Origin of the sequence: Rhizobium zaerense, from assembly GCF_051810725.1 — a bacterium.
Taxonomy (GTDB): domain Bacteria; phylum Pseudomonadota; class Alphaproteobacteria; order Rhizobiales; family Rhizobiaceae; genus Rhizobium; species Rhizobium leguminosarum_I.
This window is the reverse complement of sequence record NZ_CM132690.1, coordinates 4,616,856-4,732,198: the sequence shown is the minus strand read 5'-3', so window position 1 is coordinate 4,732,198 and position 115,343 is coordinate 4,616,856. Positions and strand designations below refer to the sequence as shown.

101 protein-coding genes, 1 tRNA gene and 4 pseudogenes (2 of these 106 cut by a window edge) are annotated in these 115,343 nt (G+C 60.3%); 74 read left to right on the top strand and 32 right to left on the bottom strand.

Annotated features, from left to right (window positions below; all coding sequences use genetic code 11):
- Both ACS4RR_RS23375 and motA read right to left on the bottom strand, forming a co-directional pair.
- A protein-coding gene (locus ACS4RR_RS23375) for a FliM/FliN family flagellar motor switch protein (RefSeq protein WP_456189467.1) crosses the window boundary here: on the bottom strand, positions 1-147 show its 5' end (the start). 804 nt of this gene lie to the left of the window's left edge; the window shows 147 of its 951 coding nt (coding positions 1-147); it begins with the start codon at positions 145-147; its stop codon lies off the left edge, out of view.
- Complete coding sequence (motA, locus tag ACS4RR_RS23370; RefSeq protein WP_017967022.1) at positions 148-1,020, bottom strand: flagellar motor stator protein MotA; 873 nt, start codon at positions 1,018-1,020, stop codon at positions 148-150.
- Between the two features lie 254 nt (positions 1,021-1,274).
- On the opposite strand from motA, the gene flgF reads away from it, so the two are divergent.
- The 13 genes from flgF to fliP all read left to right on the top strand — a co-directional run bounded on the left by flgF (position 1,275) and on the right by fliP (position 10,342).
- A complete protein-coding gene (gene flgF, locus ACS4RR_RS23365; protein WP_017967023.1) occupies positions 1,275-2,009 on the top strand; it encodes a flagellar basal-body rod protein FlgF in 735 nt (244 codons plus the stop codon).
- A gap of 119 nt (positions 2,010-2,128) precedes the next feature.
- The gene (gene fliI, locus ACS4RR_RS23360; RefSeq protein WP_170281086.1) at positions 2,129-3,529 is read left to right on the top strand and encodes a flagellar protein export ATPase FliI; all 1,401 of its coding nucleotides are present in this window, start codon (positions 2,129-2,131) and stop codon (positions 3,527-3,529) included.
- A gap of 2 nt (positions 3,530-3,531) precedes the next feature.
- Complete coding sequence (locus tag ACS4RR_RS23355; protein ID WP_222386383.1) at positions 3,532-4,074, top strand: flagellar protein; 543 nt, start codon at positions 3,532-3,534, stop codon at positions 4,072-4,074.
- A gap of 180 nt (positions 4,075-4,254) precedes the next feature.
- Positions 4,255-4,647, top strand: a complete 393-nt coding sequence (gene flgB / locus ACS4RR_RS23350; protein WP_260110080.1) for a flagellar basal body rod protein FlgB — start codon at positions 4,255-4,257, stop codon at positions 4,645-4,647.
- 4 nt (positions 4,648-4,651) lie between these two features.
- The gene (gene flgC / locus ACS4RR_RS23345) at positions 4,652-5,068 is read left to right on the top strand and encodes a flagellar basal body rod protein FlgC (RefSeq protein WP_017967028.1); all 417 of its coding nucleotides are present in this window, start codon (positions 4,652-4,654) and stop codon (positions 5,066-5,068) included.
- A 3-nt stretch (positions 5,069-5,071) separates the two neighbouring features.
- Complete coding sequence (gene fliE, locus ACS4RR_RS23340) at positions 5,072-5,413, top strand: flagellar hook-basal body complex protein FliE (protein WP_162117825.1); 342 nt, start codon at positions 5,072-5,074, stop codon at positions 5,411-5,413.
- Positions 5,414-5,432: 19 nt separating this feature from the next.
- Positions 5,433-6,221: a flagellar basal-body rod protein FlgG gene (gene flgG, locus ACS4RR_RS23335; protein ID WP_222294976.1), complete on the top strand. Its 789-nt coding sequence runs from the start codon at positions 5,433-5,435 to the stop codon at positions 6,219-6,221.
- 15 nt (positions 6,222-6,236) lie between these two features.
- Positions 6,237-6,719, top strand: coding sequence for a flagellar basal body P-ring formation chaperone FlgA (flgA, locus tag ACS4RR_RS23330; RefSeq protein WP_222294975.1), 483 nt, complete (start codon positions 6,237-6,239; stop codon positions 6,717-6,719).
- Positions 6,716-7,837, top strand: coding sequence for a flagellar basal body P-ring protein FlgI (locus tag ACS4RR_RS23325; RefSeq protein ID WP_456189466.1), 1,122 nt, complete (start codon positions 6,716-6,718; stop codon positions 7,835-7,837). The genes flgA and ACS4RR_RS23325 overlap by 4 nt, the downstream gene beginning before the upstream one ends.
- Positions 7,834-8,376: a MotE family protein gene (locus tag ACS4RR_RS23320; RefSeq protein ID WP_064249915.1), complete on the top strand. Its 543-nt coding sequence runs from the start codon at positions 7,834-7,836 to the stop codon at positions 8,374-8,376. Before ACS4RR_RS23325 ends, ACS4RR_RS23320 begins: the two co-directional genes overlap by 4 nt.
- Positions 8,373-9,089 (top strand): flagellar basal body L-ring protein FlgH, encoded by a 717-nt coding sequence (flgH, locus tag ACS4RR_RS23315; RefSeq protein ID WP_456189465.1) that lies wholly within the window; start codon positions 8,373-8,375, stop codon positions 9,087-9,089. The genes ACS4RR_RS23320 and flgH overlap by 4 nt, the downstream gene beginning before the upstream one ends.
- A gap of 12 nt (positions 9,090-9,101) precedes the next feature.
- Positions 9,102-9,608 (top strand): flagellar basal body-associated FliL family protein, encoded by a 507-nt coding sequence (locus ACS4RR_RS23310; RefSeq protein ID WP_222386382.1) that lies wholly within the window; start codon positions 9,102-9,104, stop codon positions 9,606-9,608.
- The gene (gene fliP / locus ACS4RR_RS23305) at positions 9,605-10,342 is read left to right on the top strand and encodes a flagellar type III secretion system pore protein FliP (protein ID WP_260110081.1); all 738 of its coding nucleotides are present in this window, start codon (positions 9,605-9,607) and stop codon (positions 10,340-10,342) included. The genes ACS4RR_RS23310 and fliP overlap by 4 nt, the downstream gene beginning before the upstream one ends.
- A 144-nt stretch (positions 10,343-10,486) precedes the next feature.
- On the opposite strand, the gene ACS4RR_RS23300 is transcribed toward fliP, so the two are convergent.
- Entirely contained in the window at positions 10,487-12,403 is a 1,917-nt protein-coding gene (locus ACS4RR_RS23300) for an O-linked N-acetylglucosamine transferase, SPINDLY family protein (RefSeq protein WP_222386380.1), read from the bottom strand.
- 445 nt (positions 12,404-12,848) lie between these two features.
- On the opposite strand from ACS4RR_RS23300, the gene ACS4RR_RS23295 reads away from it, so the two are divergent.
- The 26 genes and pseudogenes from ACS4RR_RS23295 (at position 12,849) to folD (ending at position 38,490) form a co-directional block, all read left to right on the top strand.
- A complete protein-coding gene (locus ACS4RR_RS23295; protein WP_222386379.1) occupies positions 12,849-13,754 on the top strand; it encodes a flagellin N-terminal helical domain-containing protein in 906 nt (301 codons plus the stop codon).
- A 282-nt stretch (positions 13,755-14,036) separates the two neighbouring features.
- A complete protein-coding gene (locus tag ACS4RR_RS23290; RefSeq protein WP_222299321.1) occupies positions 14,037-14,945 on the top strand; it encodes a flagellin N-terminal helical domain-containing protein in 909 nt (302 codons plus the stop codon).
- A 246-nt stretch (positions 14,946-15,191) separates the two neighbouring features.
- Positions 15,192-16,103, top strand: coding sequence for a flagellin N-terminal helical domain-containing protein (locus ACS4RR_RS23285; protein ID WP_017967039.1), 912 nt, complete (start codon positions 15,192-15,194; stop codon positions 16,101-16,103).
- A gap of 300 nt (positions 16,104-16,403) precedes the next feature.
- Positions 16,404-17,366 carry a flagellin N-terminal helical domain-containing protein gene (locus ACS4RR_RS23280; protein WP_170281090.1) on the top strand — a complete coding sequence of 321 codons (963 nt, stop codon included), beginning with the start codon at positions 16,404-16,406 and terminating at the stop codon, positions 17,364-17,366.
- Positions 17,367-17,569: 203 nt separating this feature from the next.
- Positions 17,570-18,199 carry a hypothetical protein gene (locus ACS4RR_RS23275; RefSeq protein ID WP_260110082.1) on the top strand — a complete coding sequence of 210 codons (630 nt, stop codon included), beginning with the start codon at positions 17,570-17,572 and terminating at the stop codon, positions 18,197-18,199.
- Positions 18,196-19,533 (top strand): MotB family protein, encoded by a 1,338-nt coding sequence (locus ACS4RR_RS23270; RefSeq protein WP_456189464.1) that lies wholly within the window; start codon positions 18,196-18,198, stop codon positions 19,531-19,533. The genes ACS4RR_RS23275 and ACS4RR_RS23270 overlap by 4 nt, the downstream gene beginning before the upstream one ends.
- A 4-nt stretch (positions 19,534-19,537) precedes the next feature.
- Positions 19,538-20,833 carry a chemotaxis protein MotC gene (motC, locus tag ACS4RR_RS23265; protein ID WP_260110084.1) on the top strand — a complete coding sequence of 432 codons (1,296 nt, stop codon included), beginning with the start codon at positions 19,538-19,540 and terminating at the stop codon, positions 20,831-20,833.
- Positions 20,830-22,253 (top strand): annotated as a pseudogene (fliK, locus tag ACS4RR_RS23260) (flagellar hook-length control protein FliK). The gene motC and the pseudogene fliK overlap by 4 nt, the downstream one beginning before the upstream one ends.
- Positions 22,201-22,758, top strand: a complete 558-nt coding sequence (locus ACS4RR_RS23255; protein WP_260111095.1) for a lytic transglycosylase domain-containing protein — start codon at positions 22,201-22,203, stop codon at positions 22,756-22,758. The pseudogene fliK and the gene ACS4RR_RS23255 overlap by 53 nt, the downstream one beginning before the upstream one ends.
- 279 nt (positions 22,759-23,037) lie before the next feature.
- Entirely contained in the window at positions 23,038-23,709 is a 672-nt protein-coding gene (gene rem / locus ACS4RR_RS23250; protein ID WP_017967046.1) for a transcriptional activator Rem, read from the top strand.
- A 126-nt stretch (positions 23,710-23,835) separates the two neighbouring features.
- The gene (locus tag ACS4RR_RS23245; protein WP_017967047.1) at positions 23,836-25,143 is read left to right on the top strand and encodes a flagellar hook protein FlgE; all 1,308 of its coding nucleotides are present in this window, start codon (positions 23,836-23,838) and stop codon (positions 25,141-25,143) included.
- A gap of 19 nt (positions 25,144-25,162) precedes the next feature.
- Positions 25,163-26,650, top strand: a complete 1,488-nt coding sequence (flgK, locus tag ACS4RR_RS23240; RefSeq protein ID WP_260110087.1) for a flagellar hook-associated protein FlgK — start codon at positions 25,163-25,165, stop codon at positions 26,648-26,650.
- 3 nt (positions 26,651-26,653) lie between these two features.
- The gene (locus ACS4RR_RS23235) at positions 26,654-27,700 is read left to right on the top strand and encodes a flagellar hook-associated family protein (RefSeq protein WP_017967049.1); all 1,047 of its coding nucleotides are present in this window, start codon (positions 26,654-26,656) and stop codon (positions 27,698-27,700) included.
- A 34-nt stretch (positions 27,701-27,734) separates the two neighbouring features.
- On the top strand, positions 27,735-28,082 hold the full coding sequence (flaF, locus tag ACS4RR_RS23230) for a flagellar biosynthesis regulator FlaF (RefSeq protein ID WP_027666404.1): 348 nt from the start codon (positions 27,735-27,737) through the stop codon (positions 28,080-28,082).
- Positions 28,079-28,528, top strand: coding sequence for a flagellar biosynthesis repressor FlbT (gene flbT / locus ACS4RR_RS23225; protein WP_003556571.1), 450 nt, complete (start codon positions 28,079-28,081; stop codon positions 28,526-28,528). Before flaF ends, flbT begins: the two co-directional genes overlap by 4 nt.
- A complete protein-coding gene (gene flgD, locus ACS4RR_RS23220) occupies positions 28,519-28,947 on the top strand; it encodes a flagellar hook assembly protein FlgD (protein WP_260110089.1) in 429 nt (142 codons plus the stop codon). Before flbT ends, flgD begins: the two co-directional genes overlap by 10 nt.
- A 99-nt stretch (positions 28,948-29,046) precedes the next feature.
- Entirely contained in the window at positions 29,047-29,313 is a 267-nt protein-coding gene (gene fliQ, locus ACS4RR_RS23215; RefSeq protein ID WP_017967052.1) for a flagellar biosynthesis protein FliQ, read from the top strand.
- Positions 29,314-29,547: 234 nt separating this feature from the next.
- Positions 29,548-31,635 carry a flagellar biosynthesis protein FlhA gene (gene flhA, locus ACS4RR_RS23210; RefSeq protein ID WP_017967053.1) on the top strand — a complete coding sequence of 696 codons (2,088 nt, stop codon included), beginning with the start codon at positions 29,548-29,550 and terminating at the stop codon, positions 31,633-31,635.
- A complete protein-coding gene (locus ACS4RR_RS23205) occupies positions 31,632-32,384 on the top strand; it encodes a flagellar biosynthetic protein FliR (RefSeq protein ID WP_017967054.1) in 753 nt (250 codons plus the stop codon). The genes flhA and ACS4RR_RS23205 overlap by 4 nt, the downstream gene beginning before the upstream one ends.
- A 7-nt stretch (positions 32,385-32,391) precedes the next feature.
- Positions 32,392-32,805: a hypothetical protein gene (locus ACS4RR_RS23200; RefSeq protein WP_222386371.1), complete on the top strand. Its 414-nt coding sequence runs from the start codon at positions 32,392-32,394 to the stop codon at positions 32,803-32,805.
- 32 nt (positions 32,806-32,837) lie between these two features.
- A complete protein-coding gene (locus ACS4RR_RS23195; RefSeq protein ID WP_260110090.1) occupies positions 32,838-33,401 on the top strand; it encodes a rod-binding protein in 564 nt (187 codons plus the stop codon).
- Between the two features lie 124 nt (positions 33,402-33,525).
- Positions 33,526-33,891, top strand: coding sequence for a hypothetical protein (locus ACS4RR_RS23190; protein WP_130715633.1), 366 nt, complete (start codon positions 33,526-33,528; stop codon positions 33,889-33,891).
- Positions 33,891-34,430: a hypothetical protein gene (locus tag ACS4RR_RS23185; protein ID WP_260110091.1), complete on the top strand. Its 540-nt coding sequence runs from the start codon at positions 33,891-33,893 to the stop codon at positions 34,428-34,430. The genes ACS4RR_RS23190 and ACS4RR_RS23185 overlap by 1 nt, the downstream gene beginning before the upstream one ends.
- A gap of 290 nt (positions 34,431-34,720) precedes the next feature.
- Positions 34,721-35,560, top strand: a complete 840-nt coding sequence (locus ACS4RR_RS23180; RefSeq protein ID WP_170262887.1) for a WecB/TagA/CpsF family glycosyltransferase — start codon at positions 34,721-34,723, stop codon at positions 35,558-35,560.
- A 140-nt stretch (positions 35,561-35,700) separates the two neighbouring features.
- Complete coding sequence (locus ACS4RR_RS23175; protein WP_260110092.1) at positions 35,701-37,470, top strand: GumC domain-containing protein; 1,770 nt, start codon at positions 35,701-35,703, stop codon at positions 37,468-37,470.
- A 120-nt stretch (positions 37,471-37,590) separates the two neighbouring features.
- A complete protein-coding gene (folD, locus tag ACS4RR_RS23170; protein WP_456189463.1) occupies positions 37,591-38,490 on the top strand; it encodes a bifunctional methylenetetrahydrofolate dehydrogenase/methenyltetrahydrofolate cyclohydrolase FolD in 900 nt (299 codons plus the stop codon).
- A gap of 113 nt (positions 38,491-38,603) precedes the next feature.
- Here the strand turns inward: folD and ACS4RR_RS23165 are convergent, their stop codons facing one another.
- Entirely contained in the window at positions 38,604-39,629 is a 1,026-nt protein-coding gene (locus ACS4RR_RS23165) for a LacI family DNA-binding transcriptional regulator (protein WP_260110093.1), read from the bottom strand.
- A 295-nt stretch (positions 39,630-39,924) separates the two neighbouring features.
- On the opposite strand from ACS4RR_RS23165, the gene ACS4RR_RS23160 reads away from it, so the two are divergent.
- The 6 genes from ACS4RR_RS23160 (at position 39,925) to ACS4RR_RS23135 (ending at position 46,969) form a co-directional block, all read left to right on the top strand.
- Positions 39,925-41,286 (top strand): ABC transporter substrate-binding protein, encoded by a 1,362-nt coding sequence (locus ACS4RR_RS23160; protein ID WP_017967063.1) that lies wholly within the window; start codon positions 39,925-39,927, stop codon positions 41,284-41,286.
- Between the two features lie 186 nt (positions 41,287-41,472).
- Positions 41,473-42,486 (top strand): carbohydrate ABC transporter permease, encoded by a 1,014-nt coding sequence (locus ACS4RR_RS23155; protein ID WP_162117808.1) that lies wholly within the window; start codon positions 41,473-41,475, stop codon positions 42,484-42,486.
- 1 nt (position 42,487) lies between these two features.
- The gene (locus ACS4RR_RS23150) at positions 42,488-43,651 is read left to right on the top strand and encodes a carbohydrate ABC transporter permease (RefSeq protein ID WP_456189462.1); all 1,164 of its coding nucleotides are present in this window, start codon (positions 42,488-42,490) and stop codon (positions 43,649-43,651) included.
- Between the two features lie 34 nt (positions 43,652-43,685).
- Entirely contained in the window at positions 43,686-45,338 is a 1,653-nt protein-coding gene (gene bglA / locus ACS4RR_RS23145; RefSeq protein ID WP_222280800.1) for a beta-galactosidase BglA, read from the top strand.
- Positions 45,339-45,350: 12 nt separating this feature from the next.
- On the top strand, positions 45,351-46,439 hold the full coding sequence (locus tag ACS4RR_RS23140; RefSeq protein ID WP_456189461.1) for an ABC transporter ATP-binding protein: 1,089 nt from the start codon (positions 45,351-45,353) through the stop codon (positions 46,437-46,439).
- A 176-nt stretch (positions 46,440-46,615) separates the two neighbouring features.
- Entirely contained in the window at positions 46,616-46,969 is a 354-nt protein-coding gene (locus ACS4RR_RS23135) for a hypothetical protein (protein ID WP_018445791.1), read from the top strand.
- A 101-nt stretch (positions 46,970-47,070) separates the two neighbouring features.
- On the opposite strand, the gene edd is transcribed toward ACS4RR_RS23135, so the two are convergent.
- From edd to ACS4RR_RS23110, 5 genes are all read right to left on the bottom strand, one after another.
- A complete protein-coding gene (gene edd / locus ACS4RR_RS23130) occupies positions 47,071-48,894 on the bottom strand; it encodes a phosphogluconate dehydratase (RefSeq protein ID WP_456189460.1) in 1,824 nt (607 codons plus the stop codon).
- 77 nt (positions 48,895-48,971) lie between these two features.
- Complete coding sequence (pgl, locus tag ACS4RR_RS23125; RefSeq protein ID WP_162117804.1) at positions 48,972-49,670, bottom strand: 6-phosphogluconolactonase; 699 nt, start codon at positions 49,668-49,670, stop codon at positions 48,972-48,974.
- A gap of 10 nt (positions 49,671-49,680) precedes the next feature.
- Positions 49,681-51,156, bottom strand: a complete 1,476-nt coding sequence (zwf, locus tag ACS4RR_RS23120; protein ID WP_170276750.1) for a glucose-6-phosphate dehydrogenase — start codon at positions 51,154-51,156, stop codon at positions 49,681-49,683.
- Positions 51,157-51,290: 134 nt separating this feature from the next.
- A complete protein-coding gene (locus ACS4RR_RS23115; protein ID WP_456189459.1) occupies positions 51,291-52,589 on the bottom strand; it encodes an NAD(P)/FAD-dependent oxidoreductase in 1,299 nt (432 codons plus the stop codon).
- A gap of 9 nt (positions 52,590-52,598) precedes the next feature.
- Entirely contained in the window at positions 52,599-54,035 is a 1,437-nt protein-coding gene (locus tag ACS4RR_RS23110) for a glutamine synthetase family protein (RefSeq protein ID WP_260110099.1), read from the bottom strand.
- Between the two features lie 88 nt (positions 54,036-54,123).
- Between ACS4RR_RS23110 and ACS4RR_RS23105 the strand changes: the two genes are divergently transcribed.
- The 5 genes from ACS4RR_RS23105 to ACS4RR_RS23085 all read left to right on the top strand — a co-directional run bounded on the left by ACS4RR_RS23105 (position 54,124) and on the right by ACS4RR_RS23085 (position 61,081).
- Positions 54,124-55,344, top strand: a complete 1,221-nt coding sequence (locus ACS4RR_RS23105) for a BaiN/RdsA family NAD(P)/FAD-dependent oxidoreductase (protein ID WP_456189458.1) — start codon at positions 54,124-54,126, stop codon at positions 55,342-55,344.
- A 93-nt stretch (positions 55,345-55,437) separates the two neighbouring features.
- Entirely contained in the window at positions 55,438-55,752 is a 315-nt protein-coding gene (locus ACS4RR_RS23100; RefSeq protein ID WP_222294958.1) for a hypothetical protein, read from the top strand.
- 219 nt (positions 55,753-55,971) lie between these two features.
- Entirely contained in the window at positions 55,972-56,115 is a 144-nt protein-coding gene (locus tag ACS4RR_RS23095; RefSeq protein WP_260110101.1) for a hypothetical protein, read from the top strand.
- Positions 56,116-56,427: 312 nt separating this feature from the next.
- On the top strand, positions 56,428-58,959 hold the full coding sequence (locus ACS4RR_RS23090) for a methyl-accepting chemotaxis protein (protein WP_260110102.1): 2,532 nt from the start codon (positions 56,428-56,430) through the stop codon (positions 58,957-58,959).
- A 274-nt stretch (positions 58,960-59,233) separates the two neighbouring features.
- Positions 59,234-61,081 carry a methyl-accepting chemotaxis protein gene (locus ACS4RR_RS23085; protein ID WP_456189457.1) on the top strand — a complete coding sequence of 616 codons (1,848 nt, stop codon included), beginning with the start codon at positions 59,234-59,236 and terminating at the stop codon, positions 61,079-61,081.
- Here ACS4RR_RS23085 and ACS4RR_RS23080 read toward each other — a convergent pair.
- Positions 61,054-61,290 carry a hypothetical protein gene (locus tag ACS4RR_RS23080; protein WP_260110104.1) on the bottom strand — a complete coding sequence of 79 codons (237 nt, stop codon included), beginning with the start codon at positions 61,288-61,290 and terminating at the stop codon, positions 61,054-61,056. The genes ACS4RR_RS23085 and ACS4RR_RS23080 overlap by 28 nt on opposite strands.
- Before the next feature lie 90 nt (positions 61,291-61,380).
- Between ACS4RR_RS23080 and ACS4RR_RS23075 the strand changes: the two genes are divergently transcribed.
- Positions 61,381-62,250 carry a LysR family transcriptional regulator gene (locus ACS4RR_RS23075; protein WP_162117798.1) on the top strand — a complete coding sequence of 290 codons (870 nt, stop codon included), beginning with the start codon at positions 61,381-61,383 and terminating at the stop codon, positions 62,248-62,250.
- 142 nt (positions 62,251-62,392) lie between these two features.
- On the opposite strand, the gene ACS4RR_RS23070 is transcribed toward ACS4RR_RS23075, so the two are convergent.
- Positions 62,393-62,629, bottom strand: a complete 237-nt coding sequence (locus ACS4RR_RS23070; RefSeq protein WP_003545603.1) for an SMc00767 family acetate metabolism repressor — start codon at positions 62,627-62,629, stop codon at positions 62,393-62,395.
- Between the two features lie 21 nt (positions 62,630-62,650).
- Positions 62,651-63,940, bottom strand: a complete 1,290-nt coding sequence (gene aceA / locus ACS4RR_RS23065) for an isocitrate lyase (protein ID WP_456189456.1) — start codon at positions 63,938-63,940, stop codon at positions 62,651-62,653.
- A gap of 190 nt (positions 63,941-64,130) precedes the next feature.
- On the opposite strand from aceA, the gene ACS4RR_RS23060 reads away from it, so the two are divergent.
- From ACS4RR_RS23060 to ACS4RR_RS23040, 5 genes and pseudogenes are all read left to right on the top strand, one after another.
- Positions 64,131-65,540: a helix-turn-helix domain-containing protein gene (locus ACS4RR_RS23060; protein ID WP_017967092.1), complete on the top strand. Its 1,410-nt coding sequence runs from the start codon at positions 64,131-64,133 to the stop codon at positions 65,538-65,540.
- A 126-nt stretch (positions 65,541-65,666) separates the two neighbouring features.
- Positions 65,667-66,764 (top strand): polyamine ABC transporter substrate-binding protein, encoded by a 1,098-nt coding sequence (locus ACS4RR_RS23055; RefSeq protein WP_017967093.1) that lies wholly within the window; start codon positions 65,667-65,669, stop codon positions 66,762-66,764.
- Positions 66,765-66,877: 113 nt separating this feature from the next.
- Positions 66,878-68,019 (top strand): annotated as a pseudogene (locus tag ACS4RR_RS23050) (ABC transporter ATP-binding protein).
- 4 nt (positions 68,020-68,023) lie between these two features.
- Positions 68,024-68,935 (top strand): ABC transporter permease subunit, encoded by a 912-nt coding sequence (locus tag ACS4RR_RS23045; RefSeq protein ID WP_017967095.1) that lies wholly within the window; start codon positions 68,024-68,026, stop codon positions 68,933-68,935.
- 3 nt (positions 68,936-68,938) lie between these two features.
- Entirely contained in the window at positions 68,939-69,757 is an 819-nt protein-coding gene (locus ACS4RR_RS23040) for an ABC transporter permease (RefSeq protein ID WP_017967096.1), read from the top strand.
- 76 nt (positions 69,758-69,833) lie between these two features.
- Here ACS4RR_RS23040 and ACS4RR_RS23035 read toward each other — a convergent pair whose 3' ends face one another.
- Positions 69,834-71,726 carry an AsmA family protein gene (locus ACS4RR_RS23035; RefSeq protein WP_456189455.1) on the bottom strand — a complete coding sequence of 631 codons (1,893 nt, stop codon included), beginning with the start codon at positions 71,724-71,726 and terminating at the stop codon, positions 69,834-69,836.
- 275 nt (positions 71,727-72,001) lie between these two features.
- Between ACS4RR_RS23035 and ACS4RR_RS23030 the strand changes: the two genes are divergently transcribed.
- Positions 72,002-73,954 carry an acetoacetate--CoA ligase gene (locus tag ACS4RR_RS23030; protein WP_260110109.1) on the top strand — a complete coding sequence of 651 codons (1,953 nt, stop codon included), beginning with the start codon at positions 72,002-72,004 and terminating at the stop codon, positions 73,952-73,954.
- A gap of 220 nt (positions 73,955-74,174) precedes the next feature.
- Here ACS4RR_RS23030 and ACS4RR_RS23025 read toward each other — a convergent pair whose 3' ends face one another.
- Positions 74,175-78,032, bottom strand: coding sequence for an ATP-binding protein (locus ACS4RR_RS23025; RefSeq protein WP_456189454.1), 3,858 nt, complete (start codon positions 78,030-78,032; stop codon positions 74,175-74,177).
- Between the two features lie 213 nt (positions 78,033-78,245).
- On the opposite strand from ACS4RR_RS23025, the gene ACS4RR_RS23020 reads away from it, so the two are divergent.
- From ACS4RR_RS23020 to ACS4RR_RS23000, 5 genes are all read left to right on the top strand, one after another.
- Positions 78,246-78,695, top strand: a complete 450-nt coding sequence (locus ACS4RR_RS23020) for a phasin (protein WP_164576245.1) — start codon at positions 78,246-78,248, stop codon at positions 78,693-78,695.
- 131 nt (positions 78,696-78,826) lie between these two features.
- Positions 78,827-78,903: transfer RNA gene (locus ACS4RR_RS23015), tRNA-His, on the top strand.
- 675 nt (positions 78,904-79,578) lie between these two features.
- Positions 79,579-87,888 carry a M10 family metallopeptidase C-terminal domain-containing protein gene (locus ACS4RR_RS23010; protein ID WP_456189453.1) on the top strand — a complete coding sequence of 2,770 codons (8,310 nt, stop codon included), beginning with the start codon at positions 79,579-79,581 and terminating at the stop codon, positions 87,886-87,888.
- Positions 87,889-88,121: 233 nt separating this feature from the next.
- Positions 88,122-88,559 (top strand): DUF4174 domain-containing protein, encoded by a 438-nt coding sequence (locus ACS4RR_RS23005; RefSeq protein ID WP_260110112.1) that lies wholly within the window; start codon positions 88,122-88,124, stop codon positions 88,557-88,559.
- A 42-nt stretch (positions 88,560-88,601) separates the two neighbouring features.
- Positions 88,602-88,769 carry a hypothetical protein gene (locus ACS4RR_RS23000; RefSeq protein ID WP_017967102.1) on the top strand — a complete coding sequence of 56 codons (168 nt, stop codon included), beginning with the start codon at positions 88,602-88,604 and terminating at the stop codon, positions 88,767-88,769.
- On the opposite strand, the gene ACS4RR_RS22995 is transcribed toward ACS4RR_RS23000, so the two are convergent.
- Positions 88,766-89,647: a LysR family transcriptional regulator gene (locus tag ACS4RR_RS22995; RefSeq protein ID WP_162119475.1), complete on the bottom strand. Its 882-nt coding sequence runs from the start codon at positions 89,645-89,647 to the stop codon at positions 88,766-88,768. The two genes, ACS4RR_RS23000 and ACS4RR_RS22995, sit on opposite strands and share 4 nt — an antisense overlap.
- Positions 89,644-89,958 (bottom strand): putative quinol monooxygenase, encoded by a 315-nt coding sequence (locus tag ACS4RR_RS22990; RefSeq protein ID WP_260110113.1) that lies wholly within the window; start codon positions 89,956-89,958, stop codon positions 89,644-89,646. The genes ACS4RR_RS22995 and ACS4RR_RS22990 overlap by 4 nt, the downstream gene beginning before the upstream one ends.
- A 180-nt stretch (positions 89,959-90,138) precedes the next feature.
- On the opposite strand from ACS4RR_RS22990, the gene ACS4RR_RS22985 reads away from it, so the two are divergent.
- From ACS4RR_RS22985 to ACS4RR_RS22950, 8 genes and pseudogenes are all read left to right on the top strand, one after another.
- Complete coding sequence (locus ACS4RR_RS22985; protein WP_260110114.1) at positions 90,139-91,635, top strand: CoA-acylating methylmalonate-semialdehyde dehydrogenase; 1,497 nt, start codon at positions 90,139-90,141, stop codon at positions 91,633-91,635.
- A 342-nt stretch (positions 91,636-91,977) separates the two neighbouring features.
- Positions 91,978-92,460: an iron-responsive transcriptional regulator RirA gene (gene rirA, locus ACS4RR_RS22980; protein ID WP_260110115.1), complete on the top strand. Its 483-nt coding sequence runs from the start codon at positions 91,978-91,980 to the stop codon at positions 92,458-92,460.
- A 337-nt stretch (positions 92,461-92,797) separates the two neighbouring features.
- Entirely contained in the window at positions 92,798-94,393 is a 1,596-nt protein-coding gene (locus ACS4RR_RS22975) for an ABC transporter substrate-binding protein (RefSeq protein WP_017967108.1), read from the top strand.
- Between the two features lie 81 nt (positions 94,394-94,474).
- Positions 94,475-95,484 (top strand): annotated as a pseudogene (locus ACS4RR_RS22970) (ABC transporter permease subunit).
- A gap of 9 nt (positions 95,485-95,493) precedes the next feature.
- Complete coding sequence (locus tag ACS4RR_RS22965) at positions 95,494-96,384, top strand: ABC transporter permease subunit (protein ID WP_017967110.1); 891 nt, start codon at positions 95,494-95,496, stop codon at positions 96,382-96,384.
- Positions 96,384-97,400, top strand: coding sequence for an ABC transporter ATP-binding protein (locus tag ACS4RR_RS22960; RefSeq protein ID WP_162119480.1), 1,017 nt, complete (start codon positions 96,384-96,386; stop codon positions 97,398-97,400). The genes ACS4RR_RS22965 and ACS4RR_RS22960 overlap by 1 nt, the downstream gene beginning before the upstream one ends.
- Positions 97,397-98,350 (top strand): peptide ABC transporter ATP-binding protein, encoded by a 954-nt coding sequence (locus ACS4RR_RS22955; RefSeq protein WP_260110117.1) that lies wholly within the window; start codon positions 97,397-97,399, stop codon positions 98,348-98,350. Before ACS4RR_RS22960 ends, ACS4RR_RS22955 begins: the two co-directional genes overlap by 4 nt.
- Positions 98,351-98,376: 26 nt before the next feature.
- Positions 98,377-98,916, top strand: coding sequence for a gluconokinase (locus ACS4RR_RS22950; protein ID WP_260110118.1), 540 nt, complete (start codon positions 98,377-98,379; stop codon positions 98,914-98,916).
- On the opposite strand, the gene ACS4RR_RS22945 is transcribed toward ACS4RR_RS22950, so the two are convergent.
- From ACS4RR_RS22945 to ACS4RR_RS22935, 3 genes are all read right to left on the bottom strand, one after another.
- Positions 98,906-100,153: an NAD(P)/FAD-dependent oxidoreductase gene (locus ACS4RR_RS22945; RefSeq protein WP_260110119.1), complete on the bottom strand. Its 1,248-nt coding sequence runs from the start codon at positions 100,151-100,153 to the stop codon at positions 98,906-98,908. The two genes, ACS4RR_RS22950 and ACS4RR_RS22945, sit on opposite strands and share 11 nt — an antisense overlap.
- A gap of 76 nt (positions 100,154-100,229) precedes the next feature.
- Positions 100,230-100,733: an isoprenylcysteine carboxyl methyltransferase family protein gene (locus tag ACS4RR_RS22940; protein WP_260110120.1), complete on the bottom strand. Its 504-nt coding sequence runs from the start codon at positions 100,731-100,733 to the stop codon at positions 100,230-100,232.
- Positions 100,730-101,782: a type III polyketide synthase gene (locus tag ACS4RR_RS22935; protein WP_456189452.1), complete on the bottom strand. Its 1,053-nt coding sequence runs from the start codon at positions 101,780-101,782 to the stop codon at positions 100,730-100,732. The genes ACS4RR_RS22940 and ACS4RR_RS22935 overlap by 4 nt, the downstream gene beginning before the upstream one ends.
- A 171-nt stretch (positions 101,783-101,953) precedes the next feature.
- Here ACS4RR_RS22935 and ACS4RR_RS22930 point away from each other — a divergent pair, with 171 nt between their 5' ends.
- From ACS4RR_RS22930 to ACS4RR_RS22920, 3 genes are read left to right on the top strand one after another with little or no spacing between them, the layout of a single operon-like run.
- Complete coding sequence (locus tag ACS4RR_RS22930; RefSeq protein ID WP_260110122.1) at positions 101,954-102,490, top strand: tetratricopeptide repeat protein; 537 nt, start codon at positions 101,954-101,956, stop codon at positions 102,488-102,490.
- Between the two features lie 47 nt (positions 102,491-102,537).
- On the top strand, positions 102,538-103,143 hold the full coding sequence (locus ACS4RR_RS22925) for an RNA polymerase sigma factor (RefSeq protein ID WP_260057343.1): 606 nt from the start codon (positions 102,538-102,540) through the stop codon (positions 103,141-103,143).
- Entirely contained in the window at positions 103,140-103,943 is an 804-nt protein-coding gene (locus ACS4RR_RS22920) for an anti-sigma factor family protein (RefSeq protein WP_260110123.1), read from the top strand. Before ACS4RR_RS22925 ends, ACS4RR_RS22920 begins: the two co-directional genes overlap by 4 nt.
- 42 nt (positions 103,944-103,985) lie before the next feature.
- Here the strand turns inward: ACS4RR_RS22920 and ACS4RR_RS22915 are convergent, their stop codons facing one another.
- Entirely contained in the window at positions 103,986-104,774 is a 789-nt protein-coding gene (locus ACS4RR_RS22915) for a glycosyltransferase family 2 protein (RefSeq protein ID WP_260110124.1), read from the bottom strand.
- A 117-nt stretch (positions 104,775-104,891) separates the two neighbouring features.
- On the opposite strand from ACS4RR_RS22915, the pseudogene ACS4RR_RS22910 reads away from it, so the two are divergent.
- Positions 104,892-105,014 (top strand): annotated as a pseudogene (locus ACS4RR_RS22910) (sugar phosphate nucleotidyltransferase); the annotation flags it as partial.
- Positions 105,015-105,147: 133 nt separating this feature from the next.
- Here ACS4RR_RS22910 and ACS4RR_RS22905 read toward each other — a convergent pair.
- From ACS4RR_RS22905 to ACS4RR_RS22850, 12 genes are all read right to left on the bottom strand, one after another.
- Positions 105,148-106,170 carry a class I SAM-dependent methyltransferase gene (locus ACS4RR_RS22905; protein WP_138390730.1) on the bottom strand — a complete coding sequence of 341 codons (1,023 nt, stop codon included), beginning with the start codon at positions 106,168-106,170 and terminating at the stop codon, positions 105,148-105,150.
- Positions 106,167-107,024: a glycosyltransferase family 2 protein gene (locus tag ACS4RR_RS22900; RefSeq protein WP_260110125.1), complete on the bottom strand. Its 858-nt coding sequence runs from the start codon at positions 107,022-107,024 to the stop codon at positions 106,167-106,169. Before ACS4RR_RS22900 ends, ACS4RR_RS22905 begins: the two co-directional genes overlap by 4 nt.
- 121 nt (positions 107,025-107,145) lie before the next feature.
- Positions 107,146-108,012 carry a motility associated factor glycosyltransferase family protein gene (locus ACS4RR_RS22895; protein ID WP_260057346.1) on the bottom strand — a complete coding sequence of 289 codons (867 nt, stop codon included), beginning with the start codon at positions 108,010-108,012 and terminating at the stop codon, positions 107,146-107,148.
- On the bottom strand, positions 107,997-108,629 hold the full coding sequence (locus ACS4RR_RS22890; protein ID WP_170263165.1) for a PIG-L deacetylase family protein: 633 nt from the start codon (positions 108,627-108,629) through the stop codon (positions 107,997-107,999). Before ACS4RR_RS22890 ends, ACS4RR_RS22895 begins: the two co-directional genes overlap by 16 nt.
- Complete coding sequence (locus ACS4RR_RS22885) at positions 108,626-109,327, bottom strand: WbqC family protein (protein WP_456189451.1); 702 nt, start codon at positions 109,325-109,327, stop codon at positions 108,626-108,628. Before ACS4RR_RS22885 ends, ACS4RR_RS22890 begins: the two co-directional genes overlap by 4 nt.
- Entirely contained in the window at positions 109,324-110,289 is a 966-nt protein-coding gene (locus ACS4RR_RS22880) for a PseG/SpsG family protein (protein WP_456189450.1), read from the bottom strand. The genes ACS4RR_RS22885 and ACS4RR_RS22880 overlap by 4 nt, the downstream gene beginning before the upstream one ends.
- The gene (locus ACS4RR_RS22875) at positions 110,271-110,948 is read right to left on the bottom strand and encodes a cytidylyltransferase domain-containing protein (RefSeq protein ID WP_456189449.1); all 678 of its coding nucleotides are present in this window, start codon (positions 110,946-110,948) and stop codon (positions 110,271-110,273) included. The genes ACS4RR_RS22880 and ACS4RR_RS22875 overlap by 19 nt, the downstream gene beginning before the upstream one ends.
- Entirely contained in the window at positions 110,945-111,961 is a 1,017-nt protein-coding gene (locus ACS4RR_RS22870) for an N-acetylneuraminate synthase family protein (RefSeq protein WP_456189448.1), read from the bottom strand. Before ACS4RR_RS22870 ends, ACS4RR_RS22875 begins: the two co-directional genes overlap by 4 nt.
- Before the next feature lie 116 nt (positions 111,962-112,077).
- A complete protein-coding gene (locus ACS4RR_RS22865; RefSeq protein WP_170262851.1) occupies positions 112,078-113,148 on the bottom strand; it encodes a radical SAM/SPASM domain-containing protein in 1,071 nt (356 codons plus the stop codon).
- A 1-nt stretch (position 113,149) separates the two neighbouring features.
- Complete coding sequence (locus tag ACS4RR_RS22860) at positions 113,150-113,995, bottom strand: NAD-dependent epimerase/dehydratase family protein (RefSeq protein WP_260057349.1); 846 nt, start codon at positions 113,993-113,995, stop codon at positions 113,150-113,152.
- Positions 113,988-114,701, bottom strand: a complete 714-nt coding sequence (locus ACS4RR_RS22855) for a nucleotidyltransferase family protein (RefSeq protein ID WP_170256235.1) — start codon at positions 114,699-114,701, stop codon at positions 113,988-113,990. Before ACS4RR_RS22855 ends, ACS4RR_RS22860 begins: the two co-directional genes overlap by 8 nt.
- Positions 114,694-115,343: the 3' portion of an NAD-dependent 4,6-dehydratase LegB gene (locus ACS4RR_RS22850; protein WP_456189447.1), read on the bottom strand. It continues 331 nt past the right edge of the window; 650 of the gene's 981 nt are visible here — the last part of the coding sequence; its start codon lies off the right edge, out of view; its stop codon occupies positions 114,694-114,696. The genes ACS4RR_RS22855 and ACS4RR_RS22850 overlap by 8 nt, the downstream gene beginning before the upstream one ends.

Sequence of the window (115,343 nt, the reverse complement as noted above, 5' to 3'; positions counted from 1 at the left end):
GACGTCGGGAAAGAATTCGCTGTAGATTTCCCCGAAGGAACTGCAGATCTTGGCGACCCTGCCTCTGTCGCCAAGCCCGCCTGTCAGCTTGGCAAGGAGGGCAGAATCCATTGCCGGTTTGTCGTGCGAAGCATTGCTCATAGTCATTTAAGCCGCCTTGTTTTCGCCACCTGGGTTCATCATTTCCTGCTCGACCGCATCGATGGACGGACGCTCGTAAGCCGAGATCGTCTTGCGGCCGTATTCGAGCGCGACCTGCGGCACCGAGCCGTTCATATAGGCAAGCAGCGTCTGCTTGACGATGACGTAGAGACGGTGCTGCTTGTTGCGCACGACCTTGATCTGTGAGACCAGCGGCGAGCAGACGCAGTAGGACAAGAGAATGCCGAGGAAGGTGCCGACGAGCGCCGAGCCGATCAGGTGGCCGAGCACCTCAGGCGAATCGTTGATGTGCGCCATCGCCTTAATGACGCCGAGAACGGCCGCAACGATGCCGATCGCCGGGAAGGAATCGCTCATGATCTGGATCGAGTGGTAGGGCTTCATCTTGTCGTGCATGATGGTGTTGAGCTCTTCGTCCATCAGCGCCTCGATCTCGTGGCTGCGGGCGTTGCCGATGATGATCAGGCGGACGTAGTCGCAGATGAACGCCGTCAGCTCCTTGTTCTTCAGAACCGTCGGAGCCGACTGAAAAATCGTCGATTCGGCCGGATTGTCGATGTGGGCTTCGATCTCGTTTCGCGACTTGGTGCGCAGGTCGCGCATCAGCGAATAGAGCACGCCGAGCGTATCGAGATAGTTGCGTTCCTTCGGCACGGCGTGCCTGAAGGCTTCGCTGAGCGCCTTGCCGGAATCCTTCACCACCTTCATCGGGTTCGCCATGATGAAGCTGCCGAGGCCGGCGCCACCGATGATGAGGAATTCGAAGGGCTGGAGCAGCGCATCCACTTCGCCGCCCATCGCCATGAAGCTGCCGACGATACAGCCGCAAGTCACTATAAATCCGATAATGATATTCATCGTCAGCCCAATCTGAACGTTGCTTTTCTTTGAGACGGATAGGGTTTCTGCCTTGCGTGAGGCTGATGAAAGGCCCGGTCGCCAAGCATTTCCGCGTGCCAGCTTCGCGCAAGCATCTGCCGTCAGTCTAAAGGAGACGAATGGGTGCCCGCACCCGTTTCTGAGATGCTGCCTCAGCGAAATCCCGGCCGAACCAGATGTGACGACGCCCGGCTTTTCGTCCCGTTCATCGCCAATGCTTGGAGCTTACCGACATGCAATCCGGTCTTTATGTTTCTCTGTCGTCGCAGATGGCCCTCGAAAAGCGTCTAAACACCATCGCAGACAACATGGCGAACGTGAATACGACCGGTTTTCGCGCCACTGAGGTGAAGTTTGACGAAATGGTGGCGAATACCAAGAACAAGCTGAACACCAAGGTCGCCTTCGTTTCCCAAGGCAACGACTACCTGAACGAGGGAAACGGCGAACTGCAGCACACCGGCAACATGCTCGATTTCGCCATCAAGGGTGATGCCTGGTTTTCGCTCGATACGCCGGCCGGCCGCGTGCTGACGAGGGATGGCCGCTTCACCATCAAGGAAACCGGCGAACTTGTTTCGATCCGGGGATACCCGGTTCTCGATGCCGGCGGTGCCCCGATCCAGCTCAACACCAAAGGGGGCGAGCCCGCCGTCGGCACCGACGGCATCATCTATCAGGGCGGCCGCCAGGTCGGCTCCCTCGGCCTGTTCGAGGCCGATATCAGCAAGGGTTACCTGCGCTACGAAAACAGCGGCATCATGACCACCGACCAGCCACGCGCCGTCGTCGACCGCTTCAATGTCGGTGTCGAGCAGGGTTATCTCGAAAACTCCAACGTCAACGCCATGCGTGAAATCACCCAGCTGATCGAAGTCAACCGCGCCTTCGAAAGCGTCTCGTCGCTGATGCGCGACAGCGAAGATTCCTTCAAGGAAGCCGTCCAGACACTTGGGGGCAGCCGCTAATGCATGTCGCCCAAAAGTGTCCGGCGGTTTTGGAAGGACGACATGCACAAGAACAAAGACCAAAAATACGTCGCATGCAGCAAGCTGCACGCGGCGTATTTTAGGGCGAGAGCTAAAGCATGAGCACCACGCTACTGTCTGAGGACGGCCTTTCCCCGAAGCTGGCGCACCTGGCGCACCTCGTCGACCGATACGCATCGCCGGAATTTGCGGTTGCCCATGGCGGTCGCGTGCAGACCATCGCCGCCGGCCACTACACGGTTCACGGTCTCTCCCGCCATGTTCGTCTCGGCGAGTTCGTGGCCCATAAATCCGCGACCGGCATCCATCTCGGCGAAGTCGTGCGCGTCGAACCGGAGCTGATCTATGTCTGCCCGATCGAACCCGGCGAGCCGATCGGCATCCACGATACCGTGATCCGCAAGGGCGCCTTCCGCATTTCGCCGTCGGACAGCTGGTGTGGGCGCACCGTCAACTCGCTCGGCGAGCCGATCGACGGGCTGGGTCCGATCACCGAGGGGCTCGATCGCCGCTCGATCTCCAATACCGCGCCGCCCTCGATGACCCGCAAGCGTGTCGAGACCGGCTTCAAGACCGGCGTTCGCGCCATCGACATCTTCTCGCCGCTCTGCCTCGGGCAGCGCCTCGGCATCTTCGCCGGCTCCGGTGTTGGCAAGTCGACGCTCCTGTCCATGCTCGCCCGCGCCGATGCTTTCGACAAGGTTGTCATTGCGCTCGTCGGCGAGCGCGGCCGCGAGGTGCGCGAATTCATCGAGGATACGCTCGGCAGCAATATGAGGAAGGCGATCGCCGTCGTCGCAACCAGCGATGAGAGCCCGATGCTGCGCAAGATGGCGCCGCTGACGGCCGTCACCATCGCCGAACATTTCCGCGACAAGGGCGAGAACGTTCTCTTCATCGTCGACAGTGTCACGCGTTTCGCCCATGCGATCCGCGAGGTGGCGACCGCCTCCGGCGAGCCGCCGATCGCGCGCGGCTATCCCGCTTCCGTCTTCACCGAGCTGCCGCGCCTGTTGGAACGCGCCGGCCCCGGCCCCGAGGGCGCCGGCACCATCACTGCGATCATCTCGATCCTCGTCGACGGCGACAATCACAACGACCCGATTGCCGATTCGACGCGCGGCATCCTCGACGGTCATATCGTCCTGCAGCGCAGTCTCGCCGAAGAGGGGCGTTATCCTCCGATCGATCCGCTCGCCTCGATCTCGCGTCTTGCCCGCAAGGCCTGGACGCCGGATCAGGAAAAGCTGGTGTCGCGGCTGAAGGTACTGATCCATCGTTTCGAAGAGACGCGCGACCTGCGCATGATCGGCGGTTACCGCCAGGGGGCCGACCCCGATCTCGACATGGCGATCAAGCAGGTGCCGATCATTTACGACGTTCTGAAACAGTCTCCGGGCGATCGCGACTCGCTTGATGCCTTCGCCGATCTCGCCGGCGCACTCAAGGCTGCGGCCGGCATGGGCAATCAGGGCGCACCCATTCAGAGGAGAGGCTAGACGTGGCTGAATTCGACGACGAACGCATCGCTTCCCTGAACCAGCGCAGGAAAACCGTCATCCTGGATCGTGTGCTGACCTTCAGCGGCCTGGCGCTTGCCGGCGCCTCCGCTTTTTTCCCCTGGTACGTGTTCTTCAACGCGGACAAGTTCGGCATCAATGTTGCCACCAGCAGCAATTCGCGCGAACTGCCGGATTGGCCGGCCCGCAATGTCTTCAGCGTCTCGCCGCTTGCCATGGTCAACAAGAACGAGGGGGACAAGAAGGCCCCGCCGATCGATCCGCTGACGACCGCAACGGTGTCCGATCTCGGCAAGGAGCGCGATGGCGGCCCCATATTGGAGGATCAGCCCTTCCCCGGGAAGTCTTCTTTTCGCCTGCTGCATGTCTCCAACGGCCGGGCGCTGATCGAGGATCCCTCCGGCATGTATGTGGTGCGCATCGGCTCGATCCTGCCCGATGAAAGCCGCCTTGCGACACTTGAGCAGCGCGATGGCAAATGGGTGATCGTCACCTCAAAGGGTGAGACCTACCAGAACAACTGAGCCTGACCGCAAATCCTGGCAACAGGGGCTCCGCCGCGAACCGGCCGGAGCCCCTGTTCTTTTGCCCCTGTTCTTTCGATAGCGGCGGCGTTCGCAGAAAAGCCTCTCGAAGCCTGAATTCCCGTAAGTCCCACGCAAGATTACCGCACTAGGTTCGGGACAGTAAAAACGGAGAGTTTCATGCAACCAATCCAACTTTTCGACTTGGCTTCGCGACAGGCGGAATGGCTGACGATCCGTCAGCAGGTTGTTGCCGGCAACATCGCGAATGCCAATACCCCGAAGTTCCACGCGAAGGACGTCACGCCCTTTGACGCGGTGCTCGACAAGTCCGACATCGCCATGGCGCGCACCAATCCGGCGCATTTCAGCGGTAACGATTTCAGCAACAGCGGCGATATCGACGTCAAGGAGGCCGCACTCGACCAGGAAATCGGGGTCCAGGAATCCGGCAATACAGTCGGTTTGGCCGAGGAGCTTTCCAAGTCGGGCGATATCAAGCGCCAGTACGATTTGAACACCTCGCTGGTTAGTTCCTTCAATCGCATGATGTTGATGACCGTCAGGAAGTAAAGTCATGGATCCGCTTTCAGCAGCAATGAAAATCGCCGGTTCCGGGCTCGAGGCCCAGTCGACGCGGTTACGCATCGTCTCGGAAAACATCGCCAACGCCCGCTCGACCGGCGACACACCCGGCGCCGAGCCCTATCGGCGCAAGACGATCACCTTCGGCCAGCAGATGGATCGCACCAGCGGCGTCGAGACGGTCGGCGTCAAGAAGGTCGGCGTCGACGAAGGCGACTTCAGCACCGAATTCGATCCCAGCAATCCGGCTGCGGACAAGAAGGGCGTCGTCAAGTTGCCGAACGTCAACATCCTGGTCGAGATGGCCGACATGCGCGAAGCCAATCGCTCGTATGACGCCAATCTGCAGACCATCAAACAGACCCGCGATCTCATCTCCTCCACGATCGACCTCCTGAAGAGCCAATAATCAATGATCAGCAGCGTCCAGAATGTCAGCAACCTGTCGATGACCCGTGCGCTTGGCGCCGTCGACACCGAAAATTCCGCCTCCTCGTCTGCCGCCGCCATGCCGGGCACCGCGGGTGCCGCCAACGGCATGAGCTTCGCCTCCGTCATGGGCAACATGGCGAGCGATGCGGTCAGCAGCCTGAAGGGTGCGGAAAGCATGTCCTTTGCCGGTATCAAGGGAACGGCGACGACGCGTGAAGTCGTCGATTCCATGCTCCAGGCCGAGCAGACGCTGCAGACCGCGATTTCCATCCGCGACAAGGTCGTCTCGGCCTTTCTCGAAGTCACCAAGATGCAGATGTAACTGATTTGAGGACGAACACATGAGAGCGCTCGCCATTGCAGCAACGGGCATGGATGCCCAGCAGACCAACCTGGAAGTCATCGCGAACAATATCGCGAACATCAATACGACGGGCTTCAAGCGCGCCCGCGCCGAATTCTCCGATCTTCTCTACCAGACCGAACGTGCCAAGGGTGTCGCCAACCGTGCCAACCAGGCCGTCGTTCCGGAAGGTGCCAATATCGGCCTCGGCGTCCAGACCTCGGCGGTCCGCAACCTGCATCTCCAGGGCGAACTGACCCAGACCGGCAACGATCTCGACGTGGCGCTGATCGGCAAGGGCTTCTTCCAGATCCAGTCGACCGACGGTACGACGCTTTACAGCCGCGCCGGCGCCTTCAACAAGAATGACCAGGGCCAGCTCGTCACCATCGATGGCTACGAGGTCCTTCCCGGCATCACTATTCCGACGGGCTCGACCGAGCTGACGATCAGCCGCTCCGGCCAGGTTTCGGCCAAGCTGCCGGGTGCGGCGGACGCGACCGTACTCGGGCAGCTGACGCTTGCCGACTTCGTCAACGAGGCGGGTCTCCAGCCGCTCGGCGACAATCTCTTCCAGGAGACGGCGGCCTCCGGCGAAGCCGTCATCGGCAATCCCGATGAGGAAGGTTTCGCCTACATGAAACAGGGCTATCTGGAATCCTCGAACGTCGACCCGGTGAAGGAAATCACCGAGCTGATTTCGGCCCAGCGCGCTTACGAAATGAATTCCAAGGTGATCACCACCGCTGATGAAATGGCCTCCATCGTCAGCAAGAACCTGAAGTAAGGGAAGGGCCGAAACATGATGTTTTGCCGGGCAGCACACATCTCAGGATGGGTGGCGGCAGCCACGATCGCAGTCGCGGGCATTGTCTTGCCCGCGTCGGCGGACGCCGGCATGGGTTATGCCGTCGTCCCGACCACGATCATCTACCCCGGCGACACATTGTCGGCCAGCCAGCTCCAGGAGGTCGAGGTCACCAACCCTAACCTCGCCGGCGATTATGCCAAGTCCGTTTCGCAGGTCGAAGGCATGGTTTCCAAGCGCACGCTGTTACCGGGCCGCACGATCTCGGTCTCGGCCCTGCGCGAGGCCTATACGGTGACCCGCGGCTCTTCGATCCGCCTGGTCTTCTCGCTCGGTGCGATGACGATTTCCGCCGCTGGCACGCCGCTTGAAGACGGCGCAACCGGGCAGGTCGTCCGCGCCCGCAATATGGATTCCGGCGTCATCGTCAGCGGCACGGTGCTTGCGGACGGCACGGTCCATGTGAGGGCAAAATGAAATTGTTCTTCCGTTTCGTCACTCTTGTCGCGGTTCTCGCCATGAGTTTGGCTGATGTCGCGCCCGCCTGGGCGCTGACCTCCCGCATCAAGGACATCGCCTCCCTTCAGGCCGGCCGCGATAACCAGCTGATCGGCTATGGACTCATTGTCGGCCTCCAGGGGACCGGCGACGGCTTCCGGTCCTCGCCCTTCACTGAACAGTCGATGCGCGCGATGCTGCAGAATCTCGGCATCTCGACGCAGGGCGGCCAGTCCAATGCCAAGAACACTGCAGCCGTGATGGTCACCGCCAACCTGCCCCCTTTCGCAAGCCCTGGCAGCCGTATCGACGTGACGGTGAGCTCGCTCGGTGATGCGACGTCGCTGCGCGGCGGCACGCTCGTCATGACCTCGCTTTCCGGCGCCGACGGACAAATCTATGCCGTTGCGCAGGGTGCCGCCATCGTCTCCGGTTTTCAGGCGCAGGGCCAGGCGGCGACCGTGACCGAGGGCGTCACCACTGCCGGCCGCGTTCCGGGCGGCGCGATTATCGAGCGCGAGCTGCCGTCCCGCTTCGAGGACTCTGTCAATCTCGTCCTGCAACTGCGCAACCCCGACTTCTCGACGGCGATTCGTATCGCCGACATCGTTAACGGTTATGCCTCGGCGCGCTTCGGCGGCCCGGTTGCCGAAGCCAAGGATCTGCAGGAGGTCGTGATCCAGAAGCCGCGCACGGCCGATCTCACCCGGCTGATGGCCGATATCGAAAACCTCATCGTCGAGACCGACACGCCGGCCAAGGTGGTCATCAACGAACGCACCGGAACGATCGTCATCGGCTCGGACGTCCGCGTCTCGCCGGTCGCCGTCAGCTACGGCACGCTGACGGTTCAGGTCACCGAGACGCCGCAGATCATTCAGCCTGAACCCTTCTCGCAAGGCCGGACCGCCGTCCAGCCGCAGACCGATATTGCCGCCGAGCAGACCGGCGGGCGCGTCGCCATCATCGACGGCCCCGACCTCAGGACTCTCGTCGCCGGCCTTAACAATATCGGCGTGAAACCGGATGGCATCATCGCCATTCTCCAGGGCATCAAGTCGGCGGGCGCCCTTCAGGCGGAGCTTGTGCTGCAATGATTGATATCATCAACCGTGACATGACGGTTCTGCAACTGCTGCGCCGGCTGGCGCTGCCGGCCGCGGGCCTCGTCCTTCTGTCGATCCCCGGCGCCTTCGCGCAGGAACATGCGCCGGCTGGCGACATCACCTCCCAGGACGAGGTCAAGCAGTTCTGCACCAACATTGCCGATCCCGCCCGCGACCAGCGTTACCTCTTGCAGAAGCAGGAACTGGAAAAGCTTCGCGCCGACATCGACGCTCGCATGGCGGAGATGGACAAGCGTAAGGCCGAATACCAGGACTGGCTGAAGCGGCGCGACGATTTCCTGAAGCAGGCGGAAGCCGGCCTCACCGAGATCTACAGGAAGATGAAACCGGATGCGGCCGCGCTCCAGTTGCAGGACATGAAGATCGAGGTGGCCTCTGCCGTGATCATGCGGCTCGGCCCGCGGCAGTCGAGCCTCATCCTCAACGAGATGGACCCGCAAAAGGCCGCGGTCATCGCCAGCGTCATCGCCAGTGCGTCCGATCCCAATACGTCGAAGGATCCTTCATGAATATGCGTTTCCCGGCCGCGATCGCCGCCCTCGCACTCCTTGCAGGCTGCCAGTCTCCGACGGCGGTCAGCGAGATCGGCCGTGCGCCCGCCATGAGCCCGATCGGCAGCGGCCTCGCCTATGGCCAGACGCCGCAGATGGCGCTTTATCCGAAGCAGCCGCGCGCCGTCGCGCAGGGCTATTCGTTGTGGAGCGATCTGCAGGCCGCCCTCTTCAAGGACGCGCGCGCGCTCAACGTCGGCGACATCCTGACCGTCGATATCCAGATCAACGACAAAGGCTCCTTCGACAACGAGACCAACCGCAGCCGCAAGAATTCGAGCGGCATGAACTGGGACGTCAACGCCCAGATCTTCGGTTGGACGCCCGAGTCCAAGACCGACCTGACCTATGGGTCCGACACCAGCACCGACGGCAAAGGCAAGATCGAGCGCACCGACAAGCTCACCCTTCTGGTCGCCGCCGTCGTCACCGGCATTCTCGAAAACGGCAACCTCGTCATATCGGGCTCGCAGGAAGTCCGCCTGAACCAGGAACTGCGCATCCTGAACGTCGCCGGTATTGTTCGTCCGCAGGACGTCAATGCCGAAAATCAGATCTCCTATGACAAGATCGCCGAAGCCCGCATCTCCTACGGTGGCCGCGGCCGTCTGATGGAAGTGCAGCAGCCTCCGCGCGGCCAGCAGGCCGTCGATCTTTTCTCGCCGCTTTGAGGCTGAACGACGATGGCAGAGCCAGACGTAAGCGCAGGTCAACCGAACAAGAAATCCGGCTCGTTGATGACGATCATCGGCATCGCCGTCCTGACCCTCGTCGGCGCCGGCGGCGGCTGGGCGGTCGGCACGATCGTCGCACCCAACGTCAAGGGCGCCAAGGAGGTCGAGCAGGCCAAGGACGCCGAGGCCAAGAAGAAGGCCGAGGAAGGTCTGGCGCGGATCTCGACCGAGGCCAACAACGTCGTCCAACTCGAACCGATCACCTCGAACCTCGCCTACCCCTCGGAAAACTGGGTCCGACTCGAAGTCGCGCTGCTGTTCAACGGGCCGCCGGATGTCAAGGTTTCAGAGGATATTCATCAGGATATCCTCGCCTATATCAGAACCGTTTCCCTTCAGCAGATCGAGGGGCCGCGCGGCTTTCAATATCTCAAGGATGACATACAGGAACGTGTTGACCTTCGCTCGCAAGGGCGGGTATCGAAGGTCATGTTCAGGACATTTGTCATCGAATGATTCGTCTCATAGTTTTCCTTGCCGCCATGATGGCGGTACCGGAACTGGCGGTGGCACAGCAGCTGCCGACTGACTTGTTGAAGATCCCGGTCGATGGCTCCGTCGCCGCCTGGATCATCCGCACATTCGGCCTGCTGACCATTCTTTCGGTCGCGCCGGGCATCCTGATCATGGTGACGAGCTTCCCGCGCTTCGTCATCGCCTTCTCGATCCTGCGCTCAGGGATGGGCCTCTCTTCGACGCCTTCCAACATGATCCTTTTGTCGCTGTCGCTGTTCATGACCTTCTACGTCATGTCGCCGACCTTCGATCAGGCCTGGCAGAACGGCGTGCAGCCGCTGCTTGCCAATCAGATCAATGAGACCGAGGCGGTCCAGCGTATCGCCGAACCCTTCCGCACCTTCATGGCGGCCAATACCCGCGACAAGGATCTGGCGCTTTTCGTCGATCTGGCGCGCGAACGCGGACAGAATATCCAGACGACCAATCCGATCGACTATCGGGTGCTGATCCCGGCCTTCATGATTTCCGAAATTCGCCGCGGCTTCGAGATCGGCTTCCTCGTCGTGCTGCCGTTCCTCGTCATCGACCTGATCGTCGCGACCATCACCATGGCGATGGGCATGATGATGCTGCCGCCGACCTCAATCTCGTTGCCTTTCAAGATTCTCTTCTTCGTGCTGATCGACGGCTGGAACCTGCTGGTCGGCAGCCTGGTGCGTTCGTTCAACTGACCGGCTGCCGCCGGTTGATATTCGCCAATGAGAAACCCGCCGGATCGCTCCGGCGGGTTCTTTAATTATGCCGCAATTCGAGATGCTAAAACGTCCTTTGAGCGTCCGAAGGATGCGCGGCGCTGCGTAGTGGTCGAAAAGCCCTCACTCGGCCGCGAACGGCGCCGTGCGCGGCGGCAGCGCCGGAATGTCCATGTGATCGGGTGCAAGACCCTGCTTGGCACGGTCGGCCATGACTTCATAGGCCTGCTCCAGATGGTCGCAGAACCGTTCGGCATCGAAGAGCGGCGCGATATAGCGCTTCTCCTTGAGATGCGCCTTGTATTGCGCGATCCGCACGGGGTTCTGCGCCAGTTCGACGGCAAGATCCTCATAGGCCTGCAGGTCGGCTGCAACGAGTTCGGGCAGGTCGATGGCCCTAAGCAGGCTCTCGCTGACGCGTGAGGCGAAGTTGGTGCCCTTGACGGTCAGGACCGGCAGGCCGCCCCAGAGTTGCTCCGAGGTGGTCGTATGGCCGTTGACGGGGAAGGTGTCGATGCCGATGTCGGCCGCCTGCTGACGGTCGATGTGCTCTTCATAGGGCGCGCGCGGGCAGAAGATGATCCGCTTGGCGGAGATCCCTGCCGTCTGGAATTGCTTCAGGAGGTTCGCCTGGTTGCGCGGCGTGTTCGCCATCAGCCAGAGCACGCTGTTCGGCGCGCGCTTGAGAATGCGGCACCAGCTGTCGATCGTCTCCGGTGTGATTTTGCGGTTGCCGTTGAAGGACGCGAAGATGAAGGCGTGTTCCGGCAGGCCGAGCTGCTCGCGGGTGACAGGGCGCGGCTTCGGGCGATGCATCGGGTCGTTCGGCTGGTAGCTCTCCGGCAGCCGGCAGAATTTCTCATGGTAGAAGGGCTTGGCCACCTCGGGTAATACCGAATGGTCGCCGATGACGTAGTCGAGATCGATATTGACCGTGCTGCCGGGGAAACCGAGCCAGCCGACATGCACCGGCGCGAGCGGCAAATTGAAGGCCGACGCGCGGCTGCCTGAAGTATGGCCCTTCAGGTCGACCATGATGTCGATATTATGCTCGCGTACCGCTGCGAGCATCCCCTGGTCGGAGAAGCCGTGAACGGTGACGACCCGGCCCCAGCGGCTGCGGTCGGTATTGTTATGCTTGAGGTACTCAGGTCCTGTATGGCAGAAGAGCGTCACCTCGAACCGGTCTTTGTCGTGCAGTTCGAGGATGCGCTGCAAGAGCTTCATCGTCGCGTGCCGATCCCAGAAATCCGATGACATGTAGCCGATCCGGATCTTGTCCGACCAGCTGTGCGGCTGGTTGCGGCGGAAGGCCACCCGTTCCGGGTCGAGGGGGGTGGTGCCGATCGTCGCATATCGGTTGAAATCCTCGTTGCCGCACCAGTGCAGATGATAGAACGGGTTATCCTTGCGCAGGATCTCGACATCGCCCTTTGCGAGTGAGGCATCGATCACCGCCTGATGTTTGCTTGCCTCCTCGAACTCATTGAATTCGCGAGCGAAAACCAGATGCAGGAAGCGGAATGCGAGATTGCCTGGAAACCGCTTGAAGAGGTTGCGCGACAGGCTCTGGTTGGTTGCGTCGTTCAGGTCGTCACTCAGTAGCAGCGCCGCCAGGCGCATATGATCGGGATTGGCACTCTGCGACAGCACCGTCTTGAACGGGCGGATGATATCGCGCTGCTGGCGCTTCAGATAGATCGCGGTGATGATGAAGGCGAGTTCCGGGTCTTCCTGCGCCTTGCTGAGGTTTCGCATGGCGATCAGCAGAGCATCGTCCTCGCTGCCGGTCTCGTAGTGCAGCTTGGCCGCCTGCTTCTGGTATTCGTAGGAATTCGGTCCTTCACAGCTGCCGGCCAGGCCATAGGCTTTCGCGGCATCGGCCTTGAAACCGAGCTGCACGAGGTTCTTGGCCAGCAGCGCATAGGTCTTGGCGTCTTGCTGAACATCCATCAGCTGATTGAGCGTCGCCAAAGACTGTGTGTAGCGGCCCATCTGGTAGTCCTTGGATGCCGCAGAGAACGAAACTTTGCTGTTCAAAACCCAACTCCGTGAAGGAAATGTTCTGGCGTCGATCGCCGAGGCACGGACAGGCCGTCCTCCGCAAAAACGGCGGATCGGTCCGATGGTGCTATCCCGGTGCCTGCCACATTGGCATACGAAGCTTGCTTGAAACCGGTGCGCTTAATGAGCCTCTGTATTTGCGGGAAAATGCCGACCTTAGCCTAGGGAAAACACTTGGTTTTCAAGGAAGATAGGATGCCAAGGAATATATTCAGCAAGCATTAACTATGCCCTGCGAGGAGCCGGTCTGGGCCCCGTATTTTTAAGGAGTTGGCAAGCATTGGCTGCGAAATTGCCCTGGACATGACGGGTTTGGGCCAAACAAAAAAGGCGCCGAGTAGCATGAAGCTGGTCCGTCATCGCCGGTACTATAGTCCGGTATGTCCTCCTTTTTGTATCTAGTTTTCCAGGGGACAGACTTATGACAAGCATTAACACGAATACTTCCGCAATGGCCGCTCTCCAGACGCTGCGTAACGTCAACCAGGGCCTCAACCAGACGCAGAACCACGTTTCGTCGGGCTATCGCGTCGAAAAGGCTTCCGACAACGCCGCTTACTGGTCGATCGCAACGACCATGCGTTCGGACAACAAGGCTCTCTCGGCTGTTTCCGACGCGCTCGGCGTCGGCGCTGCCAAGGTTGATACCGCTTACACCGCAATGGACAGCGCCATCGACGTCGTCGGCGACATCAAGGCGAAGCTGGTTGCCGCCACTGAAAACGGCGTCGACAAGGCCAAGGTCCAGGAAGAAATCGGCCAGCTGCAGCAGCAGCTCCTGAGCATCTCTCAGTCGGCTTCCTTCAACGGCGAAAACTGGGTTGCCGGCGCTAGCGGCACCAAGAGCGTCGTCTCCTCGTTCGTCCGCGACGGCTCCAACGCCGTTTCGATCAAGACGACCGACTACGTTCTCAACAGCGGCTCTGCGGGCAACGTTCTGTTCGGCATGAGCGGCGGCTCGGTCGAAACCTCCACGGGTATCCTCGGCACTTCGAACGGTGCGACCGGTTCTGTCTATGCAATGGACATTACCAACTTCACCTCCGGCCAGATCGCGTCGGCTCTGACCAACGTTGAAGCGGCTCTGAAGGCCATGACCAGCGCCGGCGCTGCTCTCGGTTCGCTCTCCAGCCGCATCGACGCCCAGGACAACTTCGTGTCCGCTCTCAGCGACTCGATCGACTCCGGTGTCGGCCGTCTCGTTGACGCCAACATGGAAGAAGAGTCCTCCAAGCTCAGCGCCCTGCAGACCCAGCAGCAGCTGGCGATCCAGTCGCTGTCGATCGCGAACTCCTCTTCGCAGAACATCCTGTCGCTCTTCCGCTAAGACCGGCCGGCACAAGGTTTCCAAGTTTCGCGGCCGGGTCATCCCCGGCCGCGAAATGTTTTAATATAAGGTTAATGAAAAACCTTTTAAGCCTCAGATATTTTTGATTAATTTCCGATCCTGATTTAGCTTTCCTTAACCATCTTGCTGTTTTCTAGGCCCATCGAAACGGCGAGTTAACCCTAACAGAGATGGTTAACAGGCATGATGCTGATCGCTGTGGGCCGGCCGAAAATCCGGAATGTCCCTTCTTAAAATCTGCCAACAAGGGGCAAGCAAACTATGACGAGCATCAACACCAATAACGCTGCAATGGCAGCCCTCCAGACTCTCCGTGGCATCAACCAGGGTCTCCAGGAAACCCAGGCCCACGTTTCGTCCGGCTATCGCGTCGGCAAGGCTTCCGACAACGCCGCTTACTGGTCGATCGCAACGACCATGCGTTCTGACAACAAGGCACTTTCCGCCGTTTCCGACGCTCTCGGCCTCGGCGCTGCAAAGGTCGACACCGCTTACTCCGCCATGGACAGCGCCATCGACGTCGTCGGCGACATCAAGGCCAAGCTGGTTGCCGCCACTGAAAACGGCGTCGACAAGGCCAAGGTCCAGGAAGAAATCAGCCAGCTGCAGCAGCAGCTCCTGAGCGTCGCTCAGTCGGCTTCCTTCTCCGGTGAAAACTGGGTTGCTGGCGCTGACGGCACCAAGAACGTTGTTTCCTCGTTCGTCCGCGACGGCTCCAACGCCGTTTCGGTTGTGATGACCGACTATATTCTCGACGACAGCTCCACGGGCAACGTTTTGTTCGGCATGAGCGGCGGCGCGGTCGAAACCTCCACGGGTATCCTCGGTACTTCGAATGGTGCGACCGGTTCTGTCTACGCAATGGACATCACCACCTTCACCCTCGGCCAGATCCAGTCGGCTCTGACCAACGTTGAATCGGCTCTGAAGGCCATGACCAGCGCCGGCGCTCAGCTCGGCTCGATCTCCAAGCGCATCGAACTGCAGGAAAACTTCGTATCCGCTCTCAGCGACTCGATCGACTCCGGTGTCGGCCGTCTCGTCGATGCCAACATGGAAGAAGAGTCCTCCAAGCTCAGCGCCCTGCAGACCCAGCAGCAGCTGGCGGTCCAGTCGCTGTCGATCGCGAACTCCTCTTCGCAGACCATCCTCACGCTGTTCCGCGGCTAATAACCCTTGGAAACGTCGGCCCGCCGGTCTCCGGCGGGCAGCCAGAATCGAGCCGCGCTTCTATGGAGCGCGGCTTTTTTAATTTCCGTTAACTGTTGATTAACCATAATGCTGTCTTCTGCGGTCAACGAGACGGCGGGTTAACCAAATTTAAGAACCGGTTAACAGGCATGAGGCTGGTCCCCGTTCCCGGTAGCTTTCCGGAATGTCCCTTTTTTCCATCTGCCAACAAGGGGCAATCATTTTATGACCAGCATTTTGACGAACGTCGCGGCGATGGCCGCTCTTCAGACACTCCGCGGCATCAACGACAGCCTTGAGACGACGCAGAACCACGTATCGTCGGGTTACCGCGTCGAAAAGGCCGCCGATAACGCCGCCTATTGGTCAATCGCAACGACCATGCGTTCGGACAACAAGGCACTTTCCGCCGTTTCCGACGCTCTCGGCCTCGGCGCCGCCAAGGTCGACACCGCTTACTCTGCCATGGACAGCGCCATCGACATCATCAGCGAAATCAAGGCGAAGATAGTTGCCGCGACCGAAAAGGGCGTCGACAAGACCAAGATTCAGGAAGAAATCAGCCAGCTGCAGCAGCAGCTCCTGAGCATCGCGCAATCGGCTTCCTTCTCCGGTGAAAACTGGGTTGCCGGCGCTGACGGCACCAAGAGCGTCGTTTCCACCTTCGTGCGCGATGGCAACGGCAATGTCTCGGTCAAGACAACGGACTACATTCTGAACTCGGGCTCCGCGGGCAACGTCCTCTTCGGCATGACCACGACTGGCACGATCGAGACGAGCTCCGGCATTCTCGGCACATCATCCGGTACAATCGGCTCGATCTACTCGATGGATATCAGCACCTTCGGCTCACCTGAGATCGCCATGGCCCTGACCTCAATCGAGGCCGGCCTCGAAGCGATGACCAAGGCTGCGTCGCAGCTCGGCTCGATTTCCACTCGCATCGAGCTGCAGGAAAACTTCGTCGGCGCGCTCAGCGACTCGATCGACTCGGGCGTCGGCCGCCTCGTCGATGCCGACATGGAAGAGGAATCGAGCAAGCTGACCGCGCTGCAAACGCAGCAGCAGCTGGCCATCCAGTCACTGTCGATCGCCAACTCCAGCGCTCAGAACATCCTCACGCTGTTCCGCAGCTAAATCAGACGCTGAAGCTGGACCGAATCTTGCGCCATCGTCTGGCAGCAATCGAAAACCCTCCTGGACCGCGCCCGAAACGGCGCGGTTTATTCTTTTATATCAAAGCCTTGGTCGGCACTTCGATCGCTGCGCCAGGCTCAGTGCTGCGCTCTTGCCCAACAGGTTGTTATCGAGTTAACTTCGCCTCGAGTTGATTTGCTTTTGCGACACGCCGGTAGAAACTCTGCCGGAGGCATGACGCCACTTCAGTCGCCGCCGGCAATCCGGCCTGCCCTATCACCCCGATTCCGAGACCTGTCGATGACCGTTAAGATTACCAGCGCGGCCGCGGTGAATGCGCTTGCGGTGCTGCGCAGCATCAACAAAGAAGCCAACCAGACCCAACAACAGGTGTCCTCGGGGTATCGTATCGAGACGGCCGCCGACGATGCGTCCTACTGGTCGGTCGCGACCGTCATGCGCTCGGACAGCACCAATCTCGGAACGATCGGAGATGCGCTCGGTCTCGGCGCTGCCAAGGTGGATGCCACCTACACGGCGATGAACTCGGCGATCGATCTCATAGGCGACATTCGCGCCAAGTTGGTTTCGGCAAGAGAGCCGGGCGCCGACAAGGACAAGATCAACGCCGAGATCGGCGAGTACAAGGAACAGCTGCAGACGGTCGTTGAATCGACGTCGTTTGCGGGTGAAAATTGGCTGTTGAACGGCGATACCGCCGCGCCGCCGAACTGGCAGGTCATCTCTGGTTTCGTGCGCGCTCCGACCGGCGAATATCAGGCCCAGACCATCGATTTCCCATCCTCGCAGACCATTCTCGTCGACAAGAACAATGCGAGCGGCGGCCTGTTCACCAAGGCGGTCGATGCCAATGCGATCAATAACAGTGGCACGACGTCGCGGAATTATTATCTGCTGAACGCCAATTCCACCACGCCGGCGACCGGTACCGAAATTGCGATTGGCAAGAGCACGACCGATGCGCAACTTACCGACATGCTTGACGTCACCGACGCGCTGCTCTCCTCGCTGACGACGACGGCCGCGTCCATCGGCGTGATGAAGACCCGCATCGACGATCAGATCGACTATACCGCCGATCTGTCCGATTCGATCGACAAGAGCGTCGGTGCGCTCGTTGATACCGACATGGACGAGGCTTCGATCCGGCAGAAGGCGATCGAAACCCAGAAGCAGATGGCCGTCGAAGCGATCTCGATCCTCAACACCGCCGCCAGCAAGGTCCTGATCCTGCTGGAGTAGGGGGGGGCGCGATCACGGGTGGCGGCGGCGCCATTCATCCTCGCGCAAGTTTGACTTCTTAGTTTCCGGCATGAAGGCATCGTTCAGATCCGTGCCGGCGCAGGGTCAGGCCCTTGCCCGTTTCGAAGGGGATGCCGGCGCGCAAGGTCACTTTGGGCGGGGGCGGGCATGCTGCATGCCTCCCGAATGCTGGATGGTTTTTTATGAGCATTACGCTTTCCCGGTATTTGAAGGATTTCGGTGAACCGGAATCGTCAGCGCCGATCCTTGATATGGACGATTTCGGCGGCGACGCTTTCCCCGAAATGCCGAGCGAACCGGCGATCGACGTCGAGGCGGAGCGCCGCGAAGCCTATGCGGAAGGTCATGCTGCAGCGACCGTGAAACTGACTGAGAAATACGAACTCGAGACGCGGATGCTGGCGGAAGTCCATGCGCGTGAACTCGAAGAGCTGAAGCTGCGTTACGAAGTCGAGGCGGCGGCGGTCATTGCATCCCGCATCCGCGATATCGCCGAAGAGGTCGCGCAGCTGGTCAGCGCCGGCGCCGCCGTTGCCATCGCGCCTGTGATGACCGAGGCGCTTGCCGCCAAGGCTGCCGAGAGCCTCGCCTCTCTGCTGCGTGACGCGATCCTCGAAGGCGCGGCTGGAGCGGTCGTCGTCAGGGGGCCGACCCGGCTTTTCGACATCTTGAAGGCCGAGCTCGGTGAACATGCTAGCGCGGTTCGCCACATTGAGACCGACGATATCGATCTTGCCGTCGAAATCGGTGATTCCGTTATCGTCACCCGTATGTCCGCCTGGGCGGCCAGCTTGAAGAAAGTTCTCGAATGAGCGAAGGCGAAAACCACCACCACGGCAAGAACGAGATCATTATCGTCAAGAGACATGGCGGCGGTGATCACGATGGCGCCCATGGCGGTGCGTGGAAAATTGCCTATGCCGACTTCATGACGGCGATGATGGCGTTCTTCCTGGTCATGTGGCTGGTCAATGCCGCCAACGAGGAGACCAAGGCCTCGGTCGCGACCTATTTCAATCCGATCAAACTCTCCGACGAAAAGCCGACCGAGAAGGGCCTGAAGAAGCCCGTCGACAACGCCGAGGGCGAGGAGAAGCAGGAGAAGTCGAAACAGAAGGAAGAAGATCCGAACGACGGCAAGGCTGCGGCCGATGGTGACGACCAGACATCGACATCAGGCGACCAAACCAATTATTCCGAGGCCGATTTCTTCGAAAATCCTTATTCGGTTCTGGCCGAAATCGCCCAGGAAGTCGGCCAGCAGGCCAATGTCAGCGCCAAGGGCGACGGCGGCGCCGCCGATTCCGGCCCGGCCACCGGCGCCGATGGCGGCGAGGCCTATCGTGATCCCTTCGATCCGGATTTCTGGACGAAACAGGTTGAGGTCACGACGGCCGGCAAGACGTTGCCGCCCGGCAAGAGCGACCAGCAGGCGGTCGAGAGCGAGACAAGCGAGATCGCCAAGGTCGAGGATATGAAGCCTTTACCGCTGACCACCGATCAGAAGGCCGCCAAGGAAACCAAGGAGACCAAGGAAACCAAGGAAACCAAGGGCGCGGTCGACGCCAGGGACGGCAAGGCGCCGGCCGGCAAGTCGGCCGAGAACAAGAAGGCCGAAGCTCAGAAAGACGCCGATCACCAGAAGGATGCGGACAAGCGCGCCGCCGAGACCGAGCAGCAGCAGAAGGAAGCCGAGCAATTGCAGGCAGAGATCGCCCAGCAGATCGGCGGCGTTGCAGGCAAGCTCGCCGAAGGCCTGAGCGTGACGGCGTCCGAGGGCGGATTGCTGGTCAGCATCTCCGACCAGACCGACGATTCGATGTTCAATATCGGTTCTGCAGTTCCGCGCCAGGAAATGGTGCTCGCCATGGAAAAGATCGGCGCGATCCTGAAGGCGAGGGATGGTGCGGTTGCCATCCGCGGCCACACGGACGGGCGCCAGTATAAGGGCACGCAGAACGAGAACTGGCGGCTTTCGATGGATCGTGCCCAGAGCGCCTACTACATGCTTGTGCGCGGCGGGCTCGACGAGAAACGCATCTCGCAGGTCTCCGGCTTCGCCGACCGTCGGCTGAAGCTGCCGTCTGACCCGTTCAACGCGACCAACCGCCGGATCGAGATTCTGGTGCAGGCGGATCAAGGATAGTCGAATGGCGCGTCGGCAGCATCGCTACGTCGGATTTGTGGCCCTTGGCCTGGCGATGTTTTCGCCGGCCGCAGGCAATGCACAGGATCCGGATGATCTCGCGCCGTACAAGATGCTGCGGTCGCTGCAATTCGTGCAGGATTCCGTCGTCAGTGGCGATCATTCGGCCGGCGAGATGCAGCGCTTCATGCTGGGCACGATCGACGAACGGCTGCGCACCGTCGATCCTTCGACGTTCGACGACGACCGCAATGTCGACGCAGCGCTGATCTACGCGATGAGCGGCGGCAATCCCCAGACGCTCGAATATCTGATTGCCCACGACGTCAACGGCTATTTCGACAACCGCGTCACCGATGTGCTGCGCAAATATCTGAGCGGCAAGGGGCTCCTCGTCGCCAAGACGCTCGTGGATACGGCCAGGGAATATCGCGACAAGAAGATCGGCCCCTATCTTGCGCTGATCGGCGGCAACGTGTTGATCGCGACGAAACCGGCTGACGCGCTGGATCTCTACGACCAGGCGCGTCTTGCAGCACCCGGTACGATCGTCGAGGAGGCGGCGTTGCGCCGCTCCGTTGCCATCTGCGTCGACAAGGGAATGCTTGATAAGGGAATGGCCTATTCGCAGCGTTATGTCAGACGCTTCCTGCATTCGCCCTATGCCAGCCAGTTCGCCGATCTTTTCGTCACGCTCGTCGTCGGTCACGATCACGACGTGAAACCACAGGACGTCATCGACATCCTGTCGTTCATGGACGCTCCGCGCCAGCGCGAGGTCTATTTGCGTATTGCCCGCGCAGCCGCGATATCAGGCAAGCCGGAACTGGCGCGCATGGCGGTCGAACGTGTGCAGTCGCTGGGCGCCGGCACCGACAATGCCTTCGGTCCGCTCGCGGATTTCTATGGCGGTATGGCCGGCCTTCCGACAGAGGATATCGACCGGGCAGCGAAGAATGTCAGCGGCATCGACGGCAACGCGCTTTCGCCGCGGGATCAGGCGCTGCAGGAGGCGGCGCGATCGGTTGCCGAGCAGATCCTGCGCGCTCCCGACCCGGCAAGCCTGACGCAAGCCTCGGATCCTAACACTGACCATCAAGAAATCACTTCTGAAAAGGCTGTGGCTATAGCTACGCAACCGGGAACGCCAAGCGCGCTTCCCGAGCCTGTTCCAGGAGGTGTGGCATCGACTGGCCAAAGCCGGGATACCGACCCCTCATTCAACGCATTTGTGACGACCAATCGATCCAAGCTCGACGAGATCGACGGTCTTCTGGCGCAGGAAGGCAACGAACAATGATGGATATGAGCGTCTCGGGCGGAGCCCCCGGTGCGGAGTCCGCCGCGATTGCGAAATCTGCGCGACCGGCCGGAAAAGACGATGCCGCCGGCCAAAAGAACGGCTTCTCCGACGCGCTGGCCAAGGCAAGCGGCAGTGCTGCCAATGACGATGCCGACGATGCGCAGCCGGATCAGGGCGTGGTTGCCGATGGCAGCGCCGAGAAAGCGGCGCAGACGATCCGCGGCCGCAACGGCGCAAAGCCGTTGATCGATCTTGGCGACGCCGTTCTGAGGGCGCAGGCTGATGTTCAGCCGGAAACGATTGCCAGTGTTGAAAAGGCCGCGGCAAAGCCCGTAAAGGCTGAGATCAAAATGCCGGCCGATCTCGCCTTCGGCAAGCTCGATCCGAAGGACAGTCCCGCAGACGAGGTCTCTCCGGCAGCCAAGGGCGGCAAACACACCAAGGCCGACGCGCTGGAAACCGATAAGGACAACGCCAGCGACGATGATGACGGCGGCATTTCCGATGTTCTCGGCCTGCTGAAGCAGGAACCTGCCGATGGTGCAGTGACCTTGCCGACGGCGGCAGCCGCGCATCACGTCTCCGCCAAGGTCGATGAGGCTGGAACGGCCGACAAGAAACTCGATACGGCGGGCGGCCATGCGTCCGACGCTCTTGCCGCAGTCAGCGGCAACGTCGAGAGTGGCACGGCAGATAATATCAAGGTTCCCGGATCGGAGGCTGCCGAAGCTGCCGATGGCAAAACATTTAGGATCAGCCGTGCCGATGGCCGCGGCGTCTCGATGGATGTCCAGATCGGCACCGATCAGGCCGGTCAGAAAGATGGCTCGAAGAAAACCGATGTCGAAAACGTTTCGGTGCTCGAATCGCGCCGTTATATCGGCCTGATGCAGAATTCGAATTCCGCCGCCGTGACCGCTGCTCTCTCGGGCGATTCGAATGGGCGCGCGCCATGGAGCCGAGCTCGGCGCTCTCCAACGCAGCGGAATGGACGAGCACCGGCAAGGTGGTCAATACGCTGAAGATCCAGATGAACCCGCTCGATCTCGGCCTGGTGACGGCGACCATGCGCCTGTCCGGCGACGCCCTGAACGTCGACCTCAAGGTCGAAACCGGGGCGGCTTACCGTCAAATGAAGGAAGATCACGGCAAGATTCTCGAAGCTCTGCGCAGCCAGGGTTACGCAGTCGAAAACGTCACCATCAGCATGGCGCCGGTCGAGCGTCCCGACGCCGGCAACCAGGGCCAGGCCTCCCAGCAGCAATCGCCTCCCCAGCAGGGCCAGGGCGGCGAGGCGCGCGAGCGCCACAATCAGACGGCACAGCGGACGGACGGAGGCTTCAATGGTGCAGGCGAGACTGGTATTGAGGACGCTCGTACTGGTGGCAGCAGCGGCACTGGCGGCGTTTACCTCTGAGGCGGTTGCCTCCACCGGCGCCTGCGAACGCGAAATCCAGTCGGCAGCGGCTAAATACGGCATCCCGGAAGGCATCCTCTATTCGGTCGGTCTGACGGAGACCGGCCGCAAAGGCTCGCTCTATCCCTATGCCATGAACGTCGAAGGCAAAGCGATCTTTCCGCCCTCGGAGCAGGACGCCATGAGGCAGTTCGATGTCGCCCGCAACAGCGGTGCCAAGCTCATCGACATTGGCTGCATGCAGATCAACCACTATTATCACGGCGAAAACTTCGGCTCCGCCGAGGAGATGTTCGACCCGCATCGCAACGTGGAGTATGCTGCAAAATTCCTTCGCAACCTGCATGACCGTCATGAGACATGGACGATGGCGGTAGCCAGATACCACGCCGGACCCAACAACAATCCGGCACAGAAGCAATATGTCTGCCGCGTCATCGCCAATCTGGTCGCCACGGGCTATGGCAAGTGGACTCCCAATGCGAGTAACTTTTGTCAAAATTGATTCAACCAAAGAGGGAAGAGCCGTATTGTGACGAAACTGTGTCACAATGTGGCAGGAATCCGGCGTGAATCCCTGCGCAAGTTATATTTAACCGACCGTTAACTTTTCCACGAAATTTTGGTGTGCATAATCAGGCGTACCCACTAGATATAGATCAAATCGCTACACAGATCTTAATCAATTATTAGTTTCTGCCATTAACTTTAACGAGTTGTCGCCGATTCGTGCGATTCGTACCCATAGATCATCGAAGTGCCACACTGATTCGGAGGCGGACGAATGATCGTAGTGGTTGATGAGCGTGAGCTCGTGAAAGATGGATACACATCTCTGTTCGGGCGTGAGGGCATTCCCTCTACCGGCTTTGATCCGGCGGAATTCGGCGAGTGGGTACAGACCGCCGCTGATTCCGATATAGCTGCAGTCGAGGCCTTTCTGATCGGTCAGGGCCAGCGCAACTTCGAACTGCCCCGGGCGATCCGGGATCGGTCGATGGCTCCGGTGATTGCGGTCAGCGACCAGCACTCGCTCGAAAACACCCTTGCGCTGTTCGACTGCGGCGTCGACGACGTGGTGCGCAAACCGGTGCATCCCCGCGAGATCCTCGCAAGGGCGGCTGCGATCCGGCGCCGGCTGAAGGCGATCACCAATTACACCGAGATCGGCGGGATCCGCGTCTACTCGGATGGTCGTGACCCCGAGATCAACGGCGAAGTCTTCGCACTTCCCCGGCGCGAGCGCCGCATCCTCGAATATTTGATCGCCAATCGCGGTCGCCGGGTCACCAAGACCCAGATCTTCAACGCTATCTACGGCATCTTCGATGAAGAGGTCGAGGAGAACGTCGTCGAAAGCCACATCTCGAAGCTGCGCAAGAAGTTGCGCAAGAAGCTCGGCGTCGATCCGGTCGATTCCAAGCGCTTCCTTGGCTACTGCATCGATTGGGCCTGATTTTCCCGGTCGGGCGGCGGCGCCCGGCTGAACCTCAAAGTTGGCCTCGCAACTCGCCATGACAGACAGCTTCACGCAAGGCCCGACAAATACTCTCGTGCATAACAGGTAAAACGAGGTTTTCAGATGAGCATTTTCGGCAGCATGAAGACGGCAGTATCGGGGATGAACGCTCAGGCCAACCGCTTGAGCACGGTCGCCGACAACATCGCCAACGTTAACACCACCGGTTACAAGTCCGTGTCGACGAGCTTCTCGTCGCTTGTTCTGCCTTCCTCGGGCGGCAATTACAATTCCGGCGGCGTTCAGTCCTCGGTCCGCCAGTCTGTCTCCGACCAGGGCGATATTTCCTACACCACCTCGGGCACCGACCTTGCGATCTCGGGCGACGGCTTCTTCATCGTTCAGGGTGCGGACGGCACGCCGGTTCTGACCCGCGCCGGCGACTTCACCAAGGACGACGAAGGCAATCTCGTCAATGCCGCCGGCTTCATGCTGATGGGCTATTCCTACGACGCCGGCTCTCCCGCTGTCGTCGTCAACGGCTTCGATGGCCTCGTTCCTGTCAACGTCAACCAGGAAGGGCTGACCGCCATCGCCTCGACATCCGGGGTCTTCAAGGGCAATCTCGATTCCGGCGCCAACATCGCCCCGGTCGCTCCTGCGACGCTGCCGAGCGCCAACGCCGCCACCACGACGGCCGACACCAAGAAGTTCTCGATGGTCGCCTACGACACGCTCGGCAACAAGGTGATGTACGACTTCTACTTCACCAAGACTTCGGTCGCGGCGACGCCTCCGCCGGCACCTCCTGCCGTTAACAGCAGCTGGCAAGTTGCGATCTTCCGCAACGCCAATGCGGCAACGGGCGGCACGACCTCCTTTCCCTACAGCGCTGGCGGCGCCGTTGGCACAACCACGCTCGATTTCGACGCCAACGGTAAAATAACCAACTCGACGGGCTCTGTTAACATCGCCGATACTGTGACCGGTCAGACCATCAAAATGGATCTCTCCGGCTTCACGCAGCTCGGCGCCGCTTTTGCCGGCACGGGTACGCCGAACGGCCAGGCGGCAAGCCCGGTCAAGGACGTCACGATCGATGGCGACGGCATCGTCTACGCCAAGTACGAGGATGGCACCAACAAGCCGCTCTACCGTATCCCGCTCGCCAACGTCGCCAGCCCCGACAAGCTGACGCTCCAGAGCGGCAACGTCTACAGCGCCAACGGTCAGTCCGGCGTCACCGTTACCGGCTTCCCGCAGACCAACGGTCTCGGCACCATCAAGTCAGGCGCCCTCGAAGGCTCGAACGTCGACCTTGCCGGCGAATTGACCGAGATGATCGAATCGCAGCGCAGCTATACCGCCAATTCCAAGGTGTTCCAGACGGGGTCCGACATTATGGACGTCCTCGTCAACCTCAAGAGATAAGCAAGGTACCGGGTAAGCCATGTCGCTCACATCCGCACTTAATACCGCGCAGAACATATTCAACAATACCGGCACTCAGAGCAGCGTGGTATCGAACAATATCTCCAATGCGGGCAACAAAGATTATGTGCGCCGGCAGGCGATGCTCACTACGTCCTTGAACGGTGCCCAGGTCGTCAAGATCGACCGGGCGCAGGAAGATGCGCTGCTGCGTCAATACCTGAAGACATCCTCTCAGGACAGCGCCCAGCAGGCGTTGCTCGGCGGTCTCGAGGACCTGAAGTCGATCGTGGGTGGCAACGACTACGAAACGTCGCCATCCACCTATCTCGGTGTTTTTCAGCAGAAGCTTCAGGCCTTCCGCACGACGCCGGGCAGCACCGTCGCCGCCCAGGGCGCCATCACCGCCGCCCAGGACGTCGCCAACTCGCTGAACAATGCCTCGCAATCCGTTCAGGACGTTCGCGCCACCGCCGACAAGCAGATCGCCACCGCGGTCGATAAGCTGAACACGCTCCTCAGCGACTTCGAGAAGGCCAACAATGCGGTGAAGACCGCCACGGCCTCGGGTGCGGATGCATCCGGAGCTCTCGACGAACGTGAGAAGGCTCTCAAGCAGATTTCGCAGATCGTCGGCGTCAACACGACGACACGCGACAATAACGACATGGTGCTGAGCACGTCTGACGGGACGATCCTCTTCGAGACGGTTCCGCGCACCGTGACGTTCAAGTCTCAGGATATCTATACCGCCACCACTGTCGGCAATTCGGTTTATGTTGACGGTGTGGCCCTTCCGCGCGGCAGCGGATCGACGACGACAGGGCAGGGAAGCCTTCAGTCTCTCCTCCAGGTCCGCGACGAGATCGCCCCGAACTTCCAGAAGCAGCTCGACGAAATCGCCCGCGGCCTGGTCTCGCTCTTCAAGGAGCAGAACACGGCGGCCGGCCCGGCCTATGTGCCCGGTCTCTTCACCTGGAGCGGCGGCACGGTCGATACCGGCGCCACCGCGGTTGCCGGCATGGCGTCGACCATCAGCGTCAGCAGCACCGTCATCACCTCGCAGGGCGGCGATCCGATGCGCCTGCGCGATGGCGGCATCAATGCTACCGGCCTCGTCAACAATCCTACCCACCTCAGCGGCTACACGACGGACCTCGATCGTCTCTATACCGCCTTGGGCTCCGACATCGATTTCGACCCGGCGGCGGGACCGACGGTCGGCTTCGACGCCACGACGGGCATCGATTCGAACGTCAGCATCATGGAATTCGCGACGAATTCGCTCGGCTGGCTCGAGCAGTACCGCAGCAACGCCACGACGGCGGCGGAAAACACCTCGGCGGCGCTGTCACGCTCCGACGAAGCCTATTCGAATGAGACGGGCGTCAACCTCGACGAGGAGCTGACGCTGCTCCTCGATATCGAGCAGTCCTACAAGGCGGCGACCAAGATCCTGAACGCCGTTGACGAAATGTTGAAGTCATTGCTGGATATTGCGAGTTAAGCCATGAAGAGCTCTTTTATTTCAAGTTCGGCCATTCAGAACGCGATGCGCTTGACGATCCGTCAGGGGCAGAACCAGATGACCAAGGCAACGATGGAAGCGACGACGGGCGTCTATGCGGATATCGGTATCTCGCTCGGCGGCAACGCTGCCAGGAGCGTCGACTTCAGCCGCGAGGTCGACAGGATAGACTCGATCAAAGCAAGCAATTCGCTCGTCACTGCGCGCATGGAATCCTCGCAGCTCGGCCTTTCCAAGATGAAGGATGTCGGCGATGGCCTGGTTTCGAAGCTGACGGCGCTCCAGGGCAGCCACGACCCCGGCAGCATCACCGTCGCCATCCAGTCCGCCACCAGCGCCTTGTCCACCATGATGGACACGGCCAATACCATGGTAAACGGCGAATATCTGTTCTCCGGCATCAATACCGATGTGCAGCCGCTGACCGACAAGACCACCGCGACGAGTGCCGCCATCGTTACGGCCCTGAACGCTTATGCGGCAGGACTCCCGAAGGCGGTCAAAGATCTGACTGGCGCCGAAATGAGCACCTTCATCACCACGACGGTGGAGCCGATGTTTAGCCAGGCCAACTGGACCAACGCGACGACCGGCTGGTCGCAGGCATCGAACCAGAACATGACGAGCCGCATCAGCAACTCCGAAGTGATCGAATCCTCGACCAATGCCAATTCCGAGGGCATGCGTTACTTCGCGCTCGCCTCGGTGATGACCTCGGCGCTGTTGGGCCAGGATCTCAGCAGCGATGCGATGAGCACGGTGTCCAAGCAGGCGATCAGCTATACGACGAAGGCAACCAGCGGCCTGGTGACGCAGGCAAGCCAGCTCGGCCTTTCGCAGGAGCGCGTCAAGAAGTCCAACGACGCCCTCGATGCCCAGTCGAATATCATCAAGAACAAGCTCGTCGATCTCCAGGGTGTCGATCCTTACGAAGCCTCGACCCTCGTCAAGACTTTGGAAACGCAGCTTGAAACCGCTTACACGATCGTCTCGAAGATCCAGCAGTTGAGTCTAGTAAACTACCTTTGATGAGCAAAGGCGCGCAATAAAGAAGGATGCATGAATGTATCAGTTCTCATATGCCGAAGTCATGCAGGACTCGGTGGCCGACGCGAAAGAGCGGGAATGGCAGGTTCTCGACCGGTCCATAGACCTGCTGTCGTTGGCGCGCGAAAAGGAAAAATACGGCCGGGAAGCCATTGAAGCCCTGTTTTATACCCGCCGGGTGTGGATCAGTTTCATCGAGGATCTCAAACATCCCGACAACCAGCTGGAGATCGGGCTCAGGGCCAACCTCATCTCGATCGCAATCTGGATATTGAAGGAATGCGACAGGATCAGAAAACGTCAGTCCAATAACTACCAGGGCATCATCGACGTTACCACCATCATCAGGGATGGACTTAAATGAAAAGTACACTTCGCATTTCTCTGAAAGCCGGAGAAAGAATCTTCATCAACGGCGCTGTCCTGCGCGTCGACCGCAAGGTCGCGCTGGAATTCCTGAATGATGTGACGTTCCTTCTGGAAAATCACGTCCTCCAGCCGGAGGGCGCCACAACGCCGCTGCGTCAGCTCTATTTCATTGCGCAGATGATCCTCATCAACCCTGAGGGCAAGGATCACTCGACGGCGTTGTTCCGCAAGTCGATCACCATGCTGCTCTCCTGCTTCAAGAACGAGGAGATCCTCGCCGAACTGAAGCGCATCGATGCACTCGTCTCGACGGGCCGCGCCTTCGATGCGTTGAAGGCGATCCGCGGCCTCTACGCGATCGAAGACAATATCCTCAACAACCACGAAATGCCGCCGACGATGGTCGAGCAGATTCGCAGGGAGATTGCACCATGGCGGTAGATGCAACGTCAAGCGTGGCCAAAACGAGTTCGACGAGTACGACGAACACGGCCCAGCAGAAGGCGACGCTGAACTACGACAATTTCCTTCAGCTGCTGATCGCGCAGATGAAGAACCAGGATCCGACCGATCCGGTCGACGCCAGCGAGCAGATGTCGCAGCTGGCGAGCTTCTCGCAGGTCGAGCAGACGATCCAGACCAACACCAAGCTGGATACGCTGCTCGCCAGCTCGAGCCTCACCCAGGCCAGCGGCTACGTCGGCAAATACATGGAAAGCGCCGACGGCACCGTCAAAGGCACCATCGAATCCGTCAAGGTTTATTCCGATGGAATCATTGCGACAACCTCGGCTGGCGGTAATATACTCGTGCAGGCGGGAATCACTGTTGCCGACAAGGCGCCGACCAGCGATACCTGATACTAACGGCGCCGGTGCGCCGTATGGCGCGCTTGATACCAATCAATGGCGGTCCGGCCACGGCGGGGCCACTTCAAGGCGATATGAGGTTGCCTTCAAATGAATGAAGCTGATGCATTGGATCTGTTCCAGGCGGCGATCTGGACCGTCCTGATTGCCGCGGGTCCCGCCGTCATCGTCGCGATGGCAGTTGGTCTCATCATTGCGTTGATCCAGGCGCTGACCCAGGTGCAGGAAGCGACGCTGACCTTCGTGCCGAAGATCGTCGCGGTGCTGATCACGGTCGGCGTCACCGCACCTTTCGCCGGCTCGCAGATCTCCATTTTCACCAATCTGGTCTTTTCGCGCATCCAGTCCGGCTTCTAGAAAAGGATGATTTTAGGCCGGGTCGGCCCAAAATCTGAATCCTGTTCTACATTTTATAGTTAGAGCATGATGTCGCCCGAAAACCGCTCACACTTTTCGGCATCATGCTCTGGAGCAGTTCCAGCAAAAGTGCGCAACGGTCGGGCCACCTTCGCGCAAGCTTCGCCATTTAACTCTCGATCCGAATTGGGCGGGCCGCATGTCCGCCTCCTCTCATGAAGAGACGGAATCGTCATGGCGCAACCACCTGCACTGCCCCTTCCAAAAGTCGCCCCGAGCCTGCGCGATGTCGGTTTTGCCCTGGGCATCATCGGCATCATCTGCATTCTCTTTCTGCCGATCCCGCCTTTCCTGATCGATATGGGACTGGCCTTCTCGATCGCCTTTTCGGTGCTGATCCTGATGGTCTCGCTGTGGATCCAGAAACCACTCGACTTCTCGTCGTTCCCGACCATTCTGCTGATCGCGACGATGACCCGGCTGGCGCTGAACATCGCGACGACACGCGTCATCCTGTCCCACGGCAATGAGGGCCATGAAGCAGCGGGCGGCGTCATCGCCGGTTTCGCAAGCCTGGTGATGTCCGGCGACTTCGTCATCGGTCTGATCGTCTTCCTGATCCTCATCACCATCAACTTCATCGTCATCACCAAGGGCGCCACGCGTATCGCCGAAGTCGGTGCGCGTTTCACCCTCGATGCCATCCCCGGCAAGCAGATGTCGATCGACGCCGATCTCTCGGCCGGTATCATCGACGAAAAGGAAGCCCAGCGCCGGCGCAAGGAACTCGAGGAGGAAAGCTCCTTCTTCGGTGCGATGGACGGTGCGTCGAAGTTCGTGCGCGGCGATGCCGTCGCTGGCCTCATCATCACCTGCATCAACGTCTTCGGCGGCATCATCATCGGCTACTTCCGCCACGGCATGCCGATCGGCGAAGCGGCCGACGTCTTCGTCAAGCTCTCCGTCGGCGACGGCCTCGTCTCGCAGATGCCGGCCCTCATCGTTTCGCTCGCCGCCGGCCTTCTCGTCTCTCGCGGCGGCACCGTTGGCTCGACCGACCAGGCGGTCGTCAACCAGTTGAGCGGGTATCCCCGCGCGCTTTCCGTCTCGGCCGTGCTGATGTTCGTGCTGGCCCTGATGCCGGGCCTGCCGTTTGTCCCCTTCGTAATCCTCGGCGGTCTTCTCGCTTTCGGCGCCTGGTTCATCCCGCGTCAGGTCGAAGCTGAAAACAAGCTTCGCCGCGAGCAGGAAGAAAAGAAGGTCGTCCAGAGCAAGGAGCTGGAAAAGGATTCGGTCAAGTCGGTGCTGCGCACCTCGGAGATTGAGCTCGCACTCGGCAAGATGGTCTCGACGCGCCTGCTTGGCGCCCACCAGGAGCTCGCCTTCCGCGTCGGGAAGATGCGCAAGAAGTTCGCCACACAATACGGTTTCGTCGTGCCCGAAATCAAGGTGACCGACGATATCGCCATTGCCGAGAAGTCCTATCAGATCCGCATCCACGGCACGACGGTCGCCTCCAACCTGCTGCGCGTCGGCGAAGTTCTCGTCGTGACCGGCGCCGGCCGCCGGCCGAGCATTCCCGGCGACGAAATCCGTGAACCCGCTTTCGGTATGCCTGCCGTCTCGATCCTCGAAAACTTCGCCGACGATCTGAAACGCGAGGGATTCCAGCCGATCGACAACGTCTCCGTCGTGCTGACCCATATGAGCGAGGTCATCCGCAACAACTTGCCGCAGCTTCTGTCCTACAAGGACGTGAAGGTGCTGATCGATCGGCTCGATCCCGAATACAAGAAGCTTGCCGACGAGATCTGCTCGTCGCACATGTCCTATTCGGGCCTGCAGGCGGTGCTCAAGCTGCTGCTTGCCGAACGCGTCTCGATCCGCAACCTGCACCTCATTCTCGAAGCGGTGGCCGAGCTTGCCCCGCATGTCAGGAAAACGGAGCAGATTGTCGAGCACGTCCGCATCCGCATGGCGCAGCAGCTCTGCGGCGACCTCGCCGACAACGGCGTGCTGCGTGTGCTGCGGCTGGGCAGCAAGTGGGATCTGGCTTTCCACCAGGCGCTGAAGCGCGACGCCAAGGGCGAGGTGATCGAATTCGACATCGATCCGCGCAGCCTGGAAGAGTTCAGCGAGCAGGCCACCAAAGTTATCCGTGAGTTCATGGATCGGGGCCTGCCATTCGCCCTTGTCACATCGCCGGAAACACGCTCCTATGTGCGCATGATCATCGAACGGCTGTTCGCCACGCTCCCGGTCCTGTCGCATGTCGAACTGGCCAAGGGCATCGAGATAAAGATTTTGGGCTCTATTTCATGATAGCAGACCCGCAAGGGACCGTTCTCGCGCTGTTTCTGGTTTTCTGCCGGATCGGTGGCTGTGTGCTGGCTCTTCCGGGTTTTTCCTCGGCGCGCGTGCCCGACCAGCTGCGCGTCTTCATCGCCGGCGCGCTCTCGATCGCCGTCATGCCGTTGCTCTGGGACACCGTCTATCCGGCCGTTCACACCGGTGCCGGAACCTATATCGGCCTGATCTTCAGCGAATCGCTGATCGGCGTGATGTACGGCATGCTGGCGAGGATCTACACGATCGGCATGCAGTTCGCCGCGACGATCATCGCGATGATGGTCGGCTACACCCAGCCGGGTTCCGCCGACATCCTCGAAGACACGCCGGAGACCAGCCTTTCCGGCTTCATTACCTTTGCCGGCATCATGATTCTCTTCATCATGGATTTTCATCACATCGTCTTCCGCGCGCTGATCGATTCCTACACGACCATGCCCTTCGGCGGCCTGATGCAGATGCGCGCGACGCTGATCTCCTTTACCGACACGCTGGAGCAGACCACCTACATCATGCTGCGGCTGTCGAGCCCGTTTTTGATCTACGGCATGATCTTCAACGTCTCGATCGGTTTCATCAACAAGCTGGCGCCGCAGATCCCGGTCTACTTCATTTCCACGCCCTATCTGCTGATGGGCGGGCTCTTCCTGATCTATTTCTCGATCGCGGCGTTGATCAACCAGTTCGGCCAGTCCTTCGGCTCGATCTATATCGGGCGATGAGGCGGATATGATCGAAAAGAAGCGCTCCCAAAAGCTCAAGCGGCTGCTCTCAGTGCAGCGGCATATCGAAAGAATGGCCGAGAACGACCTGGCCGAAACCAGCCGTCAGCGTGTCGAGGTCAATGTGGCGATGGACGATGTCATCCTGGCGCTCGGCTCGATGGACCCCGTCCACCACGCCTTCTCGCAGAATTACGCCGATCGATTCGGCAGGCTCACCATCAAGGACCAGCAGCTGACCGGCATGCAGCAGGTCCACGAGATGCGGCTGACACGCGAGCGGGCCAAGGGCGACCGCCTCGAAGACGGCATGAAGGAAGCTCTCGAGGCCGAGCGCCGCGAGGCAGATGACAACGCCATCTACGATGTCATCGATCAGCAATTCGCAACGCCAGCCTCCAGCAAGCTTCAAAAACCATAGTCGTTACGATCTTAAATTCAGAGGATTGTAACGTGGCTATTTCGCCCCCCAGTGATTTGGTCCTGGATGTTGTCAAAGCTGCCGACCCCATGGAGGTTCAGGCAGCCCAGGAAAAGTTGAAGGCAAATCGTGCGGCCTTTGCCGCAACAAGCCTCGCCGAGAATGGCAAGGGCTTCTCCAATACGGTCGACGTTCTCGATCATATCGGCCAGAAGAGCGGCCTCGCAAACATCCAGAACCGCACCAAGGCGGAGGACGTTCCGGAAAGCTACCGGAAGTTCGAGGCCATGGTCCTGCAGAATTTCGTCAAGTCCATGCTGCCGAGCGAAAGTGAAGACGTATACGGCAAGGGCGCGACCGGCGATATCTGGAAGGGCATGATGGCCGAACAGCTCGGCAACACCATGGCCAAGGGAGACGGCATCGGTATCGCCAAGCAGATGTACAGCGAGCAATTGCGCCGGCAGGAAGGCAAAGTCATCAATGCCTCCACCAACGATGATGACCGCAACACTGCGCTCAGCATGATCGACGACTTCCAGCGCAAGACCTTTGGCACGCCGACCGCCGAAGCCAAGACCGACAGAACAAGATGATTTGAGGCCCGTTGGCCTAAAATCCGAATCCTGTTCTCAATTAAATAGTTAGAGCATGACGTGGTCCGAAAACCGCGCACACTTTTCGGCATCATGCTCCAAACGACGCATAACCGGGGTTACAATGGAAATAGTTTCGAACGAATACAGGATCAAATCCGTTCTCGGACGCCTCGAAATGATCATCGACAATGAGAACACCCGGATCGGCAATGATCCGCAGTTCGATCTCAAGGTCTCCAACGCGCATAAGAGCCGCTGCCTCTACGAGCTGTCGATGCTTTTCCGCGACACCGATCCGTCCGAGCTTGCCGCTGCCCATCTCGATCAGTTGCACGGACTGAAGAAGAAACTGGTTCTGAATGCCCGTCGCGTCGAGGCGCATCTCGAAGCGGTTCGCGCCGTCGCCGACCTCCTGAAGAACGCGGTTCAGGACGCCGATGCCGACGGCACCTATTCCCAGGAACAATTCGCCGCGCGTGGAAACTGATGATCAAGCTCGTCCTCACCGGTGTCTGGGTTTGCGCCATCACCTTGGCATCGGTCTATTTCTCGGTGTACCTGGCGACGGCGCCGGCGCCCGCAGCAACGGATTCCAAGCAGAGCGCTCTTGAACTGGTGAAGGGCGAAACGATCACGGTGCCGATCATCGGCAACGGTGCGATCACCGGTTACTTCCTCGGCCGCGTTTCGTTCATGATGAACAAGGACATGCTGAAAGGCGTGACGCTGCCGCTGAGCGAGATGACGACGGACGAGCTTTTCAGCCTGCTCGTCGGCAACAAGATGGTCGATATCGCCCACATCAAGTCCTTCGATCCGAAGGCCTTCCGCGAGGAAATCAAGAAGGGCATGAACGAGCGCCTCGGCGGCGAATACGTTGCCGACGTGATGCTGGAACAGCTCGACTATCTCTCCAAGGAAGAGGTCAAGGAAAGCTCCGCCGGCCAGCCGAAGAAGGTGAGTGCACCTGTCAAGATCGTCGAGACCGCACCGGCCGCCGAAGCACCGACGCCGGCGACCCACTAAGCATCATTAGCTCATCGACGACAAACGGCGCCCGAGGGCGCCGCTTGTCGTTGGCGCATGTGGTTAATAATCTACTTATACGAGCATGGAAATCCAAGGAATTTTCCTAAGGGTTGTTTGAAGCCGTCCTGTTATATCAGGAGTCACAGCTTGGCATGCGCCGCTTATCCGAGATCGGAGCGACGCCGTCCGGCGGGACGCGACCGGTCCTTTCGAGACCTCCGGTGCGGAAATATGGGCTTGTTTTCCGGGATGTCGGGCGCATGCAGCACCCTCGGCAGGAGGTAGGAATGAATCTGATTGCAAACTTCGCGGTGCTCGCATCGCGGCGGACGATCTTCGATCTGCCGGTCTGCGATCTCGGCTGGGACGACGCCCTCGTTTTCATCAACGAGCTGGCCTCCATTCCCGTCGGCCAGACCGTGGTTTGCTTCGTCAACGCCCACAACATGTTGACCGCGCTGCGCGACGACGAATACTACCGGATCATGTCGCACAATCTGGTGCTGCCGGACGGCATCGGCCTCAATATCGCATCGCAGATCGCCCATGGTTCGCCGTTTCCCGCCAATCTGAACGGCACCGATTTCGTGCCGGCCTTCCTGACCTTCATGGAGGCGCCGCGTCGCATCGGCCTCATCGGCGGCGAGCGTTCGGTCGTCGAGGCGGCGGCGGAAAACTTCCGCAGGCACACGCCCTGGCACGAATTCGTCGTCGTTTCCGACGGTTACTTCGACAAGGTCGATCCTACGGATGTCATCGAGGAGCTCGAGCGCCAGAAGGTCGATATCCTGATCGTCGGCATGGGGACGCCGCTGCAGGAGAAATGGGTTCACGATCATATTCGCGCCGATCATGCGCGCCTGGTGTTGACGGTGGGCGCTCTCTTCGACTTCGTCTCCGGCGCCGTCCCGCGTGCGCCGAGGACGGTGCGGATGATGCGCCTGGAATGGGCCTATCGCCTGCTGCAGGAGCCGACGCGCCTCTGGCGCCGTTACGTTGTCGGCATCCCGGTCTTCCTTTTCCATGTCCTGCGCTACCGCTTCCGCCGACGCGAAAGGATCCTTAGCCATCCGGAAGAGCACGGCAGCGCGCTGCAGCCGCGGTCGGACCATAAGAGGGCAAGCTGACCTCATAGCGTCGCGCGACTCAACAATTCTTGCCCGCTGCGGTTAACCATTTCTTTGCCATGAATATTTAGAGTGGCTTAATCATCTGCGTCCGTGCGGATGAGCGAACCCGGCCATCATGTGCATGAGATGTGGCGCAAATGTACGATATCAGGGCTAGAAACAACTTCCAGGATCGCGCAGCCACAGGACCGCGCCCCCATGACGATTCCTATGCGGCGCCCCGATCGAGCCGGCCTGATATCGCGCCGCCCGAGGCCGAATTGTTGCGCGCCATCGGCCGCGTGCTGGAGGAGCAGCGCGCCAGGACGGTGCGCACGGCACCTCTGGTCGACCGCATCGAAACCATCCTCGGCAACCGCCTCCGGGCCGCCAACGACGTCGGCCATCCGCTTCTTCAGGAGCCGGCGGGCGATGAAGAGCTGAGTGTTGTGGCCGACGAGCCTGTGATCTCACCCGAACCGCTGGCCGCGGTTCGTGAAGAACCCGTCGAGCCCCGACCGGCCGCGCCGCGCCGCCGCGTCGGCGGCATTGGTCTTGCGATGATGGTGGCCGCCGCGACGATCGTCGGCGCGGGCCTGCCGGCGCTGATGCCGGCTTCGCCGGCCCTCTACCGTGCCGAGGCGACACTTGCGGTGAAGAGTGATGCTGCAAGCCGCGCTGCCTTCACCCAGGCTGCGGCAAAAGGGCTGCTGTCGGCGCGCATGGTTGCATCGACGGTCGCCGCCCTGAAACTCGATCGTGATCCCGAATTTGCCGGCACCAGCGCCAATGCGCTCGGCGTCGCGCTCGATCTCCTCTCGGCGACCGGTGCTGCCGCCGATCCGGCCTCGCGCGCCGAGGCGACGCTGAAGCATGCGGTCGAGATACTGCCCGATGCCGCTGCCGGCACGATCCTCGTGAGGGTGACGACCGGCGACAGCGGCAAATCCATGCGCATCGCCGCAGGGCTTGCCAAAGCGGTTTCTACGGCAGACGGACCCCGCGACGTCGAAACCGATGCCGCCTTGCGCAAAACCTATGACGAGGCGAAGGCGGAGCTTGCCGCCTTCACTGCAAAGAGTGGCGAGGGCAACGTCAAGGTGGCGATCGATCTTCGCCGCCAGATCGACCAGCTCGATGCCGATCTGAAAGCGGCCGACCAGAATATTCTTGCCGCCAAGGCGCAGACCGACCGGCTCAAGGCGGCAAAACTTGCCGAAGTGCTCGACGGTTCGCTTCCCTCCGATATGCTTTCGCCGGCGCTGCAGAGCTGGCGCGACAAATATGCCGTCGCCAGGACAGCGCTTGCGCAGCTTTCGGCCGAGCTCGGCCCGCGCCATCCGCGCCTCCTGCAGCAGCAGGCCGAAACCGACGGTCTGAAGGACAATATGGGCAAGGAGCTGACCCGTCTTGCCCAGGCTGCCAACCTCGCTGCCAAGGCCGCCGTTGATGCGCGCAAGGGCCTGAACGACCGCCGCAATACGCTGATCGCCCAGAGCCGGGACACCGGCGTCGATTTGTCACGCCTGACCGAGCTTAGCGAAAAGGCCAATGCCGCGCGCTCGCGCCTCGAAGAGGCGACGTCCGCGGCGGTGGAAACCGCCACCGACGGTCGTATCGTTCTCCTGAAGCCGGCATTGGCAACCGCAGTCTTGGGCACCGATGGCCCGACCGGCCGTTGGCTGGCTGGTGCCGCGGCGGGCCTTGCGATAGGCATTGCCGCGGCTTTCCTGCTGCGGCTGCGTCGGCCCGTCGCCGATCCCGCAAGGAAGAAAACGCAGGCGCCCCGGCCACAGGTTCCACTGCCGTCGATGCCCGCGCAGGACCCCGCGCCAGTCGACGAAATGGAGGTGCTGCGCTCCGAGATCTCCGGCCTGCGCGACCGGCTTCGTGTTCATGCGTTCGAAGCGCGACAGCCGCTGCGTTGAAGGAACATTTCCTTGCATTTTTGATATTGCATTGCTGCTTTCCGACAGGATAGGGCGTTAGCGAGCATTTGAAGCTCGTCAACTATCCATAGATTGACGCGAAACAGGGCGGAGAGACGCGTGACGACAGTAATCGACGGCAAGAACGTAGCTGCATCGGTCATTCAGACGGTCAAGAGTGCGACGGCAGCGTTGGAAAAAAGTACCGGCGTCACCACCGGCCTTGCTGTCGTCATCGTCGGCGACGATCCGGCAAGCCACGCCTATGTCGGCTCCAAGGGCCGCATGGCCAAGGAGTGCGGCTTCAAGTCCGTTCAGCACACGCTGCCGGCCGAAACGAAGCAGGAGGAGTTGGCAGCCCTTGTCGCCACCCTCAACGCCGATCCGTCGATCCACGGCATTCTGGTGCAGTTGCCCTTGCCGAAGCCGCTCGACAGCGAGGCGATCATCCAGTCGATCCTGCCGGAAAAGGATGTCGACGGCCTGAGCGTCGTCAATGCCGGCAAGCTCGTCACTGGCGACCTGAAGACCGGGCTGGTCTCCTGCACCCCGGCCGGCGCCATGGTGTTCGTCCGCCGCACCCACGGCGAGGATCTCTCCGGCCTCAACGCCGTCGTCATCGGCCGCTCCAACCTGTTCGGCAAGCCGATGGCGCAATTGCTGCTCAACGCCAATGCGACGGTGACGATCGCGCATTCCAGGACCAGGAATCTCGCCGAGGTCTGCCGCAACGCCGATATCCTGGTGGCAGCCGTCGGCCGGCCGGAGATGGTCAGGGCCGATTGGGTCAAGCCCGGTGCGACGGTCATCGACGTCGGCATCAATCGGGTGGCAGCCCCCGAAAGAGGCGAGGGCAAGACCCGGCTCGTCGGCGATGTCGCCTTCGAGGAGGTCTCGGCGGTCGCCAGCACCATCACCCCGGTTCCCGGCGGCGTCGGACCGATGACCATCGCCATGCTGATGGCCAACACGGTTATCGCCGCCCACCGCACTGCAGGGCAGACACCGCCACAGTTTTGATGAGAGCATGATGCCGAAAAGTGTGAGCGGTTTTCGGACGACATCATGCTCTAACTATATGATGTAGAGCAGGATTCGGATTTTAGTCCGATCCGGCCTAAAATCATCCTGTTCTAGGCCTGGGGAACAGGGCCGGTCGAAGCCCTGACGATCAGCTCGGTCTTCCAGAGCTCCTGGTCGGGGAAGGGGCCGGCCTGCTTCACGGTGCCGATCAGCCGCTGCGCGATGCGCACACCCGCCGCCCGCAATGAAGAGCGCGTCGTCGTCAGCGGCACGGAAAAGCTTTCCGGTTTCAGCAGCGGCAGCACGTCGTCATGAGCGATCAGCGAGATATCCTCGCCCAGCCGCAATCCGGCCTGGTTGACCGCGCGGATCGCGCCGAGCGCCAGCACCGTACTGGAACAGAGGATCGCTGTTGGCCGCTCCGGCAATTGCAGAAAATGTTCCATCGCCAGCAGGCCTCGCTCGTCCGTCATCAGCGCGTGGCTCATGCAACCCTCCGCGAGCGCGAGCCCGCGTTCGGCAAGGGCTGATATGACGCCGTTCTTCCTGCGGATGGCGAAATCGAGATGCATCGGTCCGTTCATTAGCGCAAAGCGGGTATGGCCGAGCTGCAGCAAGAGCCGCGTCGCATCGTAGAAGGCGCCTTCATTGTCGATGTCGAGATAGGGATAGTCCGGCTCCGAACCGAAGGAGCGGCCGTGCACGACATAGGGCATCGACAGTGATTTCAGCATCGCGAGCCGCGGGTCGTGGCCGCGCATATAGGCGACGAACAGAGCATCGACATTGCCGCTGATCGCAAGGCGGCGAAGGGCCGCTACCTCGTCATCCGGGTCGGCCGGCATGATGACGAAGTGGAAATCGTGGCGGACGGCCTCTTCGCCGAGCCCGGCCAGGAATTCACCGAAATGCACGTCGGACTGGTGGCCGGGCGCCGTCGGCATGACGAGGCCGATCGAGCCTGCCTTGCCGGTCGCAAGCCGCTGCGCTGCCTTGTTCGGCCGGTAGCCCGTCTCCTTGACAGCCTGGAGCACACGCTCCCGGGTCGCCTCGTTGACCTCGGGATAGCCGTTCAGCGCTCGGCTCACCGTCGTCTGCGACAGTCCCAGCAATTCCGATAGCTGTTTGAGATTCACCTGCTATGCTTCCTCCCGGCCCGCCTGTCAGCCGTCCTGAAAAGGCCTGTCGCCTCCCAGTGGCATCCAAAGCGCTTTCAATTATGTATCATCTGGCGCGCTTGACTCAAGAAAAATCGCTCCATATTTCCCGATAGGCATTGCTGCGCCGCGATATCCAGCATGTATACGGCGGGTTTTCGCGAATTGACTTGACTCCATTCCACCGACAGTGGAATGAGTTGGGTGTCAAAGCGCTTTGAAATTTCTTTTGGAGGGAATTCGGCGCGGGGGATTGTGATGGGAGGTTGATCACATGAAAAAGTCATTTTTGATGGGCGTTGCCGTGGCAGCGCTTTTTGCCGGTGCTGCGTCCGCGGCCGATTTGAAATTTGCCCCGGGACAGGATTCCAAGTTCAACTGGAAGAGCTATGACGAGTTCAAGGCTGCTCATGCCGATCTGAAGGGTCAGCCGCTGACGATCTTCGGGCCGTGGCGCGGCGAGGACGAGGCGTTCTTCCTGAGCGTTCTTGCCTATTTCACCGAAGCCACCGGCATCGATGCCAAATACTCCTCTTCCGAAAACTACGAACAGCAGATCGTCATCGATACGCAGGCAGGCTCGCCCCCGAACATTGCCGTTCTGCCGCAGCCGGGCCTGCTGGCCGATCTCGCCAGCAAGGGCTTCCTGACACCGCTCGGCGATGACAACTCCAAGTGGATCAAGGACAATTACGGCGCCGGCGACAGCTGGGTCGGTTACGGCACCTACAAGGGCAAGGACGGCAAGGAAGCCTTCTACGCCTTCCCTTACAAGGCCGACGTAAAGTCGCTGGTCTGGTATGTTCCGGAGAACTTCGAGGAAGCCGGCTACAAGATCCCGACGACCATGGAAGAACTGCATGCCCTGACCGATCAGATCGTCAAGGATGGCGGCGTTCCCTGGTGCATCGGTCTCGGTTCCGGCGGCGCCACCGGCTGGCCGGCGACCGACTGGGTCGAGGACATCATGCTGCGCATGCAGCCGCCGGAAGCCTACGACAAGTGGACGACCAACGAGTTGAAGTTCACCGATCCGGCCGTCGTCGCCGCGATCGACGAGTTCGGCAAATTCGCCAAGAACGCGAAATACGTCGATGGCGGCGTCGCGGCCGTGGCCTCGACCGATTTCCGCGACAGCCCGAAGGGCCTCTTCGCGGTTCCGCCGAAGTGCTACATGCACCATCAGGCCTCGTTCATCCCGTCCTTCTTCCCTGAGGGTACGAAGCTCGGCCAGGATGCCGACTTCTTCTACATGCCGACCTTTGCTTCGCATCCCGAACTCGGCAAGCCGGTTCTCGGCGCCGGCACGCTCGTTTCGATCGCCAAGGACTCGAAGACGGCCCGCGCCTTCATCGACTTCCTGAAGACCCCGATCGCCCATGAGGTCTGGATGGCGCAGTCGAGCTTCCTGACGCCGTATAAGGGCGTCAGCACCGAGGCCTATGCCAACCCGCAGATGAAGAAGGAAGGCGAGATCCTGACCTCCGCCACCACCTTCCGCTTCGACGGTTCCGACCTGATGCCGGGCAAGATCGGCGCCGGCGCCTTCTGGACCGGCATGGTCGATTTCGTCGGCGGCAAGTCGGCCGAAGAATCTGCAGGCGAAATCCAGAGCGCCTGGGACGGCATCAAGTAATCCTCAAAATTATGCCGCCGGCTTGCCGGCGGCATGGCTTGCATGACTGGCCGGGCTCGCAAAGAGCCCGGCCATCGCAGGATATATTGTGATTGGGCAATACAAATAGATTGACGATGACCGGCGTTGACCCGTCAGAATAACAACCGGTCGGATTAAGATCAGGGGAAGCAGGGGAGGGACGAAATGCTGTCGCAGATAGTGTCCGCTTTGGGCGTCGTGGTCGTCGCCGTTGTCGCGTGCTCGGCCTATTTCTATTTTTCGAACAAGATCCTGGACCTCGCTCTGCCGGTGAAGGACGGCGACATCCGCGCCGCATCCCGCAATCTCAACCGCCGTGCACTCGTCCGGCCGTGGCTGTTCATTGGTCCGGCGCTCTTCCTGCTGATCGTCTATCTCGTCTATCCCGTCGTTGCGACCTTCATCCTCTCCTTCTACGACCGTGCCGGTCTGCAGTTCGTCGGCCTTGCCAATTACAAATGGGCGCTCGGCGACCGCGAATTCCGCCAGTCGATCTTCAACAACATCCTCTGGCTTGCCGTGGTGCCGGCCGCCTGCACCTTTTTCGGCCTCGTCATCGCCGTAATGACCGATCGCATCTGGTGGGGCAATATCGCCAAGAGCATCGTCTTCATGCCGATGGCGATCTCCTTCGTCGGCGCCTCGGTCATCTGGAAATTCATCTACGAATATCGCGGCGGCAACGACGTCCAGATCGGCCTGCTGAACGCCATCGTCCAGACGTTCGGCGGCACACCTGAGGTCTGGATCTCGGTTCCCTTCTGGAACAACTTCTTCCTGATGATCATCCTGATCTGGATCCAGACCGGTTTCGCCATGGTCATCCTGTCGGCTGCCCTTCGCGGCATTCCCGAGGAGACGATAGAGGCCGCCGTCATCGACGGCGCCAATGGCTGGCAGATCTTCTGGCGCATCATGGTGCCGCAGATCTGGGGCTCCATCGCGGTCGTCTGGACGACGATCACCATCCTCGTCCTCAAGGTCTTCGATATCGTGCTGACCATGACCAACGGCCAGTGGCAGACGATGGTGCTGGCGAATTTGATGTTCAACTGGCTGTTTCGCGGCGGCGGCGATTCCGGCCGAAGCGCCGTCATTGCCATCATCATCATGCTCGCCGTCACGCCGATCATGGTCTGGAATGTGCGGCGCGCCAATCGCGAACTGAAGGGCCACTGAGATGACCGCTGTTGGAAGCTATTTCAAGATCGGCCCCGCCCGTCTCTTCGTTCATGCCGCCGTTCTGCTCATCGTCATCGTCTGGCTGATCCCGACGCTCAGGATCTTTGTCAGCGCGCTGCGCGACAAGGACCAGATCGTCGTCTCCGGCTGGTGGACGGCCTTCGTCGGCTCGACGCAGACCGTCGCCGTGCGCTTGGGCACGCCGGACCAGCAACGGCAGGAAGGCGCCAATTACGTCATCACAGGCAACGTGCTGGAGGGACAGACCGGCCGCTCGGTGAAGGCTTTCGGCAACCGGGTGCAGCAGCCGGCCGCTTTCGACGCCGGCATGACGGCCGATCTCGGCGATGGCGAAAGCCTGCAGATCAACAGCGACGGCAGTTATCGCTATATGAAGAACGTCGCCTTCTCGCCCGACGAACGCCCGCGGCGCATCTATGCATCCGTCTCCGCACCGCCGGAATTCACGATGCAGAACTATAAAACGGTTCTGACCGGCGAGGGCATCGGTCAGTCCTTCATCAACTCCCTGACTGTGACGATCCCAGCGACGATCATTCCGATCCTGATCGCCGCTTTCGCAGCCTATGCGCTCAGCTGGATGGAGTTTCCCGGCCGCGGGCTGCTGATTGCCCTCGTCGTCGGCCTCATCGTCGTGCCGCTGCAGATGTCGCTGATCCCGCTGCTGCGCCTCTACAACGAGATCGGCAACCTGCTCGGCCAGCCGTCCAAGACCTATCCCGGCATCTGGATGGCCCATACCGCCTTCGGCATGCCGCTCGCCATCTACCTCCTGCGGGCCTATATCGCCGGCCTGCCGAAGGAGATCATCGAATCCGCCCGCGTCGACGGCGCCAGCGACTTCGAGATCTTCGTCCGCATCGTATTGCCTCTGTCCTTTCCGGCACTCGCCTCCTTCGCCATCTTCCAGTTCCTGTGGGTGTGGAACGACCTGCTCGTCGCCATGGTCTTCCTCGGCACCGACAAGGACCACCTCGTGCTGACCGGCAGCCTCAACGCGCTGCTTGGCTCACGCGGCGGCAATTGGGAGATTTTGACGGCGTCGGCCTTCGTCACCATCATCGTGCCGCTGCTCGTCTTCTTTGGGCTGCAGCGTTATCTGGTGCGTGGCCTGCTGGCGGGCTCGGTTAAAGGGGGCTGACCATTTCCGAACGTGACTTCAAACAGGATATTCCATGAACGTGGCTTCCCTATCGATTTCGACCCCCGACAAGGACTGGTGGCGTGGCGCGGTGATCTATCAGATCTACCCGCGCTCCTACCAGGATTCGAACGGTGACGGCATCGGCGACCTGAAGGGCATCACCGCCCGCCTGCCGCATGTGGCAAGCCTTGGCGTCGATGCCATCTGGATCTCGCCCTTCTTCACCTCGCCGATGCGCGATTTCGGTTATGACGTTTCCGACTACGAGAATGTCGATTCGATCTTCGGCACGCTGGTGGATTTCGACACGATGATATCAGAGGCCCATCGTCTCGGCATCCGGGTGATGATCGACCTCGTCATCTCCCACAGCTCGGATCAGCATCCCTGGTTCGTACAAAGCCGCTCGAGCAAGTCCAACGCCAAGGCCGATTGGTATGTCTGGGCCGACGCCAAGCCGGATGGCACGCCGCCGAACAACTGGCTGTCGATCTTCGGCGGCTCGGCATGGGCGTGGGATCCGACGCGTATGCAATATTACTTGCACAACTTCCTGACCTCGCAGCCGGACATGAACCTGCATAATCCTGAGGTGCAGGACCGTCTGCTTGATGTCGTCCGCTTCTGGCTCAACCGCGGCGTCGACGGCTTCCGCCTCGACACCATCAACTTCTATTTCCACGATACGCAACTGCGCGACAATCCGGCGCTTGCGCCTGAGCGCCGCAACGCTTCGACGGCGCCGGCGGTCAATCCCTATAATTTCCAGGAGCATATCTACGACAAGAACCGGCCGGAGAACCTTGCCTTCCTGAAGCGCTTCCGCGCCGTTCTCGAAGAATTCCCGGCAATTGCCGCCGTCGGCGAAGTCGGCGACAGCCAGCGCGGCCTTGAAATCGTCGGCGAATACACCTCCGGCAACGACAAGATGCACATGTGCTACGCCTTCGAGTTCCTGGCGCCCGATCCGCTGACGGCCGAGCGCGTCGAAGAGGTGATGCAAGATTTCGAAGCCGCCGCACCCGATGGCTGGGCCTGCTGGGCCTTCTCCAATCACGACGTTATGCGCCACGTCAGCCGCTGGGGCGGGCTGGTCGCCGATCACGATGCCTTCGCCAAGCTCTATGCCTCGTTGTTGATGACGCTGCGCGGCTCGGTCTGCCTCTATCAGGGTGAGGAGTTGGCGCTGACCGAGGCCGATCTCGCCTATCAGGATCTGCAGGATCCCTATGGCATCCAGTTCTGGCCGGAATTCAAGGGCCGCGACGGCTGCCGCACGCCGATGGTCTGGGACAGCCAGGTCGCCCAGGGCGGCTTCTCCACAGTCAAGCCCTGGCTGCCGGTGCCGGTCGAGCATATCCTGCGCGCCGTGAGCGTCCAGCAGGGCGACGAAGCCTCGGTGTTGGAGCACTATCGCCGCTTCATCGCCTTCCGCAAGCTGCATCCCGCTTTTGCCAAGGGCGAGATCGAATTCGAAGAGCCGCAGGGAGATAGCCTGGTCTTTACCCGTGAATACGGCAACGAGAAGCTGCTCTGCATATTCAACATGAGCCCGGCCGAGGCCGGCGTCGCCTTGCCGGCGGGAGAATGGCAGGCATTGACGGGGCACGGCTTTACCAGCAACAACTATGGCGACAAGATCGATATTCCGGCCTGGGGGGCGTATTTCGCCCGTCTCGCCTAAGGGGAGAGAGAAATGACTGGACTGACGCTGAAGGATATCCGCAAATCCTACGGTTCCGTGGACGTTCTCCATGGTATCGACCTCGATATCAAGCAGGGCGAATTCATCGTCTTCGTCGGTCCATCCGGCTGTGGCAAGTCAACGCTTCTGCGCATGATCGCCGGTCTCGAGGCGATCACCGGCGGTGAGATGTATATCGACGGCCATCTCGTCAATGACGTGCCGCCTTCCAAGCGCGGCATCGCCATGGTCTTCCAATCCTATGCGCTCTACCCGCATATGACCGTGTTCGATAACATGGCTTTCGGCATGAAGATCGCCGGCGAAAGCCGCCAGGAGATCGACCGCCGCGTCCGGGCGGCGGCCGAGAGCCTGCAGTTGACCAATTATCTCGATCGCCTGCCAAAGGCACTTTCCGGCGGCCAGCGCCAGCGCGTGGCGATCGGCCGCGCCATCTGCCGCGATCCAAAGGTCTTTCTGTTCGACGAGCCACTGTCCAACCTCGATGCCGCGCTGCGCGTCGCGACCCGCATCGAGATTGCCCGCCTGAACGAACAGATGGCCGACACGACGATGATCTACGTCACCCACGATCAGGTCGAGGCGATGACGCTTGCCGACCGTATCGTCGTGCTCTCCGCCGGCAATATCGAGCAGGTCGGCGCGCCGCTGGACCTCTACGAGCGCCCGGCAAACCTCTTCGTCGCGAAATTCATCGGCTCGCCGGCCATGAACATCATTCCGGCGACGGTCGCCGGAACCGGAAGCCAGACGACGGTGACGCTGACCGGCGGCATGTCGGTGACCCTCGATGTGGCGACCGACGCGTCGGAAACCGGCAAGCAGGCAAGCTTCGGCGTCCGTCCGGAGGATCTCCGGATTGCCGATGGCGCCGGCTACCTTTTCGAAGGTGAAGTGTCGATCGTCGAAGCGCTCGGCGAAGTGACGTTGCTTTATATCGAGGGCCTGGTCCCGGGCGAGCCGATCGTCGTCAAGCTGCCCGGCATCTATGATGTGAAGAAGGGACAGAGGATGCGGTTTGCCGCCGACAGGCAGAAGTTGCATCTGTTTGACGCAACCGGCCATACCTACCGGAAGTGAGGCGGCCATTTTTGGGGTGATGGTCGCAAGAATTGTGCGGGAAGGGCCGAATTCTCACTTTCTGTTAAAGATCGGCTGCTACCTTTTCCTCGTCAATTTATGAGGGGGATAAGCACGTGGCCGCTTCCAATCCGTCACAGCCAAAATCTCATTTCCTGAGCAAGGAAGAATCCTTCATGTATGACCGCGAGGCGCGGTTCAAGATGGAGGACACCATGAACGCCGCGCGCATCGAATATACGGAAAAGGGCGTCATGCACGCGGCTTCGCGCCGCTGCGACATTGTCCGTATTTCGATGAGCAGCGCGACGCTCGCGATCCTGACCCAGTTCAGCCTGCCGAAGCAGTTCTATCTGGATATTCCGGATGCCCGCATCACCAAGGTCGGCTGCCTGCTGATGAAGGTCAACGCCAACAATACGATCGACGTCCGCTTCCTGCGCCTGCTGACGCAGAAGGAGCTGAACAAGATCTTCGTCTACAGCACCCATCCGGCGCATCGCGACTACGTTCTCGATATTCGAGCCTGAAGCCGCCCGTCCGCCAGGACGCGGCACCATCACTGGATTGAAAACAAGAACCCGCGGGGGCTTGGAGCTCCCCGCGGGTTTTTTTGCCAGAAGCCACCCGCTCAGTGGTGGAAGAGCACGCTCGCACCCTGGTCCGAAGGTCCAACGGCGCGGCGGAACGGGGCGAAGAGTTCGCGGCCCATGCCGAATTCATTGTCGGAGAGATCGACAGTCACCGGCTCGCGCTCGGCCATGTCAGCTGCATCGACGAGCAGCTCGAGCGTGCCCTTGACCGCGTCCAGGCGAATGATGTCGCCCTCGCGGATGCGGGCGATCGGACCGCCGTCAACCGCTTCCGGCGTGACGTGGATCGCTGCCGGCACCTTGCCGGATGCGCCCGACATGCGCCCGTCGGTGAGGAGCGCCACGCGGAAGCCGCGATCCTGCAACACGCCGAGCGGCGGCGTCAGCTTGTGCAGTTCCGGCATGCCGTTCGCCTTCGGGCCCTGAAAGCGCACGACAGCGATGAAGTCGCGGTTGAGCTTGCCTTCCTTGAAGGCGTCCTGCAGCTCCTGCTGGCTGTGGAAGATGATCGCCGGCGCCTCGATGATGTGGCGCTCCGGCTTGACGGCGGATATCTTGATAACCGCTTTGCCGAGATTGCCGCGCAGCATCTTCAGCCCGCCATTGGCCTGGAACGGTGTCTCGATGCTGGAGAGCACTTTGGGATCGACGCTTTTTTCCGGCGACGGCTCGCGCAGGACGGCGCCGTTTTCGCCGAGACGGGCGTCGACCGTATAGGCTTGGAGGCCCTGGCCAAAGACGGTGCGCACGTCGTCATGCACCAGTCCGTGCTTCAAGAGTTCCTTGATGAGGAAACCCATGCCGCCGGCCGCCTGGAAATGGTTCACGTCGGCAAGCCCGTTCGGATAGACGCGGGCAAGCAGCGGGACGATTTCCGAAAGCTCGGCAATGTCCTGCCAGGTGAGGTGGATGCCGGCCGCCCGTGCCATGGCGACAAGGTGCAGCGTGTGGTTGGTCGAGCCGCCGGTCGCATGCAGGCCGACGACGCCGTTGACGACCGAGCGCTCGTCAATCATCTCGCCCGCCGGCGTGAATTCGTTGCCGAGCGCGGTGATCGCCAGCGCCCGCTTGGCGGCTTCGCGCGTCAGCGCTTCACGCAATGGCGTGCCAGGATTGATGAAGGACGAGCCGGGCATGTGGAAGCCCATGATCTCCATCAGCATCTGGTTGGAATTGGCGGTGCCGTAGAAGGTGCAGGTGCCGGGGCCGTGATAGGATTTCGATTCCGCCTCCAGCAGTTCGGCGCGTCCGACCTTGCCCTCGGCGAAGAGCTGGCGCACGCGCGACTTCTCGTCGTTCGGCAGCCCTGTCGTCATCGGACCGGCCGGAACGAAGATCGACGGCAGATGCCCGAAGGACAGGGCCGCGATCACCAGGCCGGGCACGATCTTGTCACAGACGCCGAGGAAGAGGGCGGCATCGAACATGTTGTGCGACAGGCCGACGCCCGCCGACATCGCGATCAGGTCGCGCGAGAACAGCGAGAGCTCCATGCCCGGCTGTCCTTGGGTGACGCCGTCGCACATCGCCGGCACTCCGCCGGCCACCTGCGCCACGCCGCCAGCCCGGGCGGCAGCCTCACGGATGATCGCCGGATAGGTCTCGAACGGCTGGTGGGCCGAGAGCATGTCGTTATAGGCGGTAATGATGCCGAGATTGGGAATGCGGTCGCCAGCGAGCGCATCCTTGTCGGCGGGGGAACAGACCGCGAAGCCATGGGCAAGATTGGCGCAGCCAAGCACGGAGCGCTGCACGCCCTGCGAGGCGGCGGCGCGCAGGCGTTCCAGGTAGCGCTCGCGGCTCGGCTTCGAGCGTTCGACGATACGATCGGTGATTACAGAAATGCGTGCGTGAGCGGACATGGAAAATCCCTGCCTTGTTCGTTGTCTCTATCTGTTTCGGCGGCTCTGGCCTGAATCTCAATCCGGATGACGGCGGATCAGGGAGCCCAATAGACCTCGACCGGGGAAGTGGCCCGGCGCAGAATGGCGCGGATCGGCATTTCTGCCTCGTCACCGCTGCCTTCCGCCTTGGCGAGAACGTCTTTTTTGCCTTCGCCCTCGATATGGAGAACCAGGAGTGCGGCATCCTCAAGACTGGAGAAGGTGAAGGTCAGGCGCGGCTCGCCGGCTCCTTCCGCTTCCATGGTGATGATGCCGCGCGGCGTGGATGCATCGAGCGCCTTGGCAAGATTGCTGCCGCCAGGAAAGAACGAGGCGGTGTGTCCATCGCCACCCATGCCGAGGATGACGATGTCGAAGGGGATGCCGATCTCGGCGCTTTTTGCCGTCGCAAGTCTTGCAGCTTCCTCGACGGATGGTGCCGGCTGGTACAGCGGCACGAAGCGCGCCGCCTTTGCCTTGTTTTGAAGAAGATTGGCGTCGACCAGCAGATGGTTCGAGCGCGGATTGTCGGCCGGCACGAAGCGTTCGTCGACAAGCGTGATCGTCACTTTTTCCCAGGCGATGTCGCGTGTCGAAAGCGCCTGGAAGAAGGCCTTCGGTGTGGAGCCGCCGGAAACGGCGATGGACGCTGTTCCGCGGGCGGCAATCGCAGCTGCAAGCGTATCGGCGACCTTGTCGGCGAGACTGCCGGCGAGGTCTGCGGCGCTGGCGAAGGAATGCAGGGTCGATGCCATCGATTTCGTCCTAGATCTCGTCATGCCAGGTGCGGCCGTCACGCTCGATCAGCGCGATGGCCTGGCTCGGCCCCCAGGTGCCGGCCGTATAGCCCTGCACCTGCTGGCCGGTCGTTTCCCAACCCTTGAGGATCGGATCCACCCATTTCCATGCGGCTTCGACTTCGTCGCGGCGCATGAACAATGTCTGGTTGGAGCGGATCACGTCCATCAGCAGGCGCTCGTAGGCATCGGGATTGCGGACGTTGAAGGCCTGGGCGAAGCTCATGTCGAGCGAGACATTGCGCAGGCGCATGCCGCCCGGACCCGGATCCTTGATCATCAGCGATTGCTTGACGCCCTCATCTGGCTGCAGGCGGATGATCAGCTGGTTGGCGACGATGCGCCCTGCCGCCTGGTCGAAGATCGCGTGCGGGATCGGCTTGAAGGTGATGACGATCTCCGACATGCGCCCGGTCAGGCGCTTGCCGGTTCTTATATAGAAGGGAACGCCCGCCCAACGCCAGTTGTTGATCTCGGCCTTGATGGCAACGAAGGTCTCGGTGTTCGAGACGCCGCCTTCCAGTTCTTCGAGGTAGCCCTTGACCGGGCCGCTACCCGATGCGCCGGCGCGATACTGGCCGCGCACCGTCGCCTGCTCGACGTTGGAGGCATTGAGCGGCTTCAGCGCGCGCAACACCTTGAGCTTCTCGTCGCGCACGGCTTCCGAATCCATCGACGAGGGCACTTCCATCGCCGTCAGGCAAAGCAGCTGCAGGATGTGGTTCTGCACCATATCGCGCAGTGCGCCCGCCGTGTCGTAATAGCCGGCGCGGCCCTCAAGGCCGACCGATTCAGCTACGGTGATCTGCACGTGGTCGATGTAGTTGGCGTTCCAGAGCGGCTCGTAGAGCGCGTTGGCGAAGCGCAGCGCCATCAGGTTCTGCACCGTCTCCTTGCCGAGATAATGATCGATGCGGAAGATCTGCTCTTCCTTGAAGGCGCGGCCGATCGTGTCGTTGAGCTGCAGCGCCGAGGCGAGGTCGCGGCCGATCGGCTTCTCGACGACGATGCGGGTCGACTTGGTGATCAGCTTATGGTCGTGGATCTTCTGCGAAATGTCGCCGAAAATGCCGGGCGCGACGGCCAGATAGAAGGAGCGCACACGCTCTTTGCCCTCGTCCAGCAGTTTCTTCAGCTGATCCCAGCCGGCATCCGTGCGGGCATCGACCGAGACGTAGTAGAGGCGGGCACAGAACTTCTCCACCTCAGCCTCGTCATATTCCCCCTTCTTCAGGTGCTCCTTCAGCGCGTCCCTGGCGAATTTGCGATATTCCTCATGGGTCAGCGGGCTGCGAGAGGCGCCGATCACGCGGGTCGGTTCCGTAAACTGGCCTTCGATCTGGCGATGATAAAGAGCGGGCAGAAGCTTGCGTTCGGCAAGGTCGCCGCTGCCGCCGAAGACGACATAATCAAAAGGCTCAACGGGAATGATTTGGCTGCTCATGAGCTTGTCTCTCAATCAGGCTGGTTGGCGGCTCTTTTAATCTAATCGATTTAAAAAAGCCAGTGTGCAGTGCAATGAATCTGTCAGGCACCGGTTTTAGAGCGAATTTCCGGAAGAGGAAATCCGCAATCGGACTAAAACTTGTCGCGAAGCGCAAACCACGACAAGGCGAGGAAAAGCAGCGGTGCGCGCATGCGGGATCCGCCGGGAAAGGCGGGAATATCGAGCGACGTGAAGAGGTCGAGATCGCGCGATTTTCCAAGCACCGTTTCCGCATAGAGCTTGCCACAGTAGTTTGACAGCATGACGCCATGGCCGGAATAACCGCCGATCGAGATGACGCCGGGCATGACCTCGCGCACGAAAGGCTGGCGCGGCAGGGTGATGCCGACGCTGCCGCCCCAGGCATGGGTGATCTCGATGTCCTTCAGATCAGGATAGACCTCGGCGATCTGCCGGCGGATGTGCTGCGAAATGTCCCGCGGATTGTCCGACGTATAGGCTTCACGCCCGCCGAACAGCAGGCGTCCGTCGCCGAATTTGCGGAAATAGCGCACGACGAAACGCAGATCGGCCACGGCCTCGCCCCCGGGCAGCACATCGGGATGCCCGTCAAGCGGCGCGGTGGCGCCGATGAAGGAGCGGATAGGCATGACATGGCTTGCCGTTACCGGCTCCAGATTGCCGATATAGCCGTTGCAGGCGATCAGCGCGCGCTCAGCGGTGATCGTTCCCCTTTCGGTTTCGATCGTCACCTTGCCGCCGCCCTGGCGGATCGCCGTCGCCTTGGTGATCTCGAAGATTTCAGCGCCGGCATTGGCAGCAACCCGCGCCAGCCCCACCAGCAGCTTCAGTGGATGAATGTGGCCGGTGCCGACATCGCGCACGCCGCAATGGAAACGCTTCGAGCCGAGCCTCTCCTGCGTTTCCTCCTCGTCCATGAAGCGCAGATGCGGATAGCCGTAGCGTAAGGCGGCGATTTCGGCATTTTCATAGTAGTCGCGCTTGTAGCTCGCCTTGTGTGCGACATTGAGCTGGCCGGGCACATAGTCGATCTCGATCTGGTGCTCGCGGGCGAAATCGATGAGATGGCGTTTGGCCGCCTCGGCAAGGTCGAACAGCGCCTTCGAGCGTTCGTAGCCGATCTTCTCCTCGAGTTCTTCCGGCCACCATCGCTGGCCGGTGCCGAGTTGACCGCCATTGCGCCCGGATGCCCCGTCGCCGAAGCGGCAGGCCTCGATCAGCACCACTGAAACGCCTGCTTTGGCAAGATTATAGGCGGCCTGCAGGCCGGTATAACCGCCGCCGACGATGGCGACGTCGCATGTTCTCGAGCCGTCGAGAGCGGTATAGGTGGGCCGCTCGCCGACCGTTGCCTGATACCAGGACAGCCCGGGCGCGATCGGGCTCTGCCATGTCTCCTGCGATGCCATGATGGTCCCTCACACGTTGAGCAGAAGGAACTCCCGCTCCCAAGGGCTGATCACCTGCATGAAGGTTTCGAACTCGCCGCGCTTGACGCCGGCATAAAGGCCGATGAACTGCTTGCCGAACATCTCCTCGAAGGCGGGTTCGTCCTCGAGCAGCGCCACGGCTTCCAGCAGGCCGCGTGGCAGGTCGATCGAGCCCTCATTGGCCGAATCCTCCGTCGGCGCCGTCGGCTCGATCTCGTTCATGATTCCGAGCAGGCCGGAAGCGAGCGAGGCGGCGAGTGCGAGATAGGGGTTGGCGTCCGAGCTCGGCAGCCGGTTTTCCACGCGCCGCGCTTGCGGATCGGAAACCGGCACGCGGAAAGCCGTCGTCCGGTTGTCGTAGCCCCAGGCATTGTTGACCGGGCAGGACATATCGGGCTGCAGGCGCCGGTAGGAATTCACGTAGGGTGCAAGCATCGCCATCGCGCTTGGCACGAATTTCTGCATGCCGCCGATGAAATGGAAAAATTCCTTCGAGGCCGATCCGTCGGGATTGGAGAAAATGTTCTTGCCGGTCTCGATATCGACCACTGACTGGTGGATATGCATCGCCGAACCCGGCTGGCCCTGCATCGGCTTGGCCATGAAGGTCGCGTAGATGTCGTGTTTCAGCGCCGCCTCGCGGATCGTCCGCTTGAACAGGAATACTTGGTCGGCAAGCTCGATCGGATTGCCGTGGCGCAGGTTGATTTCCATCTGCGCCGGTCCCTCTTCATGGATCAGCGTATCGATCTCCAGCCCCTGCTTCTCCGAAAAGTGATAGACGTCGTCGATCAACTCGTCGAACTCGTTGATGCCGGCGATCGAATAGCCCTGGCCGCCGAGGATCGAGCGGCCGGACCGGCCTTTGGGCGGGTGTAGCGGATAGTCGGGATCGTCGTTCTTGGCGACCAGATAGAATTCGATCTCGGGCGCCACGATCGGTTTCCAGCCGCGCTCGTGATAGAGGTTCATGATGCGTTTCAGCACGTTGCGCGGCGTATAGGGCACTTCGCCGCCATCCGAATCGACGATGTCGCAGATCACCTGCGCCGTCGGGTCGGTTTCCCAGGGCACGACCGAAAGCGTCGAAAGGTCGGGCATCAGCTTCAGGTCGCTGTCGCGCGGCTCATATCGGAAGCTCTCCGTCTCGTCTGGATATTCGCCCGAAATTGTGTGCCGGTAGATCGCTGAAGGCAGCGCCAGCGACGTGTTCGAGGTGAATTTCGAGCTCGGCATCATTTTGCCGCGCGCAACGCCGGCAAGGTCCGGCGTGATGCATTCGATGTCTTCGATGCCCCTGTCCCTCAGCCACCGCGCTGCTTCCTTCCAGTTCGCAACGCCGCGCAGGGATCCGGGTTCCGGGGGAGTTTTCTTCGAGGCGGGTACGTTTCTGGCAGGCTTCAGCGTCGTCTTTTTTGGGGACATGACACACCGGTTTGCGTTGATCGTGGCGCCATCATAACCAGACTTTGCCAATTGGCGAGGGGTTGAGAACGTTGACTTTCGCCCTCTGATGGAAAAAGAAGACGTGATTTTGATCGGGGAAACGGGTTTGCAGCGCAAAAGCGACGTCATCGTCATCGGCGCCGGGGCGGCGGGCATGATGGCGGCCATCCGCGCGGGAAAACGCGGCCGCTCGGTCGTGGTCCTCGACCATGCCAGGGCGCCTGGTGAGAAGATCCGCATTTCAGGCGGCGGCCGCTGCAATTTCACCAATATCCATGCCGGACCAAAGAATTTCCTCTCCGCCAACCCGCATTTCTGCAAGTCGGCGCTCGCCCGTTTCACGCCCGCCGATTTTATCGCCATGGTCGACCGCCATGGCATTGCCTGGCACGAGAAGACGTTAGGCCAGCTTTTCTGCGACGATAGCGCCAAAGACATCATCCGCATGCTGCTGGCTGAGATGCGCATGGCCGGCGTAGTACTGCATCTTGGCACCGAGATATCAGGCGTTGAAAAGACCGAAGCCGGCTTCCGGATATCGACGAGCGAAGGCCATTGTGAAGCATCATCGCTGATCGTCGCCACCGGCGGCAAGTCGATCCCGAAGATGGGCGCCACCGGCTTGGCCTATCGCCTCGCCGAGCAGTTCGGCCTGACCGTGCTCGAAACCCGCCCCGGCCTCGTGCCGCTGACGCTCGATCCCGGCCTGCTGGAGAGCATCGCGCCGCTTGCCGGCATTGCCGCCCCGGCCGAAATCCGTCACGGCAGGACCGCCTTCCGCGAAGCGCTGCTGTTCACCCATCGCGGGCTGAGCGGACCCGCGATCCTGCAGATCTCCTCGCACTGGCGCGAAGGCGACGAGATCGTGGTTGCGATCGAACCGGATATCGACATTGCGGCGCATCTGAAGGCGGCAAAGCAACTCAATGGCCGCCAGTCGCCGCAGACAGCCCTCGGCGACCTCCTGCCGAAGCGGCTGGCACAATTTCTCGTAGAGCGAGAAAAGATCTCCGGCAACATGGCCGACCTGCCTGACAAGGCGCTGCTGCGCCTTGCCGCCGGCGCCCAGAACTGGGCCGTCAAACCGTCCGGCTCGGAAGGTTATCGCACCGCCGAGGTGACGCTCGGCGGTATCGACACGGCAGCGCTCGATTCACGCAGCATGGAGGCAAAAGCCGTGCCCGGCCTTTATTTCATCGGCGAGTGCGTCGACGTCACCGGCTGGCTCGGCGGCTATAATTTCCAATGGGCCTGGGCTTCTGGTTTTGCCGCGGGCGAATGCGTCTAATGCATATCGCCCAAAAAGTACGCAGCGGTTTTGGAATTATTGCATTCGCTAAGGAATACGACATGAGACGCCCTATGGCAGGAAATCAGATCAATGACCTATGCTGCTCTCAAAATCCCCAAGTTCCTTAGTGTGTTGACGGTGTTGGCATCAGGGCTGCTCTCTGGCTGCGCCAGAATGCCACCGGTATTTTCGGATGATGGCGCGACTATTTTATTCAAGGGTGAAAAGTTTAAGTACCGGGCTCCCGGTCAAGCCGAAGTGTCTTGCGAATTTGATGATCAGCGAAAATTGGCAGTTTGTGACAATGGCCTAACCTCTGAGTTGGTGACGGCTGGGCTTCCCTTCCATGGCGTCGTCTTAGTTGAATTCGATGGGCGGCGGTTTAGGCCCGCAGAACATCCCTAAACAATTGTGCGGTCCAGAAGCTGATCACCGCTATTAAGCCACTCCTCAAGACCAGCCGCCGTTTTGGACGGTCACTTAGAAAGCCGATTCAAGACTTCTTAATAGAGGTGCGCCATCCTGTCTCAATTGGCGGTTTGCGAAGCTGTTCCTAAATTAAGCTTTACCGGCAAGCCGTTTTGTTGGATTGTTGTTGTGTCAGAGAGAAGTGAGGTTTCGACCATGAGCAGAAACACACGACGCGCCCGCGCCATCGCAATCGCAGAGGCAAAGCCGAACGCCCGGATGGTCGCCCTGCGTTATCTGATGCTCGCCGCCGGCGCCACCGCCGCCGCCCTCGCGCTGCTGCTCTCGCACTTCATCTGATCCTGTCCGCAGACCTGGAACCAACGTTGCGACATGCCAATTGTCGCACCGCGGCGTCGCGGTTCATAAATTGCAACTATTTCACTGCCTTGGCTTAACCCGCCATAACAGCTTATCCGAAAATTAATATCTAATCTGACACAATTGCTCGCGAATATTTGGGCATCTCCAAGTTGTTTGGACATGAACTGGCAATGACTGCCGCCTGGCCTCCGGGTTCCCCAATGTAAAATAAGAATAGCTCGATGTGCACCCGGCTGGCGCCATGTGGCTGCCTGCGGGAGGAGTGGTGTATGAAAGGCCCGGAACGCCATGTTGATTGACAAGATTCTTTCCCGCTTCAGGATCAAGACAAAGGTTTTGATCTTCGTTCTGCCTTTCGTCGTCACCATTTCGGCTGTGGGTCTGACGGGCCTCTACGCTTCGGGACTTCTGCAGGGCCGCATGGAAATATCCAACAGCGTGCTGCAATCGCTGAGCGGCTTCAAGGATCTCTATGGTTCGATGGACGATTTCCTGCGCGTCACCAGTCCTGAGGCGCGCGACAAGCTGATCGCGGATCTGAAGACCCAGCAAGGCGTGCTCGACCAGACGCTGAACCAGGTTGGTGACGAGGCCGCCGGCCGCGACAGCCTTGCGGAGGCCTCGCGCCGCACCAAAGAGATTTCGGGCGTCGTCGACAAGCTCTGGGCGCTGCACGAGCAGGAGCAAGCATTGCATGAGCAGATCGACGCGGCGCAAAAAAGCGTGATCAGCACCCGCTTCACCGTGTCCTACCAGGCCGAGGAATTGCAGAGCACCGTCCAGAGTGACGAGAGTGCCGCCACCAGCACCCTTCGCACCGCCGACCGCCTGCTGAAGGGCGGCGATTTCCTCGGCACCGTCGCCAGCGGCTTCAGCAAGCCGCAGACACCGCAGGACAAGATCGCCTTCATCAACGAACAAATGCCGGAGATCATCAAATCGCAGCGGCTGATCGCCATCTCGGTTCCAAGCAATCAGAAGAATGTCATCGAGGCACTGGCTGCGACCATCGACGGCATCAAGGCGATCGTGCAGACACCCAATCCGACCGATGAAACCGCCACGGAACTCGGCCGTCTCGTTTCGCGCTTCCGCCAGACCTCGACCTATACACAGCTGACCGCCACGCAGAAAATGCGTGACGCGACCCAGGAATTCGCCGCGCTTGACGGCCGGATCGCCCAGGCCAACTCGGTCCTGCAGGATACGAGGCGCCTCGAAAATTCCGTCTATTCGCTGCAGATCGTTCTTTCCGACTTTCTCGCCGACTCCAGCAAGGAAAATCTCGTGCGCCTGCAGCAGCAGGCCGGCACGCTCAGCAAGGACATGCAGGTGCTGGTCACCAGCGCCAAGGGCATGGGCTTTGCCGAAGGCATATCAGGTGCGATCCAGCCGGCGCTCGACGTCATCTCCGGTGGCGGTTCGAAGATCGTCGACACGATCGGTGAGCGCGTCACGGCCTATGCCGCGGCCCGCCAGGAGCTCGACCAGATCTGGAAAAAGCTGACCGATTTCGCCGAACTGCAGAAGCAGACGGCCGGCACCGAGCGCACCCAGGCAAACAGCATCTCAGTCATGACCACCGGTCTCGGCATCCTGCTGTCGATCTTGGGCGGCATTGCCCTGGTGCTGACGCTGCAGCGCCCGATCAGCCATATCACCGCCGCCATGCGCCGCATCGCCGAAGGAGCGCTGGATACCAGCATCTCCGGCGAGCAGCGCCACGATGAAATCGGCGACATGGCCCGCGCGCTCGGCATCTTCAAGGAAAATGCCATCTCGAAGATCCGTATCGAGGAGCAGAGCGACGAGGAACGCGCCGCCGCCGAACATGAGCGCCTGCGCAACGACGCCGAAAAGCGCGAGATGGATCGTCAGATCGAATTCGCGGTCAACGCGCTCGCCGCCGGCCTCGAACGCATGTCGCAGGGCGATATCTCGACGACGATCGAAACGCCCTTCATCGGCCGTCTCGAACAGCTGCGCCAGGATTTCAACGGTTCGATGATGCGCCTGCAGGCGACGATGAGCCAGATCCGCGACAATGTCGAACTGATCCAGGGCAACGGCAACCAGATGGCCCAGTCGGCCGAGGACCTCTCCAAGCGCACCGAACAGCAGGCTGCATCGCTCGAAGAGACCGCGGCTGCCGTCGATGAAATCACCGTGACGGTCCGTTCGTCGGCCGAACGCGCCAAGGATGCCGACCAGATCGTCCGCCAGGCCAAGCGCAGCGCCGACGATTCCGCCGTCGTCGTCAGCAATGCGATCGACGCAATGGGTCGCATCGAGGATGCCTCGCGCCAGATCGAGCAGATCATCGGCGTCATCGACGAGATCGCCTTCCAGACCAATCTCCTGGCGCTCAACGCCGGCATCGAGGCGGCGCGCGCCGGTGAAGCCGGCAAGGGCTTCGCGGTGGTCGCGATGGAAGTCCGCGAACTGGCCCAGCGCTCCGCAGCCGCGGCGCAGGAGATCAAGGGGCTGATCAACAAGTCGACCAACGAGGTCAATTCCGGCTCACAATTCGTGCAGGAGACCGGCACGGTGCTCGCCAAGATCAGCGCCCAGATCGTCACGATCAGCCAGCATGTCGAGATGATCGCCCGCGCCAGCCACGACCAGTCCAACGCGCTGCAGAGCGTCAATGCGACGGTCAACCAGATGGACCAGATGACGCAGCAGAACGCCGCCATGGTGGAGGAGACGACTGCCGCCAGCCGCGAACTAGCCGACGAGGCCGGTTCGCTGCGCCGCCTCATCCAGCAGTTCAAGATCGACGGCGAGGCCGCCGCGGCGCCGACCTACCGCGCCGCCTGATCGTCGATCGATCCGTCTTCATGCGAATGGCCCCGGAGTTTCCGGGGCCGTTTCCACCTATTCTGCAAAATAGTACCTCGATCAAAATAGTACCTCGATTAAGAGGGTTTGAACGATGGAAGAATAGGTCGAATGACGCAGCCTATCACGCCGGGATCATCGGGAAACGCTCGCAAACGAGGCGATGAATATCTCCGACAGCCAAGATTTACGGAGAATCTTCCTTAATGCTTTTAATCTAATTTAACCTTGGTCTATCTCCCCGGGGGGCTCGATGCTACGCCTTTTCTCTACGTCGATCGTACGCCAGATCGTTGCGATCACGCTGTTTCTGCTGGCCATCAGCACGGCCGCCATCGTCGGCGTGACCTACTACAATCTGAGCCGTCAGGTCATGGACGGGGCTGTCTCCGACGCCCGGGATGCCACTCGCGCCATGGCCGTCCTCTACGGTGCTGCCGATCAGGTTGCAAAGATCGAATTGAAGGACAATCAGCTTTCGACTGTCACGGAAGACGCCATCCCGGCCCTTCCCGACCATTCCCTGGTCGATCGCACTGCGCAATCGATCGCCGGCGTTGCGACCATCTTCCAGAAGCAGGGCAGCGACTACGTCCGCATCTCCACAAACGTCAAGAAGGAAAACGGCGACCGCGCCGTCGGCACCAAGCTGGTCGCCGATCATCCGGCCCAGCCGGTTCTCGCCAGGGGCGAGGCCTACTACGGTCCGGCGGAGCTTTTCGGCCGCAAGTTCATGACTGGTTATTTCCCCATCAAGAATGCGTCGAACGCCAATGTCGGCATTCTCTTCATCGGCATTCCGATGGAGCTCTATTACCAGCGCGTGAATGAGCTGCAGATGCTGGTTCTCGGCGTTGGCTTCATCGTCATGCTCATCGTCGGTGTTCTCGCCTTCTATGCGATCCGCCTGTCGGTGAAGCCTTTGCAGGCGCTGACCGCGAGGGTCCACTCGATTTCCGCGGGCGATCTCGAAGGAGCGATTCCCTGTATCGAAAAGAAGAACGAGTTCGGCGATATCGGCCGTGCTCTGGCGCTTTTCCGCGATGGCGCCCGCGCAAGGCGCGGTCTGGAAACGCAGGCTGGCGAACAGCGCGCCTTGAGCGATGCCGAACGCGCCAGGAACGACGCCGACAAGCGTTCGCTCGACGGCCAGATCGACTTTGCCGTCAACCAGCTTGCCGCCGGTCTCGGGCGCCTGTCGCAGGGCGACGTCTCGCAAACGATCGGCACGCCCTTCGTCGGCCGGCTTGAGCAGCTGCGCGTCGATTTCAACGCTTCTCTCTTGCGGCTCCAGGACACGCTGTCCGGTATCCGCGACAGTGCCTCGACGATCCAGCGCAACAGCGGCGCCGTCTCCGCCTCTGCCGGCGAGCTTTCGAAACGCACCGAGGCGCAGGCGGCCAACCTCGAGGAGACCGCGGCCGCGGTGGAAGAGATCACCGTGACGGTTCGTTCCTCCGCCGAGCGTGCCCGTGAAGCCAACAATGTCGTGGCTACGACCAAGAAAACGGCCGACAGTTCCGGCGCCGTCGTCGGCGATGCCGTCGCCGCCATGGATCGCATCGAGCAGGCCTCGCAGCGCATCGAGCAGATCATCGAGGTGATCGACGACATCGCCTTCCAGACCAATCTTCTGGCGCTGAATGCCGGCATCGAGGCGGCGCGGGCCGGCGAGGCGGGCAAGGGTTTTGCCGTCGTCGCCCAGGAGGTCCGCGAACTCGCCCAGCGTTCGGCCGATGCGGCGCGCGAGATCAAGTCGCTGATCGAGACATCGAGCCGGGAGGTGACGGCAGGTTCCGAACTGGTCCAGAAGACCGGCAGCGTCCTTGCCTCGATCAGCCAGGAGATCATCGCGATCAGCGTCCATGTCGAGACCATCGCCACCGCCAGCCGTGATCAGTCGGCCGCGCTCCAGGAGGTCAACGGTTCCGTGAACGCCATGGACCAGATGACCCAGAAGAACGCATCGATGGTTGCCGAGACGACCCAGGCAAGCCGCCTGCTTGCCGGCGAAGCCGATACGCTGATGGCGCTGATCGAGCGGTTCCGCATCGTCGCAGAATCGACACCGGCTCATCTCGGAGCAAGAAGAGTCGCCTGAACTGCGCAGCCGCAGCGGCTGCGGGATTGCGCAGTGGCCCTGCGGCGCCTTCCGAGGTTGAGGTCGAGCGACGTCAGCCGTGCGGCAAAGTCAATAAGGCTATTGTTTCCGAATTCGGCATAAAATCGGTCCTCTTCCGCCTTGCCACCGCTTCGTTGGGGATAGTGCCGATAGCCGATGGTGACTGCGATGGTGAGCATGTCGATCATGACAATGTCCTTTCCTATGTCAGACATCACCTGATTTAGGCATCGAATTTCTCTTTATAAACGGGGAAAATCCCGCTATGTTTTTCATCCATGAAAAATGCGAGTTGGGATTCCTATCAGCTTTTCCTGCAGGTCGCCCGGCTCGGCGGTTTGACGGGGGCAAGCACCGCAAGCGGGCTCAGCCCGGCGACCGTCGGCCGGCGCATGCTCGATCTCGAGCAGGAGATCGGCCGCGCCTTGTTTTCGCGCAGCCAGACCGGATACCGTCTGACCCAGGATGGCCAGGCGCTGCTCGATCACCTGCAGGAGATGGAGGCCGCCGCCCGCAAGGTGGCGGCGTGGCGGCAATCCGGTGAGGGCGGCACCACCGTCAGGGTCGCCGCCGGCACCTGGCTCGCCTGGCTGCTGACCGAGAATTTCGCCGCAATCCGCATGCCGGGCGATGCCTTTGCCATTTCGCTGACCATCGGCGAGGCGCGGGCAAGCCTTGCCTATCGCGAGAGCGATATCGGTATTCGCGCCTTCGAGCCCGAGGAGGCAAATCTCGCCGCACGTCAGCTCGGGGAGGTGGCCTACGCCGTCTATATCAGGCGCAACGCCGCCGAGACCGACGAGCGCTGGATTGCAGTCGCCGAGGACGAGGCGATATCGGCCTATCTGCGCTGGCCGCACGCCCATGCCGGGACGGCAATCGTCGCCACCGTCAACCGGCCGCGTTCGCTGCCGGATCTGGTGCGCGCCGGCGCCGGCAAGACCGTGCTTCCCTGTTTCGTCGGCGATCTCCAACCCGAATTGCAGCGGCAGGGCGGCGAGTTGCCGGAACTGCGCCACCGGCAATGGATCGTCATGAATGCCGAGGACCGCCACCGCCCGGAGATCCGCACAGTCGCCGACCGCATGACCAAGCTCATCAAAAGTTATGCCGATCTCTTCGCCGGAAAACGACCGAGTCGCGGCTGAAGCGTGTCGCCCAGAACTGTGCAGCGGCTTTGGCGCCACAACATGCATCAAATCGAGACGTAAATCGCCGCGCACCCGATAGGTCGCGCGGCGATTGAAGAAGCGGGCCGACTTCACCGGCCCGCCAACGGTCGCCTTTTCGTCAATGCCGGTTGGTGACGACGACGGGAATCAGCAGGTCGCCCCAGTGGCCGTCGCCGCCATGATGACGGGCCGAGCGCACCAGTTCGACCGAGACACCGGCCTCGACGGCTTTCATGACCGATTGGTTCAGCCGATGCAGGTCGTTGGCGAGCATGCGGATCGTCGTCTGCTGATCCTCGCTCATGCTGCTTGCCTGTTCCTCGGCCCGTTCCCTGACGCGTGTAATTGATGCCATGATCTTCTCCTCCTCTTCGAGTTATTCCGCAGCCGGTTTGAACTGCGCATGTTCGGTCGAACCGTGCATCGCCGTGGTCGAAGACCGGCCGCCGGTGATGGCGAGCGACACGGCGTCGAAATAGCCTGTGCCGACCTCGCGCTGATGTTTGGTCGCGGTATAGCCATTGACCTCGGCGGCGAATTCCGCCTGCTGCAGCTCGGAATAGGCCGACATCTGCCGCTGCCGGTAGCCACGCGCCAGTTCGTACATGCCGTAGTTCAGCTGATGGAAGCCGGCGAGCGTGATGAACTGGAACTTGTAGCCCATTGCGCCGAGTTCGCGCTGGAACCGCGCAATCGTCGCTTCGTCGAGGTTCTTCTTCCAGTTGAAGGAAGGCGAGCAATTATAGGCGAGCAGCTTGCCGGGATGGACCTTGTGTACGCCTTCTGCAAAGCGCCGCGCCTGATCGAGGTCCGGCTTCGAGGTCTCGCACCAGATGAGATCGCAATGAGGCGCATAGGCGACGGCGCGCGCGATGCAGGGCTCGATGCCGCTTCGCACCTGATAGAAACCTTCGACCGTACGGCCGGCATCATAGTCGACGAAGGGCTGGTCGCGCTCGTCGATGTCCGACGTCAAAAGCTTTGCCGCTTCCGCGTCGGTGCGGGCGATGACGAGCGTCGCAACGCCCATGACGTCGGCGGCAAGCCGCGCGGCATCGAGATTGCGGATATGGGCGGCCGTCGGGATCAGCACTTTGCCGCCAAGATGGCCGCATTTCTTCTCCGAAGCGAGTTGGTCCTCGAAGTGGACGCCCGCAGCGCCCGCCTCAATATAGGCCTTCATGATCTCGAAGGCGTTGAGCGGTCCGCCGAAGCCTGCTTCCGCATCGGCAACGATCGGTGCGAACCAGGTCTCGACGGAAAGTCCCTGGGCTTCCGCGGTCTCGATCTGATCTGCGCGCTGCAGCGTGCGGTTGATGCGTTTGGCCAGTTCCGGACCGGCATTGGCCGGATAGAGCGACTGGTCGGGATACATCGCCGACGCCGTATTGGCGTCGGCCGCCACCTGCCAGCCAGAGAGATAGATCGCCTTCAGTCCGGCGCGCACCATCTGCATGGCCTGGTTGCCGGAAAGCGCGCCGAGCGCATTGACGAAATCCTCCTGGTGAATGAGCCGCCACAACCGGTCCGCGCCCATTTCGGCCAGTGTATGGCGGAGCGCCACCGAGCCTCTGAGCCGCTGCACGTCCGCGGCCGAATACGGTCTCTCGATGCCATCGAAGCGGCCTGCTGATGCATTTGGAACAAGCTTGTAGAAATCCGTCATGCTGCTCTCCTCACTAAAAAGCCTGACAAAGGTGCTGCATGACAAGATTGACAATCTGCACCGATATGACCAGGAAAACCTTTGATTTCCTGCTCGGAAAGAGGTTAAGATGACGAAGATTGACAGAGCGGCGCTGTGAATTTGTAAAGTTTTGTAAATACAGCGCTCCCTGCCTGTCAAAGGGTGTGACATGGCGGAACGAAAGATATTCGCAGGCCCGAAAGTCAGGCGCATCCGCAATGCGCTGGCGCTGACGCAGACCGCCATGGCCGAGGCGCTTGAAATATCGCCGTCCTACCTGAACCTGATCGAGCGCAACCAGCGGCCGTTGACGGTGCAGCTCCTTCTCAAGCTTGCAAGCGTCTACAGGGTCGATCTGGAGGAGTTGCGGGGGCAGACCGGCGGCAGTCTCGACCAGCTCAAGGAGATCTTTGCCGATCCGCTGCTGTCGGGCGAGTTGCCGGGAGATCAGGAACTGGTGGAGGTGGCCGAGGCAGCACCCAATGCCGCGAGCGGCATGATCAAACTCTACCGCGCCTATCGCGAGCAGGCGGCAAGGCTGTCCGACCTGACGGCGCTGATGGCCGCCGAAGGGCATGCGCCGATCGCCGCCGGCCGCTTGCCCCTGGACGAGGTACGCGAGACGCTGGAGCGCAGGTCCGGCTATTTCGGACAGATCGAGACGGCGGCGGAAGCTTTTGCCGCAACGCTCCCTGGCGGCCTCGATCTTGCTGCCGGACTGAAGGATTGGCTGCGCTCGGAGCGCGGCATCGCGGTGCGCGTCTTGCCCGTTCATGTGATGCCGGATCTGCGCCGCCGTTTCGATCGCCATTCGATGCGGCTTTTCATCTCGGAGCGCCTGTCGCAGGCCGACCGTGCGCACGAGATTGCGGTCGAGGCCGCGACTCTGGCCCTGTTGCCGGCAATCGATGCCGAGCTCGACGATCTCTCGCTCTCCTCCGCCGAGGCGCGCCGCATCGCCCGCTTCGAGCTTGCCCGCATCGCGGCCTTAGCGCTCGCAATGCCCTATGAAGCCTTTCTCTCGGCGGCCAAAGCAACGCGCTACGATATCGATATTCTGCGTGCGCGCTTCGGCGTCTCCTTCGGCCAGGCGGCTGCGCGTCTTGCCATGCTGCAACGCCCGGGCGCAGCCGCCATCCCCTTCTTCCTGATCGAGATCGATGCTGCGGGCCACCGGTTGCGCAGGGCAGGCGCCCAGGGCTTTCCGCACGCCCGTTTCGGCGGCGGCTGTCCGAAGCTCAATCTCCATGCCGCCTTCCTGCAGCCGGGCCAGATCCTCGCCGAAACGGTGGTCATGCCTGACGGCGCATCCTTCCTGACGGTTTCCCGAACCCTGGAAGGGCCGAGCGTCGAATTCGGCGAAAGGATCAGGCGCACCGCGATCCTGATCGGCTGCGACGCTGCCCTTGGCGAGGGGGTGGTCTACGGGCAGGCGACGGCGCTCGATCCGGTCGCGATCGGTCCGGCCTGTCGCCTTTGCGAGCGGCGCGGCTGCCTTTCCCGGGCCGAGCCGCCGGTGACGAGACCGCTCGGGCTCGACGAGATGGTCGCCGGGCTCAGCGCCTTCGACTTCCAGTGATTGTGAAATCATTGAGGGCGCAGGATTTTGCGCTTGTGGGCTTAGAAATTCCTTCTTAGTCTGCGTCGAAAACCAGAGGGAAAAGATCTCCGAGGGTGCGGAATCTTTGAACAAACAGGAGAAGTCATGAGGTCAACCATCCTAAGCGTGACGGCCGCCGCCGTTACCGCGCTCCTTGCTGCCGTGCCGGCCTTTGCGCAGGAGCGTGTGGTCAACGTCTACAACTGGTCGGATTATATCGACAGTTCCATCCTCGAGGATTTCACCAAGGAAACCGGGATCAAGGTCGTCTACGACACCTTCGATTCCAACGAGACGCTGGAAACCAAGCTCCTGGCCGGCGGTTCGGGCTATGACGTTGTCGTCCCCACGGTATCCTTCATGCAGCGCCAGATCGCCGCCGGCGTCTACCAAAAGCTCGACAAGTCGAAGTTGCCGAACCTGGTCAATATGTGGGACGTCATCATGAAGGGCGTGGCGTCCTTCGACCCCGGCAACGAATACAGCGTCGACTACATGTGGGGCACGACCGGCATCGGCTACAATGTCGACAAGGTCAAGGCCGCCCTCGGCACCGACGAAAAGCCGAATTGGGACGCGTTGTTCGATCCGGCGAAAGCAGCAAAGCTCAAGGATTGCGGCATCTACATGCTGGATTCCCCGACTGATGTCGTGCCCTCGGTGCTCGCCTATCTCGGGCTCAATCCGAACAGCACCGATCCCGCCGATCTCAAGAAGGCGCAGGAAGTCCTCACGGCTGTTCGTCCCTTCGTCCGCAAGTTCCACTCTTCCGAATATATCAGCGCGCTGGCGAACGGCGATATCTGCATCGCGCTCGGTTATTCCGGTGACATGTTCCAGGCCCGCGACCGTGCCGCGGAAGCCAATGCCGGGGTAAAGGTCGACTATTCGGTGCCGTCGCAGGGCGCCCAGATCTTCTTCGACGTCTTTGGCATTCCGAAGGATGCGCCGCATGTCGCCGAAGCCCATGAATTCATCAACTACATGATGAAGCCGGAAGTGATCGCCAAGGCCTCGAACTTCGTCTTCTACGCCAACGGCAACAAGGCGTCGCAGCAGTTCCTCGACAAGGAGGTCCTCGACGATACGGCGATCTACCCGACGCCCGAGGTGATGGCGAAACTCTTCACCGTTCCGCCGCTCGATCCGAAGACCCAGCGGATCGTGACGCGGCTATGGACCACCGTCGTCACCGGCCAATGATCTGATAGTGGCCCGGACGGAAACGTCCGGGCCTTTTTTTGACGATCCCGGCCGGGTGAAACCGGGAATAAAAGCCAATAACAAAAGCAAAGAATGCATTTTCGGGGAACAATATGAAGTCTCTAGGCAATATTCGCCGCTCTTTCGCACCTTGGACCGATCCGACCGCCAAGCCCTTCATATCAATCAAGAACGTCACCAAGAATTTCGGCAATTTCACTGCCGTCGATAACCTGTCGCTCGATATTTATCACCGTGAGTTCTTCGCGCTGCTCGGCGCTTCCGGCTGCGGCAAGTCGACGCTTCTGCGCATGCTCGCCGGCTTCGAGCAGCCGACCTCGGGCGAAGTCGTGCTCGACGGCACCGACATGGCCGGCACGCCGCCCTATCGGCGCCCCGTCAACATGATGTTCCAGTCCTATGCGCTTTTCCCGCACATGACGGTCGAGAAGAACATTGCCTTCGGCCTGAGACAGGACGGCATGGCGAAGGACGAGATGACTGACCGCGTCTTGCAGATGCTGAAGCTCGTCAAGCTGGAGCGATTTGCATCCCGCAAGCCGAACCAGCTTTCCGGCGGCCAGCGCCAGCGCGTGGCGCTGGCCCGATCTCTCGCCAAGCGCCCGAAGGTGCTGTTGCTCGACGAACCGCTCGGCGCACTCGACAAGAAGCTGCGCGAGGAAACCCAGTTCGAGCTGATGGACCTGCAGCAGATCTCGGCCTCACCTTCGTCGTCGTGACCCACGATCAGGAAGAGGCGATGACCATGGCCGACCGTATTGCCGTCATGAGCCACGGCAAGGTCGTGCAGGTGGCGACGCCGGCGGAGATCTACGAGGCGCCGAATTGCCGTTTCGTCGCGGATTTCATCGGCGATGTGAACATCTTCGATGGCAAGGTTGCCTCATCGGGCAACGGCACCGTCGAGATATCAGTCGATAGCGGCTTCAGCGTGCGCGTCGCCGCTTCCGAGACACCCTCCGCAGGCGGTGCCGTCGGCTTTGCCATCCGGCCGGAAAAGATGCGGGTCGGGCGCACGCCCCCCGCCAACGCTTCGGTCAACGCTGCCAGGGGCGAACTCTGGGATATCGCCTATCTCGGCGACATGACCGTCTTCCATGTGAAATTGCAGAGCGGCAAGGTCGTCAAGGCCTCCTCCCTCAACGCGCAGCGCTTGGTCGACGACCCCTTCACCTACGATCAGGACGTCTGGGTCTCCTTCGACGAAAATGCCGGCGTTCTGCTGAAGGATTGACATCATGGGCAAGTTTACATCCGGCCTCTACAATCGCCTCGTCATCGTCATCCCTTATGCTTGGCTGCTGCTCTTCTTTCTGGCGCCCTTCTTCATCGTCTTCCGCATTTCGATGTCGGCGACGGCGATCGCCATGCCGCCCTATGAGCCCGTCTTCTCTTTTGCCGACGGCTGGGCTGGCCTATTAAGCAAGCTCGGTGAACTCTCCTTCGACAATTACACCTACCTCACCGACGACCCGCTCTATTTCAACGCCTATGTGTCGAGCGTGGTGATCGCCGCGATCTCCACCTTCCTGACGCTGCTGATCGCCTATCCGATCGCCTACGGCATGGCGCAGGCGCCGCGTGGCCTGCGCCCGACGCTGGTGATGCTGGTGATCCTGCCCTTCTGGACGAGCTTTCTGATCCGCGTCTACGCCTGGATCGCCATCCTGAAGCCAGAGGGACTGTTCAACCAGTTGCTGCTGTCGCTGCACCTCATCGACACGCCGCTGATCATCCTCAACACCAATACCGCCGTCTATATCGGCATCGTCTATTCCTATCTGCCCTTCATGGTGCTGCCGCTTTATTCGGCGCTCGAGAAGATGGACGGCACGCTGATCGAGGCCGCGCAGGATCTCGGCTGCCCGCCGATCACCGCCTTCTGGCGCGTCACCTTCCCGCTGTCGATCCCCGGCGTGGTGGCCGGCTGCATGCTGGTCTTCATCCCGGCCGTCGGCGAATTCGTCATCCCCGACCTGCTCGGCGGGTCGCAGACGCTGATGATCGGCAAGACGCTGTGGAACGAGTTCAATTCCAACCGCGACTGGCCGGTCTCCTCGGCAGTGGCGACCATCCTGTTGCTGATCCTGGTCATTCCGATCGTCTTTTTCCAGAATGTCCAGGCCAAAGCCGAAGAGCGGGGGAAATAAGCCATGCTGAAATGGACCCGCTTCAACATCCTCTCCGTCACCCTCGGCTTCGCCTTCCTCTATCTGCCGATCGTGCTTCTGGTGATTTTCTCCTTCAACGAATCCAAGCTCGTGACCGTTTGGGGCGGCTTCTCGACGAAATGGTATGTCTCGTTGATGAGCAATCAAGCCCTGCTCGACGCTGCCTGGGTAACGCTGCGCGTCGGGCTGTTGTCGGCAACGTTGGCAACCATCCTCGGCACGATGGCGGCGCTGACATTGGTGCGCTACACCCGCTTTCGCGGCCGCATGCTGTTTTCGGGCATGGTCTATGCGCCCCTCGTCATGCCCGAGGTCATCACCGGCCTGTCGCTGCTGCTGCTCTTCGTGGCGATCGGCCTCGACCGCGGCTTCTGGACGATCACGCTTGCGCATACGACGCTGACCATGTGTTTTGTCGCCGTCGTCGTGCAGTCACGCCTGTTGAGCTTCGATCATTCGATCGAGGAGGCGGCCCAGGATCTCGGCGCCCCGCCGGTGCGCACCTTTTTCGAGATCACCCTGCCGATCATCGCGCCCGCCGTCGCCTCCGGCTGGATCCTGGCCTTCACCCTGTCGCTCGACGATCTGGTGATTGCGAGCTTCACGTCGGGGCCTGGCGCCACCACGCTGCCGATGAGGATTTATAGCCAGGTCCGCCTCGGCGTGACGCCTGAGATCAACGCGGTGTGCACGATCCTGATCGGCATCGTCGCAGTCGGCGTCATCTGCGCCTCGATCATCACCAAGCGCCGCGAAACGCAGCGCCAGAGGGACGAACGCGCCGCTGCTGCCGGCGCCTGATCAAAAGTGCGCGGCGGTTTTGCGTGAAAACAAAGGGATAGAGCACTTCCGTGATTCGAAGAAAAACGGAAATGCTCTATTGCGCGTGAGGTGTATTGCCGAACAGCGGCACCGGCGAGATCACCGGGTTCGGCCATGAACCGCCGATGAAGAACGGCAGAAGCGGCAGCTCCGCGGCCTTCGCCGGATCGGTTGCCTCCAGCGATCCGGAAAGCGCCAGCCCGTTCGACTGATAGGTGATGACGCCGGAAAGCGTCAGCGTCTGCGTGGCACCGGCGATATGGGCGTCGTGCATCTCGGCGGTGCCGTTGGCGAAATCGGCCTGAAGGTTCAGCTGGTTGAAGACGAAGGCGCCGCCTGCTGCCGCGCTCAGCGGAAAGAACGGCTTTTCGGCCGCCTGCGTCCGGAGTGCTGCGGCATCGATGCCGGGAATTGTGCCTTCGCCCGTCCAGAAGTGCAGCTTGCCGGTGACGTCGGCAAGGCCGGTCGTCCAGATCGCCTTTGGCGACTGCAGGTCGAGATCGAGCGATCCTGTTGCAAGCGGCAGCGGACCCTTCAGCGCGAGGCGCTCGGCAAGGGCTGCGAAGTCGGCATTGCGAATCGACAGCTGCAGCTTGCCGCCGCCGTCGAAGTCGCGCTGGGTCGCTTCCAGATGCGCGGTCATCTCGCCGCCCTCGAACTGGCTGTCGCCAATATCGAATTTGGCCTCGCCGCCGGCAACGATCATGCTGGCGCCAACGTCGGAAAGCTCGAAGAGCCCCATCTGGGCGCGCCGCGCCGAAAGCCTGACGTCGACATCGAGCGCCTGCAGCGGCCCACCTATGCCGGCGGAGATTTCCTCTGCCTCGCCGGCGGCGAGCCTCAGCGCGAAGGCATCGAGGAAGGGCTTGAGGTTCATCTGGTCGAAGGCGAGCGTGCCGCCGATTTTCGGTCGTTTGCCGGGTTGAGTAAAAAGGTCCATCACCCCGGTGGCACTCGCTTCGTTCAGCGAGAGACTGAGATTGTTAAAGCGCAGCCCATTGCCCGACGACATGATGTCGGATTCCACCGAAGCGCTCTTCAGCGTTGCGATACCGGGGATCGACTTGCCCGACCATGTCAGCAGCGCCGGCACATCGGGAATGCTGGCGGTGATATTGCCGGAAAGGGCCGAAAGGCTGGCGATGCTGGCAATCCCCTGAAAGTGCGCGGTCAAAAGGTTTGATGTCAGCGACGTCCGTGTCTCGGCATTCCTGCCGGCAAAGGCGAGCAGCGGCTGGCGCGAGGCGAAATCGACCTTCAGATCCTCGCCGTTGATACGGGCGATGACGACCGCCGAGATCGCGCCGGAAAGTCTCGGCCAGGCGATATCTGCGGTGACGCTGCCGAAATGATAGGCCTTGGCGGTCTTGATGTCGGTGACCACAAGCGTGCCGTCCTCGACGGTCACTGCGCCGATCTCGGCATCGAGATCAGGATTGAGCACCTCTGCGCCGTTTTCGTAGCCTACGCCACTGATCGCGCGTGCAAGCAGTCCGGCATAACTCCAGTCGATCAGGCCTTTCTCGTCGCGTGTCAGCGCCAGATTGGGGCGTACCAAATGGAATTCGTGGAAGCTCGTCCGGCCTCGCAACGCATCGATGAGGCTGAAATCGGCCGACAGGCTTTCAATGCTGCCGAGCAGCTTATCGCCATTTTCACGCGGCTGGCGGATGGTGATCTGGTTCAGTGTAATGCGCGGTGTCGGCCAGAATTCGAGAACCGGACTACCCTTGATCTCTGCATGGTAGCCCGTCCATTTCGACAGCGCGTCCTCTATGCCGGAGCGCACGAAGCCGGTCGAAATGAGATAGGGCGCGGCAACCCTGAGCGCCACGAAAAGCGCGAGCGCGATCAGCAGGATTACCGTCGACAGGCGGGCGAAGGCCGGAAGCCAGCGCGAAACGGGTCCGATCTTCCTGCGCCACCTGCGATGTCTTGACGTGCTCATGATCTCCGCCGGCAAATTCAGCCGGTCATCCCGTTATGCGCTGATTTCGCCGGATATAGGAAATATCGGGCATATGCAAATCCCTACAGCGCCGCGCGTCTTTTCAGACGCGTAAAGGACGCTGTAGCACTTTCAATTAAATAGTTGGAGCATGATGTCGTCCGAAAGCCGCTCACACTTTTCGGCATCATGCTCCAGGCGTCGGATCGCGTCGCTTCCACGCTTTATAATGCAATGCAGCATGATATAAGGACGGCATTGGGGAGGAGGATTGAATGCAGGATAACAAACCACTTTGGGTGCCCTCGCAGGATGCCATTGCAAAAAGCCCGATCCATGCCTTCATGGAGCGCTGCAATGCCGATTTCGGGCTTTCTCTTTCGGGCTTTGAGGATCTGCATGCATGGTCGGTGGCCGAGCGGGAGAACTTCTGGTCGACCATCTGGGATTTTTGCGGCGTGCAGGGAGAGCGTGGCGCAAAGGTGCTTGCCAATGGTGACCGCATGTTGGACGCGCGCTTCTTTCCTGATGCGACGCTGAACTTTGCCGAAAACCTGCTGTCTGGCCGCGGTGAGGGTGATGCGATCATCTTCCGCGGCGAGGACAAGGCCGAGGACCGCTGGTCGTGGGATCGGCTCCGCGCGCTGGTCTCGAAGCTGCAGCAGGCTTTCGCAGCGCTCGGCATCGGCAAGGGCGACCGCGTCGCCGCGATGATGCCGAACATGCCGGAGACCGTCGCCGCCATGCTCGCCGCCGCCTCGATCGGCGCCATCTGGTCGTCGTGTTCGCCTGATTTCGGCGAGCAGGGTGTGCTCGACCGCTTCGGCCAGATTGAGCCAAGGCTCTTCATCGCCTGCGACGCCTATTGGTATTCCGGCAAGCTGCAGGATGTCGGCGCCAAGGTCGCGACGGTCGCAAAAAGCTTAGATGTCCCGACGATCATCGTCCATTACGCCGGCGATGCCGAGGCGGTGGCGCTCAAGACACCGGGGGCTTTAACGCTCGACGCCTTTGTCGCGCCTTACGAGGCAAGGGAGGTCGAGTTCACACGGCTCGGTTTTTCGCACCCGCTTTACATCCTGTTTTCATCGGGCACCACGGGCGTGCCGAAATGCATCGTGCATTCGGCCGGCGGCACGCTGCTGCAGCACCTCAAGGAGCAGCGGCTGCATTGCGGCCTGCAGGCTGGCGAGAAGCTGTTTTACTTCACCACCTGCGGCTGGATGATGTGGAATTGGCTGGTCAGCGGCCTTGCCAGCGGCGCGACGCTCTGCCTGTTCGACGGCTCGCCCTTCGCCCCCAATGGCAATGTGCTGTTCGACTATGCCGAGTCTGAAAAATTCGCCATCTTCGGCACCTCGGCGAAATATATCGACGCGGTGCGCAAGAGCGGGCTGACGCCGCGCGCGAGCCACGATCTCTCTAGCCTCCGGCTGATGACCTCCACCGGTTCGCCGCTATCGCCGGAAGGATTCACCTTCGTCTACGACGGCATCAAGGAGGACGTCCAGCTCGCCTCGATATCGGGCGGCACCGATATCGTCTCCTGCTTCGTGCTCGGCAATCCGCTGCAGCCGGTCTGGCGCGGCGAGATCCAGGGGGCCGGCCTCGGCCTTGCCGTCGACGTCTGGAACGATGATGGCAAGCCGGTGCGCGGGGAGAAGGGCGAACTCGTCTGCACCAAGGCCTTCCCGTCGATGCCGGTGATGTTCTGGAACGATCCCGATGGCGCCAAATATCGCGCCGCCTATTTCGACCGGTTCGACAATGTCTGGTGCCACGGCGATTTCGCCGAATGGACGGAGCATGGCGGCCTGATCATCCATGGCCGTTCGGATGCGACGCTCAACCCCGGCGGCGTGCGCATCGGCACGGCCGAGATCTACAATCAGGTAGAGCAGATGGAGGAGGTGGCCGAGGCGCTGTGCATCGGCCAGGAGTGGGACGACGACGTGCGTGTCATCCTCTTCGTTCGCCTTGCCCCGGGTGTGACGCTGACGGAGGATCTTGTCAAGGCGATCAAGACGCGTGTCCGGACCGGCGCCTCGCCGCGGCACGTGCCGGCGAAGATCATCGCAGTTGCCGACATTCCCCGCACCAAATCCGGCAAGATCGTCGAGCTTGCAGTGCGGGAGGTCGTTCACGGCCGGCCGGTGAAGAACCAGGAAGCGCTTGCCAATCCTGAGGCGCTGCGGCTCTTCGCTGGGCTAAGCGAACTGAAGGATTGACTGCGATCGGAAACTACAAGCTTCCACCCTCTATCAATCTCCTGTCATGGAAACCTTTCGTTAAGAAAGGTTTGTCAAATGTGAAGCTAACTTGGGGGCCGCACATGAACGAGGCGGCCTGGGGCTTTCCGGCCTTCGAAACATGACGTTGATCGACTGAGCTCTTGTTGAACAGCACTAAATTCTAGGCAGCCTCTGGCTGCCTTTTCTTGCGCTCCGATCAGCCGGCCAGCACCCGCTGCGACGGGAAGGTGATCTCGACGAGCGTGCCCTCGTTCGGCGTCGAACTGATCGAGAACGTTGCCCGGTTGGCATCCACCATCGCCTTGGTCAGCGGCAGGCCGAGCCCGGTGCCGTCGCCGCGATGGCGCGATTGGGTCGAGGAGACCTGCCGGAACGGCTTCATCGCCTGGTCGAGTTCGCTGCGCGTCATGCCGATGCCGGTATCACGGACCCTGAGGACGACGCTGCCATTGGCCTCATAGGAAGTGGAAACGACGATCTGCCCGCCTGATGGGGTGAAACGGATGGCGTTCGACAGGATGTTCAGGGCGATCTGCTTGATCGAGCGTAGATCGGCCACCACTTCGGGGACCGCCTGCGACAGCGCCGTGCGGATGATGACGCGCTGGCCATTCGCCTGCGGCTGTATCAGTGCCACTGCCTCGGAGACCGCTTCGTTGAGACCGACGGCATCAAAATCGAGATCCATCTCGCCCGCTTCGATCTTCGAAATGTCGAGCAGGTCGTTGACGATGTCGAGCACGTGCCGGCCGGAGCGGCCGATGTCGTTGGCATATTCGATATAACGCGGATGGCCGATCGGGCCGAAGCGCTCGCCCGCCATCATGTCGGAAAAGCCGATGATGGCGTTGAGCGGTGTGCGGATCTCATGGCTGACACGGGCGAGGAAATCGGTCTTGTGAGCGTTGGCGGTTTCGGCCGCACCCTTGGCGTTGCGCAGTTCGTCCTCGGTGCGCTTCCACTGGGTGATGTCGCGGATGACGGCGCAATAGCCATTGGAGGAGGTGAGCTGGCCCATCGTCATGAACAGCGGCACGAAACCGCCGGCGGCCTCGCGGCCGATCACTTCGCGTCCGTCGTTTAACACACTTGCCACGCCATGGCCGGAGAGGCCGTTCAGATAGTCCATGACCGCCTTCTGGCTCTCATGGGCAAACAGCATGACGAAGGGTTTGCCGCGCGTCTCCTGCTCGTCGTAATTGAAAAGCGCGCTGGCCGAGCGGTTCATCGAGCGGATGTCGCCCTCCGTGCCGATGACGACGACGCCGTCGGTCGCCGTTTCCAGGATGGAGCGCAATTCTTCCACTTCGACCTGAAGTTTGGCGACCTTCTCGATCATCCGCTCGGGGCGACCTTCGGAATGGCCCTCGGAACGGCTTACTTCGCCGCGCGTGTCTTCCTTGCCTTCCACCGGCATCAGCGCCAGCATGAGGGCGTTGGCATCTTCCCAGCGCACCGATTGCAGCCGCGCGGTCACCGGCGCCAACGTATCATCGGCCTTAACGAGCATCATGGTGCCGGAGCCTGCGGCATTTTCCTCGAGTTCGCGGCGTTGCAGCAGGGCTTCGATGCCGCCCACCTCGCGCAATGCCTCGAGCGAATTGTAGCCGGTCAGCCGCATGAATTCCGGATTGGCGTGGAGCAGTGCATCGCCGATATGGATCAGCACGGCAACAGGCAGCTGGTCGACCGTTCCGACCGACAGCCCGTCCGTCATCTTGACGCGGGGTGGGATGAAGCTTGTGAGAACCTCGATCTGGCTGACCGTCTCCTCCAGCCCTTCCGTCGCCTCGTCCTCGGCGATGACAGCCGGTTCTTCGGTGGCGCCGTCGTCTTCGCGCTGCGCCTCGACGGCATTCTCGAAGATCGCCTCCTGTGGCGCGATTTCCTCGATCGACGGTATTTCCGTCTTGTCGGCGGTGGGCGTTTCGGACTCGAACTCTTCGGATCCGGAGGCCTCGTCGAAGCCCGCCGTTTCCGTGGCGGCGGGTTCCGCCGGCGCCGCGGCGCTGGGTTCCATCGATGCTGCGGCGGCAGGCTCTTCCTTGCGGGTACCGAAGGCTTCCAGACGTTTGGCGATCTCGCGGAAATTGGCCTGTTCGGCAGCCGTCAGTCCGGCGCCGCTGTTGTGGAGCTGAACGATCTTGTCGGAGAAACGGCGATTGGGCGTTTCCGAAATCCGAAGCGCCGGCGGCTCTTGCGAAAGTTCTGCTACCGGCTCGGCGGCGGAAACGCCGCCGGCATCGGCGCTGCCTTCCGTTTTTTCTGCAGCACTTTCCGGGGCAGGTGTCTCGATAGTCGCCTGCTCGGTAGAAATCTCTTCCGGCGTTGGCTCCGTCTGCAGCTCGCTTGTTGCAAGCGCCTGATCCTCGACCTCTTGCGTCAACGCAGGTTCGATCAGGGGCTCTTCAAGCGCTGTCTCCGCTTCGTGTGCCACCTCGGCAATGGTCTCGGCGGGCGGGCCGAGGCTCGCTGCCTCATGGCCGATGCCGTCCGGGCCGAGTGTCAGGCCGAGTGCCAGCGGATCTTCCTGCGTATCGGAAAGCCGGACGACGCCGAAGCCGCGGAAACCATCGAAGTCGCGGTTGCGGGTATAGGTCGGCAGCGCCGCCAGATCGACCGGAACGACGAGGCTGGTGCCTTCGACCGGCCAGAAGATCGTCTTGCCCGACCATGTGTCGCGGCGGGCGAGCGCTTCGGAAATCTTGCCGTCAGGATCGAGATTGAAGAGGGCGGCGACGTCGCCGAAGGCAGAGCCGATAATGTCGGACGCATGCGGGCCGACGGCCTGGGCAAATTCGTGACTGACCTCATTGAACCGGCCTTCCGCATCGATCTTCCAGACGAAGCGCGTGGCGCGGCTGTTCGGCCTGAAGACGAAGCCGGGCTCAGCCGCAAGCTCAACGGCAGGGCGCGCGTCGGGGACAGGCGCTGCGATGACGGTTTCTTCGTGGACCGCTTCCGGCGTGCCGTCGATAGGCGTTTCGCTGGTTTCGACAGGCGCTTCCGCCGTCGCCGCCGTTTCCACCGTCTCGGCAATGGAGGCCAAGTCGTCCTCGATGACCGCGGCGGGCTCATCGGCCTCATCCGCGCCACCGTCGATCACGCCGCCGTCGCTCTCGGGCTCCGCATGCCCGGCAGGAGGCGTCGCTTCCACCGCCTCGTCAGCGGATGCCGCCGCAGTCTCCGTCGGCGGTTCGCTTTCGCCGGCGATCTCCTCCAGCGTCTCCTCGACCTCTTCGATCCCCGAAACGGCGTCGATGATCTCGGTGAAGCCTGTGGTGGCGAGAGGCTCGTCCTGAAGCGCTTCGGCAGGTGACGCGCTTTCTTCCTGTGCGGGCGCATCGACCGTGTCGAGCGCGGGCGTATCGACCGTGTCAAGATGACCGATCGCGGCCTCCACAGCAAAGAGCAGATTGAGGGCCGGATCGTCGCTGAGCTTGCCGACCGCGGCCGGAAGATTGCCTCTGGCGGTGGCGACGGGACGCTTCACCAACCGGTCGGGATGTGCGCCGGCAAGGTTGATCAAGGTCTTTGCCGTCTGCTCGGAGATCCCGAGCGAGGCAAAGCCCGGCGAAGCCGCGATGACCTCGCCATTGGCGCCGATCACTGCCATATGCGTATCGGGATCATCAAGTCCCTGCAGCATCTGGGCCGCCGATGCGCCTGACGCGAGCGGCTTTGCCGAGACTGGCACCGAAAACAGGATGGCCTTTTCGCCCTGGGAAAGGCGGATCAGTTCGGCAGCCGCCTGTGCCTGTGCACGCTGAAAGCCCTTGGCAACGCGGATCATCAGGCTGCGGCTGTCGCCGATATCGGTGAGCTGGCGCGCCGCCGTTTCCAGCTGGCGAAAGGTGATGTCGGCGCGGTCGACGCCCTGATCGAGCAGATCATAGACCGCCGAATGGCCGAAAAGCTCGGCACCTGCACCATTCGCCCAGAGCAGGCGGGCGAGATCGGCCGAAAACAGCACCATGGCCTCGCCGCGTGAAAAGCGTTCCCGCACCCGTGCATGCACGGCGATGTCGATGAACGGATATTGGACTGCGGGCATGTTCGAACCTTGTCGCTGTCGGCCTTCTTAAATTAACGGCTTATTAATAACTGCGGGGCGCATGCCGGTCCAGCAGAGGAGGGGGTTTTCGGCCGGAAAGGTTAACGTCTTGTGCGTTGCACAATAATTGTTGCAATGCACAATGAATTGTCTTATATAAGCATCATCCAACTACCGCAGGCAGCGACTGCCTCAGCCCAAAGGATGCGACCCATGGCTACCATAAAGACCGATGACGTTTTTTCAATCGCTTCTTTCGACCCGTCGAAGTTCACGGAATCCTTCCGTGAATTCGCCGAAAAGGGCGCCCAGCAGTCGAAGGACGCCTATGCTAAGCTGAAGACCGCAGGCGAGGAAGCCGGCAAGACGCTCGAAGCCACCGTCCAGACGGCACAGGCCGGCACAGTCGAGATCGGCCTGAAGGCGATCGACGCTCTGCGTGTCAACGCCGAGAGCTCGATCTCGCACCTGGAAGCACTGCTCGGCGTCAAGTCTCCTGCCGAATTTTTCGAACTGCAGACCTCGTTCCTGCGCAAGCAGGCCGAGCTGGCTGTCGAACAGGCGAAGTCGATGCAGGAAACCACCAAGCAGGTTGCCGAAAAGCTCGCAAAGCCTACCAAGGACGCCGCCGAAAAGGCCATGGCCTCCTTCAAGGTTGCCTGATCGGTCTTTATCGACCAGAAACAAAAAGGCTGGACCTCGCGTCCGGCCTTTTTGTATATTGACGAGGAATGGGGCTTGAATTCGTCGCCAAGTCCTCGTATGTGACCCCCATCGCGCCAAGCGCGATTTATGCGGTTGTAGCTCAGTTGGTTAGAGCGCAGGTTTGTGGCACCTGAGGTCGGAGGTTCGAGACCCCCCAACCGTACCATCTCCCCACACCAACTCCCTATCAGGCGAATCGTTTTAGCCAATGCCATTTCGACCAAAATTATCGGTATAGACGCTTAACTGTCTGACGATCCTGCATCGATGTGGCAGTGTTTGCCAAAAGCGCGAACTTTCACGTGTGGAATAGCCTACGAAGTGTGCCCATGACCAATCCCATGGCGCGGCGCCCTGAAGAGCACCTACATTTTTTTGCCACAGAAAGTCGAACATTTGTCCGTATGCGCTATACTGCTGTGTGAGCTGCGTGTGCGGCACGCAGCAGCAGCAAGGTCCGCAATGCGACAACTCGCCACTCGATACGGAACGATCCGCCCAGGCGGAGACATCGCTCGGCGGGCGCCAAAACATCCGGACCTTGCTTTCCCGATCTCACCGAGCGTGGAAACTTATTAAATTTCAGCAGATGGCTGTAACGCCAATTTAAGTGCCGTCATGCCAGCAATTGCGGAGGTTCGGACAGGCTGAGCACAGGATCCCTGGAATAGCTTCTAGCCTTTGATCGAGTTTGCGGACGAAGGGCTTCATAAGCGTTGGTTACTAAGATCAAAAACTTTCCTGAAGCGAAATAAAGCTTTTGGTTGAAATTTCCTCTGGTTTGGGGCAGAGGGAAACTGGCATTAGGCACGGCCGAACGGAATAGGCAAACGGATATTTTATGACGAATCTTATTACTTCGACAAAGGACGTCAGCTCGACTGGGGATGAGAAAGTTGACGGGCTCTTCAGTGGCACTGCCTGGGACGGAACGATAACCTATGCGTTTCCTACCACCTCGTCATCTTATGCCTATAGCGGCGAGAAAGACTATTCTTTCTCTTCAATTTCGACGCAGCAGCAGTCTTATGCTTTGTACTTTATGGAGCAGTCCTACGGGAGTGCGGCAAATGACGGCTTCTCCGTCGAGGGGTTTACGAACGCCAACTTTGAGGCCGGAAGCGCTGGCACCGCAACGGTGCGGTTCGCTCAATCGTGGCTACCTCCGACGGCATGGGCCTATACCCCAAATATCGGCGGCAGCGGCGGCGATGTTTGGTTCGGCACGGAATATGCTGGCACCGAAGATGATTATCGCTTGCCGAGGTTCGGCAACTACGCGGGCCATTCCTTGGCACACGAACTGGGTCACGCTCTCGGACTGAAACATGCTCAGGAAGGGTATAATCTCAATCCGACAGTCGTTCCGAGCGCCTACGACTCGCTCGAATATACGATCATGACCTACCGCACATATGTCGGAGACAATGGGAATGGGTACACGTATGAGCATGACGGCGCGCCGCAAACCTTCATGATGCTCGACATCGCCGCCCTGCAGGAAATGTATGGTGCGGACTATACGACGAACAGTGACAATACCGTCTACAAGTGGAATCCGAACCAGGGCATCACCTATGTCAACGGCGTTGCGGCCATCACACCCGCCGCCAACCGCATCTTCGCGACAATCTGGGACGGCGGCGGTATCGATACCTATGATTTGAGCGCTTATACCACCGCCCTCAAGATCGACCTGCGAGCAGGGGGCTACTCGGTCTTTTCCCAGGGCCAGTTGGCCGACCTGGGAGGAGGTCCGAATAATGGTTATGCCCGCGGCAACATTTTCAACGCCCTGCTTTATCAGGACAATGTTGCATCGTTGATCGAGAACGTTAAGGCCGGCTCCGGCAACGATACGGTTACGGGGAACGAAGCGGACAATACGCTCTGGGGCAACGCCGGAAATGATTCCCTGACCGGCGATTCCGGTAATGATACGCTCGACGGCGGGACCGGAATCGACAAGCTGTCGGGCGGGGTGGGCGACGACATCTACATCGTCGACAATGCCAGCGACACCGTGATTGAGAATGCCAATGAGGGGACGGATACGGTCCGGACGACGCTTTCTTATACACTCAGCGCTAACGTCGAAAACCTGACCTACACCGGCACCACCACGTTCATCGGTGAAGGCAATGCGGCGGCCAATGTGATCACCGGCGGGACGGGATCTGATTGGCTTGATGGGGAGGCCGGCGACGACACGCTGATCGGTGGTGCGGGCGACGATACCTATGAGGTCGATAGTCTCGGCGACGTCGTGGTCGAGGCGGCCGACGGCGGCACTGACAAGATCCGGACCGATCTTGCTGCCTATTCGCTTGCGGACATCGCCAATGTCGAGAATCTATCCTTCGTAGGTAACGGCAATTTTACCGGTACCGGTAATAGCCTCGACAACATAATCACTGGTGGGTTAGGCGACGATACGCTCTCCGGTGGGGCAGGCAACGATACTCTGAATGGTAAGTGGGGAAATGACTCGCTTGCCGGTGGGACCGGCAACGATATTTATGTCGTGTACGATGCCGGCGACACTATCATTGAAAACGCCGACGAGGGCATCGACACGGTTCAGACGTATGCGGCGAGCTACACACTGAGCGCCAACGTCGAGAACCTCACTACCGTTAGCGGGACTGCATTTGCCGGCACTGGCAATACCCTCAACAACACGATCACCGGCGGCGCGGCCATCGATATTTTGTCGGGCGGTGCCGGTGATGATACCCTGAATGGCGGGGCTGGCGCCGACACGCTGATCGGCGGGACGGGCAACGACACTTACATCGTTGATAACACGTCCGACGTCGTCACCGAAAACGCTGATGAGGGCATCGATACGGTGCAAACGGCGCTGGCAAGCTATACTCTTGCCGCCAATGTCGACAATCTCACCTATAGCGGCACGGCAGCCTTTGCCGGGACAGGCAATGACCTTGCCAACACGATCCGGGGTGCGGCAGGTGCCGACACGCTGGACGGAAAGGCTGGAGCAGACATACTGATCGGCGGAGCGGGCGATGACACTTATGTTGTCGATAACCTTGCCGACGTCGTCACTGAAAGGCCGAATGAAGGAGCCGATCTGATCAAGACGGCGCTTTCACTCTATACGCTCGGCAACAATGTCGAGAACCTGCTCTATACGGGATCCGCCAGCTTCACCGGTACCGGCAATGCGCTCGTCAATACGATCACCGGCGGCGCCGGCAACGACACGCTGGACGGCGGCGCCGGTAATGACACGCTTGACGGCGGTACCGGCAACGACATCTATGTGGTCGACAGTGCGGGCGACGTGATCAAGGAGGCGGTCAGTGCCGGCACCGACGAAATCCGCACGGCGCTTGCAGCCTACTCGATCGCCGCCTTGGTCAATGTCGAGAACCTGACCTACACCGGGTCCGCCAACTTCACCGGCACCGGCAATGCGCTTGATAACACGATCACCGGCGGCGCCGGCAACGACACGCTTGATGGCGGGGTCGGTGCGGACAGCTTGATCGGCGGAGAGGGCGACGACACCTACATCGTCGACAATGCCGGCGACATCGTCACCGAAGCCGCCGACGAGGGGATCGATACGGTTCGCACGACATTGGCGAGCTATACGCTTGGCAGCGATTTCGAGAACCTCACCTATACCGGCACGGTAGCCTTTACCGGCACCGGCAATGGCCTTGCCAACACGATCCGGGGCGCGGCAGGTGCCGATATCCTGGACGGAAACGCCGGAGCAGACATACTGATCGGCGCAGCCGGCAACGACACCTATATTGTCGATGATGTTGGCGACGTGGTCACCGAAGGGCTGAATGCAGGAACCGATCTGATCAAGACGGCGCTTTCACTCTATACGCTCGCCAGCAATGTCGAGAACCTGCTCTATACGGGATCCGCCAGCTTCACCGGTACCGGCAATACGCTTGCCAACGCAATCACCGGCGGCGCCGGCAACGACACGCTGGACGGCGGCGCCGGCAATGACACGCTTGACGGCGGTGCTGGCAACGACATCTATGTGGTCGACAGTGCGAGCGACGTGATCAAGGACAGCGCCGGCACCGACGAAATCCGCACGGCGCTTGCAGCCTACTCGATCGCCGCCTTGGTCAATGTCGAGAACCTCACCTACACCGGGTCCGCCAGCTTCACCGGCACCGGCAATGCGCTTGATAACACGATCACTGGCGGTATCGGCAACGATACGCTGAATGGTGGAACTGGCGCCGACACCTTGATTGGCGGTGAGGGCAGCGACACCTATATCGTCGACAATGCCGGCGACCTCGTCACCGAAGCCGCCGACGAGGGGATCGATACGGTTCGCACGACTCTGACAAGCTATACGCTTGGCAGTGATGTCGAGAACCTCACCTATATCGGCACGGTAGCCTTCGTCGGAACAGGCAATAGTCTCGACAATACGATCACGGGTGGCGCTGCAATCGATACGCTTTCCGGCGGTGTCGGCAACGATACGCTGAATGGTGGGGCCGGGGCAGACCGTTTGATCGGCGGGGCGGGTGGCGACATCTATATCGTCGACAATGCCGGCGACCTGGTCACCGAGGCGATCAATGAGGGGATCGACACGGTTCGAACGACCCTTGCCGCCCACACATTGGCGGCCAATGTCGAGAACCTCACCTACATCGGAACGGCAGCCTTTACCGGGGCGGGCAATCTGCTCGACAACATTATCATCGGTGGTGTTGCTGCCGACAAGCTGATGGGGGCAGGCGGCAACGACACTTTGATCGGCGGGGCTGGTGCCGACACGATGTTGGGCGGGATTGGCGACGACGTCTACGTCGTCGACATTGCGACCGATCTGGTGATCGAGAACGCGAACGAGGGGACGGACACGGTCCGGACGGCGCTTGTCGGCTATACGCTCGGCAACAATGTCGAGAACCTGACCTATACGGGATCCGCCAACTTCACCGGCGCCGGCAATGCGCTCGCCAACACGATCACCGGCGGCGCCGGCAACGACACGCTGAATGGCGCGGCAGGTGCGGACACTTTGATCGGCGGTGCCGGCAACGACACCTACATCGTCGACAATGCCGGCGACATCGTCACCGAAGCGGCCAATGAGGGGATCGACACGGTTCGCACGAACCTGGCGAGCTATACGCTTGCCGCCAATGTCGAGAACCTGAGCTTTGCCGGGATAGGAACTTTCGCTGGTACCGGCAACAATCTCGACAACACGATCACGGGTGGCGCTGCCACCGACACGCTTTCCGGCGGCGCCGGCAACGACACGCTTGATGGCGGGGTCGGTGCGGACAGCTTGATCGGCGGAGAGGGCGACGACACCTACATCGTCGACAATGCCGGCGACATCGTCACCGAAGCCGCCGACGAGGGAAGCGACACGGTTCGCACGACATTGGCGAACTATACGCTTGGCAGCGATTTCGAGAACCTCACCTATACCGGCACGGTAGCCTTTACCGGCACAGGCAATGACCTTGCCAACACGATCCGGGGCGCGGCAGGTGCCGATATCCTGGACGGAAACGCCGGAGCAGACATACTGATCGGCGCAGCCGGCAACGACACCTATATTGTCGATGATGTTGGCGACGTGGTCACCGAAGGGCTGAATGCAGGAACCGATCTGATCAAGACGGCGCTTTCACTCTATACGCTCGCCAGCAATGTCGAGAACCTGCTCTATATGGGATCCGCCAGCTTCACCGGTACCGGCAATACGCTTGCCAACGCAATCACCGGCGGCGCCGGCAACGACACGCTGGACGGCGGCGCCGGCAATGACACGCTTGACGGCGGTGCTGGCAACGACATCTATGTGGTCGACAGTGCGAGCGACGTGATCAAGGACAGCGCCGGCACCGACGAAATCCGCACGGCGCTTGCAGCCTACTCGATCGCCGCCTTGGTCAATGTCGAGAACCTCACCTACACCGGGTCCGCCAGCTTCACCGGCACCGGCAATGCGCTTGATAACACGATCACTGGCGGTATCGGCAACGATACGCTGAATGGTGGAACTGGCGCCGACACCTTGATTGGCGGTGAGGGCAGCGACACCTATATCGTCGACAATGCCGGCGACCTCGTCACCGAAGCCGCCGACGAGGGGATCGATACGGTTCGCACGACTCTGACAAGCTATACGCTTGGCAGTGATGTCGAGAACCTCACCTATATCGGCACGGTAGCCTTCGTCGGAACAGGCAATAGTCTCGACAATACGATCACGGGTGGCGCTGCAATCGATACGCTTTCCGGCGGTGTCGGCAACGATACGCTGAATGGTGGGGCCGGGGCAGACCGTTTGATCGGCGGGGCGGGTGGCGACATCTATATCGTCGACAATGCCGGCGACCTGGTCACCGAGGCGATCAATGAGGGGATCGACACGGTTCGAACGACCCTTGCCGCCCACACATTGGCGGCCAATGTCGAGAACCTCACCTACATCGGAACGGCAGCCTTTACCGGGGCGGGCAATCTGCTCGACAACATTATCATCGGTGGTGTTGCTGCCGACAAGCTGATGGGGGCAGGCGGCAACGACACTTTGATCGGCGGGGCTGGTGCCGACACGATGTTGGGCGGGATTGGCGACGACGTCTACGTCGTCGACATTGCGACCGATCTGGTGATCGAGAACGCGAACGAGGGGACGGACACGGTCCGGACGGCGCTTGTCGGCTATACGCTCGGCAACAATGTCGAGAACCTGACCTATACGGGATCCGCCAACTTCACCGGCGCCGGCAATGCGCTCGCCAACACGATCACCGGCGGCGCCGGCAACGACACGCTGAATGGCGCGGCAGGTGCGGACACTTTGATCGGCGGTGCCGGCAACGACACCTACATCGTCGACAATGCCGGCGACATCGTCACCGAAGCGGCCAATGAGGGGATCGACACGGTTCGCACGAACCTGGCGAGCTATACGCTTGCCGCCAATGTCGAGAACCTGAGCTTTGCCGGGATAGGAACTTTCGCTGGTACCGGCAACAATCTCGACAACACGATCACGGGTGGCGCTGCCACCGACACGCTTTCCGGCGGCGCCGGCAACGACACGCTTGATGGCGGGGTCGGTGCGGACAGCTTGATCGGCGGAGAGGGCGACGACACCTACATCGTCGACAATGCCGGCGACATCGTCACCGAAGCCGCCGACGAGGGAAGCGACACGGTTCGCACGACATTGGCGAACTATACGCTTGGCAGCGATTTCGAGAACCTCACCTATACCGGCACGGTAGCCTTTACCGGCACAGGCAATGACCTTGCCAACACGATCCGGGGCGCGGCAGGTGCCGATATCCTGGACGGAAACGCCGGAGCAGACATACTGATCGGCGCAGCCGGCAACGACACCTATATTGTCGATGATGTTGGCGACGTGGTCACCGAAGGGCTGAATGCAGGAACCGATCTGATCAAGACGGCGCTTTCACTCTATACGCTCGCCAGCAATGTCGAGAACCTGCTCTATATGGGATCCGCCAGCTTCACCGGTACCGGCAATACGCTTGCCAACGCAATCACCGGCGGCGCCGGCAACGACACGCTGGACGGCGGCGCCGGCAATGACACGCTTGACGGCGGTGCTGGCAACGACATCTATGTGGTCGACAGTGCGAGCGACGTGATCAAGGACAGCGCCGGCACCGACGAAATCCGCACGGCGCTTGCAGCCTACTCGATCGCCGCCTTGGTCAATGTCGAGAACCTCACCTACACCGGGTCCGCCAGCTTCACCGGCACCGGCAATGCGCTTGATAACACGATCACTGGCGGTATCGGCAACGATACGCTGAATGGTGGAACTGGCGCCGACACCTTGATTGGCGGTGAGGGCAGCGACACCTATATCGTCGACAATGCCGGCGACCTCGTCACCGAAGCCGCCGACGAGGGGATCGATACGGTTCGCACGACTCTGACAAGCTATACGCTTGGCAGTGATGTCGAGAACCTCACCTATATCGGCACGGTAGCCTTCGTCGGAACAGGCAATAGTCTCGACAATACGATCACGGGTGGCGCTGCAATCGATACGCTTTCCGGCGGTGTCGGCAACGATACGCTGAATGGTGGGGCCGGGGCAGACCGTTTGATCGGCGGGGCGGGTGGCGACATCTATATCGTCGACAATGCCGGCGACCTGGTCACCGAGGCGATCAATGAGGGGATCGACACGGTTCGAACGACCCTTGCCGCCCACACATTGGCGGCCAATGTCGAGAACCTCACCTACATCGGAACGGCAGCCTTTACCGGGGCGGGCAATCTGCTCGACAACATTATCATCGGTGGTGTTGCTGCCGACAAGCTGATGGGGGCAGGCGGCAACGACACTTTGATCGGCGGGGCTGGTGCCGACACGATGTTGGGCGGGATTGGCGACGACGTCTACGTCGTCGACATTGCGACCGATCTGGTGATCGAGAACGCGAACGAGGGGACGGACACGGTCCGGACGGCGCTTGTCGGCTATACGCTCGGCAACAATGTCGAGAACCTGACCTATACGGGATCCGCCAACTTCACCGGCGCCGGCAATGCGCTCGCCAACACGATCACCGGCGGCGCCGGCAACGATATGCTGAATGGCGCGGCAGGTGCGGACACCTTGATCGGCGGGGCTGGCCACGACACCTACATCGTCGACAATGCCGGCGACATCGTCACCGAAGCCGCCGACGCAGGGACCGACGCGGTTCGCACGAACCTGTCGGCCTACACACTGGGGACCAATGTCGAGAACCTCACCTTTATCGGAACTGGGGCGTTTGCCGGAACAGGGAATGCGCTAAACAACGTTATCATTGGCGGCAGTGGTTCTAATACCCTGACGGGTGGCGCCGGCGACGATATCCTCACTGGTGGAGCAGCAACCGACATCTTCGTTTATTCGGCGAACTGGGGCCATGATACGATCACAAACTTCGTGGCAACCGGCTCCGCACATGACGTGATCTCGATCGATGACAGCATTTTCGCCGACTGGGAATCACTTTTTGCGGCAATCGAGCAGTTCGGGAATGATACAATTATCACAGCCGATTCCGACAACACCATAACGTTAACGAATGTTGCTGTTTCAAGCCTTCAGTCGTGGGACTTCTTGTTTGCGTGATCTTTTCTCGGACCTCGCGGCACCTTGTTTGGCGGGAAGAGGCTAACCGGTAACTGCGTTAATCAATTCCGCTGAGACGGCAGCGCCGCGGCCGGCCTGCATAAGGTTTGCAAAGTGACATCCGGGAGCGCACGTGCAGCGCTCTCGAGTACAGGAACGAAAACCGGGATCCTGTCGATTAGATGGAACCCGTGCCTTCTCGGACCGTTCTCCATGTTAACGGGAGAATATGCATGTCGAAAACCCTTCTCTACGGTGCGACGAAGATCGACGAGACCAACAGCGCTTATGCGCCGGTCGAAAGTCTCGCGCAGTTTCAGTGGAAGAACCGCGTCTTCGTTGTTTTCGCCGACAGGGATAATTCCCGCGCCGCCCGGCAGGAAAATCACCTGCTAGCCGATCGCTCAGCCCTCGATGAGCGTGACCTGGTGGTGCTCAAGGTTTCCGGTGCCGGCGTTCGATCGCTCTTTGGTGCGGCTGACAGCCTCGACGGCGAAGCGATGCGCCGCGATCTCGAGGCGCCGGAGGTGGGCGAATTTGCCGCTTTCCTTCTCGGCAAGGACGGCACCGTGAAGCTCAAGGCCAGCGAGCCAATTACCAATGGCGAGCTCTTCGCTATCATCGATAGCATGCCGATGCGTGCTGCCGAATCGCTGAAGCCAGACAAATAGCCCGAACGTCGCGTAAACTGAAATCATGAAAGGGAGGCGGTCATGTCCGTGCCCAACGAACCCATTCCCGATCAGCCGCCGATGCCGGCGCCCGGTTGGAAGCCAGTGCCTCCAATCAAGGAGCCGGAGCCGGACCGGATGCCCGACGAGGCGCCGGTTCCCAATCCCGATGAGAACGACGAGCCGGCAAAACAGACTTTCGAACCTTAAAGAAAGATGTGCCGTTCGGCGCTGACGAGTTCCTGGAGGAAATCGGCGACGCTCCTGACGCGCATGAGGTCGCGCGCCGTTTCGTGATAGGTCGTCCAGTAGGCGCGGCGGATCGAAATATCAGGCAGGATGCGCTGGAGTTCCGGATACTGCCGAGCGATATAATCGTGCAGGATGCCGATTCCGGCGCCTGATCGTACCGCCTCCGTCTGGCCGATCGCCGTCGAAATTTCGAAGCTTGCATCCCAGCTCCGCATCACCTCGCCGGAGAAATTCAGCGAGGCGGTGAAGATCAGGTCTTCGACGTAACCGATGCGCGGATGCACCTTCAGTGCGTCGATATCCCCTGGCGCGCCCTGAGAGGTGAGGTAGTCGCGTGAGGCATAAAGGCCGAGCGTGTAATCCGTCAGCTTCGAGGAAACGAGCCGGCCCTGGTCCGGCCGCTCCAGCGTGATGGCGATATCCGCCTCGCGCTGCGACAGCGAGAAAGAGCGCGGCACCGGCACGAGCTGGATCTTCAGCGCCGGATGGCGCTCGATCAACCTGCCCATGCGCGGCGCAAGAAAGGAAACACCGAAGCCGTCGGGCGCGCCGACGCGCACCGTCCCGGCAATTGCCGTATCGGTGTGGCCGAGGCTCGCCTGCACGGCCAGCATTTCCGTTTCCATCCGTTCTGCGGATGCCAGGAACACTTCGCCTTCGGCCGTCAGCTCGCAGCCATTCGTCCGGCGGATGAAAAGCCGCGTCTTCAGCGCCTCTTCCAGCGACGTCAGTCGACGTGAGAGCGTGGCGTGATTGAGCCCCAGCCGCTTCGAGGCGGCAAGGATCTGTCCGGTGCGGGCGACGGCGAGGAAAATACGAACATCGTCCCAGTTCATGGCTTGGCACGCATCGCGATCGGATCGACCTCGATCAGCGTCAACGATGTCACCATGTGCGCCGTCTGGTTCTTGTACTTAAGGAAATGCGGTGTTCGCAGATGGGCCTCGTATGCTTCCTGGTCGGCGTAGATTTCAAGAATACGGATCTGGTTCGGGTTGTCCCTGATGGAAACAGCACTCAGGGAAAGGACGCCGTCTTCCAGCGCTAGGGATGCTTCGATTTCTTCCGTGAGCAATGCGCGATAGGTTTCAAGCGTGTCCGGATCGATCTCCAACTCCGCCATTCTGACGATGGGTTTCCGGCTCATCGGTTTGACCTCCCCTTGGGATTTGACTTGTTGGCGCGCGGTGCCAAGTTTGGAAGTAGCCGCAGCGCCCGATGCAATGATAGGGGCTATAATTTACGCACAACGGTTGCTTATATCAGCGCATTGATTTGTGCAAATTGAAGTGCGATTGTCGGCCATCGAAAAACAGGAGGAACACCCATGCGTGAGATCGGTCATTTCATCGGCGGCAAGCAGGTTGCCGGCACCAGCGGCCGCGTAAGCAACGTCTACAATCCGACAACAGGCGAAGTACAGGCGACGGTCGCACTCGCAAGCGTCGAGGAACTGCGCGCTGCCGTCGAAAACGCCAAGGCTGCACAGCCGAAATGGGCTGCCACCAATCCGCAGCGCCGTGCCCGCGTCTTCTTCAAGTTCGTCGAACTCCTGAACAAGCACATGGACGAGCTTGCCGAAATCCTTTCCAAGGAGCACGGCAAGACCATCGAGGATGCCAAGGGCGACGTCATTCGCGGCCTCGAAGTCTGCGAATTCGTCTGCGGCATTCCCCATCTCGCCAAGGGCGAGTTCACCGAGGGCGCCGGGCCTGCGATCGACATGTATTCGATCCGCCAGCCGGTCGGCATCGGCGCCGGCATTACCCCCTTCAATTTCCCGGGCATGATCCCGATGTGGATGTTTGCGCCGGCGATCGCCTGTGGCAACGCCTTTATCCTGAAGCCCTCCGAGCGTGATCCTTCCCTGCCGATCCGCCTCGCCGAACTGATGATCGAGGCCGGCCTGCCCTCCGGCATCCTCAACGTCGTCAATGGCGACAAGGGTGCGGTCGACGCGATCCTCACCGATCCCGATATCGGCGCCGTCTCCTTCGTCGGCTCAACGCCGATCGCCCGCTACGTCTATGGCACCGCGGCGATGAACGGCAAGCGCGCCCAGTGCTTCGGCGGCGCCAAGAACCACATGATCATCATGCCGGATGCAGACCTGGATCAGGCCGTCAACGCCTTGATGGGCGCAGGCTACGGCTCGGCCGGCGAGCGCTGCATGGCGATCTCGGTTGCCGTTCCGGTCGGCGAGGAGACCGCCAACCGCCTCGTCGAGAAGCTGACCCCGAAGATCGAATCCCTGCGCATTGGCCCCTATACCGACGACAAGGCCGACATGGGCCCGCTCGTCACTAAGGAAGCCTATACCCGTGTTCGCGGGTTGATCGATCGCGGCATCGAAGAAGGCGCCAAGCTCGTGGTCGACGGCCGCGATTTCAAGCTCCAGGGCTATGAAGACGGCTATTTCGTCGGCGGCTGCCTGTTCGATCACGTCACGCCGGAGATGGATATCTACAAGACCGAGATCTTCGGACCTGTGCTCTCCGTCGTTCGCGCCAACAACTATGAGGAAGCGCTGTCGTTGCCGATGAAGCACGAATACGGCAACGGCGTTGCGATCTACACCCGCGACGGCGATGCTGCCCGCGACTTTGCCTCGCGTATCAATATCGGCATGATCGGCATCAATGTTCCGATCCCGGTTCCGCTCGCCTATCACTCCTTCGGCGGCTGGAAGGCCTCGAGCTTCGGCGACCTCAACCAGCACGGCACGGATTCAATCAAGTTCTGGACGAAGACCAAGACCGTCACCGCCCGCTGGCCTTCCGGCATCAAGAGCGGCGCGGAATTCGTCATGCCGACGATGAAGTGATCGTCACCACATTCCAATCTGCAATCTGCAATTCGGGGGCCTTTCGGCCCCCGAATTTTTCTTCGTCATGCTGATTGTCGGCGATATCGGTCCGGCATCGAGGATATTCTGAGACAAGGGCGTAGTCTGTTCGCCATCTCCATTCCCCAGTGCCGAGGTCAAACCGATGCGCAAGGCACGCCCGAGCGCAGGCTGGCGATCCTCGATGACGTCGGGATATTGGAGCGGGATTGACGTCGCGGCAAATGGCCTCATAAGCTGAATGCGAATTTCATATTTTGGAATTGTTCAAAACTAGCAAACCGCCTATATAGGTCTGAACAGACGAGTCAGGAGAATGGCATGCGGTTGACGAAGCAGACGAACTATGCGGTTCGCATGTTGATGTATTGTGCTGCCAATGACGGGCACTTGAGCCGGATTCCGGAAATCGCCAGGGCCTATGGCGTTTCCGAGCTCTTTCTTTTCAAGATCCTCCAGCCGCTGAACAAGGCGGGTCTGGTCGAAACCGTGCGCGGTCGCAATGGCGGCGTGCGCTTAGGCAAGCCGGCCGCCGACATTAGTCTTTTCGACGTCGTTCGGGTGACGGAAGACAGCTTCGCGATGGCCGAATGCTTCGAGGATGACGGTGAGGTCGAATGCCCGCTGGTCGACAGTTGCGGTTTGAATTCGGCGCTGCGCAAGGCGCTCAACGCCTTCTTCGCCGTGCTGTCGGAATATTCCATCGACGACCTCGTTAAGGCGCGTCCGCAGATCAATTTCCTTCTCGGCATTACCGGCGAGCCGGCATATCGCAAGCCCGCGATCATTGCCCCCGCCGCCTGATTTAAAGAGCAGAATTTGCTTCTGAACCGCGGTTGCCCTGGCAACCGCGGTTTTTGTTTTTGCGGACGTCTCATCGGCCTCCGAATGCTGGGAAAATGCCCGTTGCATGTCGCGATAGGCGCGCTTTTATACCAAATGCGACAAAATTTCGGTCATTTTTGTCCGAATATTTCCAAATGCGGCTGATTTTTGACTGAAAATTTCTAAAATTGTCCAGCTGGAAAATTTTTCTGCATAGCCCGTTGCTTTCAGTAGATAAATATCGTTCCATCAACCGTCGATCGAGATGCATTCTACGATCTCCAAACATCAAGAAGAACAACCGGGAAACAATATTATGAAAAAGATCTCTGTCCTCCTGGCAGCGACGGCCCTGATTTCCGTCATGGCGACGTCGGCCTGGTCCAAGACCCTTGTTTATTGCTCCGAGGGCTCGCCGGAAGGCTTCGACCCGAGCCTCTATACGGCAGGCACAACCTTCGACGCGTCGTCGCGCACGGTCTATAGCCGCCTCGTCGAATTCAAGCATGGCGGGACCGAGATCGAGCCCGGTCTGGCCGACAGCTGGAGCGTTTCGGCCGACGGCACGGAATACACCTTCAAGCTTCATCCCGGCGTCAAGTACCAGACCACCGACTTCTTCACGCCGACGCGTGATTTCAACGCCGACGACGTCGTGTTCTCCTTCGAGCGCCAGCTGAAGTCCGACAATCCGTGGAACAAGTATGTCGAGGGCGGTTCCTACGAATACGCCGCCGGCATGGGCTTCCCTGAACTGATCAAGTCGATCGCAAAGGTCGACGACCTCACCGTCAAGTTCACGCTCAACCATCCCGAAGCGCCGTTCCTCGCCGACCTCGCCATGGACTTCGCCTCGATCGTCTCCAAGGAATATGCCGACAAGCTCGCCGCCGACGGCAAGATGGCGCAGATGAACCAGCAGCCGCTCGGCACCGGCCCGTTCACCTTCGTCGCCTACCAGCCGGATGCCGTCATCCGCTATAAAGCGAACGAAACCTATTTCAAGGGCAAGGAAAAGATCGACGATCTGGTTTTCGCCATCACCTCTGATGCGGCTGTCCGTGCTCAGAAGCTGAAGGCCGGCGAATGCCATCTGATCCCCTATCCGAATGCAGCCGACGTCTCCGAGCTGAAGAAGGATAACAATCTGACCGTGCTGGAGCAGGCCGGTCTCAATGTCGGCTTCCTCGCCTACAACACGCAGATGGCTCCGTTCGACAAGCCGGAAGTTCGCCGTGCGCTCAACATGGCGATCAACAAGCAGGCGATCATCGACGCCGTCTTCCAGGGTGCTGCCGCCGTTGCCAAGAACCCGATCCCGCCGACGATGTGGTCCTATAACGACGCTGTTCAGGACGACAAGTACGATCCCGATGCTGCCAAGAAGGCTCTCGCCGATGCCGGCGTCAAGGATCTCAGCATGAAGATCTGGGCGATGCCGGTTTCGCGCCCCTATATGCTGAACGCGCGCCGCGCCGCCGAATTGATGCAGGCGGATTTCGCCAAGATCGGTGTCAAGGTCGAGATCGTCACTCATGAATGGGCCGAATATCTGAAGCTCTCCTCCGACGTGAAGCGCGACGGCGCCGTCATCCTCGGCTGGACGGGCGATAACGGTGATCCCGATAACTTCATGGATACGCTGCTCGGCTGCGATGCCGTCGGCGGCAACAACCGTGCTCAGTGGTGCAACAAGGAATATGACGACCTGATGACCAAGGCCAAGCTGACGGCCGATGTCGGCGAGCGTACGAAGGCCTATGAGCAGGCGCAGCTGATCTTCAAGAAGGAAGCTCCCTGGGCGACCCTCGACCACTCGCTCGTCTTCGTTCCGATGAGCAAGAAGGTCTCCGGCTTCCAGATGGACCCGCTCGGCATTCACCGCTTCGACGGCGTCGACGTATCCGAATAACAAGAATAATGTAAGAATGCCCGGCAGAGCTGGGCGCAGCCGGCGGTCAGGGTCTCCTGACCGCCGGAAACTATTGGATACCTGCCATGTTGCGTTTTTTTCATCAGCCGCTTCGCGGTGCTGATCCCGACATTTCTCGGCGTTTCCCTCATTGCCTTCTCGTTCATCCGCATGCTTCCCGGCGATCCCGTCATGCTCCTGTCGGGTGAACGTGTCATGGCGCCGGAGCGTCACGCCCAGATCATGCACGATCTCGGCTTCGACCGGCCCATGTATGTGCAGTATTTCGACTACCTCGTAAAAGTGCTGCACGGCGATCTCGGCACCTCTATCGTCACTAAGCGGCCGGTTCTCGGCGAATTCCTGACCCTGTTTCCGGCAACGCTGGAGCTTTCGCTCTGTGCCATCATCATTGCGGTCTGTCTTGGCGTGCCCGCCGGCGTCTTTGCGGCCGTCAAGCGTGGCACGTGGTTCGATCAGAGCGTAATGGGTGTTGCCCTCATCGGTTATTCCATGCCGATCTTCTGGTGGGGTCTGCTGCTCATTATCTTCTTCTCCGGCTATCTCGGCTGGACGCCGGTTTCCGGTCGAATCTCGCTGATGTATTTCTTCAAGCCGGTCACCGGTTTCATGCTGATCGACAGCCTGCTGTCAGGCCAAAAGGGGCTTTCGCCTCCGCCGTCAGCTATCTCATCCTGCCGACCATCGTGCTGGCGACCATTCCGCTTGCCGTCATCGCGCGCCAGACGCGTTCGGCAATGCTCGAGGTTCTGGGCGAGGACTATGTCCGCACCGCGCGCTCGAAGGGCCTGAAGCCGCTGCGCGTTGTCGGCGTGCATGCGCTGCGCAATGCGATGATCCCTGTCATCACCACGATCGGTCTGCAGATCGGCGTTCTTCTTGCCGGCGCCATCCTCACCGAGACGATCTTCTCCTGGCCGGGCATCGGCAAATGGATGGTCGATTCGGTCTTCAAGCGCGATTATGCCGTGGTCCAGGGCGGTCTTCTGCTGATCGCCGGCGTCATCATGCTGGTCAATCTGATTGTTGATGTTCTCTACGGCTTCATCAATCCGCGCATTCGTCATTAGGAGCGGTCCATGAGCACGGTCACCGTCAAAACCGGCCAGCCATCCGCTCTTGCGGATTTCTGGCATTATTTCTCCCGCAACAAGGGCGCCGTCATCGGCCTGGTGGTTTTCATCATCATCCTGATCGTCGCAGTCTTCGCGCCGCTCTTTGCGCCGCATGAGCCGAACGAGCAGAACCGTGCGGTACTGCTCGCCGTGCCATTCTGGATGGAGGGCGGCAGCGCCTCCTTCCCGCTTGGAACGGATGCCGTCGGCCGCGATATCCTCTCGCGCCTGATCTACGGCGCGCGGTTTTCGCTGTTCATCGGCGTCGTCGTCGTCACGCTTTCGGTCATTTCAGGCGTGCTGATCGGCCTCGTCGCCGGATTTTTCCGCGGCAAGGTCGATACGGCGATCATGCGCCTGATGGATATCATCCTGGCCTTCCCGTCACTGCTGCTCGCTCTGGTGCTGGTGGCCGTGCTCGGGCCAGGGCTTACCAATGCGATGATCGCGATTTCGCTGGTCAACCAGCCGCATTTCGTCCGGTTGACGCGCGCCTCGGTCATTTCAGAACGCGAGAAGGAATATGTGATCGCCTCGCGTGTTGCCGGTGCCGGCACCTTCCGGTTGATGTTCAAGACGATCCTGCCGAACTGTCTTGGGCCGCTGATCGTTCAGGCGACGCTCGCCTTCTCGGCGGCGATTCTCGATGCTGCCGCCCTCGGCTTTCTCGGCATGGGCGCTCAGCCGCCGACACCCGAATGGGGGACGATGCTGGCCGAATCCCGTGAGTTCATATCGCGCGCCTGGTGGGTGGTGACATTCCCTGGTCTTGCCATCCTCATCACCGTTCTCGCCATCAATCTGATGGGCGACGGTCTGCGCGACGCACTCGATCCCAAACTGAAGAGGTCGTGATGCCACTCCTCGAGATTGAAAATCTGACTGTCGAATTCCAGACCTCTTCCGGTCTCTTCCGCGCCGTCGACGGCGTATCGCTTGCCTGCGACAAGGGCGAGATCCTGTCGGTCGTCGGCGAATCCGGCTCGGGTAAATCCGTTGCCATGCTGGCCCTCATGGGGCTTCTGCCCTGGACGGCGAAGATCACCGCCGACCGGATGCAGTTCGACGGCAAGGACCTGCGCGACATCTCCGCCCGCCAGCGCCGCAGGATCGTCGGCAAGGATATGGCGATGATCTTCCAGGAGCCGATGTCGAGCCTCAATCCTTGCTTCACGGTCGGTTTCCAGCTCGGCGAGACCCTGCGCGTGCATATGGGCCTCAACCGCAAGGAGCGCCGCCAACGCTCGATCGAGCTCTTGAACCTCGTCGGCATTCCGGCGCCGGAAGAGCGCCTGTCGAACTTCCCGCATCAGATGTCCGGCGGCATGAGCCAGCGCGTCATGATCGCCATGGCGCTCGCCTGCAATCCGAAGCTCTTGATCGCCGACGAGCCGACGACCGCGCTCGACGTGACGATCCAGGCACAGATCCTCGATCTGCTCGTTCGCCTGCAGAAGGAGCAGGGCATGGCGCTGGTGCTGATCACGCACGACATGGGTGTCGTTGCCGAAACCGCCGAACGGGTGCAGGTGCAATATGCCGGCCAGAAGGTCGAGGAACAGCCGGTGAGGGCGCTGTTCCGCGACCCGCATCATCCCTATACCGCAGCCCTGCTCGCAGCGCTGCCCGAGCGCGCCAAGGTCGGCCAGCGTCTTCCCTCGATCGCCGGTGTCGTTCCCGGGCAGCATGGTCGCCCGACAGGCTGTCTCTTTGCGCCGCGCTGCGGCTTTGCCACCGTCGAATGCGACCGTGGCGTGGTCCGCCAGGGACCGGAGCTTGGACTGGCGCTCTGCAACTATCCCTTGAAGGACGGCAAGCCGCTCGGGCATCCCGGCATCATGGCCGTTGAAACCGCAGGAGACCTCGTATGACGAGCGCTGTTCTCGAGGGCAGGGATCTCGCCCGCTTCTACACCGTCGACCGCGGCCTCTTCAAAGCTGATGCCACCGTCAAGGCGCTGAACGGCGTCAGCTTCAGCCTGCATTCCGGCAAGACGCTCGCCGTCGTCGGTGAATCCGGCTGCGGCAAGTCGACGCTCGCTCGCCTGGTCACGATGATCGAGAATCCGACTTCGGGGCAATTGCTGATCGATGGCAAGCCTGCCCATGTCGGCGACCGCAGCCTGCGCAGCCAGGTGCAGATCGTCTTCCAGAACCCCTACGGCTCGCTCAACCCGCGCCAGAAGGTTGGCTCGATCCTCGAAGAGCCGCTGAAGATCAACACCAGTCTCGACGCCGCCGCCCGCCGCCGCAAGGTGGAGGAGATGATGGCCCGCGTCGGCCTGCGTCCGGAGCATTATGGCCGCTATCCCCATATGTTCTCCGGCGGCCAGCGCCAGCGCATCGCCATTGCCCGCGCCCTGATGCTGCGGCCGAAGGTGCTGGTGCTCGACGAGCCGGTTTCGGCGCTCGACCTGTCGATCCAGGCGCAGGTGCTGAACTTGCTCATGGACCTGCAGAAGGAGATGGGTCTTGCCTATCTCTTCATCTCGCACGGCCTCTCCGTCGTCCATCATATCGCCGACGAGGTGATGGTGATGTATCTCGGCCGTCCCGTGGAAACCGGTCCCGCCGCCGAAGTCTTCGCCCGGCCGCGCCATCCCTATACGGCGGCCTTGCTGTCGGCTACGCCGATTGCTGATCCCGATCGTGCGAAGACCCGCATTCGCCTGCAGGGTGAACTGCCTTCGCCGCTGAAGCCGCCGACGGGCTGCCACTTCAATCCGCGCTGCTGGAAGGCGCAGGACTATTGCCGCCAGGTTTCTCCCGAATTAAGTGGAGAAGGCGCACAACAATATGCCTGTCATTTCCCGCTCGACTGAGCGGGGAGATAAGCTGAGGAGCAAACATGCCGGATGAGCAGATGAACAGACCCCATGCGATCGTCGTCATGGGCGTCAGCGGCTGCGGCAAGTCCTCCGTCGGCGAAAAACTCGCCGAAGCGCTGCACCTGCAGTTTATAGAGGGCGATGCGCTTCATCCGACCGCCAATGTCGAGAAGATGTCGAAGGGCATTCCGCTGACCGATGACGACCGGATGCCCTGGCTCGACCGCATCGGCGAAGAGATGAAGGCCTCGCTGGAAAAGAGCGAGGGCATCATCGTTTCCTGCTCGGCGCTGAAGCGTCTCTATCGCGACAGGCTCAGGGTTGCTGCCGGCGGCAATCTGTTCTTCGTCTATCTCGAAGGTTCCAGGGCGCTGCTGATGAAAAGGATGGGCGAGCGCAAGGGACATTTCATGCCGGTCTCGCTGCTCGACAGCCAGCTGGCGACGCTTGAGGTGCCCACAGGCGAGTCGGGCGTCGTCACGGTCGATATCGACGACACGGTGGACGGCATTGCAGCAACGGCCCTCGAAGGTCTCGCAACACTCGGCATTACGGGTTGAAACGCTGCGGCGAATAGGCCGCGATATCGATGAACGGCGTCTCGCCGGTGATAAGTTCGGCAAGCACGCGGCCGGTCACCGGACCGAGCGTCAGCCCGTGATGGGCATGGCCGAAGGCAAACCACAGGCCCTGATGGCGCGGCGCCTTGCCGATGATCGGCATCATATCCGGCGTGCAGGGGCGCGCGCCCATCCAGGGTTCGGGATCGAGCCTGCCTCCGAGCGGGAAGATCGTGCGCGCCACGGCTTCGGCGCGGTCAAGCTGGACCGGCGTCTTCGGCGCGTCGAGCGTTGCAAACTCCGCCCCGGTCGTCAGGCGGATGCCGCGGTTCATCGGCGCAAGGAGATAGCCGCGTTCGGCATCGAGCGTCCAGTTGTTGAGCACGGCATTGCCCTCGGCGGCATAGTGCATGTGATAGCCACGCTTGACGCCGAGCGGGAAGGAATAGCCGAGCCGGCGCGTCGCAACGGCCGCCCAGGGGCCGAGTGCCATCACAGCATCGTCGGCTTCGAGCGCACCTTCCGCGGTCATGATTTTCCAGCCGGAGCCGAACGGACCGAGCGAGGCGGCGTCGCCCGTGACGAACCGGCCGCCGATACTTTCGAAATAGCGGCGATAGGCTGATGTCAGCGCATGCGGATCGAGCACCGACCAGGGATCGCGCCAGCGAATACCACCGGCGAAATCGCCGGTCATATCAGGTTCCATGCGGGCGATGTCGGCCGAGGTCAGGCTGTCATACTCCACGCCGAATTCATTCCGCCAAAGTGCTGCCTCTGCGAAAGCCGCGTCGCGCTTGGCTTCGGTGCGGAAAATCTTTATCCAGCCGCCCTTGCGGATCAGCCCTTCGGCCTGCGACGCTTCGATCAGATCCTTGTGTTCGACAACCGAATTTTCGATCAGCGGCGCATAGGCCCGGGTGATGATGGCGTGGCGGCGCGCATTGGAATTCCACCAGTAGCGGGCGAGAAAGGCGATCTGACTCGGTAGCGTGCGCAGGTGATAATGTGCATCGATACGGTTATTCAGCGCATAACGCAGCAAAAGCCCGAGCTGCTGGGGAAAGCCATAGGGCATGACACCTTCGCGCTGGATCAGGCCGGCATTGCCGAACGAGGTTTCGTTGCCCGGATCCTTGCGGTCGATCAGCGTCACCTGCCGGCCGCGCCGCTGAAGATGGATGGCCGTGGAAACCCCGACGATACCGGCGCCGAGCACGATTGCGTTTTTCGTCATTTCCGCTTGCATTCCGCTTTGTCTTACGCGGTGAAAATGCCCGCGCCGATACGGCGACGCAAACGGAAAATCGCATTCATTTCAAAATCATTGCGCTTTTCAGTGCGGCATTTTCAGCCTTCACGCGGACATGGAGGATAAGCGCGTTGAAAAGGGAAAAGACAATCGCGTAAAGCGGCAGGCCGAAGGCGAGGGGAAGGACGGCGATTTCGCCGACGACGATCGCATAGTTCGGATGGCGGAGGAAACGATAGGGCCCGGAGCTGACGAGCGGCGCACCGGGCAGGATGATGATACGCGTCGTCCAGCGGCCTTTCAGCGTCGCCAGCACCCAGAGCCGCAGCGCCTGCAGCCCCATAAACACGAGAAACCAGAAGAGCGCGATCGGCCTGCCCGGTGCAGTGAGCCAAAGGCCGATGATCCAGCCTGCATGCAGCGCCACCATGACGGGATAATGCTCGGGTGCCACCTCTCTGGCGCCACCGGCAAGAAGCGCGGCCGTGTTGCTCCGGGCGAGCGCGAGTTCCGCCAGCCGCTGCAGCGTCACGAATGCCAGAAGCGCGATCGACGGCCACATCATGCTTCCCTCCGCAGCGTCACGCAGCTGGCCGAAAAGCCCGGCCCCATGGCGATCATCGCCGAGCGCGCCGGCAACCCGGCGCGGATTGCCCGCTCCAGCACGAACAGGATGGTCGGCGAGGACATGTTGCCATATTCGGCAAGCACGGCGCGCTCGTGTTCGAGCGTGCCCGGCGACAGCGAAAGCGCGCTCTCCATCGCTGCCAGCACCTTCGTGCCGCCGGGATGGCAGATGAAGCGGTCGATATCCTCCAGCTTCAACCTGTTGCGCGCCAGAATAGCACCCACCGCCGGGCCAAGCTCCTTTTCGGCAAAGGGCGGCAGCGATTGCGCCAGTACGATGCCGAAGCCGCCGTCGTCTATCTTCCAGCCCATGATATCGAGCGTGTCGGGAAAGAGATGTTCGCCGGTCGATTCCACCTCCGCCAGCCCGTCTTCGCCTGATCGCAGCACGCAGGCGGCTGCGCCGTCGCCGAAAAGCGCTGTCGCGATGATGTTCGGGCGCGTCAGCTCGTCCAGCCGGAAGGCGAGCGTGCAAAGCTCGATCGAGATGAAAAGCACAACAGTGCCCGGCCGGCCTTTCGCAAGCCGTGAGGCGATTGCAAAACCCGACACGCCAGCCGCACAGCCGAGCCCGAAGACAGGCACGCGTTCGATATCGGGCCTGAAACCCATCCGGCCAGCTAGCTGCGCATCGAGGCTCAGAGTCGTAAAACCGGTGGAGGAGACGGTTACGACACAGTCGACATCGCCGGCCTCAAGCCCTGCCTGGCGAAGGGCCGAGCTGGCAGCCTCAACAAAAAGCCTGCCCGCCACCTCTGCAAAGGCCTGCATCCGGTCCTGCCAGCCATGCGGCTCGTCGAACCAGGCAAGCGGCCGCGCCGCATGACGCTTTTCGATACCGGCGCTGTCGAAGACGCGGGCAAGATGCCGGAAATCCTCGAAGCGGTCGGCAAACAGGCGGGCAGAGGCTTCGACCGCCTGTCTTTGGAAAATGACATGTTCGGGTGTCGCAACGGCGAGGCTGACGAGTTTCACGGTATCAGTCATGGTGTTCTCCTTGTCGTTCCCGGCGCAACGACTGAAAACACGCCTACGCCGAAATTATTCGGATCAGCGTGCTTCACGAAACCGTGATGAAAGAAATGCGAGGGGCAGCCGAATAAAGCCCGAAGCAGCGGTGTTCTCTCCTCGCAACGTCACTTCTAGAGGAGTTTCCCCATGACGATCACGCCAGCCCGCATCGCTTCCATCGTTCTCGGCGGCTGCCTTGTCGCTTCTGTTTTCTCCGGCCCGGTCTTTGCGATCGGCGATAACAGTAGCACAACGCCAACCTGCAAGAAGGGCGAGATCTACGACCAGAAGACCAAGAAATGCGTCAAGCAGCAGAGCGCCAACGTCTCCGACGAGAACCGCGCCGATTATGCCTATTCGCTGGCCAAGGCCGGTCGTTATGAAGAGGCGCTTGCCGTGCTCGACACCGTCAAGGACCAGAACACGGCGGAAGTTCTCAATTATCGCGGCTATGCCACCCGCAAGCTTGGCCGCACTGACGAAGGCATCTCCTACTACCTGCAATCGGTGAAGATGGACCCGCAATATGCCAAGGTCCGCGAATATCTCGGCGAAGCCTATGTCATCAAGGGCCAACTCGATCTCGCCAAGGACCAGTTGAACACGATCAAGGCGATCTGCGGCACCGATTGCGAGGAATATCAGGACTTGAACGCCGCGATCCTCGACCCTTCGAAGATCTGATCGGCCGGTCACGGGCGGGAAAACGGAACCACAAAAGGGATGTAAGAATGTCAGTCGCGCGCAGCATATTTCCTGCCTATAGTCGCGCGAGAATGGAATCGCCGGTTCATCCGGCGGTTCCGAGGGATGCAGGATTGGCGGAGGCGGCCATCGCGAGCGAAGCGGATATCAGAAGCGGCCTGACGGAAAATCTGGCAAGGCTCTGGCGTTATGGTCTCGTTCTCTCGCATCAGCGCGATGTCGCCGACGACCTGGTCCAGGCGACCTGCCTTCGTGCGCTGGAGCGCGCCGATCAGTTCATCTCCGGCACCCGGCTCGACCGCTGGCTGTTTTCGATCCTGCACTCGATCTGGCTGAACGAGATCCGCTCCCGCCGGGTGCGGCAGGGTCAGGGTTTCGTCGATGCCGGGGAGACGCTGACCTTCGACGGCGCACACGACACCGAAACGCACGTGATGGCCCATCAGGTGCTGAAACAGGTGAATGCGCTGCCTGAGGCGCAGAGGACGGTGGTTTTCCTCGCCTATGTGGAAGGACTTTCCTACCGCGAGGTTGCAGGCATACTGGATATCCCGATCGGAACCGTGATGAGCCGGCTGGCTGCTGCCCGCGCCAAGCTCTCCGGCGCCGGACCGGAAGGGGGACGGCAATGAACACGAAACACACCATTCCCTCCGACGAGGAGCTCACAGCCTTCATCGACGGCGAACTGACGGCCGAAGAGGCCGCGCGTATTGACGCCATTGTGAACGAAGACGAGAGCACCGCCGAACGGCTGGAATTCCTGGCGCGCGCCAGCCTGCCGTTCAAGCAGGCCTTCGCCCCGCTGCTGTCGGAAGCCCCGCGCGCGAAGCTGGAGACGATGCTTGCCGCCATCCCGGCGCAGCCGAGCGCAAGACCCGCCTCCACGCCCCCATTCGCCAGCCGTCGCGGCTTCCTCGGCGCGCTCGCCGCCTCGCTCGTCGCCGGCATCGCGATCGACCGCGCCGTCATCGGCATCGGCAAAGGCTTCGCGGCAAAGGACGAAAACAGCGAATGGCGCGCCGTGGTCGCCGATTATATCTCGCACTATACCGCGGAAACGCTCGCTGGCCCCGTCCCTGGCAGGGAGGACCAGGCCGCCCAGCTCGGCCCACTTGACGAAAAGCTCGGCCTCTGGCTCTCCCCTGAAGCCGTCTCGCTCCCGGGGATCGATTTCAAGCGCGCTTTGCTGCTGCAATATGACGGCAAACCGCTTGCCCAGGTCGCCTATCTCGACCCCGAGACTGGCCCGATGGCGCTCTGCATCGTCCGCTCCGATGCCGGTCCCAAAGCGCCGGATCTCGAAAGCCGCAAGGGCATGAACGTCGTCTACTGGTCGAACGGCACGCACGCCTTCATGCTGATCGGCCATGCCTCGGCGGACAGGATGACGGCAATTGCCGAAGGGGTGCGGGGGAAGGTGGCGGCCTGACCTGCTATTGGCCCGGCCTGAAATCGGGGTTGACAAATCCTGCTATCGATTTCGTTTCAGGAACTGACCGAGGCGGTTCACAAGCTTCGATGCCCAGAACATGAGGGTCGAGACCCTTAAGCCGTGATCAGCAAGGGCACGCAGCACTTCCTTGTTCTGACGCGATATGTTCTGAATGTTTTTGTTTGTGGCGCCCCCCAAGCGCATCCTCACCAACACGCGGGGGATATAAAGGGTCCTGATGCGCGTGACTTCCAGAAATCGCATCATAAGTTCGACGTCGGCTGCCAGCCGATAACGCAGATCGAAGGTCCCGAACCGTTCATAGATGCGACGCCGAACATAGAATGTAGGATGCGGCGGACACCAGCCCCTTCTAAAAAAACCGGGTTCAAACGCACAGGATTTCCAATAACGGACCTTGCGATCGGGATGCTGGTTGGAAACATAGATGAGATCGCCATAGCAGCCATCATAGGCTTCATCGTCCAGCGCGGCCGCCACGGTTTCGAGGGAGTCGCTGCTCTCGAAAGTGTCGTCCGCATTCAAAAAGCCGATGATGTCGCCGCTCGCAAGGCCAATCCCCTTGTTCATGGCCTCATAGATACCTCCGTCCCGTCCCGAAAGTACGCGGCGGTTGTCCGCCGGCGCCAAAGCGATGATGGCGAGCGTGGAATCGCTTGAGCCACCGTCAATGATGATGTGCTCAAAATCGCGGTAGGTTTGCGTGTCGATGGACTGCAACGTATCGGCAATGGTCCGCTCGGCGTTCCAGCAAACAGTGATGAGGCTTATCCGGGGGGTACGTGCATCGGCGGTGTCTGCAGCCATTTTGACGGGTGTCTTGCTTACATTCTAAGGGGCGAAATCTGGCCAACCCGTAGCAGACGGAAAGGCGGCGTCGCAATCCAGTACTGCAGATTATTCTTGATCAATGCAGAAGGTCCCTTGTCTTCGAAGAAAAAGCTGCGCAAGGGCATCCTGCTAGCCGGGGGCTCGAGCACTCGGCTCCATCCCGCGCCCCTCGCCGTTTCGAAGCAACTTCTTCCGGTTCTTGACACGCCATATCTCATTGTATCCAGGCCTTGCGGCGTGAGCTTGAACTGCACCCGTGCCCGCACATCCGCTCCTACGCAGTTGGAGCGTTCCGTTGAATTCTCTTAAGTGCGATCGCCTGACCTTGCGGGAGAGCGGGCTGGAATTTCTAGATCGGCCTTAGCACGAAGAGAAGGCTGTCGCCCTTGCCTGCGGCATCGAGAATTCGATTGCCCAATCCCATCACCATCCCGGCCCCACGTGCGCCGCGCGATAGGGCTACGTTCTTCAGCCGAGTGAAGAACGGTGGCCTGACTTGGATTGCATCAGCATTGTGCGTCCAGGTGGATGATGACTTGCCCTCCTGCTTCCGCTCGCGTGCGGTGCGTAATTGCAGGACCGACCAGAGATTAGGCGTAACCGTTCTGACGTTTTCGACCTTGTAACCAAACTTGCCGGCGAGTTTGGTAAAGGAGGTGCGGTTGAAATGATTTTGGTGATAGGGAATGTGCCAATTGATCCAGCGGTCTTTCCAGATCTTGTGATGAAACGAGCCCGTATTGGGGAACGCCATGATCACGCGACCCTGGGGGGTGAGACGTTCTCTTACCGCCTGCAGCATGGCCGAGGGATCCGGCACATGTTCGAGCACCTGATTCAATACAATCAGGTCGAACTTCATGTCGGGAAAAGGCAGATCGTAAATGTTGCCGATATGGACTTGCAAACCAAAGTGATCGGCAATCGTCCGCACATTCGGATCCGCCTCGATCCCCCAGCTTTCGATTCCCTTGTTGCGCATTTCAAGGAGTGAAATGCATGAGCCGCAACCGACATCAAGTACCTTCTCACCAGGTTGCGCCAGATAGTGGCCTTGGTGGTCGGTGCCGGCCATCCAACGATTGAAAGCGGCGAAAGGCTTGTTTACCAGCGCAGCTTCTCGCTCTATGGCGGAGAAATCAACTTCCCGGCGTGGATAATACGTACTGTAAAGCCCAGGTAGGTCCTCTTCCGTCAGCGGCGGTGTCGTCGTCATATGACCGCAAGACACGCATCTCTCGATCGAATAGACACCGGGGCAGCCGTATCGATCGTCGGATATGCGCTCGATAAATGTTTCCATATTCGAACCGCAGGCAATACACTGCATCTGATGATCGCTCTTCATCGCGTCGTTATTGTCCTTTTTCATTTCTTCGCTCGCAGAGCATGGGCCGTCCGGATAATCATGAAGGCCCCCATGCGCAATGGCGCTGTCATCCGTTGCAAGGGTGTGCCGATCAAAGAATAGAACGCGACCCGCTGAAATACATTGTGGGGCGAGCGCCGGCCAAAATGTTTCTTCCACGAAGACGTATTCGACACGTGAGCGCCGTAGACGGGCGGTGAATAAACTATGGCTTCGCTGGAAACAAGCAGTTGTACGCCCGTTCGCGCGAAGCGCATGGATATTTCGTAATCGGCCATATAATGCGGCAGGAAACGCGGACGCATGGTTCCATGCCGTTTGAACAGTTCCGCGGGAAACAACGTTCCGCGACCGCTGAGCGCATCCGCCTGATAGAGCGGCTTAGGATTCCGGCGCTCCCCTTCGCTCAACTCGGCGAGAATGTCCCATACTGCAATGCGATTTATGTTCAAGCGCGGTCCAACGCCCGTCAAAGGCGGGTCGCTCTCCTCCTCGTGAACGACGCTGCCGACAATAGCATCCCGATTTTCGCGTGAACACCGTATCAATGTCTCGACATAGGTCGGGCCAAACCACGTGTCATTGTTGACGAACAGGATGTAGTCTTCGGGGCCGCAGTCGGGCAGAACCCGCTTCAGGCCGACTTCTATGGCTCCGCCCCACCACAGATTGCCGTCGCCTCTTATGCTCGTCACGTCAGGCTGCGTCGCGAGGAACTCAGCCGTTTCATCGGTGGAGCCGTCATCGATGATAACAATTCGAATATTGTCGACAACCGTTTGGGCCCTCAAGGCCGCTATGACTTTGCGAGTGTGCTCAAGTCGGTTGAAGACCGGAACTAGGACGTTTACACGCATCAAATATTGTCGTCTTTCGTTACGAACCAACAGAAATCTGGCCGTTGCACAAAAGACACATCGGTGACAGCGAACCGCGCGTTTGTTCTATCAACCAGTATTGACGCAGGATGAAGGCGCTTCATTCTTCGAACCAAGCCTGGAAAGGCCGCCTCTCAAATTCGTCCAGTGCTCCGCCGGGTGTGGAATTGACGATGCGGATACCATTCGATTTGGCAATATTTGAGATGGCTCGATACTGCCGCCACAGTCGCGCCAGCTGTTGGAACTCATCGTGAAGGGTCCTCGTCAAGGTGCCGTCCGCATTTACGGTGAAGTCTTTTCCCTTTTGCACCTTGAGGTCGAACGCGTATCTATAGGTTGACGACAGGAAACGATCGTGGTCGACGCCGAGCAGGATGATCTCTTTGAAACCAAGATACATCGCTATCATCAAGGCCATCACCGGCACCGACTCGACACGAGGGACCGGTTGAGAGATATCGACGATTTCCTCTGATGTTCTTTCGTCGAAGCTTTCACCGAGCACGAGATACCGAACCGTTCGCCCTGAAAACAGATTGTGTTTTCGAACCAGCTCCGCTTCAGTGGAACTGAGAAACAGTTCCGCGGCGCCCAAGTGCGAATGCATCTCTTTAAACCAGTCGATCACATCCTCCGATGTCATCGATACGTAGGTAATTTGCGGAACACAATGATAACGAGACTGGAACTTGTCGAAATCGGAGTGCAGGTAACCATTGGAAACGGTTATAACGGTTTCGCCCTGAAGTTGCGACAGATCCAGGCCCTTGACGCTCGGGCCATTGCCTAAAATAAAACAGCGCTGCCCCGCGTGCAGACCAGCAAGCTGTCTATTTTCTGCCAGCGAACTCGCGACATCAGCAGAGAGATTGTGACGATTTTTTAGCCTGCGCTTCAGCTCATGCACACCATAGGGGAGCAGCATGGAGCCAAAGGTCAAAATCTTCCTCAAAGCTGCAGCCACTTTACCACCTCAAAAACCTCCGCGTATTTTACACCGATGCGCTGGCCGGCATTCTCGGCTTCGTTGCGGAAGAAGCTCACCCATTTCCGCCCCGTGCGCTCCATCTCGGATTCATGGGCAAGGATCGCCTTCTCCTTCTGGTCCCAATGGGAGGTGATGTCGACGTAGAAATTCCCCCTGAAATCGACGGTCGAATGATACCAGTTGCTGCGGTACATCAGGAGGCGGGGCACATGGCGGCAGCTGTGCAGTGACGCCCGCGACAAGGCCAGATGGTCATGGTGGATGTCTCCGACCCAGTGGGTGTAAACCATATCGATCTTCAGATCCTGGACGAGCTTGAGGATCTCGATATTCAGCGGGTCGACGAATTCGATCTGGAGCGTTTTGAACTCGCCGCAGAACATTTTCTGGACGCCGAGAATTTCCATCGCGGCATCCGCTTCCGCTCTGGCGACCTGGCTGCTGCGCACGGACTGATCATACTGGTTTGAAAAGCCGGATACGGTCGCGACATAGACATACACCGTGTCGCCGTTTACAGCATGACGTGCCAGTGCACCGCCACAGCCCAGTTCCACGTCGTCAAAATGGGCACCGATCGCGAGAATATTCATTTGCAACTCCAGAGCAGGTCACGCGTGCCTGCAATACCACAATTCAGCAGTGTGTCGAGAATGCTGAGATAGGGCATGAACTCGCCGAAGGGCTGCGGATAGACGGGATGGACGAAATGCTGCCATTCGATCTCGATCCCGGCTGCCTCGAACACCTCAGGCCGCATGTAGTCGCGCGCGCCCAGACCTGAGAGGTAACGCGTTGCTCCGACTTTCCGCAGCAGTTCGACAAGCAACTCATTTTTATGCCCCTCAGGGCTTAACGTGCTCGCCCGCACCGTCGGCATGGTGATCTCAAGCATCTCAAGAATGCCTTCGAGGAAATGCATGTTAAAATCGGCCAACAGCTCGAACTGCTTGCCGTAGAGGGCCTCGATACGGGGAAAGACCTCGCTCCAACCGGCAGACTTGCGATAATTTTCGCGTAGCAGGGAAAGGTTTTGGTCTATCCAGCCCGTGCCGGGCGCCAGTTCCACGGCGTTGATCGCAGTGCCGAGACTTGGCTTTCTGATGCCAACGGTGAGCCACCGATCGCCCTGCGCCGTCTTTATCTTATCCCGATGCGTCCAGCTTTTGCTCGTGCCATGGACAAACTGAACGTGATCCAGAACGATATAGAGGTCGGCGTTCAGAAAACGCTGGAAAAAGCCGAGATATGAAGCGAAGTCCGGTTGATGGATAACCGCTGTAATGGTCATGCAGCCAATCTTTCCAGCAAGTCGGCAACGCGGCCGACCCCGCCAAGGTCGACCTTGGTCATAGCAGTCTCGCTCATGCTCCGGATGGGGATCGGCGTTTCCAGGATGCCGAGATCGAACGCCGAGTGATGCCCGGCAAAGAACGCCACTCCCAGATCTTCGAGCGCACGCCCGACCGGGATTTCAAAAGGCTCGTTGGCGATCACCACACACGGCAGGCCCGCCGCACAGGCTTCGAATGGGGTAACACCGCCGCCGGTAATCGCCAGATCGTGCCCATGCATCTCTGCCGCAAGCGATGGCACCTGGTTGAGCAGTTTGAACCGACCCGGTGCAGCGGTCGCGACGACCTCTTCAAGCTCCCTCATGTGTTGGAAGCTCGGGCCTGTAACGATGGTGACGGGAAAAGACTGGCTGCTCAGCCATTTGGCAACGCGGACGGTCACTCCGTAGGTATCGGCGCCGCCGAGCGTGACAAGGATCGATGCAAGGCTTTGCCGACGTCTGCGATAACTAGCGATTTCAGGATTGAGTATCATATACTCCACCCCCAGCCGAACATCCTTGCCCTTGAGACCCTCAGTCTCTTCGAACAGGAGAGCGCAGATATTCATGTCGGCAAGCTCCGCGCCATCACCACGATCATCAAAGGTAACGAGCTTTGCGCCCAAACGCTTAATCGCCTCGCTGTGGCATCGCTGCGTGTTCAGGCGGTCATTAATCCAGACTGAAGATGATGCATCGGGTTCAATAAAGCCATTCTCCCATCCGGTCACGGAGGCGAGATCATAAAGCGCCACATCAAAGCCGCGCTCTCGGATGACCCTCAACGAATTCGGATGATCGTTCGCTAAAAATAGGACCGGATGACCGCGTGAACGCAGTTCGGTGGCGAGCGTCAACGACCGAAACAGATGCCCCATGCCGCGTGCATGTGAACTTTCTATGCAGAAAACGAACATAGTCTGATCGCTTCCTCTGTCCCAACCCAGTTCCCACCCCCCCGCGTTGCCAGAGCACAAGCACGTCTCCAGTCTTCCTCAGTATCTACCGTCAGGCGCAGATTTGGGGATATTTTGGCTGGAGGCACATCGAGCTGGCCAATCTTGAACAACTCCGGCCGGTCGGTGAAGTATTCATTCACGTGCTCGCGATGGTGCGGCAGCTTTCCCTCGCGATGACTGCGTGCGAGCGCTTCGAAGGTAAATATTTCGGCGCCGACGCCTATAGGCAACTGGCCGAACGCATGCGTGTAGTCGAATCCCTGTCCTTGGTGCAGATCGATCAGCCTTTCGAGCTCCTCGATGTCAGTGAAAGGATTATCCGCGGTCAATCGGACAATGTCGGACATTCCAAGCGATTTTGCGCATTGAAAATAACGATCGAGAACATCGGCTTCGTCGCCGCGAAAGCAGCTTACACCATGCTCAAGGCACCAGGCTTCGATCATATCGTTCTCGCTGGCCGAAGATGTTGCGACGACAACCCTAGCAGGCCGCTTCAACATCCGAAGTCTACCCAGGACATGTGCGAGAAGCGGCTTGCCGGAAATGTCGCGAAGCACCTTTCCCGGCAAGCGGGTGGATCCCATCCGCGCCTGGATAATGATTCCAAGCGTCACGCCAGATCGCTCCACTGGAGAACGGCGTCAGCATCGAGATCCTTCATAAGCCGTCGCCCCGCAAGAGTGTCGAGATGCTTAGGTTCAATCCCTGTCCCAGGTCGCTTCACCGATATATCGCCGGCAGAGATGACATGGCCGGCATTGAGCGGTCGATTGACGACAATGCTTTTGCGGTTGTTCAATCTGGTCGTTGCTTCACTGGCTGCCGGTTCCTTGCGACCACTGCCTTTCATGACCTCGAACGCACGTATCGCATCCACAAGCCATTTCATTTCTGCCGGATCGGCCGAGAGCATGTGGTCGGGACCGTCGGCGGCCTTGTCGTAGGTGAAATGCCGCTCGATGACGCGGGCGCCCATCGCGACCGCACAAAGGCTCGCGACAGGGTTCAATGTATGGTCGGAATAGCCAACGTCGAGATCCGGAAACGCCTCCATCATCGTTTGCATTGCACGCAGGTTCACATTTTCCGGATGCGTCGGATAGCTTGTGATGGCGTGCAACAGGATGAGCTTCTGATTACCCGCCTCCTTGATTGCGGCAACGGATTCCCGAACCTCTTCGAGCGTCGACATCCCCGTCGACAGGATTATCGGCTTGCCCGTTTTTGCCAGATAGCGAAGAAAGGGAATGTTGACTGCATCGTCCGAACCCACCTTGTGGGCACCAACCCCGCACTTCTCCAGCAGATCGACATCCGTTTCGTGTGAGGGCGACGAAAACCAGTCCAGCCCGTGCTCCTCGGCATAGCGGAAAACCGCTTCGTGAAGCTCGTGACCGATTTCATATTTGCGGAAAAGCTCGAATTGCGAGGTAACGCCGGTGTTTTCCATATCGAACATGGCGTTGCGGCTCGACAGGGTCTCTGCCCGATAAGTCTGGAGCTTGACAGCGTCTACGCCGGACGACTTTGCCTCGTCGATCAGCCGTCTTGCCTGGTCAAAAGTCGTAAAATTCCCGCCGATTTCGGCGATAATATAACACCGGTCAGGTCGGTAGTTCCGGAACATCTGCTACTCCCGCAATTCACTATACAGCCGGCGTTCCAATAGCGGTAACACAGCTCAGTTCAGCTCTGTGCGATGTCATCCCGCACACGACCGGTATACAACTCCCGGCTGCTTCTCTATTTTCCGATTTCCTGAGCCCGATCCACGTAATTTCGGACAACCACTTTCCGGCCGCAGATTTCGGTCGGCTCGTCATCCGTCAGGCGAGGCAGGTAGCATCGCCGGCATACTTCGCTTTTCAAGAAGCCCTGCGGTTCTTTGTGCAAGGCGCGGACTGCATTCATTTTTTCGCCGTGCCAAATCTGGTGGACCGTCTCCGTCGTCGCGTCACCAATGACTTCGCGATTCTCCTCGTCGTTCGAGCACTTCATCACAAGCCCGTCGGCCCCGATAACGAGGCGCTGGTATTGCTGTGGGCAGGTGAAATTATCCAGATATTGAACGTCAGAATCGTTTCCGAGGTAGTCGATCAGCGGATTGAAGGCGACAAGATCCACGTGAGGCGCAAAGGTTTCATAATAGAGATCCGGATTTTCCCTGATTGCTGGCCAGATGCCCTGCACCTTAATGACCGGACGGTGGAGCCCGCGCTCGTCTTTGTACTTCTTGATGTCCTTGATCTTGTCGAGTAGCGCCTCGAACTTGATCGGCTTGCGGATCTTTTCGTAGGTCTCACCGGTGCCGTCGATCGAAACGGTGATCCAGTCGATGCCGGCATCGACGAGCTGAGCGAAATAGTCTCTGTTGAGCTTGAAGCCGTGCGTGAGGGTCGAGACTTCCTTGATCCCACGGTCCTTGGCATAGCGCACACAGTCGGCGAAGCGCTTGTGCAATGTGGCCTCGCCCCGCAGCGACAGACGGATCGCAGGAACCTTGCCGCCGATCTCATCGATGATACGGCAGTAGAGATCCCAGTCCATCCTCGTCGTGTTCACACTTTTCTTGAACTCGTCGCTGATCGTATAGCACATCGGGCAGCGCAGATTGCAGATCGACGCCAGCTCGAGATCGACCAGCAGCGGATAGTCCGAAACCTGCTGGTTCAGGGCATATTCCGACCATTTGCGACGGTAATCCGCGTATTCTGCTTCCCACCCTTCGCCCCGGAATTTGTCGAACGCGGCTTCGCGCTCGTCCGTGTCCATCGAGTAGTTGCCCTTGTTGATCGGAACGTAACGTTCGTTCAATTTACGACTCCTTCATCATCGCGCGCATCCCGGCCGGCAGATCCCATTCCGGCCGCCATCCGAGAACCGTGCGAGCCCGCGTGATATCGGCCCGCACGTCAGGTATTTCATTCCGCCGAACTGTGCAAGATGACACCACAGGTAGAGCAGTGCCGGCAGCTTCTTGCAAGATGTCGATTATTTCCTGCACCGAATACGACATTCCGGAGCCGATATTGATACAATGGTAGCCTTCCGCGACGTCCATGGCCTTGGTAAAGGCGCTCAGGACATCTTCAACAAAGATATAGTCACGCCGGGGACTGAGATCCAGGACCTGTATTTCCTGCTTGGTTCGTATCTGGTTCAGAAGCGTCGGTATCAGAAATTCGGGGCGCTGCCCTGCGCCGTATATATTGAAAAGACGCAATACCACCACCGGTATCTGCTCGTGCGTGGCGGCGAACTCACAAAGCTGTTCGGCAAGATGTTTGGAAAGAGCATAAGGGTTGTTCGGCCTGACCAGATCGCTTTCACGGATCGGCAGCCGGTCAGGCACTCCGTAAACATAGGCGCTTGCGAACACGAGTTTGGCCTTGTGCCGCTTGCACCAGTTCAAAGCATGGTGCGTTCCGAGGACGTTGGCGGCCGTGAAACTCGGTCCTTGGCTCCAGCTATCTGGAACGAATGTCCTGCCGGCAAGGTGAAACAGCGTGCGCGCCGGGGGAAGCTCCTGCCAAACCTTTTCTTCGCTTATATCACCATGCGTTCGGTCAAGCGCAAGCACGTCAAAACCAGCCTGCTCAAGCCGTCTGACCAGACGACTCCCGAGAAAACCGCCAGCACCGGTGACGATGGCATCAACCATTCAGGAACCTGGAGCGCATGGATTCGAACTGCTCGATCGCCAAGGCATAATCGTCAGGCCGTCCGATATCGAGCCAATAGCCGCCAAAATCTCGAACCGTGGCCGGCTTGCCGGCCGCAAGAAGTTCAAGCATCAACTGATCAAAGCCATAGGCGCCACCTTGTGGTATGTGCTCGACGGCCCTCGAAGACACCATGTAGACGCCCATGCTGACTTTGTATTCGGCCGTCGGTTTCTCTCGAAAACCGGTCAGCAGCCCGGCCTCGCCGGTGTCCAGAACGCCATAGTCTATGCGATGCTGGCGCGTCTTGGATGAGATCGTGAATATATTCCCGTCGCGGACGTGCGCATCATGAAAATCGGCATAGTTGAGATCCGTCAGAATGTCGCCGTTCATCACCAGGAAATTCTCCGGCAGATCCTTTATCAGCCGCAGCGGCCCCATGGTGCCGAGAGGCTCGTCCTCGAGCGAATAGTCGATGCGGATACCCCACTTGTCGCCATCCTGGAAGAAAGCCTTGATCAACTCGGCCTGGTGGTTGACGGCAAGTGTTATATGCTGAAATCCGCCTGATATCAGCTGACGAATGATCACCTCAAGAATAGGATAGTCGCCGATCGGCATCAGAGGCTTCGGAAGCACGACGGTATAGGGCCGCAACCGCGTTCCCATCCCGCCCGCCAGAATGACTGCGCGCCTAGACATTGAAGATATCCGCCTTGTATCTCGCCAGATTCTGCGGCTGACGCAGCCAGTCGATCGTCGCTTTCAGACCATCTTCCAAGCTGTAACGCGGCGAAAATCCTGTCAGAGACTTGATCAGGCTGTTGTCGCAGCACAGACGCTCCACTTCGCTATTTGCCGGACGCAAACGCTGTTCGTCGCATTCGATCTCCACGCTGACGCCGATGATGTCGGCGATCAGGCGAACGGTATCGCCGATCGATATCTCGCTGCCCGAGCCGATATTGACCGTCTGTCCGATGGCTTCGTCGCAGGCCGCGAGCGCCAGAAAGCCGTCGCATGTATCCTGGACGAAATTGAAATCCCTGGTGGGCGAGAGCGCACCAAGCTTCAGCGTCGTTCGTCCACTCAGAAGCTGTGAAATCACAGTCGGAATAACCGCCCTTGCAGATTGTCGCGGGCCGAAAGTGTTGAAGGGCCGTGCGATCGTCACCGGTAGCTCAAAACTCGAATGATAACTGTATGCCATCGCGTCAGCACCGATTTTTGACGCCGAATAGGGCGACTGTGCCTGCAGCGGATGACTTTCGCTGATTGGGACAAAGCGAGCGGTTCCGTAGACCTCGCTGGTCGAGGTCTGAATGACGCGGCCAACGCTGGCAT

Coding starts and splice junctions, on each gene's coding strand:
- motC (WP_260110084.1), top strand. CDS start 19,538: ATGGCGCGTCGGCAGCATCGCTACGTCGGATTTGTGGCCCTTGGCCTG.
- ACS4RR_RS23280 (WP_170281090.1), top strand. CDS start 16,404: ATGACCGTTAAGATTACCAGCGCGGCCGCGGTGAATGCGCTTGCGGTG.
- ACS4RR_RS23080 (WP_260110104.1), bottom strand. CDS start 61,290: ATGATCGACATGCTCACCATCGCAGTCACCATCGGCTATCGGCACTAT.
- zwf (WP_170276750.1), bottom strand. CDS start 51,156: ATGAGCAGCCAAATCATTCCCGTTGAGCCTTTTGATTATGTCGTCTTC.
- fliQ (WP_017967052.1), top strand. CDS start 29,047: ATGAATGAAGCTGATGCATTGGATCTGTTCCAGGCGGCGATCTGGACC.
- ACS4RR_RS23175 (WP_260110092.1), top strand. CDS start 35,701: ATGTACGATATCAGGGCTAGAAACAACTTCCAGGATCGCGCAGCCACA.
- pgl (WP_162117804.1), bottom strand. CDS start 49,670: ATGGCATCGACCCTGCATTCCTTCGCCAGCGCCGCAGACCTCGCCGGC.
- ACS4RR_RS22945 (WP_260110119.1), bottom strand. CDS start 100,153: ATGACGAAAAACGCAATCGTGCTCGGCGCCGGTATCGTCGGGGTTTCC.
- ACS4RR_RS23285 (WP_017967039.1), top strand. CDS start 15,192: ATGACCAGCATTTTGACGAACGTCGCGGCGATGGCCGCTCTTCAGACA.
- flgD (WP_260110089.1), top strand. CDS start 28,519: ATGGCGGTAGATGCAACGTCAAGCGTGGCCAAAACGAGTTCGACGAGT.
- ACS4RR_RS22890 (WP_170263165.1), bottom strand. CDS start 108,629: ATGAATATTCTCGCGATCGGTGCCCATTTTGACGACGTGGAACTGGGC.
- ACS4RR_RS22925 (WP_260057343.1), top strand. CDS start 102,538: ATGTCAGTCGCGCGCAGCATATTTCCTGCCTATAGTCGCGCGAGAATG.
- ACS4RR_RS22930 (WP_260110122.1), top strand. CDS start 101,954: ATGACGATCACGCCAGCCCGCATCGCTTCCATCGTTCTCGGCGGCTGC.
- bglA (WP_222280800.1), top strand. CDS start 43,686: ATGAACGTGGCTTCCCTATCGATTTCGACCCCCGACAAGGACTGGTGG.
- ACS4RR_RS23310 (WP_222386382.1), top strand. CDS start 9,102: ATGGCAGAGCCAGACGTAAGCGCAGGTCAACCGAACAAGAAATCCGGC.
- ACS4RR_RS23275 (WP_260110082.1), top strand. CDS start 17,570: ATGAGCATTACGCTTTCCCGGTATTTGAAGGATTTCGGTGAACCGGAA.
- rirA (WP_260110115.1), top strand. CDS start 91,978: ATGCGGTTGACGAAGCAGACGAACTATGCGGTTCGCATGTTGATGTAT.
- aceA (WP_456189456.1), bottom strand. CDS start 63,940: ATGACGGATTTCTACAAGCTTGTTCCAAATGCATCAGCAGGCCGCTTC.
- ACS4RR_RS22905 (WP_138390730.1), bottom strand. CDS start 106,170: ATGAAAAAGGACAATAACGACGCGATGAAGAGCGATCATCAGATGCAG.
- ACS4RR_RS23135 (WP_018445791.1), top strand. CDS start 46,616: ATGTATGACCGCGAGGCGCGGTTCAAGATGGAGGACACCATGAACGCC.
- ACS4RR_RS22860 (WP_260057349.1), bottom strand. CDS start 113,995: ATGGTTGATGCCATCGTCACCGGTGCTGGCGGTTTTCTCGGGAGTCGT.
- ACS4RR_RS23105 (WP_456189458.1), top strand. CDS start 54,124: ATGGAAAAAGAAGACGTGATTTTGATCGGGGAAACGGGTTTGCAGCGC.
- ACS4RR_RS23140 (WP_456189461.1), top strand. CDS start 45,351: ATGACTGGACTGACGCTGAAGGATATCCGCAAATCCTACGGTTCCGTG.
- ACS4RR_RS23000 (WP_017967102.1), top strand. CDS start 88,602: ATGTCCGTGCCCAACGAACCCATTCCCGATCAGCCGCCGATGCCGGCG.
- ACS4RR_RS23040 (WP_017967096.1), top strand. CDS start 68,939: ATGCTGAAATGGACCCGCTTCAACATCCTCTCCGTCACCCTCGGCTTC.
- ACS4RR_RS23160 (WP_017967063.1), top strand. CDS start 39,925: ATGAAAAAGTCATTTTTGATGGGCGTTGCCGTGGCAGCGCTTTTTGCC.
- flgB (WP_260110080.1), top strand. CDS start 4,255: ATGCAACCAATCCAACTTTTCGACTTGGCTTCGCGACAGGCGGAATGG.
- fliP (WP_260110081.1), top strand. CDS start 9,605: ATGATTCGTCTCATAGTTTTCCTTGCCGCCATGATGGCGGTACCGGAA.
- ACS4RR_RS23085 (WP_456189457.1), top strand. CDS start 59,234: ATGCTACGCCTTTTCTCTACGTCGATCGTACGCCAGATCGTTGCGATC.
- ACS4RR_RS23045 (WP_017967095.1), top strand. CDS start 68,024: ATGGGCAAGTTTACATCCGGCCTCTACAATCGCCTCGTCATCGTCATC.
- ACS4RR_RS23270 (WP_456189464.1), top strand. CDS start 18,196: ATGAGCGAAGGCGAAAACCACCACCACGGCAAGAACGAGATCATTATC.
- ACS4RR_RS23295 (WP_222386379.1), top strand. CDS start 12,849: ATGACAAGCATTAACACGAATACTTCCGCAATGGCCGCTCTCCAGACG.
- flgC (WP_017967028.1), top strand. CDS start 4,652: ATGGATCCGCTTTCAGCAGCAATGAAAATCGCCGGTTCCGGGCTCGAG.
- ACS4RR_RS23190 (WP_130715633.1), top strand. CDS start 33,526: ATGGAAATAGTTTCGAACGAATACAGGATCAAATCCGTTCTCGGACGC.
- ACS4RR_RS23155 (WP_162117808.1), top strand. CDS start 41,473: ATGCTGTCGCAGATAGTGTCCGCTTTGGGCGTCGTGGTCGTCGCCGTT.
- ACS4RR_RS23205 (WP_017967054.1), top strand. CDS start 31,632: ATGATAGCAGACCCGCAAGGGACCGTTCTCGCGCTGTTTCTGGTTTTC.
- ACS4RR_RS22995 (WP_162119475.1), bottom strand. CDS start 89,647: ATGAACTGGGACGATGTTCGTATTTTCCTCGCCGTCGCCCGCACCGGA.
- fliI (WP_170281086.1), top strand. CDS start 2,129: ATGAGCACCACGCTACTGTCTGAGGACGGCCTTTCCCCGAAGCTGGCG.
- ACS4RR_RS23150 (WP_456189462.1), top strand. CDS start 42,488: ATGACCGCTGTTGGAAGCTATTTCAAGATCGGCCCCGCCCGTCTCTTC.
- ACS4RR_RS23095 (WP_260110101.1), top strand. CDS start 55,972: ATGAGCAGAAACACACGACGCGCCCGCGCCATCGCAATCGCAGAGGCA.
- ACS4RR_RS23075 (WP_162117798.1), top strand. CDS start 61,381: ATGAAAAATGCGAGTTGGGATTCCTATCAGCTTTTCCTGCAGGTCGCC.
- ACS4RR_RS23005 (WP_260110112.1), top strand. CDS start 88,122: ATGTCGAAAACCCTTCTCTACGGTGCGACGAAGATCGACGAGACCAAC.
- ACS4RR_RS23325 (WP_456189466.1), top strand. CDS start 6,716: ATGAAATTGTTCTTCCGTTTCGTCACTCTTGTCGCGGTTCTCGCCATG.
- ACS4RR_RS22940 (WP_260110120.1), bottom strand. CDS start 100,733: ATGATGTGGCCGTCGATCGCGCTTCTGGCATTCGTGACGCTGCAGCGG.
- ACS4RR_RS22950 (WP_260110118.1), top strand. CDS start 98,377: ATGCCGGATGAGCAGATGAACAGACCCCATGCGATCGTCGTCATGGGC.
- ACS4RR_RS22985 (WP_260110114.1), top strand. CDS start 90,139: ATGCGTGAGATCGGTCATTTCATCGGCGGCAAGCAGGTTGCCGGCACC.
- fliE (WP_162117825.1), top strand. CDS start 5,072: ATGATCAGCAGCGTCCAGAATGTCAGCAACCTGTCGATGACCCGTGCG.
- flgH (WP_456189465.1), top strand. CDS start 8,373: ATGAATATGCGTTTCCCGGCCGCGATCGCCGCCCTCGCACTCCTTGCA.
- edd (WP_456189460.1), bottom strand. CDS start 48,894: ATGTCCGCTCACGCACGCATTTCTGTAATCACCGATCGTATCGTCGAA.
- ACS4RR_RS23100 (WP_222294958.1), top strand. CDS start 55,438: ATGACCTATGCTGCTCTCAAAATCCCCAAGTTCCTTAGTGTGTTGACG.
- ACS4RR_RS23110 (WP_260110099.1), bottom strand. CDS start 54,035: ATGTCCCCAAAAAAGACGACGCTGAAGCCTGCCAGAAACGTACCCGCC.
- ACS4RR_RS23245 (WP_017967047.1), top strand. CDS start 23,836: ATGAGCATTTTCGGCAGCATGAAGACGGCAGTATCGGGGATGAACGCT.
- ACS4RR_RS22880 (WP_456189450.1), bottom strand. CDS start 110,289: ATGTTCGTTTTCTGCATAGAAAGTTCACATGCACGCGGCATGGGGCAT.
- ACS4RR_RS23090 (WP_260110102.1), top strand. CDS start 56,428: ATGTTGATTGACAAGATTCTTTCCCGCTTCAGGATCAAGACAAAGGTT.
- ACS4RR_RS23320 (WP_064249915.1), top strand. CDS start 7,834: ATGATTGATATCATCAACCGTGACATGACGGTTCTGCAACTGCTGCGC.
- ACS4RR_RS22915 (WP_260110124.1), bottom strand. CDS start 104,774: ATGGCTGCAGACACCGCCGATGCACGTACCCCCCGGATAAGCCTCATC.
- ACS4RR_RS23185 (WP_260110091.1), top strand. CDS start 33,891: ATGATCAAGCTCGTCCTCACCGGTGTCTGGGTTTGCGCCATCACCTTG.
- flgG (WP_222294976.1), top strand. CDS start 5,433: ATGAGAGCGCTCGCCATTGCAGCAACGGGCATGGATGCCCAGCAGACC.
- ACS4RR_RS23290 (WP_222299321.1), top strand. CDS start 14,037: ATGACGAGCATCAACACCAATAACGCTGCAATGGCAGCCCTCCAGACT.
- ACS4RR_RS23020 (WP_164576245.1), top strand. CDS start 78,246: ATGGCTACCATAAAGACCGATGACGTTTTTTCAATCGCTTCTTTCGAC.
- ACS4RR_RS23055 (WP_017967093.1), top strand. CDS start 65,667: ATGAGGTCAACCATCCTAAGCGTGACGGCCGCCGCCGTTACCGCGCTC.
- ACS4RR_RS23035 (WP_456189455.1), bottom strand. CDS start 71,726: ATGAGCACGTCAAGACATCGCAGGTGGCGCAGGAAGATCGGACCCGTT.
- flbT (WP_003556571.1), top strand. CDS start 28,079: ATGAAAAGTACACTTCGCATTTCTCTGAAAGCCGGAGAAAGAATCTTC.
- flaF (WP_027666404.1), top strand. CDS start 27,735: ATGTATCAGTTCTCATATGCCGAAGTCATGCAGGACTCGGTGGCCGAC.
- ACS4RR_RS23060 (WP_017967092.1), top strand. CDS start 64,131: ATGGCGGAACGAAAGATATTCGCAGGCCCGAAAGTCAGGCGCATCCGC.
- ACS4RR_RS23010 (WP_456189453.1), top strand. CDS start 79,579: ATGACGAATCTTATTACTTCGACAAAGGACGTCAGCTCGACTGGGGAT.
- ACS4RR_RS23070 (WP_003545603.1), bottom strand. CDS start 62,629: ATGGCATCAATTACACGCGTCAGGGAACGGGCCGAGGAACAGGCAAGC.
- ACS4RR_RS23030 (WP_260110109.1), top strand. CDS start 72,002: ATGCAGGATAACAAACCACTTTGGGTGCCCTCGCAGGATGCCATTGCA.
- flgK (WP_260110087.1), top strand. CDS start 25,163: ATGTCGCTCACATCCGCACTTAATACCGCGCAGAACATATTCAACAAT.
- flgA (WP_222294975.1), top strand. CDS start 6,237: ATGATGTTTTGCCGGGCAGCACACATCTCAGGATGGGTGGCGGCAGCC.
- ACS4RR_RS22960 (WP_162119480.1), top strand. CDS start 96,384: ATGCCACTCCTCGAGATTGAAAATCTGACTGTCGAATTCCAGACCTCT.
- ACS4RR_RS22870 (WP_456189448.1), bottom strand. CDS start 111,961: ATGTTCCGGAACTACCGACCTGACCGGTGTTATATTATCGCCGAAATC.
- ACS4RR_RS22920 (WP_260110123.1), top strand. CDS start 103,140: ATGAACACGAAACACACCATTCCCTCCGACGAGGAGCTCACAGCCTTC.
- ACS4RR_RS23115 (WP_456189459.1), bottom strand. CDS start 52,589: ATGGCATCGCAGGAGACATGGCAGAGCCCGATCGCGCCCGGGCTGTCC.
- ACS4RR_RS22855 (WP_170256235.1), bottom strand. CDS start 114,701: ATGTCTAGGCGCGCAGTCATTCTGGCGGGCGGGATGGGAACGCGGTTG.
- ACS4RR_RS22885 (WP_456189451.1), bottom strand. CDS start 109,327: ATGACCATTACAGCGGTTATCCATCAACCGGACTTCGCTTCATATCTC.
- motA (WP_017967022.1), bottom strand. CDS start 1,020: ATGAATATCATTATCGGATTTATAGTGACTTGCGGCTGTATCGTCGGC.
- flhA (WP_017967053.1), top strand. CDS start 29,548: ATGGCGCAACCACCTGCACTGCCCCTTCCAAAAGTCGCCCCGAGCCTG.
- ACS4RR_RS23180 (WP_170262887.1), top strand. CDS start 34,721: ATGAATCTGATTGCAAACTTCGCGGTGCTCGCATCGCGGCGGACGATC.
- flgF (WP_017967023.1), top strand. CDS start 1,275: ATGCAATCCGGTCTTTATGTTTCTCTGTCGTCGCAGATGGCCCTCGAA.
- ACS4RR_RS22990 (WP_260110113.1), bottom strand. CDS start 89,958: ATGAGCCGGAAACCCATCGTCAGAATGGCGGAGTTGGAGATCGATCCG.
- ACS4RR_RS22975 (WP_017967108.1), top strand. CDS start 92,798: ATGAAAAAGATCTCTGTCCTCCTGGCAGCGACGGCCCTGATTTCCGTC.
- rem (WP_017967046.1), top strand. CDS start 23,038: ATGATCGTAGTGGTTGATGAGCGTGAGCTCGTGAAAGATGGATACACA.
- ACS4RR_RS22965 (WP_017967110.1), top strand. CDS start 95,494: ATGAGCACGGTCACCGTCAAAACCGGCCAGCCATCCGCTCTTGCGGAT.
- ACS4RR_RS22900 (WP_260110125.1), bottom strand. CDS start 107,024: ATGCGTGTAAACGTCCTAGTTCCGGTCTTCAACCGACTTGAGCACACT.
- ACS4RR_RS22935 (WP_456189452.1), bottom strand. CDS start 101,782: ATGACTGATACCGTGAAACTCGTCAGCCTCGCCGTTGCGACACCCGAA.
- ACS4RR_RS23200 (WP_222386371.1), top strand. CDS start 32,392: ATGATCGAAAAGAAGCGCTCCCAAAAGCTCAAGCGGCTGCTCTCAGTG.
- ACS4RR_RS22955 (WP_260110117.1), top strand. CDS start 97,397: ATGACGAGCGCTGTTCTCGAGGGCAGGGATCTCGCCCGCTTCTACACC.
- ACS4RR_RS23025 (WP_456189454.1), bottom strand. CDS start 78,032: ATGCCCGCAGTCCAATATCCGTTCATCGACATCGCCGTGCATGCACGG.
- ACS4RR_RS23235 (WP_017967049.1), top strand. CDS start 26,654: ATGAAGAGCTCTTTTATTTCAAGTTCGGCCATTCAGAACGCGATGCGC.